We start from the raw sequence: 109,883 nt of genomic DNA on the forward strand, positions 1-109,883 counted from the left end.
CATAAACCACGACGCATAACTGAGGGTGGGTCAAATCTCGGTGAAAATACCGGGTCAGTTCTCAGTGACAATCAACAGCCTGCCGCCCAGTCGATGAACCCTTGCGCGAGCTTGCGGGGATTGGCGTCCTCTGCCCGGTCGAACTGCGCCGAGCCCATCCAGTCGCGATAGGCGAGTTCCGCGCTGTCGCGGATGCCCATGCGGCGCTGTTCGGGCGTGTCGACCATGAAGAGACCGCCGAGCGACCAGAACGCCTGCCCGCCGAGGCTTTGCGGGCCTTCTTGGTCCATGAGCAGCACGCGGCGGCCGCGTAGCACGACCTCATGGGCGGCGATCATGCCGGCCAGACCCGCCCCCACGACGATCACATCTGCTTTGAAACGCTCACCCATTGCTGCCTCCCCTGTTCCCGCAAGCTTGCGGCGGGCTGGGGGCAAAAGCAAGTCACAGACGCGGGGTGTCGAGCCCTTTGAGGCAGCGGTCGGGCGGGCCTTCGCTGCGGTAGGCTTCGGCCCCGCAGGCGACGCAGTGGTATTTGCGCAGCGCGCCCTTGTCCCCCGCCCGGTCTTCGCGCCAGCGGCAGTCCCGCGTGGGCGCGTTGCGACGGGCAAAGATCAGCACGATCACAAAGACGATAACGATGACAAAGGGCAGGATCATGGGAAAAACCAAAGGCCCGGCGCTTGGCCGGGCCTTCCTGTCAGCTTGGGGGATCAGACGGTGCGCTCGACCATCAGTTTCTTGATGTTGGCGATCGCCGCCGCCGGGTTCAGCCCCTTGGGGCAGGTCTTGGCACAGTTCATGATTGTGTGGCAGCGGTAGAGCTTGAAGGGGTCTTCGAGGTCATCCAGACGCTCGCCCGTCGCCTCGTCCCGGCTGTCGATGATCCAGCGGTAGGCATGCAGCAGGGCCGCTGGCCCGAGGTAGCGGTCGCCGTTCCACCAGTAGCTGGGGCAGGAAGTCGAGCAACAGGCGCACATGATGCACTCATACAGACCGTCGAGCTTGGCGCGGTCGTCGATCGACTGTTTCCACTCCTTGCGCGGCTCGGGCGTATCGGTCTCCAGCCACGGCTGGATGCTGGCGTGCTGGGCGTAGAAGTGGGTCAGATCGGGGATCAGGTCCTTAACCACCGGCATATGCGGCAGCGGGTAGATCTTCACCACGCCGTTGATCTCTTCCATGCCGTAAGTGCAGGCCAGCGTGTTGATCCCGTCGATGTTCATCGCGCAAGAGCCACAGATGCCCTCGCGGCAGGAGCGGCGGAAGGTCAGCGTCGGGTCGATCTCGTTCTTGATCTTGATCAACGCGTCGAGAATCATCGGCCCGCAATCGTCCATATCGACGAAATAGGTGTCGAGCGCCGGGTTCTTCCCGTCGTCGGGGTTCCAGCGATAGATGTGGAACTCGCGCAGGTTGGTCGCCCCTTCGGGCTTAGGCCATGTCTTACCGCTGGTCATGCGGGAGTTTTTCGGAAGCGTCAGTTGAACCATTATGCGTCTCCTAAAGCGTCAGACCGGCTGCGGGCGCGGCGGCCAGCAGGCAGGTACGGGTCTCGGGGCGCGACAGGATGGTGCGCACGGTGCCCGCTGTTGTGTCATCCACGCCAACCACGGTGGCGCGGGCCAATTCGCGCAGCTCCAGCGCGTCGGCATTGTCGATGATGCAATCGGTGAAGGGGGTGATCAGCTCTTTCGGCACCTGCGGGAAACGGGTGGCCAGAACCTCGGTCACCACGCCTTTGGAGGTCTGGCGGGCGGTGTCATCCACCGCCTGCTGAACCTCGACACAGGCCGACAGGCCGAGCAGTGTGGCCGCGATGAGTGCTGTGCGGACCATCAATACACCCGTGCCTTGGGGGCGATCTTTTTCATGTCGATGCCGCCTTCATCCTCTTTGGTCAGCGGATCAAGGTGCACGGCGCGGTAGGTCAGCTTGGCATCGTTACCGTCGAACCACGCCAGCGAATGTTTGCGCCATTCGTCGTCGTTCCGGTCCGGGTAATCCTCATGCGCATGCGCGCCCCGGCTCTCTTTCCGCGCGGCGGCGGCGGTGATCGTGGCGGTGGCGTTGGGCATCAGGTTGGTCAGCTCCAGCGTCTCCATCAGGTCGGAGTTCCACACGAGGCTGCGGTCGGTTACATGCAGATCGTTCAGCTTGTCGGCCACGTCGATCATCTTCTTGCGGCCTTCCTCCAGCGTCTTGTCGGTGCGGAAGACGGCGGCATCGGCCTGCATGGTCTTTTGCATCTCAAGGCGCAGTTCGGCTGTCGGCGTGCCGCCCTTGGCATTGCGCAGACCGTCGAAGCGATCGAAAGCCTTCTCGACCGATTTGAGGTTCGGCGCGGGCACCGGGCTGTCGGCGTCGACGATCTTGGCCGCACGGATCGCGGCGGCGCGGCCAAAGACCACGAGGTCGATGAGCGAGTTGGAACCCAGACGGTTCGCCCCATGTACCGAGGCACAGCCCGCCTCGCCCACAGCCATCAGGCCGGGTGCTACGGCATCGGGGTTGTCGGCGGTCGGGTTCAGCACCTCGCCCCAGTAGTTCGTGGGGATGCCGCCCATGTTGTAGTGCACGGTGGGCAGCACCGGGATCGGCTCTTTCGTGAGGTCCACACCGGCAAAGATGCGTGCGGATTCCGAGATGCCCGGCAGGCGCAGGTCCAGCGTCTCCGGCGGCAGGTGGTTGAGGTGCAGGTGGATGTGATCCTTGTTCTCACCCACGCCGCGGCCTTCGCGGATTTCCATGGTCATGCAGCGCGAGACCACGTCGCGCGACGCCAGATCCTTATAGGTCGGCGCATAGCGCTCCATGAAGCGCTCGCCTTCGGAGTTAGTGAGGTAGCCCCCCTCGCCGCGCGCACCTTCGGTGATCAGGCAGCCCGCGCCGTAGATGCCGGTGGGGTGGAACTGGACGAACTCCATGTCTTGCAGCGGCAGACCCGCACGGGCTGCCATGCCGCCGCCGTCGCCGGTGCAGGTATGTGCGGAGGTGGCCGAGAAGTACGCGCGGCCATAGCCGCCTGTCGCCAGCACCACCATCTTGGCGCTGAACAGATGCATGGTGCCGTCGTCAAGCTTCCAGCAGAGCACACCTTGGCAGACACCGTCGTCCGACATGATCAGGTCGATGGCGAAATACTCGATGAAGAATTCCGCGCTTTGCTTCAGCGACTGGCCGTAGAGCGTGTGCAGGATCGCGTGGCCAGTCCGGTCAGCGGCGGCGCAGGTACGCTGCACGGGCGGGCCTTCGCCAAATTCGGTGGTGTGGCCGCCGAAAGGACGCTGGTAGATTTTGCCCTCTTCGGTGCGCGAGAAGGGCACGCCGTAATGCTCAAGCTCGTAAACCGCCTTGGGCGCTTCGCGGGCGAGGTATTCCATCGCGTCGGTATCGCCCAGCCAGTCCGAGCCCTTGACCGTGTCATACATATGCCACTGCCAGTTGTCGGGGCCCATGTTGCTCAAGGACGCGGCGATGCCGCCCTGCGCGGCCACGGTGTGGCTGCGGGTCGGGAACACCTTAGAGATACAGGCCGTGCGCAGCCCCTGCTCCGCCATGCCCAAAGTCGCGCGCAGACCAGCACCGCCTGCCCCCACCACGACAACGTCATATTCGTGGGTTTCGTATTCATATGCTGCCATTTAATCGGTCTCCCGTTTGGGCGTATTGTTACAGGGCGAGCTTGGCGATGGCGAAAACGCCGACCGCTGCTGCGCCGTAGCTGATGATGGTCATCACGATGAGGGCGACTTTGTTGGCCAGCCCATGGACATAGTCCTCGATCAGCACCTGCACGCCGTCATTGAAATGTTTAAAGCCCACGATCAGCGTCAGCGCCGCCACGATGGCCGGGAAAGGACGCGCGTAATAGGCAAGGATCTCTTCATATGTGCCGCCAAGCGCGCTGCCGAAGGTAAAGACGAACAGCGGGATCAGCACCAACAGCGCCAGCGAAGAGACTTTCATCGCCCAGAAATGCGCGGTGCCGGTTTTCGCCGAGCCAAGGCCGCGGGCGCGTTTGCGATCTGTCATGTATGCCATGGTGTCGCTCCTCAAACGATGATGATGGTCAGGATGGTCAGCACGACCGATCCGATCAGCACGGTCCAGCCCAGCTTTTCCGCGGTGGGGATATCGAGCATGCGGCCCGTGTCCCAGATCAGGTGCCGCACACCGGCCAGCGTGTGATACCACAGGCCCAAGAGCGACAGGGTAAAGACCAGATCACCGAACCAGCTGGTCATGATCCCGTTCACCGTGTCGAAATACTCAAGCGACGTGGCCGCGGCGAGGAACCACCACACGATCAGCAGCGCGGTGATCAGCATCGCGTTGCCGGTGATCCGGGTGAGAATCGACGTCATGGAAGTCAATTGGGGGCGATAAATCGTCAAATGCGGGGATAGCGGGCGGTTACCCCGGTTCACATCGGCCATGGCGCGGTCCTTTGTCCTGTGCTTTGTCCTGTGCTTTGCATCTTGATAGCGGTTTTTACAGGACTGTCACGGGGAACTGCGGGGAATCTGCGGGGTTTGGCCGGTGTTTCGGTGGAAAAATGACAGAGTGATGTGGTCCTGCCCGTTTTTGTGATCACAGCAGATTATCGTGTGATCACAAACCTACCCCACCCCCGAACGAAAAAGCGCGCCCCGATTGGGACGCGCTTTCGAACTCATATGCCTTGAGGCTTAGGCGAGGCTCTCGTCGATGCCTTTGCAAGCTTCGACCAGACCTTTGACCGCGTTAACGGAGTTGTCGAACATCGCCTGCTCGTCTTTGTTCATCGAAATCTCGACGACACGCTCAACACCGCCTGCGCCGATCACGGTGGGCACGCCAACGTAGAAGCCGTTCAAGCCGTAGGCCCCATCGACATGCGCCGCCGCAGGCAGCACGCGTTTCTGGTCCTTGAGATAGGCTTCGGCCATCTCGATTGCCGACGTGGCGGGCGCATAGAAAGCCGACCCGGTCTTCAGCAGGCCCACGATCTCGGCGCCGCCGTCACGGGTACGCTGCACGATCGCATCGAGCTTGTCCTGCGTGGTCCAGCCCATCTTAACCAGATCCGGCAGCGGGATGCCTGCGACGGTGGAGTAACGCACCAGCGGCACCATCGTGTCGCCGTGACCGCCCAGAACGAAGGCAGTGACGTCTTTCATCGAGACGTTGAACTCGGTTGCGAGGAAGTGGCGGAAACGCGCGCTATCCAGCACGCCAGCCATGCCGCAAACCTTGTTGTGCGGCAGGCCCGAGAATTCGCGCAGCGCCCAGACCATCGCATCGAGCGGGTTGGTGATGCAGATCACGAAGGCGTCGGGGGCGTGCTTGGCAATGCCCTCGCCCACGGATTTCATAACCTTGAGGTTGATGCCCAGCAGGTCATCGCGGCTCATGCCCGGCTTGCGCGCCACACCGGCGGTGACGATGCAGACGTCCGCGCCCGCGATGTCGGCGTAGTCTTGCGTGCCCGACATGGTGGCGTCGAACTTGCCCGAGGGGCCCGACGACGCGATATCAAGAGCTTTGCCCTCAGGGGTGCCCTCGGCAATGTCGAACAGGACGACATCGCCCAATTCTTTCAACGCTGCGAGATGGGCGAGAGTGCCGCCGATTTGCCCCGCGCCAATAAGCGCGATTTTGGGTCTGGCCATGGTCATGTCTCCGACAGAGGTTTCATTTGCGCCGGAGATACCGAAATGCACGGTCCCGTGCAAGTTGCAGCATTGGCGGGCGGCTAACCGCTGCTCTCACCACGAAAAAGGCCGCCCCGAGGGGCGGCCAATTGCTGAACTTTAAGGCGAAGAATTAGTCGCCTTGGTACTCAGGCTGCGATTCCAGACGCTCTTCGGTGCTGTCGATGTAGATGCGCACGTCGTCGCCTTCCACGTTTTGCAGAACCTGAAGTTCGTCAAATGTCACGGCCACCGGCTTTTCGCCCAGACCAAGGAAACCGCCCACGTTGATGACCACACGGTCAATCTGGCCGTTGTCGCCGATCAGCAGCGAGTCGATTTCACCGACGGTCTCATCGTTGGCGCCATAGACATAGGAGCCTTCGAGGTCTTCGGCGCTCATCTGCTCGATCATCTCGGCTTCGGCGTTGGCATAGCCTTCACGCTCAACTTCGGGGCGCGGCAGCAGTTCACGCTCAACGGTTTCGTCACCTGTGATCACGGTGGTGTTGGCTTCGGCTTCGTTGACAGCTTCTTCTGTCTCGGCTTCGGCGTTCTCCATCATGGTTTCGGCTTCTTGCGCCATTTCCTCGGATTCGGCCTCTACGTCATTGGCCATCTCTTCGGTCTCGGCTTCAAGGTTCTCGGCCGTGTTCTCGGTGTCTTGCACCAGTTCCTCGGTCTCGGCCTCTACGTCATTGGCCATTTCCTCGGTCTCGGCTTCGATATCGTTCGCCATCTCTTCGGCTTCGGTCTCGCCATTGATCACGGTGACGTTCGCGTCAGTCTCGTTCATGGCGTCGCCTTCCATCCGCTCGCCATCCATCATGGGACGTTCGAACTCAGGCGCCTGCTCCAGCATCTCTTTCGAGGTGTTCACAACGAGGAAGCGCTCGCCGCCTTCGTCGTTCAGGATGCGAATCTTGTCCATGGAGATGGAAACGTCACGTTCGCCCATGCCAAGGAAGCCGCCGATGCCGAGGATAACGGCAGTCACTTCGCCGTCCTGCGAGACGATGATGTCGTTAATTTCACCAATATCATCCCACTCCTGCTCGGCGCCATCGGCAACGGGGGTGGCCGCGTCAACTTCGGCTTCGGAGTTGTAGATGCGCATGCCGATCAGGTCGGATGCAAGGAAATCTGTCTGCTCTACGGCAACGTTGCCAAAGCCTTCGGAATGCGCGTCAGCAAAGGCTGCGCCGGTCATGGTCAATACGATGGCCGTCGTGCTCAGAAAACGTTTCATTGTAGGTCTCCTTCCAAAAATGAGCGTTGCTTGCTCTTCTGGAACCACAACCCGGATGGCCCTCTCCAGTTCCACAGCGGCACAAATAAATGGCGGGACTTCGCCCAAGCAGCGGCAGGCCCCAAACATAGAAAAGGCGGCCCTAGGCCGCCCGCGCTTCCCCGATATATTCCGCCCTCAGGCGTCTTCGCCCTTGGCGGGCAACTCCTCCGCCAGCGCCTCGAACCCTTGGCCCGAGGCGACAAGACAGGTGATACCGTTGACCCCGGTGACCGTGATCGTCCAACTGCCCGTCTGGTCAGAGGCGAAAACCTCAACCACCGCATTATCGCCGCCCAGCCCCATGGACTGGCGCGTCTCGCCATACCCATCCGCTAGCCGCAGCACCACATGATCGCGCGGCGCGCAATTGCGCGGCGTCTGCGCCTCGGTCGTGGTGGCCAGCACAATCGCCGAAGCCGCGGTGAGCGCCGCGAGGTGAAGAAATTTAACGAAACCTGTCATAGCATCTGCCTTCGCATCGAAAGGCGTGATCCTTGGTGGATGGCAATGCGCCGTCTTTCGCACCGGCCCCCAAAGCAGCCTTGGTTGAAATGATTGCATCCGCTGCGCTGGAAACTGCCGCAGATGCGATGCAACTGACAGTGCGCCCCAAGGCTGAAAGACTGGTTAATCCGCCGCGCGGAAATCACCGCAACAGCTTCGCTGCGTCGCGGCATGTTTTGCCTTGAAGTTTTCGCACAAAAATGCCCCTCTGTGCGCAATAATGTTAGGCGGCCAGTACGCCGCCCTGCCCGAGGAGCCTTTCATGACCGCCACAACCCGCCCCCTGCGTTCCGTTCTCTACATTCCGGGCTCCAAGCCCCGTGCCTTGGACAAAGCCCGCGGATTGGCCTGCGACGCGGTGATCTTCGACCTCGAAGATGCCGTCTCCCCCGATGAGAAGGTCGCTGCACGTGAAACATTGGCCGAGGCACTGGCCGAAGGCGGCTACGGCGCGCGGATGCGGGTGGTGCGGATCAACGGGCTCGATACCGAATGGGGCGCCGATGACGCCCGCGCCGCCGCCGCAATGAACCCCGATGCGATTCTCCTGCCCAAAGTCGGCTCCCCCGCCGATCTCGAAGCGCTGGCCGAGATCGTGGGCGACATCCCCCTTTGGGCGATGATGGAAACCCCCGGCGCCATGCTCAACGCCGCCGCCATCGCCGGACACCGCCAGTTGCAGGCCATGGTCATGGGCACCAACGATCTGGCGAAAGACCTGCAAACCCGCTTCCGCCCCGACCGGCTGCCGCTGATCACCGGCCTCGGGCTTTGCCTGCTGGCCGCCAAAGCGCATGGCGTGGCGATCATCGACGGGGTGTATAATGCGTTCAAAGACGAAGACGGGCTGCGCGCCGAATGCGAACAGGGCCGCGACATGGGGTTCGACGGCAAAACGCTGATCCACCCCGCGCAGCTCGACATCGCGAATGCGGCCTTCACCCCGTCAGAGGAAGAAGCCGCCCTCGCCCGCCGCCAGATCGACGCCTATGAAGAGGCGCAGGCCGCAGGTCAGGGCGTGGCGGTCGTCGATGGTAAAATCGTGGAAAATCTCCATGTTGCCACCGCCCGCGAAACACTGGCAAAACTGGCGGCAATTGCAGCCATGAGCCCGGAGCCTTCGCCATGACAATCCTCATCCTCGGCCTGATCCTTTGGATCGGGGCCCATCTCTTCAAACGCCTGATGCCTGCCCAACGGGCGCAGATGGGCACCGCGGGCCGGGGCGCGGTGGCCGCCGCATTGGTCGTGGCGCTGGCCCTCATCATCTGGGGCTATCGCGCGGCGGAGTTCATTCCGGTCTGGACCCCGCCGAGCTTCTTCATCCACATCAACAACCTGTTGATGGTGCTGGCCTTCTGGGTCTTCGGCTCCAGCGCCGCCAAGGGCGCCAAGGCATGGCCCGCCTATAAAACCCGCCATCCGCAACTGCTGGCGGTGAAAATCTGGGCCACGGCACACCTTCTGGTCAACGGCGATCTCGCCTCCATCCTGCTCTTTGGCACCATGCTGGGCTGGGCGGTGAGCGAAGTGATCCTGATCAACCGCGCCGAGCCGGGCTGGACACCTCCGCCCCACGCAGGCCGCGCCACCTATATCCGCCTCATCGTGATCTCCACGATCCTCTTCGTTCTCGTCGCCGGCATTCACACATGGCTCGGCGTCCTTCCCTTCCCCCATTGATCCCGGAGCCTTCCATGAAAGTTTACCGCTTCCTCTCCGAAGAAGACACATCCGCCTTTTGCCACAAGGTCACCGACGCGCTGAACAAAGGTTGGGAGCTTTACGGCTCTCCCACCCAAACATGGGACCACAAGGCCGGGGTCATGCGCTGCGGCCAAGCCGTGGTGAAAGACGCCCCCGGCACCTATTCGCCCGACACCAAATTGGGCGAGCAGTGATGAGCAAGACCAACCGGGGCCGCTTTTTCGAAGACTACAAACTGGGCGAGGTGCTGCATCACGCGGTGCCCCGCACAGTCGGCGCGGGCGAACGTGCGCTCTATCACGCGCTCTACCCCGCGCGGCACGCGCTCTATTCCGCCGACAGTTTCGCCCAGTCCTGCGGGCTGAAGGCCAGCCCGCTCGACGATATGATCGCCTTTCACATCGTCTTTGGCAAAACCGTGCCGGATGTCTCGCTCAATGCCGTGGCCAATCTGGGCTATGCCCAAGGCCGCTGGCTGCGCCCCGTCTGGCCCGGCGACACGCTGCGCGCGGAAAGCGAGGTCATCGGCCTCAAGCAAAACTCCAATGGCAAGACCGGCGTCGTCTGGGTCCGCACCACCGGGTTGAACCAGAATGACGAAACGGTGCTCGACTATGTCCGCTGGGTCATGGTGCGCAAAGGTGACCTCGACGCCCCCGCGCCCGAAACCACCCTGCCGGACCTGCCCGATGCGCTGACCGTGGATCAATTGCACATCCCGCAGGGCCTCGACTTTACCAATTATGACTTCGCCCGCGCCGGGGAGCCGCACCGCTGGGACGATTATGAGGTCGGCGAAAAGATCGACCATGTCGACGGTGTTACGATTGAGGAAGCCGAGCACATGATGGCCACGCGCCTGTGGCAGAACACGGCCAAGGTGCATTTCGACACCTCCGCCCGCCCCGATGGCTCGCGGCTGATCTATGGCGGCCATGTAATCTCCATGGCGCGGGCGCTGTCCTTCAACGGGCTGGCCAATGCGCAAATGGTCGTGGGGCTGAACGGCGGCGCCCATGCCAACCCCTGCCTTGCGGGCGATACCGTCCGTGCCTGGACCGAAGTGCTCGATAAGGCCGAGACTGCGGCCCCCGGTGTCGGTGCGCTGCGTCTGCGCCTTGTGGCGACCAAGTGCGGCGCCCCCTTCGAGCTGCGCGATGAGGCCGGGAAATACCGCTCCGAGGTTTTTCTTGACCTCGATTACTGGGCGCTCATGCCGCGCTAAGCAGCCGGTCCGCCCCTCCGGTGGGGCGGCCTATCCCCCCTTATTCAAGCAAAAATCAGCCGATTCGGAGCCGCTGAGCGGAAATGTGATCACACGTAATTATCGTGTGATCACAAAACTCATTTTTAGCTGGCCAAACCCGGCTTTCTCCGAAAAAACCCTTACAGGAACGAAAGTCATCCCCATACTACGGGGCAACTGGAACAGAAACGGGACCGTTTTCATGAACATCCACGAATATCAGGCAAAAGCCCTCCTGCGCAGCTATGGCGCCCCTGTCTCCGACGGCCGCGTTGTGCTGAAGGCAGAAGACGCCAAGAACGCAGCCGGCGAAATGGACGGGCCCCTCTGGGTTGTCAAAGCGCAGATTCACGCAGGCGGTCGCGGCAAGGGCAGCTTCAAAGAAGCCGCCGCTGGCGAAAAGGGCGGCGTGCGCCTGGCCAAATCCGTGGAAGAAGCGGCCGAGGAAGCCAAGAAGATGCTGGGCAAAACACTGGTCACGCACCAGACCGGCCCGGCAGGCAAACAGGTCAACCGCATCTACATCGAAGACGGCTCCGACATTGAGCGCGAGCTGTACCTCGCCCTGCTGGTTGATCGCCAGACCAGCCGCATCTCCTTTGTCTGCTCCACCGAAGGCGGCATGGACATCGAAGAAGTCGCCGAAGCGACACCTGAGAAAATTCTGAGCTTCTCCGTCGACCCGGCCACCGGCTACCAGCCCTACCACGGCCGCCGCGTTGCCTTCTCGCTGGGTCTTGAGGACGCCGCCGTCAAGCAATGCGTCAAGCTGATGGGTCAACTCTACAAAGCCTTCATCGAGAAGGACATGGAGATGCTCGAGATCAACCCGCTGATCGTCATGCCCGGCAACGAACTCAAGGTGCTCGACGCCAAGGTTGGTTTCGACGGCAATGCTATGTACCGCCAGCCCGACATCGCCAACCTGCGCGACGAGACCGAGGAAGACGCCAAGGAACTCGAAGCCTCCAAGTATGACCTGAACTACATCGCGCTCGACGGTGAGATCGGCTGCATGGTGAACGGCGCGGGCCTTGCGATGGCGACCATGGACATCATCAAGCTTTACGGTGCGGAGCCGGCCAACTTCCTCGACGTGGGCGGTGGCGCGACGAAAGAGAAGGTGACCGAAGCTTTCAAGATCATCACCTCCGATGAGAACGTCAAAGGCATCCTCGTGAACATCTTCGGCGGCATCATGCGCTGTGACGTCATCGCCGAAGGCGTTGTCGCCGCGGTGAAAGAGGTCGGCCTGCAAGTGCCGCTGGTTGTCCGTCTCGAAGGCACCAATGTCGAAGAAGGCAAGGCGATCATCAACAACTCCGGTCTCGACGTCATCGCCGCCGACGACCTGAAGGATGGCGCGCAGAAGATCGTGAAAGCGGTCAAAGGCTAAGCCTTTTTGGCCGTTCCCGCAGGGCTTCGCGCAGCGGGCATGGCCTATATCACCGTTCCCGCCGCCATGCGGCGGCGGGGGCAGATGCGACGACACCGCGCCGCGCCCACCCGATCACGCAATGAGGTCAGTATGGATCAATCTCCCAAATCCTCCCCCGTTTTGACGGGTATTGCGCTATTGGGGGCGGGCATTCTGATCCGGCAATGGCAACCCGGCGCCCTGCGCCTGCCCGAACCGGTCAACCGCCGTCGCCACGACCGCGGGCTGCGCCGCGCAGCGCGGAAATCCCGTGACGGGCTGGCGATGATCCTGCCGTCGAACCTCACCGGCTCCATCGGCCGCAGCCTGATGATCATGGGCGCGGGCCTGCTGACCCTGCGGGTGCTGGACCTGCTGGTCGATCAAGATGAGCAGCTTTACTGATGCCCGTGCTGTCGCTCGCCCCCTTTATTCAACATGCGGCCAAGCGCGACAGCGCCCCGCGAAAGGCGGGCCTATGACACAGGCGCTTGCCTCTTCCCGCGCGGGCTGGTGGGTGATCCTTGCCCTGATCCTGGCCTTTGCCGCGCAGATGGTCGTTGTGAACGGCCTGCCCGCCGCCACTCAAACCACGCTACTGGCCGAAGGCGGCTTTTACGAAAGCCTCTCCGTCGTGGGTTACATCCTTTGCATTCTCGCATTGGTCTGGACCCTGCGCGGCGCGGTGTTGCGGGTCTGGTATCTGCCGCTGGTGCTGGCGGTCATGGCAGCGCGCGAATTGGACCTCGACAAAAGCCTTTTCACCCGCGGCCTGTTCAAAGCCCGCCAGTATACCGGTGAGGGTGTCCCGCTGGGCGAGCGGCTAATCGCCGCGCTGATCCTTGCGCTGATCGTCACCGCGATCCTGCTGATGCTTCGGCGTCACGCCCGGCCCTATCTCACGGCCCTGTTTCGGGGCCGCGCTTGGGCGGGGGCCGTCCTGCTGGGGATCGGCTTCACCGTCGCTTACAAACTGATCGACGGCATCGCGCGCAAACTCGCCCCCTTGGGGATCGAGGTCAGCGCCGATGCCGAACGCACCGCCTTCGTCGTCGAGGAGATCGGGGAGCTTGGCATCCCGGTCATGTTCCTCGTCGCCATCCTGCTGTGGCCCGGCCCTGCGCCTGCCACGGCCCATCCCACCAACCGGGCGCACCGCGTCTGACGCCCCCGGGGCCTGCCCCCGGGATTAAACATCACCGACCAAGGAAGAAATCATGGCCGTACTAGTCAACGAAAACACCAAAGTCATCTGTCAGGGTCTGACCGGCTCGCAGGGGACGTTCCACACCGAACAGGCCATCGCCTATGGCACCAAGATGGTCGGCGGCGTGACCCCGGGCAAAGGCGGTCAAACGCATCTCGACCTGCCGGTCTTCAACTCCGTGCACGAAGCCAAACACGCGACCGAGGCCAATGCCTCCGTGATCTACGTCCCGCCCCCCTTCGCCGCCGACTCGATCCTTGAGGCAATCGACGCCGAGATGGAGCTGATCGTCTGCATCACCGAAGGCATCCCGGTGCTCGACATGGCCCGCGTCGCCCGCGCGCTCGAAGGTTCCAAGTCGCGCCTCATCGGCCCGAACTGCCCCGGTGTCATCACACCCGACGCCTGCAAGATCGGCATCATGCCGGGCCACATCCACCGTCGCGGCTCCGTCGGCGTCGTGTCCCGCTCGGGCACGCTGACCTATGAGGCCGTGAAGCAGACCACCGACATGGGCCTCGGCCAGTCCTCCGCCGTAGGCATCGGCGGCGACCCGATCAAAGGGACCGAGCATATCGACGTGCTGGAGATGTTCCTTGCCGATGACGAAACACAGTCGATCATCATGATCGGCGAAATCGGCGGCTCCGCCGAAGAGGAAGCGGCACAGTTCCTCGCCGATGAGAAGAAGAAGGGCCGCTGGAAGCCCACCGCTGGTTTCATCGCAGGCCGGACCGCCCCTCCCGGACGCCGCATGGGCCACGCAGGCGCGATCGTCGCCGGTGGCAAGGGCGACGCGGAGAGCAAGATCGAAGCGATGAAAGAAGCCGGGATCGTGGTCGCCGACAGCCCCGCCACACTGGGCGAAGCGGTCAAAGAAGCGATCGACAAAGGCTGATGCCTGCCGGGCGGGCCATGGCCCGCCCATTGACCCACTCCGCAAAGCACTATGTTTTGCGGGGTCTTGATAAAAACCACCCGGCGTCGCCGACAGCGAAGGAGGGCAAGATGCACATTCAGACCGCGGTCAATCTCTGCCCGCTTTCGCCCGGCGCCGGCCCGCGGGCAAACGCCCGATCCGGCGGCCTCGCAGGGCCCTGCACCTCCGCCTTCGATACCTATGGCCCCCCGCCCCGGGCCTGACTATAGACCGACCCTGATTCTGACCCTGTCCCGTCTGCCCCGCCGAACAAAGGTGACCCAATGACCGACCAACCCGCCAACGAACAATTCCACGCCTCTTCCTTTATGGAAGGCGACAACGCGGAATATCTTGAGGCGATGTACGCCCGCTATGCCAACGATCCCAACGCGGTTGACGAGGCATGGCAAACGTTCTTTGCGGCGATGGGCGATGACGCCGAAACCGCGCAAGCCGAGGCCGCTGGCCCCTCTTGGGCACGCCCCGATTGGCCCCCCGCCCCGCAGAGCGAGGTGATGGGCGCGCTGACCGGCGTCTGGCCCGAACCGACCGAGGCGAAGGCCGCAGGCGAGAAGATCAAGAAAAAGGCCGAGGAAAAGGGCGTGCCCGTTTCCGACGATCAAATCCGCGCCGCCGTGCTCGACAGTATCCGCGCGCTCATGCTGATCCGCGCCTACCGCATTCGTGGCCACCTCGCCGCCACGCTCGACCCTCTGGGCATGCGCGACATGGGCGAACAGCCCGAGCTTGACCCCAAGTCCTACGGTTTCACCGATGCCGACATGGACCGCCCGATCTTCATCGACAATGTGCTCGGCCTCGAAGTGGCCACCATGAAGCAGATCGTCGGCATCGTCCGCTCGACCTACTGCGGCACCTTCGCGCTGCAATATATGCATATCTCCGACCCCGAACAGGCCGGTTGGTTGAAAGAGCGGATCGAAGGCTACGGCAAGGAAATCGCCTTTACCAAGGAAGGCCGCAAGGCAATCCTGAGCAAGCTGGTCGAAGCCGAAGGTTTCGAAAAATTCCTCCACGTCAAATACATGGGCACCAAACGTTTCGGCCTCGATGGCGGCGAAAGCCTTGTCCCGGCGATGGAGCAGATCATCAAGCGCGGCGGCCAGTTGGGCGTCAAGGACATCGTCATCGGGATGCCCCACCGGGGCCGCCTCTCGGTCCTTGCCAACGTCATGCAAAAGCCCTACCGCGCGATCTTTAACGAATTCCAAGGCGGCAGCTTCAAACCCGACGATGTGGATGGCTCGGGCGATGTGAAATACCACCTCGGCGCCTCCTCGGACCGTGAGTTTGACGGCAACTCCGTGCACCTGTCGCTCACCGCGAACCCCTCCCACCTTGAGGCGGTGAACCCCGTGGTGCTGGGGAAGGTCCGCGCCAAGCAGGATCAACTCAACGACGAAGACCGCACCGCCGTCATGCCCGTGCTTCTGCACGGTGACGCGGCTTTTGCGGGCCAAGGTGTCGTGGCCGAATGTTTCGCGCTGTCGGGCCTCAAGGGGCACAAAACCGGCGGCACCATGCATATCGTGGTGAACAACCAGATCGGTTTCACCACCGCGCCGCATTTCTCGCGCTCCTCCCCCTATCCGACCGACAACGCGCTTGTGGTCGAGGCGCCGATCTTCCACGTCAACGGCGATGACCCCGAAGCCGTGGTCCACGCCGCCCGCGTCGCCACCGAGTTCCGCCAGAAGTTCCACAAGGACGTGGTCATCGACATCTTCTGCTACCGCCGCTTCGGTCACAACGAAGGCGATGAGCCGATGTTCACCAACCCGGTGATGTACAAGAGCGTCAAGAAACAGAAAACCACGCTGAGCCTTTATACCTCGCGTCTGGTGGCCGACGGTCTGATCCCCGAGGGTGAGATCGAAGACATGAAGACCGCCTTCCAGAACCATCTGAATGATGAGTTCGAGGCCGGGAAAGACTACCGCCCGAACAAGGCCGACTGGCTCGACGGCAAGTGGTCCGGCATGGACAAAAAGAACAAGTCCTACCAACGCGGCAAAACCGCCATTGCCCCCGAAACGCTGCAAGATGTCGGCAAGGCGATCACCACCGCGCCCGAGGGCTTCCCGCTGCACAAGACCATCGGCCGTCTGCTCGACGCGAAAAAGAAGATGTTCGAAAGCGGTGAGGGCTTCGACTGGGCCACGGCAGAGGCGCTCGCCTTCGGCTCCCTGCTGACCGAGGGGTACAAGGTCCGTCTGTCGGGTCAGGACAGCACGCGCGGCACCTTCAGCCAACGGCACTCGGCCTTCATCAACCAAGAGAACGAAGACCGTTACTACCCGCTGAACCACATCCGCGAAGGTCAGGCCGAATATGAGGTCATCGACTCCATGCTCAGCGAATATGCGGTGCTGGGCTTTGAATACGGCTACTCGTTGGCCGAACCCAATGCGCTGACGCTTTGGGAGGCGCAGTTCGGCGACTTCGCCAATGGCGCGCAGATCATGTTCGACCAGTTCATCTCAAGCGGGGAGAGCAAATGGCTGCGGATGTCGGGCCTCGTCTGCCTGATGCCGCATGGCTATGAGGGTCAGGGGCCCGAGCACTCCTCGGCCCGTCTGGAGCGTTTCCTCACCATGTGCGGCGGCGACAACTGGATCGTGGCGAACTGCACCACGCCCGCCAACTACTTCCACATCCTGCGCCGCCAGCTGCACCGCAGCTACCGCAAGCCGCTGATGTTGATGACGCCCAAGTCGCTGCTGCGCCACAAGCTGGCCATCAGCAAGGCCGATGAATTCACCACTGGGTCAAGCTTCCACCGAGTGCTCTGGGATGACGCCGAAAAGGGCAACTCCGACACCAAACTGGTCGCGGATGACGAGATCAAGCGCGTGGTGATGTGTTCGGGCAAGGTCTATTACGACCTGCTGGAAGAGCGTGACGCCCGCGGCATCGACGACATCTACCTCCTGCGCTTCGAGCAGTTCTACCCCTTCCCCGCGCAATCCGCCGTGAAGGAGCTGGAACGCTTCAAAGGGGCCGAGATGATCTGGTGTCAGGAAGAGCCCAAGAACCAAGGTGCATGGTCCTTCATCGAGCCCAATATTGAATGGGTTCTGGGCCGCATCGACGCGAAACATGGCCGCGCCTCCTATGTGGGCCGCGCCACTTCGGCCTCGCCCGCCACGGGTCTGGCCAGCCAGCACAAAGCACAACAAGCCGCCCTCGTTGACGAGGCGCTGACCATCAAAGGAAAGTAAACCATGACAAGCGAAGTACGCGTCCCGACGCTGGGCGAATCCGTCACAGAAGCCACCGTTGCCACATGGTTCAAGAAACCCGGCGATACCGTTGCGGTGGATGAAATGCTCTGCGAGCTGGAAACCGACAAGGTCACCGTCGAAGTGCCCAGCCCCGTCGCTGGCACCCTGAGCGAGATCGTGGCGCAGGAAGGCGACACCGTGGGTGTCGACGCCCTTCTGGCCAATGTCAGCGAAGGCGACAGCGGCACCGCCGCCGCGCCCAAGGCCAAGGAAGCCGCCGAAGATGCCGGTGCCGCCTCCCAGTCCGACCGTGGCGGCGATGCGCCCAAAGCAATCGACGCAGGCGCTACCGAAGTCGCCGCCCGCGAAGGTCAAAGCATCGACGTGCAGGTGCCCACCTTGGGCGAGTCGGTGACCGAAGCGACTGTGAGCACTTGGTTCAAAAAGGTCGGCGACAAGGTCGAAGCCGATGAAATGCTCTGCGAGTTGGAGACCGACAAAGTTAGCGTCGAAGTCCCCGCCCCCGCCGCAGGCGTGCTGGCCGAAATCTTTGCCGAAGAAGGCAGCACAGTCGAAGCGTCCGCCACGCTGGCCGCGCTGACCACCGGCGCAGGCGCTGCTGCCCCCAAGGGTGAAGACGCCAAATCCGGTGCCGGTGCCGCGCCTGAGACCAAGCCCGCCGATGGCAAAGATGTCGAAGACGCGCCTTCCGCCAAGAAAGCGATGGCCGAAGCAGGCATCAGCCGCGATCAGGTCACAGCTTCGGGCCGTGACGGTCGCGTGATGAAGGAAGACGTGACCAAAGCCGTGGCCGCAGGCGCCTCCGCGCCGAAAGCCGAGGCGAAGCCGGCCGCGCCGCGCGCTGCCTCCGCCCCCGATGACGCCGCCCGCGAAGAGCGCGTCAAGATGACCCGCCTCAAGCAGACCATGGCGCGCCGCCTGAAGGAAGCGCAGAACACCGCCGCGATCCTGACGACCTTCAACGAGGTCGACATGACCGAGGTCATGGCCCTGCGCAACGCCTACAAGGCCGACTTCGAGAAGAAGCACGGCGTGCGGATGGGCTTCATGTCCTTCTTCACCAAGGCCTGCTGCCACGCGCTGAAAGAGATCCCCGAGGTCAACGCCGAGATCGACGGCACCGACGTGATCTACAAGAACTACGTCCACATGGGCGTCGCCGCGGGCACGCCCACGGGTCTTGTGGTGCCGGTGATCAAAGACGCCGACGCGATGTCCTTTGCCGAGATCGAGAAGGCCGTGAACGCCATGGGCAAGAAAGCCCGTGACGGCAAGCTGACCATGGCCGACATGACCGGCGGCACCTTCACCATCTCCAACGGCGGTGTCTACGGCTCGCTGATGACCGCGCCGATCCTGAACCCGCCGCAGTCCGGCATCCTCGGCATGGCCAAGATTCAGGACCGCCCGATGGCGATCAACGGTGAGGTCGTGATCCGTCCGATGATGTATATCTCGCTCAGCTACGACCACCGCCTGATCGACGGCAAAGGTGCTGTGACCTTCCTCGTCCGCGTCAAAGAGATGCTGGAAGATCCGCGCCGTCTGTTGATGGATCTGTGATACTATGGGCGGGGGGCGACCCCCGCCCTATCTACCTGTGGACCCGTGGGTTTTCCCACATAGCGAAAGGACACAGACCATGAGTGAAACCACCCTCCTCGCCGCCTATGGCCTTCTGGTCATGCTTACGATCCTCTTGCAGGTGTTGGGCGCGACCCGGCAACTCTCGATGGGCTACCTGATGTCCTCGCGCGACGAGACGCGCACCACAACCGGGATGACCGCCCGTCTGGGCCGCGCGCTTGATAACTCTGTCGTGGCCATGGCGATCTTCGCCCCCGCCGTGCTGCTGGTCGAGATCATGGGCCGCAACAACAGCGCCACCTTGCTCGCCGCACAGGTCTTTTTGCTGGCGCGGATCATCTATTTGATCGTCTACGCCCTCGGCGTGCCGACGATCCGCACGCTGGCGTGGCTCGCAGGCTATGCCGCCACCGCCGTTCTTTATTTCCACGCGCTCTGAAAGGCATTCCCATGCAGATGATCTGCCACTTCGACGTCACCGATTTCGCCGCTTGGAAAGACGCATTCGACGCCGATGCCGAGGCGCGGCGCAATGCGGGGCTCTCGGTGCTGCAAATCTGGCAACACGCCGACAGCAGCAGCAAAGCCTCCGTTCTCTTGGATGTGAACGACCGCAAAAAGGCCGATGACTGGCTCGCCCGCTCCGATGCGCTCAGCAGCGATGACAAGGGCACCGTGACCAGTTCCACCGCCTATTTCGTGAAATCCGCATGAGCGCCGAGCTGACCGTTCTGACCCTCGCGGCACTGTTGCAAGGGCTGCAATTCGTGCTCTACGCCGTGCCCGCCAACCGCGAGCTTGGCCCCGGCTACACCATGTCGGCGCGCGACCGTGAGCCTTCGCAGGCCATGAGCGACCGCACCGCCCGTCTGGGCCGCGCGATGAACAACCATTTCGAGGGGCTGATCCTTTTCGGCATCGCCGTGGGCGTTGTGCAGATGTCGGCCCAGAACACCGCCTTCACCGCCGCCTGCGCTTGGGTCTATCTCATCGCTCGGCTGCTCTATATCCCGGCCTACGCGATGGGCCTGCGCCCACACCGGTCGTTCATCTGGATCGTCGGTTTCGCCGCGACCATGCTGATGCTGCTGGCGGCCCTCGTTTAACCCTATCCCCAAACACCCGCAGGCAGCGGCGCTTGCACCTGAAACCCGCGCCTCATACCTTGCCTGCACCACCCGACTGCTAAGGAGACCCCCCATGTCGAGCTATGATGTCATCGTGATCGGCTCCGGCCCCGGCGGCTATGTCGCCGCCATCCGTTGCGCGCAACTGGGCCTGAAAACCGCCTGTGTCGAAGGCCGTGAGACCCTCGGCGGCACCTGCCTCAACGTGGGCTGCATCCCCTCCAAGGCGCTGCTGCACGCCACGCATATGCTGCATGAGGCCGAGCATAATTTCGAAGAGATGGGTCTGAAGGCGAAAGCGCCGACCGTCGATTGGAAGCAGATGCTGACCTACAAAGACAAGACGATCGAGACCAACACCAAGGGCATCGAATTTCTGTTCAAGAAGAACAAGATCGACTGGCTCAAGGGCTGGGGTTCGATCCCCGAGGCGGGCAAGGTCAAGGTCGGCGATGAGGTCCATGAGGCCAAGAACATCATCATCGCCTCCGGCTCTGAAGCCGCAGGGCTGCCGGGCGTCGAGGTCGATGAGAAGACCGTCGTGACCTCCACCGGCGCGCTGGAACTGGGCAAAATCCCCAAGAAGATGGTGGTGATTGGCGCGGGCGTGATCGGGCTGGAACTGGGCAGCGTCTATGCCCGTCTCGGCACCGAGATTACGGTCGTCGAATATCTTGACGTGATCACCCCCGGCATGGACCCCGAGGTGCAAAAGACCTTCCAGCGGATGCTGAAAAAGCAGGGTCTGAACTTCGTCATGGGCGCTGCCGTGCAGAAGACCGAAGTCGCCAAGGGCAAAGCCACGGTCAGCTATAAGCTGCGCAAGGACGACAGCGAACACGAGATCGAAGCCGATGCCGTACTCGTCGCCACAGGCCGCAAGCCGGTAGTCAAAGGCATGGGTCTGGACGATCTCGGCATCAAGATGACTGAGCGCGGCCAGATCGCTGTCAACGAGCATTGGGAGACCTCCGTCAAAGGCGTCTATGCCATCGGTGACGTGATCGAAGGCCCGATGCTGGCGCATAAGGCCGAGGACGAAGGCATGGCCGCCGCCGAAGTCATCGCGGGCAAGCATGGCCATGTAAACTACGGCGTGATCCCCGGCGTGATCTACACCCACCCGGAAGTCGCCAGCGTGGGCGAAACCGAGGCGACGCTGAAGGAAGCGGGCCGCCCCTATAAGGTCGGCAAGTTCTCCTTCATGGGCAACGCGCGGGCCAAGGCGGTCTTTGCCGGCGACGGTTTCGTCAAGCTCATCGCCGATAAGGAGACCGACCGCATCCTCGGCTGCCACATCATCGGCCCCGGCGCGGGCGACCTGATCCACGAGGTCTGCGTGGCGATGGAATTCGGTGCCTCGGCGCAGGATTTGGCGATGACCTGCCACGCGCACCCGACCTATTCCGAAGCCGTGCGCGAAGCCGCACTGGCCTGCGGCGACGGGCCGATCCACATGTAAAACGAGGGGGCGGGCCAAGGGTCCGCCCCTTTTCGTTGCGCAGGCGGCGCACGCTGCGGCTATCGCGCGTTAGCACCCCTGCCGTAAAACCACCCCCGTCGCGACATTCACGGAAGATGAGGCCCTTCGCGGGTCATGTCGATACGTAGAGACATGCAGGGTGACGCCTGTCTTTTCCACCTCCCCCGGCGGCGCCGCCACTTTAACGGCTTCCTGAATATCTAAGATTGCAGCCTGCGAAACCATCGTTTCAGCGGGCACTACGGCATGCCGACAAGTCGCGGAGGGCAGCGCCGACCCGCGGGGTGGTGCTGAAAGCGCCGCCCCAGGGGGGCGGGTCGGCGCTGCCCGGCCTGCGGCCGGGCGGGTCATTCCGAGAGCCCCTCGAAGACCAAAAAAAGCGAGCGCCCCGCGCCTACCCCGCCTCCGTAGGCCGCCACCCTGCCTCGCGCAGCAGCGCGTCGGAATGGCTCTCCACCTCCTGCTCCAACCGCGCCATGAAAGCGCGCTTGTCCAGCCCCGGATCGATCGGCTCCAGAAACTCCACCACGGCCAAGCCCGGGCGGCGGTAGAGGCCCCGGCGCGGCCAGAAGTAGCCCGCATTGGTCGCCGCAGGCACGCAGAGCTGCCCCAGTTGATCGTAAAGCACCGCCGTGCCAACTTTGTAAGGCGCGCTCAGCCCCGGGGCGACGCGGGTGCCTTGGGAATAGATCACGATCTGCCCCGGCTCCACCCGGCCCGCGTTTACGTCTCCCATCATCTTGGTGATCGCCTGCCCGCGCTTGCCCCGGTTCACGGCGATCATCTGCATCCGCTTGGTGTACTGCCCGATCACCGGCGTCCAAAGCACCTCGCGCTTCATGATGAACTTGGCCCGCGGCAGGGCGTGGAAGATCATGATGATATCGAGGAACGATTGATGTTTGGCCGCGATCAGAACCTCACCCTCGGGGACTTGGCCGCGCACTTCGCAGCGCAAGCCGATCAGCCAACGCGCCGTCCACATGGCCCAAGCGGCATAGGCTTTGCAGCCCGCATAGGCCCCGCGTTTGGAGAACATCGCCCAAGGCGCGAAGGCCAGCCCGATCACCGGCATCGCCACGGTCACCTGCACGATATAAAGGATCGAGCGGACCCACTGCAGCAGCTTCATGTCAACTCCCTCAATGTACGCCGCGCGGCGGCCCCGGTGGCGACAAAGGCGACCGCGCCGACAAGGAATGGCACCATCAGCGGCACCGCCCAATGCCAGCCTTGGAAGCCCAAGCCGGTCAAGAATCCGCCCGCCTCGCCCGCGTCAGGCAGCAACACCACCGCGATCATGCCCAAAGCCGTGCCCGCCGCCGCACCCAGCAGCGCGCGCAGGGTGAAACGGCGGATGAAGGCCCGCGCGATATAATCATCGGTCGCCCCCACCAACCTCAGCACCGCGATCACCTGCGCATTGGCCGCAAGCGCCGCCTGCGCGGCAAGCGTCACCATCGCGGCCACCGCAGCACCGATCAACAGCGTCGAAATCCAGCCCAAGAGGCGCAGGCGGCTCGCCGCCGCGACCAGCGGCGCGCGCCAGCGGCTGTGATCGTCAAGCACCGCGCCCGGCACCTCAGCCGAGAGACGCAGGCGCAGGCCCACGGGGTCCAACCCCTCACCCTCCTCGACCACTTCGATCAGGCGCGGCACCGGCAGGTTCTCCATCGCCAATTCCGGGCCGAACCACGGGGCGAGCAGCTCTTCTTGTTCCGCATCCGTCAGGGCACGGGCCGAGGCGACGCCCTTGGTCGTCTGCAATACCTTCAAGGCCGCCTCCGTCTGGGCCGCGCGTTGGTCCAGCGGCGCCACGATCCGCACCGTCGCCGACTGCGCCAACTCCTGCCCCCAGACCTGCGCCAAACGGCCCGATGCCAGCGACAGCGCCAAGGCAAAGACCGCCAGAAAGGCCATCGCCGCCGCTGCGAAAAGCGTCAGTTGTGCGGTGAAACCCGAAGGCGGCACAACGCGGTCGGCCTGCCGGTCGCCTTTGAAAATCGCGCGCAAGGCGCCCAGATCGAAACGCTTCACAGATCCGCCCCCGCCAGTTGAATGCGCCGGTTCGCGATGCGCAAGACGCGGGCCTGCACATGCGCCTTGGTGGCGCGGATCAGGCCCAGATCATGGGTGGCGATCAACACGGTCTTGCCCATGCGGTTCAACTCGATCAGCAGCCGGAGCAGCCGCTGGGACATGTCCCAGTCGATGTTCCCCGTCGGCTCATCCGCCAAGATCACATCGGGCGACATGATCACCGCGCGCGCCAATGCGGCCCGTTGCCGCTCCCCGCCCGAGAGCTCAGGCGGCAGAGCGTCGGCGCGGTTGGTGAGGCCCACCCAAGACATCAATTCTTCCAGATCTGTGCCCCCCGCCTCGGCCCCGCGGCCCGAGACATTAAGCGGCAGGGCCACATTCTCGGTCAGGGGGAGATGGTCGAGGAATTTCACGTCTTGGTGCACCACGCCGACACGGCGGCGCATCAGCGCGATGTCATCGCGCCCCAGCCCGCGCACGTCCTGCCCAAACAGCCGCAGATGCCCCGCCGTGGGCAAAAGCGCACCGTAGCAGAGCTTCATCAAGGTGGTCTTGCCCGCGCCCGAGGGGCCGGTCAGAAAATGGAACGATCCGGGGGCGAGTTTCAGCGTGATGTCGGACAGCAATTCGCCCCCGCCATAGCTGTAGGCCACATTTTCGAGCTCTATCACGCATCCACCTTAAAAAACTTCGACCTGTTGTGCCTCAGCACCGGAAAGGATTCAATCACTCAGAACCCCAGCACCCTGCCCAGATATCACTTTTCCTACGTTATTCTAGGACATATGCTGCCCGTTACGATCTCAGAGCACCGAACGAACCCAGGAATGACCATGCGGCTGATCTGCCCCAACTGCGACGCGCAATACGAAGTCCCCGACGATGTGATGCCGGCGGCGGGGCGTGATGTGCAATGTTCCAACTGCGGGCAGACGTGGTTCCAGCATCACCCCGACAATGCGCCAGAGGCCGAAGAGGATGATTTCGCCGACGACGTGATGCGGATGAAGCAGCGCGGCTCGGATGAGGACACGGAAGCCGCCGCAGCGGCCAGCCTGCCCGATTTGCAACCCTTCGGCGATGAAGAGGAAGACGCGCCCTTTGAAGACGATCAAGACGACGACTTCGAAGACGAATTCGACCCCGAGGAGGAAACGCCCCAACCCGCCCCCGCCGCGCCGGTGCGCCGCCCCCTCGACCCCGCCATCGCCGAGATCCTCCGCCAAGAGGCCGCGGCAGAGCAAGAAGCCCGCCGCCGCCGCCAGTCGGAACCGCTGGAAAGCCAGCCGGATCTTGGCCTAGACGACGCGCCCCGGCCCCAGCCGCAGCAGGCCCCCGAGATCGCCGCAGAAGACCATGTGACCGAGGATGAAGACGCCCGCCGCGCCCATGAGGCGCGCCTGCGCATGGCCAAGATGCGCGGAGAGCCGGTCCCGGAAAGCGAGGTCGACGCCTATGGCAGCGCCTCGCGCCGCGATCTTCTGCCCGATATCGAAGAGATTAACTCGACCCTGCGCCATGACGGGCAAGAGGGCGCGCATGCCGGGCCCACCCCCACCGCCGCGCTCGACCGCCCCGAAAAGCCGCAGAAATCCGGCGGGTTCATGCGTGGGTTCACCATAATGATCGTCTTGGCCGCCATCCTCGCGGCGGTCTATGTCTACGCGCCCGAGATCGCGCAATCCCTGCCGCAGGCCGATCCCTATCTGTCATCCTATGTGGCATGGATGGACGATGCGCGGCTCTGGCTCGACGGGCAGTTGCAAGACCTGCTGGTCTGGCTCGACACCGTGGCGACCCAGTCGCAGGGTTAATCCCGATCAGAACCGATCCAACAGCCTGTTAAGGTAATCCCGCTCGACCTCGGGCCGCTCTGCCTCGCCCGAGCGGCGGCGGATTTCGTCCAGCAACCGCCGCGCGCGGCCTTGATCGTCCGGCCCCTGCGCCAGCGGCGCGTCCGAGCTGTTGGCCCCGCTGCCGCCCTGCTCACGCCCAAGCGGATCGCGCCCCTCGCCACGCTGATCGCCACCCTCTGCCGTGCCTTGGCCCGGCTGGCCTGCGCGTTGCTCCTGCTCCATCGCTTCACCGAGGGCGCGCATGCCCTCGCGCAGCGCTTCCATTGCCTGCGCCTGATTGTCGATCGCCTCGGCCAGTTCATCGCGGCGCAGCGCCTCTCCGGCGCGGTCCATCGCCTCGCCCGCGCGGTCCAGCGCGTCACGGGCCGCGTCCCCCTCAGCCGTGCCCTGCCCGGGCAAACGCCCCTGCTGGCGGCGCAGCTCGTCGCGCAGTGCTTGCTGGCGACCGGCCAGCCCTTCCTCGCCCCCTTTTTCACCAGAGGGGCCGCCCTGCCCGCGCTGCCCTTCATGGCTCTCGCCGCGCCCCTGCCCGCCGTTGCGGCCTTCGTTGCCGTCACTCTCCCCCGCGCCGGTGCCGGGGTTGAACTGCTCTTGCAAGTCGCGGAAGGCCTGATCGCTCAGCCCCTGTTGCTCGCGCAGCGTGTCCGACAGCCCCTCCATCGCCTGCTCACCGGGCGAATTGCCGCCCTGTCCGGGCTGGCCTTCGGTAACGCGCATGTTCTCCATCATTTCCTGCAACTGGCGCAGCGCCTCGGCGGCCTCGGCCATGCGGCCCTGCTCCATCAGCTCTTGGATACGGTCCATCATGCGTTGCAGATCGTCTTGGGTCATCTGCATCGCCTCGCCCTGCGGCTGCTGGTCTTCGCCCGCGCCCTCCTGCGCCTGCTGGCGCTCGAGTTGCTCAAGGTAGTCTTCGGTGGCGCGGCGCAACTCGTCCATCAGCTCGGCGATTTCGGCCTGAGAGGCGCCGTTCTTCATCGCCTCGTTCAACCGGTCCTGCGCGCGGCGCATCCGCTCAAGCGCATCGGCCAACACGCCTTCTTCCAATTCGATCGCCAGCGCCCAGAGGTCTTCGGCCAGCTCGGTCTGCACCTCTTCGTCCAACCCGTAGCGCGCCCGCAGTTCCAGCCGCCGGATCACCTGCTTGAGCCGCAGCGCCGTCACCTCAGAACGCAGGTCATCGCCGGGGGCATAACTTACCGCGCGCAGCACCTGCGCGATGCGCGGCGCATTGGCGCGCGACCACAAAAGATCGCGCCGCATCTCGATCACCGCCGCCGCCGCCGGATCGAAAAAACGCCGCCCCGGCAGGGTCAGCTGGCTTACCTCGGTCACGGCCTGCTGTTCGGAGGCGTCCAAGACCGAAAGTTGCAGCGACACCGGCAGATTGGCCCATGGGTGTTTCGAGAAATTTTCGATCAACGTCTCTTCGAAATCGCGCCGGTCGCCGCTGATCGGCATGGGCAGCGGCACCACGATCTCAGGCCGCGGCTCGGGGTCGACGGTCAGACCATAGCGGCGGTCGACAGAATCCAGATCAAGGCTGATCCGCGCCTCCCCGGCTTCGACGCCATAATCGTCGCGCGCAAGGAACGGCAGGCTCATCTCTCCCAAGGCGGTCACCTCGGGCGGGCCCAGCCGTTCGACCTGCGGCGCGGCATCGGGCAAGAGCGTGATCTGCCATTCCCGCGCGCCCGGCCCGTCGATGCTGATCTCACCGCTTTGGCGCAGGGTGAAATCCTGCGCGGGTTCCGAGGATGCCGCCACCTCGCGGCCCGAGACGTTCTCCGCCACCGTCAACGCGCCCAATTCGCCATAGAGCCGCAGGGTGATCAGCGTGCCCTCGGGCAGCGACAGCGCCCCGGCCTCAAGATCGTTGAGGTAGAGCGTCGGCTTGCCGGTATGGCGCGGCGGCTCGGCCCAGCCTTCCCAAACGGGGCCGGAGGCGAGCGTGCCGCCCGCCCCGCCGGGGGCCAGATGCGTCACCTCGCCCAACCGCCAGACGGAGCCAAAGACAAGCGCCACGATGAACCCAAGCAAAGCCACATAGCGCAGCGCATAGGGATCGGCCTGCGCGACCCGAAGGTCGCCCTTCACCGGTTTCGCCGCAGCCGCCCGCGCAGCCATGCGCCGCTGATGCGCCTGCCAGACCGCCGCCGAGGCGGCATCGCTTGCGCCAATCGCCTGATCGTCCAAGAGCGCCCGGATGGGCCGCCCCGGAAGGCTGGCATCCAACCGCGCCAGCGCCGCTGCGCGCGATGGCAGACGGAAACGGCGCAGAGCAAAGAACAAAGCAAAGAGGGCCGCAAGACCGATGACGGCCATCACCGCCCAAAGCGCGCCGCCCGCCAAAGCATCCTGCGCACCCATCATCAGCGCCGCCAGCACCGCCAGCACCAGCGCCAGCATGGGCCAGAACGCCTGCACCAGCGCCTCGGCCAGCATCCCCGCCCAGGTCAGCCGCAGGGGCCAACGCAAAGCGCGCAGCCCGTCTGTCCTGTCAGTGGATGTCTCCATGCGTCACGCTCCGGTGGCCCGGCGGCGGGATGCCGTCAAAGCCATTCAGGGATGGTATCGCGGTTTATCATTTCGTCAAAGCTTGGCCGTGGGCGGATAACCGCGAATTGATCGCCATTCACCAGCACCTCGGGGATCAGGGGTCGCGAGTTATACTCGCTGCTCATCACCGCGCCATAAGCCCCGGCAGAACGGAAGGCCACCAGATCGCCTGAGCCCAGCACCGGCATCATCCGCTGTTTGGCGAAAGTATCACCGGATTCGCAGACCGGGCCCACGATATCGACGGGGCGCGGCTCGGCTCCCGGGGCGGGTTCGTTCAGCGGCACGATGTCATGCCATGCGTCATACATCGCCGGACGGATCAGATCGTTCATCGCGGCGTCGAGGATCAGGAAGTCGCGCCCCTCGCCGGACTTGAGGTAGATCACCTCGCTCACCAAAACGCCCGCGTTGCCCGCGATCAGACGGCCCGGCTCAATCTCGACTTCGCAGCCCAGATGCCCCAGCGTGCGCTGCACCATCGCACCGTAATCCGTGGGCAGCGGCGGGGCGGAATTGGACCGCTCGTAAGGGATCCCCAAGCCGCCGCCAAGGTCGAGCCGCCGGATCTCATGGCCATCGGCGCGCAGCACCTCTGTCAGCTCCGCGACCTTGCCATAGGCTTGCTCAAAGGGGGCGAGATCGGTCAACTGGCTGCCGATATGAACGTCGATGCCCACGATCTTGAGCCCCGGCAGTTTGGCCGCCATGGCATAGACTTCGCGGGCGCGGGCGATGGGGATGCCGAACTTATTCTCGCTCTTGCCGGTGGCGATCTTGGCGTGGGTTTTCGCGTCCACATCCGGGTTTACGCGGATGGTGATCGGGGCCACTTTGCCCAATTCGCGCGCCACGACATCCAGCAGGATCATCTCTGGCTCGCTCTCGACGTTGAACTGACGGATGCCCCCCGTCAGCGCCAATTCGATCTCTTCCCGAGTCTTACCAACGCCGGAGAAGACGATCTTATCGCCCGGCACGCCCGCCGCCTTGGCCCGGCGGTATTCCCCGCCCGAGACCACATCCATCCCCGCGCCCGCCTGCGCCAACGTGCGCAAAACGGCCTGGTTGGAATTGGCCTTCATCGCATAGCAGACCAGATGGTCCATCCCCGACAGCGCGTCGTCAAAAAGGTGGAAATGGCGCAGCAGCGTGGCGGTGGAATAGACATAGACGGGCGTGCCCACGGCGGCGGCAATCTCGGCCAGGCTTACGTCTTCGGCGTGCAACACACCGTCTTTATAGAGAAAATGATCCATCTGCGCTTGGCCCCATGTCGTCGCCGCTTATCTGATGGGCGCTGTCCGCAGGAAAAGATAGAGCGGCAGGCCACAGCTCACCCCAATACAGAACGTGGCGGGAATGGCAATCAGGCTGAGGAAATTGCGCCGCACGGCGACCTCGGCAATGATCCAGATGGTTAAAGTGACGGCAGCGATGGTCAGATCCCAGACCAGCCCGCTGGCGGCGGCATTGGCGTGCCATGCGTCCACCATGGCGCTCAGGCTCCAGCCTTCGGCGTTGAACCATGTGACGAAGTAATACATCGGATGCACCGTGCCCCAGACCGCGAGGGCGAGGTAGAGCATCCGCAAAAGCGACATCAGAAACTCTTGACCACGCCGACGGTGGCATAGCCCGACAGGCTGATCCCCGGCTCGGTCGGCGGTGTCGGCGCGGTCTGCCGTGGGGCGGACTGCGGCGGGGTGCAAGCGGCCAAGGCAAGCGCCCCGGCCACCAGTGTGATCTGCAACAGCGGCCTCACGACCCGGCCCCGAGCGAGACGGAGAACGGCCCGCGGCGCAGCCCCACCGCCGTCCCTACCGAGACGCCCGACGAGGACATGGTGATGCTGCTGCTCGCCGTGGGCCGCACCGGTTCGCCATCCGCGCCACAGGCGGCAAGGCTCACCAGGGAAAGGGCCGCAAGGAGGCGTTTCACTTCAGGATTTCCTTCCAACGCGCGATCTGGGCACGCACCTGCGCAGGCGCGGTGCCGCCGTAGGACATGCGCGAGTTTACCGAATTTTCGACGCCAAGCACATCAAAAACATCCGCAGTGATCTCGGCATGGACCGATTGCATCTGCTCCAGCGTCAGGTCCGGCAGATCGCAGCCCTGCGCCTCGGCCATGGCCACCAGCGTGCCGGTCACGTGATGCGCGTCGCGGAACGGCAGGTTCGGCACGCGCACCAGCCAATCGGCGAGGTCGGTGGCGGTGGAGAAGCCGGAGCCTGCTGCGGCAGCGAGGTTCTCGCGCTCGGCGGTCATGTCGCCCACCATGCCGGTCATCGCGGCCAGCGCCAGCATCAGGTTGTCGGCGGCGTCAAAGACCTGCTCTTTGTCTTCCTGCATGTCCTTGGAATAAGCAAGCGGCAGCCCCTTCATCACCATCATCAGCGCGGTGTTGGCGCCAAAGATGCGGCCCACTTTGGCGCGGATCAGCTCGGCAGCGTCGGGGTTTTTCTTTTGCGGCATGATGCTGGAGCCGGTCGAGAAGCGGTCCGACAGCGCCACGAAACGGAACTGCGCGGAGGACCAGATCACCAGTTCCTCGGCGAAGCGCGACAGGTGCATGGCGCAGATGCTGGCGGCTGACATGAATTCCAGCGCGAAGTCGCGGTCGCTCACCGCGTCGAGGGAGTTCGCGGCGGGGCGGTCGAAACCAAGCGCCTCTGCCGTCATCTCGCGGTCGATCGGGAAGGAGGTGCCGGCCAATGCGGCGGCGCCCAGCGGGCATTCGTTCATCCGCGCCCGCGCATCGCGGATGCGCGACAGGTCACGGCCAAACATCTCGACATAGGCCATCATGTGATGCCCCCATGTCACGGGCTGCGCGGTTTGCAGATGCGTAAAGCCCGGCATAACCCAATCGGCCCCCGCTTCGGCCTGAGACAAAAGCGCGCGGATCAGGGCCTGCAGCCCCTCGTCGGCGGCGTCCAATTGGTCGCGCACCCAGAGTTTGAAATCGGTCGCGACTTGGTCATTGCGGCTGCGGCCCGTGTGCAGGCGGCCTGCGGGCTCACCAATCAGGTCTTTCAGACGCGCTTCGACGTTCATGTGGATGTCTTCGAGTGCTGCTGAAAACTCGAACCGGCCCTCTTCGATCTCTGACAAGATTGTGAGAAGCCCTTCCCGTATCGCGTCAGCGTCGTTATCAGTCAGGATGCCTGTGGCTGCCAGCATGGCGGCATGGGCACGCGACCCTTTGATGTCTTGCGCGGCCATCCGTTTGTCGAACCCGATCGAGGCGTTGATCGCCTCCATGATCGCATCCGGTCCGGCGGCGAAACGCCCGCCCCACATTTTGTTCGAGGTCGTGTCGGTCATGTTGAATACCCTTGGAGGGACGTATGAAAAATCTTGTGCTCGGCCTCGTTTATACGCTGCTTGTCGCAGGTGCAAACCCCGCCCTTGCCGGAACGGCTGACATCGCGGGGCTGCGCGACGGGGATATGAAGAAACTCGTGATCCATGACGCGCCGCAGGCGGCGTCTGACGTGACCTTTGAGCGTGAGGACGACGGCGAGGCGATGTCGCTGGCGGATTACGAAGGCAAGATCGTGTTGGTGAATTTCTGGGCCACATGGTGCGCGCCCTGTCGCAAGGAAATGCCGCAGTTGAATGCCCTGCAAAAGGAATTCGGCGGCGATGATTTTCAGGTGCTGACCATCGCCACGGGGCGCAACTCTGAGGAAGGGATCAAACGGTTCTTCGAGGAAGCGGGCGTCGACAGCCTGCCCCGCCACCAAGACCCAAAACAAAAGCTCGCCAGCCAGATGGGCGTGTTCGGCCTGCCGATCAGCGTGATCCTAGACCGTGAAGGGCGCGAGATTGCACGGTTGCAGGGCGATGCGAAATGGGATTCCGACAGCGCACGGGCGATCATCGCGGCCCTGATCGAAGAAGGCGCCGAAAGCTAAGCGCCCAACGCAAGGCCGGCCGCCCGGGCCCGGCCTTCACGCCACATGCCGCAGGATCGCCGCCTCCGAAGTGCTGAGATTGCGCCGCGCGAAACCGCCATAGCTGTGCGGGTCCGTCTCAAGCTGCGGATAGGCCGCCAGCAGCCGCGCCCGGTCCTGCGTGCCAAGGCTGGTCAGGGGGGCGGAGGCGGGATGAAAGCTCTCGGTCTCGACCCCATTGGCCCACATCACCTGATGTTCGGCCAGCAGCACATGGACATAGGTCACCTCGCGCAGGGACATATCGCTGGCCACGCTGTGGCCGTTGATCAGATCCTTGGCGGCGACCAGCACTTCGTCACAGTTGAACAGATCACGGGCCTGAGCACCTTGCAGCACGATCCGGTGATCGGGGGAGACCAGCAGCGGGGCATCAGGCCGGGCAATCCCCAAGGCACCGGGGCGGAAGCGCACGGGGCGCAGATGCGGCATGGCATGCAGCCGCGCGCCGGTCATCCGGCGGCTGCCGATCCACTCCAGCGGCTGTGCCCCATTGTCCTTGGTCTGGATCAGATCGCCCTCGCGCAACTCTTCGATCAGGGCGCTGCCCTTGGGCGTGCGGATGCTGGTGCCGGGGGTGAAACAGATCACCCCGCCGCGCCCGGGCCGGTCAGCGCGCGCGGGGGTCAAGGTGCTGTGCATCACCCAAAGCTCACTGTCGCGCGGGGGCAGCTCATCGACGAACATCAGCAGCGGCATCCGCCCCGGGCCTGCGTCAATCAGGGTGACGGTGTAGGTCCGCGCGCCATTGGTGACCATGAAGCTGTCGTCGGGCAGCGGGGCCGTGCCCAGATCGCGCCGCGGCGCGGGCGGCAGCATGCCCCCCTCTTCTAGTGCCGCCCCGATCAGGCGCTGCACTTTGCGGGCCGCGCGTTTGCGCAGCCGCTCTGCCCCATCCGCCATATCCAGCCGCAGCACATCATTCGGCCCATCCACCCGGATGGTATCACCGCGCCACGCCCAGGCCGAGCCCAGTTCGAGCGACTGCACCGGCGCGGCCTCCAGACCGTCGATCTCTGTTTGCGACCAGCTGATGACAAACGTGCCCCGAAAGCCCGTTTTCATAACTGCTCTGCCTGCCTCGTTTATTATTGCAAGCAGCCTAGCAAAGCCGGGGGCCGCGCGAAAGATGGCGCGAATGTGGCGGCGCAACCTGTTGCAAATTGATCTTTGCCCCTGCCGCACCGGAGATGCGCCGCGAAACGCTTGTAAATTGTCAGCGTCTTGGTAACGTCAGAGGGGTCAAACAGCCGGAGGCACCGCATGTCGGAAGAAGTACCCCCCAGCCCGTCACGCCGGATCGTCTCTTCGCGGCACCTTGCCGAAGGGGATGGTTGGGAGGCCTCGGAACTCGAATACGGCATGATCATCGCCTACAACGCCTTCACGCGCTGGATGTCGCGTTGCATGGCGGCGGCGGGGAACGGCGACCTGACGCCGCTGGAAATCCTGGTGCTGCACAACGCCAACCACCGGGGCCGGGAGAAGCGGCTGACGGATATCTGCTTCCTGCTCAACATCGAAGACACGCATACGGTGAACTACGCCCTTCGCAAGCTGGTGAAGGCCGAATTGCTAAGCGCAGAGAAGCGCGGCAAGGAGGTGTTCTATCGCACCTCGCCTGCGGGCGCCGAGCTGTGCGAAGCCTATCGCGCGATCCGTCAGGCGTGTTTTCTGGATGGCTTGCCGCGCACCGATATCTCGGGCGAGGAACTGCGCAAGATCGCGGCGCAGCTACGGGCGATGTCGGGGCAATATGACCAAGCGAGCCGCGCGGCAGCCTCGCTGTAGAGCGCGGGTGCAAGGGCTGCCCCCCGCGCCAGCAATAGCTTAGATCAGCGCGGCAATGGCGCGCGCAGTGTCGTTCATGCGGTTCGAGAAACCCCATTCATTGTCATACCAGCTGACCACGCGGATCATGCCGCCATCGGTCACCCGCGTCTGATCGGGCGCGAGGGTGGAGGAATGCGGATCGTGGTTGAAATCGGTCGAGACGAGCGGCGCGGGCTCATAGGCCAGCACGCCTTTCAACGCGCCATCGGCGGTCTCTCGCATCGCGGCGTTCACGGCCTCTGCCGTGGCAGGTTTCTTGGGCATGATGCACAGGTCCACGAGCGAGACATTGGCCGTCGGCACGCGCACGGCGGACCCTTCGAGCACGCCCTTCAGATGGGGGATCACCTCGGAAATCGCGGCGGCGGCGCCGGTCGAGGTGGGCACCATCGACAGGGCGGCGGCGCGGCCACGGTAGGGGTCGCGGTGCGGGCTGTCGTGGGTCGGCTGGTCGCCGGTATAGGCGTGGATCGTGGTCATATAGCCGGTTTCGATCCCGAAAGTATCGTCCAGCACCTTGGCCACGGGGGCGAGGCAGTTGGTGGTGCAGGACGCGTTGGAGACGATCACGTCTTCACCGGTCAACTCATCATGGTTGACGCCGTAGACCACGGTGCGGTCCACACCCTTGCCGGGGGCCGAGATCAACACGCGTTTGCTGCCATTCTCCAGATGTTTCGCCGCCGCGTCGCGGGCGGTGAAGAAACCGGTGCATTCATAGGCCACATCGACGTCGCCCCAAGGCAGCTTCGCCGGATCGCGCTCTGCCGTCATGCGGATGCTCTGGCCCGCCACATGCAGGGTGCCGTCCTTCAATTCCGCATCCACCGGCAGGCGGCCATGGACGGAGTCGTATTTCAGCAGGTGCAGCAGGTTCTCGGCATCGGTCAGATCGTTGATGGCAACGACTTCGATCCCGTCAAAGCCGTTCTCGATCAGCGCGCGCAGCACGCAGCGTCCGATGCGGCCAAAGCCGTTGATGGCGATTTTAGTGGTCATGGTGAGTCCTCCGGTGGCCCGGTTTCGGGCGGATTGGCGCGGTTAGCGCTAACATAGCATTGGGTGTGATGGAGTTCAATTGGCCAGAGGTAGGAAATCGGCACCCGGTTTCAAGGCGCCGATTTTGGGCCTGTTTTCAGCCCGTCTTCATGAATGCGCGCTATGGCGGCGGCGCACGCTGTCGGGCCGCCCCGGCAGGCTGAGCCGCGCGTCATTGCGCGCCTGCTGTGAGATCACGCGACCCTTGGCCACCACGCAAAGCCGGTCAGGCCGCAGACGCAGCGCTTCGATCGGGTTGCCCGCGTCCAGCACCACCAACGAAGCCGTCGCGCCGACCTTCAGGCCATAGTCCTGCAAGCCCAGAATCCGCGCGTTCACATTCGTCACCATGTCAAAGCAACGGCGCATCTCCTCGGGCGAGGTCATCTGCGCCACATGCAGCCCCATAAAGGCCACGTCGAGCATGTCGCCCGTGCCCATGGAATACCACGGGTCCATGACGCAGTCCTGCCCCCAACCGACGTCGATGCCCATGGCCTGCATCTCTTTCACCCGCGTCAGGCCGCGGCGTTTCGGGTAGGTATCGTGACGGCCCTGCAGGGTGATGTTGATCAGCGGATTGGGGATCGCGGCGACCTCTGCCTCAGCCATCAGCGGCAGCAGTTTCGAGACGTAGTAATTGTCCATCGAATGCATCGAAGTGAGATGCGAGCCGGCCACCCTGCCCTGCAGCCCGAGGCGTTGGGTCTCATAGGCCAGTGTCTCGATGTGACGCGAATGGGGGTCGTCGGTCTCGTCGCAATGGAGGTCGACCATGAGGCCGCGCTCGGCGGCGAGTTCGCATAGGGCAGTGACGGAGCGGGCGCCGTCGGCCATGGTGCGTTCGAAATGCGGGATGCCGCCCACCACATCGACACCCATGTCGAGGGCGCGAATGGTGTTTTCGTGTGCCGTCGGGTCGCGGTAGAGACCGTCTTGGGGGAAGGCGACGAGTTGCAGGTCGATGTAGTCTTTGACCGTTTCGCGCACGTCGAGCAGGGCTTCGACGCCAAGCAAGCGGCCGTCGCACGTGTCGACGTGGCTGCGGATCGCCAGCAGGCCAAGCGAGGCGGCCCAGTCGCAATATTCCAGAGCGCGGGCTTTGACCTCGTCTTGGGTCATCACTTCCTTGAGTTCGCCCCAGAGGCCGATGCCTTCGAGAAGCGTGCCGGAGGCGTTGATCCGCGGGGTGCCGTAGCTGAGCGTGGCGTCCATGTGGAAATGCGGGTCGACGAAGGGCGGGCTGACGAGGTCGCCGCTGGCGTCGATGGTGTCGCGGGCCTCGGCGGTGGAGAGGTCTTCGATGGCGGTGATCTTGTCGCCCTTGATGCCGATGTCGGTGCTGCGGCCATCGGGAAGTGTGCCGCCTTTGATGATGAGGTCGAACATGGGTTGGTCCTTTTCAGTTATGTACCGCCCGGACGAAGGCCGGGCAGCCCCCGGCCGCCCCCCGGGCGGGGGCTTCTCCCCCCACCCGCGGCCGGGAGCAGCCCTTAGCGATCTGTAGCGAGCCTTTCAGCGCTCACCCTTGTTGAACGGCACCATCAGCGCCGCCGGGACCTGCGCCCGGCGCGACATGACGACGAGTGCGAGGATCGACAGGATGTAAGGCGCCATCAGGAAAATCTGGTAGGGGATGTCGGCCCCGAGCGGCGTCTGCTGCACCCGGATCTGCAGTGCGTCGAAGGCGGCGAAGAGCACCGCCCCCAGAAGCGTCTTGCCCGGCTTCCACGAGCCGAAGACCACCAGCGCGATGCAGATCCAGCCGCGGCCGTTGACCATCTCGAAGAAGAACGAGTTGAAGGCCGACATGGTCAGGAAGGCCCCGCCCACGGCCATCAGCCCGCTGCCAACCATGACCGCGCCGATGCGGATTGCCGAGACGCTGAGCCCCTGCGCCTCGACCGCCGCCGGATTCTCGCCCGCCGCGCGCAGGGCGAGGCCCATCGGCGTGCGGTAGAGCACCAGCGTCACCACCAGCACCAGCGCGAAGGCCAGATAGGTCAGCAGGGTCTGGTAAAAGAGCGCGGGACCGATCACCGGAATGTCGGACAGAAGCGGGATTTCCAAAGGGCGGAAAGCCTCGATCTTGGGCGGCGAGGTCACCTCGGGCAGCGCCAGACGGTAGCAATAGTAGGTGAGCGAGGTCGCCAAAAGCGTGATGCCGAGGCCGACGACATGCTGGCTGAGGCCGAAAGGCACCGTCAGCACGCCATGCACCAACCCGAAGGCCATGCCCGAAAGCATCGCCACGGCGACCCCGAACCACAGCCCTCCGCCCAAGTAGACGGTGAGCCAGCCGGCAAAGGCGCCGACGACCATGATGCCCTCGATGCCGAGGTTCAGCACCCCGGCGCGCTCGCAGATCAATTCGCCCAAGGCGGCGAAGATCAGCGGCGAGGCGATGCGGATGGCGGCGGTCCAAAAGCTCGCCTGAAGGAGAATGTCGAAAATATCCATCAGTCGCGCCTCACCCGGAATTTGGTCAGCATGATCGCCAGCACCATCGCCAAAAGCGCCAGCGCCAGCATGATGTCGGCAAGGTAGGTGGGCACGCCCGCGGCGCGGCTCATGCTGTCGGCCCCGACGAAGATACCCGCGACGAAGAGTGCCGCGACCACCACGCCAAGCGGATTCAGCAGCGCCAGCATGGCGACGATGATCCCGGTGTAGCCAAAGCCCGGCGAGATATCCAAGGTGAGGCTGCCCTTAAGCCCCGCCACCTCGGAAAAGCCCGCCAGCGCGGCGAGGCCACCCGACAGAAGCGCCGTCTTGATCAGCACGGCGTTCACCGGGATGCCCGCGAACCGCGCCGCCGCGGGGTTCAGCCCCACCGCGCGCATCTCGTAGCCCAGCGTGCTGCGGCGCTGGATCACCCAGACCACCAGCGCCGAGATCAGCGCGAGGGCAAAGCCCCAGTGCAGCCGCAGCCCTTCGGCGATGCGCGGCAGACGCGCCTCCCCGATCAGCCGGGCGGACTTGGGCCAGCCGAGGCCCATCGGGTCTTTCAGCGGGCCTTCGAGCAGCATGGAAACCCAAAGCAGCACGACGAAATTCAAAAGCAGCGTGGTGACGACCTCATCGACGCCGAAGCGGGTCTTGAGGAAGGTCGGCACCAGCAGCACCACGGCCCCGGCGAGCATGGCGGCGACGGCAATCGTCGGCAGCAGCGCGAAGCTGGGCCATGCCAGCGCGCCGGTGCCCAATACCACGGTGACCACCGCGCCCATGTAAAGCTGCGCCTCGGCGCCGATGTTCCACAGTTTCGCGCGGAAGGCGACGGCGACGGCGAGGCCGGTGAAGATGAGCGGCGTGGCGCGGTTGAGCGTCTCCAGCAGGGCGAATTTCGAGCCGAAGGCGCCCTTGACGATCAGTCCCAGCACCGAGAAGGGCTGCGCGCCCGCGACCATCGCCAAGAGCGAGGCGACGACCACCGTGGCGAAGAGCGCCAGCGCAGGCAGGCCCAGCGAGCGGGTCCATGTGGGGTTGGCGACGGGTTCAAGCCGCATGGGAGGTCTCCTCGAATCCATCGCCCGCCATCCAGACGCCCAGCTCGGCGGGGGTGAGCGCGCCGCGGGCGAAACCGGGCGAAAGGCGGCCTTCGGAGATCACGTGGATCACGTCCGACAGCGCCGTGACCTCGTCGAGATCTTCCGAGATCAGCAGCACCGCTGCGCCCCGGTCGCGGGCGGCCAAGAGTTGTTCGTGCACGTAGGTGAGCGCCCCGATGTCGAGGCCACGCACCGGTTGGTTGGCCAGCACCACCGAAGGCGCGGTTTCCAGCACCCGGCCCAAGATCAGCTTTTGCATGTTGCCGCCCGACAGGAGGCGGATGCGGGTTTCCGGGCCGAGGCAGCGCACGTCGTAGCCTTGGATGATCTTCGCGGCGAAATCGCGCGCCGTGTGCCAGTTCATCCAGCCGTGGCGGGAAAAACCGGGGCGGGAATAAAGCTCGAGCACCGCGTTCTCGGTAAGGTCGAAATCAGCGATGGTGCCGGTCTTGTGCCGGTCCTCGGGGATGCGGGCGATGCCTGCGCCGATGGCGGCATGGGGCGACCAGCCGCGGGGCGCGTCGCCTTTCACTTGAAACGTACCCGAGGCGGGGCGAATGAGCCCGCCGATCAGGTCGGCAAGGGCGGTTTGGCCGTTGCCGGAGACCCCGGCCAGCCCGGTGATCTGGCCTGCGCGCAAATCGAGGTCGACGGTCTTCAGCCCCGGTGCAGTACCGTTGTCGGGCGTGGAGACGCCTGCAAGCGTGACCAAGGCCTCGCCCGGATCGGCGCGGCGCACGACCGGCGCGGCGACTTCGGAGCCCACCATCATCTGCGCCATTGCGGCGCGGTCGGTCTCGGCGGTCTTGGCCTCGGCCACCAGCTTGCCGTGACGCAGCACGACGACGCGGGAGGAGATCGCCATGACTTCATGCAGCTTGTGGGAGATGAAGATGACCGAGAGGCCAAGTACCACGGCCTTGCGCATGGTGGCAAAGAGGTCTTCGGTCTCCTGCGGGGTCAGCACGGCGGTCGGCTCGTCCAAAATCAGGATACGTGCCTCGCGGTAGAGGGCTTTGAGGATCTCGACCCGCTGCCGCTCGCCGACGCTGAGGCTGCCGATCTGTGCGTCGGGATCGACGCGCAGACCGTAGTCGTCCATGAGCGTCACGATCCGCTGCCGCGCCTGAGCCCTGCCAAAGCCCGGCCGCCAGATCGAGCGGGTGCCGAGGACGATGTTCTCCAGCACGCTCATGTTGTCGGCCAGCGTGAAATGCTGGTGCACCATGCCGACGCCAGCGGCCAGCGCGGCGCGGGGGTTACCGGCGGGCAGACGCTCGCCAAAAACCTCCACATGGCCCTCGTCGGGCGTGTAGTGGCCGAAGAGGATATTCATCAGCGTGGTCTTGCCCGCGCCGTTCTCGCCCAGCAGGGCAATGACTTCGCCCTGCCGCAGATCAAAGCTGATCGCGTCATTGGCGGTGAGTTTGCCAAATCGCTTGGTAATGCCATCGAGGCGCAGGACCACCTGCGCCTCGGGGTTTTGATCGGTCATTTAGTTGGACTTCGGCTCTTCGTCGTTGATCTCGACCGTGAAGGACCCGTCGCGGATCGCCTTCTCGCGCTCCTCGATGAGGTCCATCGCCTCCTGCGGGACTTTGCCCTCGAAGGTGCCCAGAGGGGCGAGCGAGGAGCCGCCCTCGGCCATGAAGGAATAGCGGCCGTAGTCGTCGGCCTTGAACTCCCCGGCCTTCACGGCGGCGATGGCGGCATCGAGCGTCGGCTCGAAGTGCCACAGGGCAGAGGCGACGACCGTCTCGGGGTATTCGGCTTGCGTGTCGATCACGTTGCCGATGGCCAGCACGCCCTTCTCCTGCGCCGCGTCCGAGACGCCGAAACGCTCGGCATAGAGCACATCGGCCCCCTGCTCGACCATGGCGAAAGCGGTTTCCTTGGCCTTGGGCGGGTCGAACCAGGAGCCGATGAAGCTCACCTGGAACTTGATGTCGGGGTTCATTTCCTGCGCGCCCGCCATGAAGGCGTGCATCAGGCGGTTCACTTCCGGGATCGGGAAGCCGCCGACCATGCCGATGTTGCCGCTCTCGGTCATCGACCCTGCTACGATGCCCGACAGGTAGGCCGCGTCTTGAATATAGTTGTCGAAGACCGCGAAATTCGGCAGCGCATCGTCCTGCTTGAAGCTGGAGCCCATGAGGAAGGCGACCTCGGGGTAATCGGCGGCGACTTCGCGCGCCTCAGCTTCGGCGCCAAAGACTTCGCCCACGATCAACTGGTTGCCGGCCTCGGCGTATTCACGCAGCACGCGGGCGTAGTCGGTGTTGGAGACATTCTCGGTGAAGGTATACTCGATGTCGCCGCGCGCCTGCGCCGCCTCGGCAGCCTTGTGAATGCGGCTGACCCACTGCTGCTCCACCGGCACGGTGTAAACGCCCGCAACCTTGATCGGCTCGGCGGCCAGCGCGCCCTGCGGCAAAAGGCTGGCACCCGCCAGCATGGCCGCCGTGCCCAATAGGAAGCGGCGTGTGAAATTGCGTTGTGTCATTTTTATCCCCCGTTGGTTAGGTATTTTACCGTTTGATAAAATATTTTACCTGTCAAGCTTCTCCTGACCCTAGGTCAGCCCAAGCTTTTCCGAATACGCGCGTGGTGCTGATTAATGTGGCAGTCAGCAAGCGAAGCGGTAAATAGGGTCGACCCCAAGGATCGGATTCTACGATGAGCCATGTATTGCACCGTAACCTGCGCGCCACGCAACCTGTGATCGTACGCGGAGAAGGAAATTTCCTTATTGATGACAAAGGGAAGCGCTATCTGGACGCCTGTGGCGGTGCGGCTGTATCAAGCCTTGGGCATGACAATGCCGCCGTGCGCGCCGCCGTCGCCGCGCAGATGGACAAGCTCGCCTTTGCCCATACCGGCCTTTTCACCAACGCCCCGGCAGAGGCGCTGGCCGACCATCTGATCGCCCGCGCGCCCGAGGGTACGGGCGAAGGCCGGGTCATGTATCTGGGCAGCGGGTCCGAGGCGATGGAGGCGGCGCTGAAGCTGGCGCGGCAGTACCATCTGGAGCGCGGCGACACGGCGCGCGCCAAGATCATCGCGCGCAAGCCCAGCTATCACGGCAACACGCTCGGCGCCTTGGCGGTGGGCGGCCATGCCGGGCGCCGCAAGCCCTTTGCCCCGATGCTGATGGAGGTGGAACATATCGACGCCGCCTATGCCTACCGGCTGCAACGCGAGGGCGAGAGCGCGGCGGATTTCGCGCGGCGGCTGGCGGATCAGCTGGAGGACCGTATCGTTGAACTTGGGCCAGAGACGGTCGCCGCCTTCGTGGCCGAGCCGGTGGTCGGCGCCTCGCTCGGCTCGCAGCCCGCGCCCGAGGGGTATTTCAAACATGTGCGCGAGATCTGCGACCGCCACGGCGTGCTGCTCATCGCCGATGAGGTGATGTGCGGCATGGGGCGCACCGGCAGCCTGTTTGCGTTGGAGCAGGAAGGGATCTGCGCCGACATCACCACGATGGCCAAGGGCCTCGGCGCGGGCTACCAGCCGATCGCGGCGGTGATGGCGCGCGAAAGCGTGATTGACGCGATCATGGCGGGCAGCGGCAGCCTGTGGAACGGGCATACCTATATGTCGCATGCGGTGGCCACAGCCGGCGCCTTGGCCGTTTTGCAAGAGGTCGAGTGCCGCGATCTGCTGGGCGCGGTGCGCGCGCGGGGGCAGCAATTGGAAACCGCACTGCGCGACCGCTTTGGCGAGCATCCTCATGTCGGTGACATTCGCGGGCGCGGGCTGTTTTGGTCCATCGAACTGGTGGCCGAGCGCGACAGCAAGACGCCCTTCGACGTCAGCCGCAACCTTGCGGGCAAGATCCAGCGCGCGGCGATGGAGGCCGGGATGATCTGCTACCCTTCGCAGGGCTGCGCCGATGGCACGGCGGGGGATCACGTTCTGCTGGCCCCGGCCTTTACCTCTCCGCCCGAGGAAATCGAGATGACGGTCGAGATGCTGGGCACCGCGGTCGACGGGGTGATCGCGGAGGGCTGAGCCCTCCGCCTGCCCTGTTACCGGCCTTTGATCTGGATCGAGAAGTTGCGCCGCGCCCCAGCGGGCGGACGCGGGAAAGGGGCGGCCTTGCGGATGATGCCAAGCGCCGCCTGATCCAGCGCCGCCGACCCGGAGCTGCGGGCCACGCGGACCCCTGCCAACTGCCCGCCCCCACCGATGGAAAAGGCGATGACAGCCGTCCCGCGGGAGCGGACGCGCGGCTTGCCGACGCGGGCGATGCGGCTCATCACCTTGCCGGGATAGTTGCTGGCCGCCGCATTGCCCGCAGGCGCTGCGGCCCGCTGACGGGTGCCCGATTGCGCGGCGTTGCCCGCGCGGCTGGCGGTCTGCGCGCCCTTGGTGTTGTTGCGCTTCGCATTGCCGCGCGTGGTCTGTTTGGGCTTGGGTTTCGGCTGTGGCTTGGGTTTGGCCTTCTTGGCCGCTTCGGCGGCGCGTTCGGGGTCGCGGCGCTGCGGGCGCTGCGACAGGCGCGGCGCGTCATCCTCGGCCTCGGCGGTGAGGGTTTCGACCGGCGGCACCGGGGCGGCAGCCGTTATCGTTGGCGTGGCCTCAGTCGTCTCAGGCGGGGTTTCGACCGGGGTCAAGGCGGGCAAGACCGGCGTCTCTGTCGGCGCGGCGGCGGGCGGAGCCACGGGCATGGGCTCGGCCTCAACCGTCTGCACCGGCTCTGCGACGGGCGCAGGCGTGGGGGTGAGCGTGGGCTCGGGCGCAGGCGTCGGCGGCAGTGCCACTGCGGTCTCCAGCGGTTCGGGTTCGGGGGTTGGGGTGATCTCTTCCACCGGTTCGGCATCCAATGTGCCGACCGCCATATCCTCGAACCGCGTGCCAAGCTGGGCCGCGGCGGGCGCGCCGCCGCCTGCGATCTTGGCGCTGTCGTCGATCTGGGCGAGTTGCGACACGCCCACGACGAGGCTGGCCGCGACGCCGATGGAAAGTGTTTTGACGAGACCGGAACGAGGGATCATTGCAGCGCCCTTTCGGTGACAAGCATGACGCGCGCGGCCCCTGCCCCGCGCAATTCGCGGGTCAGTTCGACAAGGCGGCGGGCGGGCAGCGCGCGGTCGGGCAGCAGCCGCACGGTTTCGCGCTCTTCTTCGGGCAGCGCGTCGATGAAATCGGCCACGCTGGCGCGGTCTTGGCCTGCGTAGGTCATGCGGCCATCGGCATGGACCACCAGCGCATTGGGCGGGGCGCGGCCCTCAAGCTCGCGGGTTTCGACGAGGTTGAGATCGGAATCGAACGGCTGCGACAGGGTGCCTGCGACCATGAAGAAGACCAGCATCAGAAAGACGATGTTGATCAGCGCGATGGTCGGTTCGCGTTGCGGTTTGGCCTTGGCGATGGGTCGCATGGTCAGCCCTCCAGAACCGAGACGCTGAGCCCCGGCAGGGCGCGCAGCGCGATGAGCAGATCGGCCAGCGCCTGCGCCTCGACCTCGGCCCCGAGCGAGACCAGTAGCGGCGTGCCCTCCTCTGCCTCGGCCAGGGGGCTGGCGGTCAGCGCGTCGAGCGTCAGCGCATCGCCATTAAGGCGCAGCCCCTCGGTGGTCAGTTGCAGGAAATAGGGTTTCGCCCCCGTCTCGGCCCCTGCCCCGGATGTCGCTGCAGCCAATTCGATCTCGGCAAATTTTGAGAAGGTCGAGGTCAGCATGAAGAACAACAACAGCAAAAAGATCACGTCGATCAGGGAGGTCATGGAGAGGCGGTTGCGCCGCCGGCGTGGCCTAGCCATGGGCTGGCCGGGGCGCGGCGGCGGCAAAGGGGGTGGCGGCGGGCGCAGCGGCGGGGGCCGCGTTCTGACCGGGATGCAGCACGGTGAGGATCGCCTTGTCGGCGATGACGCGCTCGTTCTCCATGCGTTGCTCAAGCCAGCTGAGCACCAGCGCGGTCGGCATGGCCACGACAAGCCCCACGGCAGTGGTCAGAAGCGCCACCCAGATGCCACCGGCGAGGATCGACGGGTCCACCTGAGAGCCCGCATCCTGCAAGGCGCGGAAGGCTTCGATCATGCCCAGAACCGTGCCGAAGAGACCCAAGAGCGGGGCAAGCTGCGCCACGGAATCAAGCAGGCGGAAGCCGCGCTCCAGCTTGGCAAAACGCATCTCGGCCTCGGCCTGCAAGCGAGAGGCTCCCGCCTCAGGCGCGGACATGGCCAATTCGATCACCGGGGCGAGGTAGCTTTTCGACCGGCCCAGCGCCGCGCGGGCGGCGGCGGCATCGCCACGCTCCCATGCGTTGACCGCCTCGGACAGCGCCCGGTGGCGGCCCACGGCGGCGGCGCGGAACTGCCATGTTTTATAAAGCGCGACCGCAAGGGTCAGCACGGCCACGGCCATCAGGATCACCACCACCGGGCCACCGGTTTCGGCAATGCCCCGCAGCGGGGTCAGCAACGCGTCAAGTTGATCCATCAGCCCAGCACCTCGATCTCGGTCCGGGTCGCCGGGGCCAGCGCGCTTTCGCAGGTACCCGCCTCGATCCCCGCGCCGTCACAGCTTTGCACGCCATTAAAGAGGATGCGGCCAAGGTTTTCGCAGGTGGTCTGCGGCACCACGAACTGACGCACGCGCGGGCGGCCAACGGGCAGTTCGCCGAAATCGAAGAGCGTTAGCCGGTTCACGGTGCCTTCACGGTCGAACAGCACGGTTTCATAGACCGCCTTGTCGAGCGGGGCGGAAAGCTCGTTGGTGATGAGGAAGGTCAGCTTGCAATTGGCTTCCGTGGTGTCGGCGGCGTTCAGTTCGACCTTGAGCGCGGGCGAGGCGCTGGCCGGGGTTGCAGCGGGCGTCTCGGCGGCGGCGCCTTGGGCGATGGTCAGGGACAGGGCCGCGAGGAACGCGGAACGAAAATGCGGCATGGGGGTGGCTCCCGATGGGTTTGTCTTTGATCACGGCGCAGGTCTGGGGCGCCTGCCACAGCGGGGCAGAATCGTCGCAGCACCTCTTGCGCCAAGCGGAATTTCTGCCTGCTGCCTAGCAAAACCGGGCGGCGGTGACAATCCTGACTTTAATACTCAGATTATATCTGCGCAGCGCGGCCCGTTCCGCCAAGCGGGGAACAGTTGCGCCGGGCTGGGGTTGGGCCGCTGAAACCACCACGCGCGGGCGACCGCATCCGCGCAGAGAAGGAGGCCAGAATGACCGACGATAGCCAAAAGATCGCGACCATCGACCCTGCCCATAACGTGGCCCTGTTCACGCCGGACGCAAAAGCGCTGGAGCAGGCGGCCTCGGCCGGGATGAAAACGTTGGTGAACTTCCGCGCCTCGGATGAGAAAGGCGGCCTCTCCCCCGATGCAGAGCGGCTGGTGGCCGAGAAACTGGGGTTGAACTACCTGCACCATCCGGTGACGCCAGACACCCTTGGCCCCGAGACGGTGGATGAATTCCGCAAGTCACTGGACGACCTGCCCCAGCCGGTGTTTCTGCACTGCGCTTCGGGCAAACGTGCGGGGGCGATGACCCTGATGGCCCTTGCGGCGGATAAGGGTTGGGACGGTGACACGGCCTTGCAGGAGGGCAAGGCCCGGGGCATCGACCTGACCGAAGAGAAGATCGGCCAGTTGGTCAAATCCTACGCGGATAGCAAAGCGTGAGCGAGGCGCCCGGTTTTGCCGGGCGTTTTACTTTTGCGCGCAGTAGAGGCCATGCAGCGTTTCCAGAACGGCCACGGCTTCCTGCCCCTTGACGCGGTAAAAGATCGTCTGGCCCGCCCGGCGGCTGTCGACCAGACCGGCGTCTTTCAACTTTTTCAACTGCTGCGACATGGTGGATTGCGACAGACCGCAGGCCTGCGCCAAATCCCCGACCGAGCGCTCCCCCTCGATCAGACGGCACAGGATCTGCAACCGCGTCTCCGATGCAAGCATCGTCATAAGCGCCGCAGCCCCGGCGATATCGCCATCCAGAAAGTCGTCCGTGTTTTTCATATTAGCATCGTTGAATATTATGAGAGCGTAATATATACTGGTTTCCAGTCTGACACAAGCCAGCCGCTTGGCGGGCCCTAAGGAGTTGAGAGATGGAAACCGAATTCACACCTTGGCTGTCGCTGGGCGGCGGCGCGCTGATCGGGGCCTCGGCGGTGCTGCTGATGGCCACGAACGGGCGCATCGCGGGGATCAGCGGGCTGACCTCTCGGCTCTTCGCGCGTGACAGCGACGGCGAAGCGCGGGGCGTGTCGTTTTTCTTCGTGTTGGGGCTTTTGTTGGCCGCCCCGCTCTGGTTGCTCGTGTCGGGTGGCTGGCCGCAGCAATGGGTGCCTTCGAACCCCGTCCTGATGGCGGTGGCCGGGCTGCTCGTCGGCTTTGGCGCGACCTATGGCAATGGCTGCACCTCGGGCCACGGGGTCTGCGGGATCAGCCGTGGCTCGGCGCGGTCGATCGTGGCGACGGTGACCTTCATGGCGACGGCATTCGTGACCGTCTTTGTCATGCGCCATGTGAACGGAGGGTGATATGAAACAGCTTTTTGCTCTCCTCTCCGGCCTTCTGTTCGGCATAGGCCTGATCGTTTCCGGCATGGCCGACCCGGCCAAAGTGCTGAACTTCCTCGACGTTTTTGGCACATGGGATCCCAGCCTTGCCTTTGTCATGGGCGGCGCCATCGCGGTGACGGCACCGGGGTTCGCCTGGCTGTTCCACAGCCGTCAGACCCCCTATTTCGATCATAAATTCCGCCTTCCCACCCGCAACGATCTTGAGCCGAAACTGCTGACCGGCGCCGCGATTTTCGGCATCGGCTGGGGCTTGGGCGGCTTTTGCCCCGGCCCGGCATTGACCGCCCTGCCCATCGCGGCCAGCGGCACCTTGATCTTTGTCCCCTTCATGCTGGGCGGCATGTGGGTCGCCCGGCACAGCCCTGATTTGACCTCGAAAACCAAGAAAGGACCAGCCCGATGAGCGACCCTCTCAATTCACCCGTCGTGCGCCACTCCCCTTCGACCGGAGCAGGCAGCCCCGATGTCTGGGGCATCTATGAGCCTGACACCGGCTCGATCCAGTACATCTGTGCCGATCCGGCAACGAAGAAGGCCGCGCTGATCGACGTGGTGTGGAACTTCGACCCGAAGAACTACAAGTTCACCACCGAAAGCATGGATCAGGTGCTGGACCTCGTGAAGGAAAACGGCCTTACCGTGGAATGGGTGCTCGATACCCACCCCCATGCAGATCACGTCATGGCCTCGGCCCAGTTGAAAGAGCGCACGGGCGCGCCCAACGCCATCGGCGCACTGGTGCCCGAGATCGCCAAGATCTGGGCCGATCTTTACAACATGCCCGATGCCTTTGACCCGGACCGCGATTTTGACCACCTGTTTCAGGAGGGTGAGACCTTCAAGATTGGCGAGCTTGACGCCAAGGTGATGCTGTCGCCCGGGCATACGCTGGGGTCGATCACCTACGTCTGCGGCGATGCGGCTTTTGTGCATGACACGCTGATGCAGCCCGATGCCGGCACCTCGCGGTCGGATTTCCCCGGCGGCACGACCGAGGAGTTGTGGGACTCGATCCAAGACATCCTCGCTCTGCCCGGCGACACGCGGCTCTACATCGGCCATGACTACGGCACCGATGACCGCGATGAGCCGCAGTGGGAGGCCACGGTGGACGAACACCGCGCCCATAACATCCATGTCAAAGATGGCACCAAGCGCGAGGAATATATCGAGCGCCGTCAGAAGCGGGACGCGACCCTGTCGCTGCCCAACCGCATCCTTGCTGCCTTGCAGATCAACCTGCGCGGCGGCCGACTGCCCCCGGCGGAGGGTGATGGCCATCACTACCTGAAACTGCCCGTGAACCGTTTCGACTGAGCCAACCGGGTGGCCCCTCGGGGCCGCCCCTTTCTGACGGATCGCCGCCCATGCCTCTCCCTTCGCTTTCGCACTACCTGCCGATCCTCGACTGGGGGCGGCGCTATGACCGCGGCCAGTTCACCGGGGATATGATCGCGGCGGTGATCGTGACGATCATGCTGATCCCGCAATCGGTGGCCTATGCGCTTTTGGCGGGGATGCCGCCCGAGGCTGGCATCTATGCCTCTATCGCGCCCATCGTGCTCTACGCCATCTTCGGCACCAGCCGCGCGCTGGCGGTGGGGCCGGTGGCCGTGGTCTCGCTGATGACGGCGGCGGCTGTGGGCGAGATCGCGCAGAGCGGCACGGCGGGCTATGTCACGGCGGCGCTGACGCTGGCCTTTCTGTCGGGTGCGATGCTGCTGGCGCTTGGGCTGTTTCGGCTGGGGTTTCTGGCGAATTTCCTGTCGCACCCGGTGATCGCGGGCTTCATCACCGCCTCCGGCATCCTGATCGCCGCCAGCCAGTTGCGGCATATCCTTGGGATCGAGGCCGAGGGCCATACGCTGCCGCAGATCCTGTCGAGCCTCTGGGCGCATCTGGGGGAGGTCAATGTCATCACCCTCGCCTTGGGCGTGGCCGCCACGGCTTTCCTATTCTGGGTGCGCGGCGGGTTGAAACCGCTGCTGCGGCGCATGGGGCTGGGGCCGCGGATGGCAGATATCGGGGCCAAGACCGGGCCGGTGCTGGCGATTGCGGCGACGACGCTGGCGGTCTGGGGTTTCGATCTGGGTGCGCGCGGCGTCTCAATCGTGGGCCAAGTGCCGCAGAGCCTGCCGCCACTCACCCTGCCCTCCTTCTCCCCCGACCTGCTGTCGCAACTGTTTGTCCCGGCGCTGCTGATCTCGGTCATCGGCTTTGTCGAGAGCATCAGCGTGGCGCAGACCTTGGCCGCAAAGAAACGCCAGCGGATCGACCCGGATCAGGAGCTGATCGGTCTCGGCAGCGCCAACCTTGGCGCGGCCTTTACCGGCGGCTTTCCGGTCACCGGGGGCTTCTCGCGCTCGGTGGTGAACTTCGATGCGGGCGCCGAGACCCCTGCCGCCGGAGCCTTTACTGCCGCCGGACTGTCGCTGGCGGCGCTGTTCCTGACGCCGCTCATCCACTACCTGCCCAAGGCCACGCTGGCCGCCACGATCATCGTCGCGGTGCTGAGCCTCGTCGATTTCTCTATCCTGAAACGCGCATGGGCCTTCAGCCACGCCGATTTCGCCGCCGTCAGCGTGACGATCCTGCTGACGCTGATCTTCGGCGTCGAGGCCGGGGTGAGCGCGGGCGTCGTGACTTCGATACTCGTTCATCTCTACAAGACCTCGCGCCCGCATATGGCCGTGGTGGGCCGGGTGCCGGGGACCGAGCATTTCCGCAACGTGCTGCGCCACGAGGTCGAGACCCAGCCCCATGTGCTGAGCCTGCGGGTGGACGAAAGCCTCTATTTCCCCAACGCGCGGTTCCTGGAGGATCAACTGGCCCAATATGCCGCCGACAAGCCTGACCTGACGGATGTGGTGCTGATGTTCCCAGCGGTGAATGAGATCGACCTCTCGGCGCTGGAATCGCTCGAGGCGATCAACACGCGGTTGAAGGACGCCGACATCCGCCTGCACTTGAGCGAGGTCAAAGGCCCGGTGATGGACCGGCTGAAGCGTAGTCATTTTCTGGAAGAGCTGACCGGGGAGGTCTTTCTCAGCCAGCATGAGGCGGCCTGTGCGCTGGCCAAACACCCCCGGTGACGCCGCCGTGCAAAATTTCGGGAACCGCGCCGCCCGCTGCGCGTTTGCTTGCCATGAATAAGACATTTGCCCGCGCCGCCGCCCTCTCCGCCAGTATTTTCGCCACCACTGCCAGCGCCGAAGAGGTCGGCAAGGTGGATGTGGATTGGCTGGGCAATGACATCATCGTCGAAGCCGTGGCCGACCCCAAGGTGAAGGGCGTGACCTGCCATCTGGCCTTTTTCGAACGCGGGCTAATCGACCGGCTGCAAAAGGGCAACTGGTTCGAAGACCCGTCGAACTCTTCGATCTCCTGCCGTCAGACTGGCCCGATTGAGATCGGTGACATTGACCGTGGCGACGAAGGCGAAAACGTCTTTAGCGAACGCCGCTCGATCATCTTCAAGACCTTGAAGGTGAAGCGTATTTTCGACGAAGCGAACAACACACTGATCTACATCAGCCACAGCCAGCGGGTGCAAGACGGCTCGGCCAAAACATCGATGTCGACGGTGCCCCTGTACCAGCCCGGTCAGTAGCCGAAAGCCAAAGATCGCTTAGGCAAAGCCTTGCCATTAGGGCGATCCCGCCTTGTCGGGCGACCTGCCTGCGATATGCTGCGCAAAAGGCAACAACGCAGCGACAGGCAGGTTTTATGAGACATTCACGCAGAACATTCGCATTCGGGCTTGCCGCATTGGGGCTGACCTCGGCCTGTTCGACCGGGGGCGGCACGCTGGGCCCCGCGGCGGCGGCGGGGGTGCCGGACGATCTGCGCCCGGTGCCCAACGCGGGCTATGACGCATGGGTCGCGGCTTTCAAAAACCGCGCCTCGGCACAGGGGATTTCCGCCAGCACTTTGGCCCGCGGATTCCGCGGCACGGGCTATCTGCCCGGGGTGGTGAAACGCGACCGCAATCAGACGGAATTCAGCCGCAGCTTGGAAGATTACCTGTCAATCGCCGCCTCGGACGAGCGGGTGTCGAAGGGGCGCGCGGCCTTTGCCCGGCACCGCAGCACATTGAACGCGATTGAGAGCCGCTACGGCGTGGCGGCAGAGATCGTCGCGGCTGTCTGGGGGCTGGAGAGCTTCTTTGGTGAACGGCGCGGCAATGTGCCGGTGGTCTCGGCCACCTCAACGCTCGCCTATGACGGTCGGCGCGGGGCGTTCTTTGAAAAGCAGCTGATCGCCGCGCTGAAGATCCTGCAAAACGGCGACATCACTGCCGACCGGCTGACCGGCTCTTGGGCCGGGGCCATGGGGCATACGCAATTCATTCCCACCTCTTACCAAGCCTTCGCGGTGGATTTCACCGGCGACGGGCGGCGTGATATCTGGTCGGAAGACCCCAGCGATGCGCTGGCCTCCACCGCCGCATATCTGTCGCGCAACGGCTGGACGCGGGGGCTGAAATGGGGCGGTGAGTTAGGCAGTCTTCCCGCCAGCGCGGGGTCGGTGATCCAGCCGCAGGCGGGCGGGCCGCAGTTCGTGGTGACCAGCAACTTCCGCGCGTTGAAACGCTACAACAACTCCGACAGCTATGCGATTGGCGTGGGCCATCTGGCGGATCGGATCGCGGGCGGCGGGCCGCTGCTCGGCAGCTTCCCGCCCGATGCCAACGGGCTGACCAAGGACGACCGGATCGCGTTGCAGCAACGGCTGACCGCGCGGGGGTTCGATACCGATGGCGCGGATGGAGTGATCGGGCCGAACAGCCGCAAGGCGATCAGCGCCTATCAGGCCAGCGTGGGCCTGCCCGCGACGGGTGAACCTTCGGTCGAGTTGCTGCGCCGGTTGCAGTGACCGGGCCTAGCCCGGGCTGATGCCTGCCCGGTCGAGCATCCCTGCCACCTCGGCAAAAGAGGATTGCGGCGGGGTATGCTCGGCCTTGCGCTGGCTCAGGAAAGCCTCACACGGCCCGGCAAAGGCGATGGCGCGGTCAAGCTCGGGGTTGCTGCCAGCGCGGTAGGCCCCGATGCGGATCAATTCCTCCATATCCGCGTGGGCCGCCAGCGCCTTATGGGCGGCGGTGAGCAGCGTATATTCCACATCACTGTGGCAATCCGGCAACGTCCGAGAGACACTCGCCAGCAGGTCAATCGCCGGGTAGCGGCCCTTTTCGGCGATCTTGCGGTCAAGCACGATATGCCCGTCGGTGATCCCGCGCACGGCATCGGCGATGGGGTCGTTCATGTCGTCGCCATCGACCAAAACGGTGAAAATCGCGGTGATGTCGCCCTTGCCCACCGGCCCCGGTCCGGCACGTTCCAGCATCTGCGGAAGCTCCGAGAAAACCGTCGGCGGGTAGCCCTTGGCGGTGGGCGGTTCCCGCGAGGCGAGGCCGATTTCGCGCTGCGCCATGGCGAAACGGGTGACGCTGTCCATCAAAAGCAGCACATGCTGGCCCTGATCGCGGAAATGCTCGGCCACGGCCATGGCGGTCCAAGCGGCTTGGCGGCGGGTGAGCGGCGGCTCGTCCCCGGTGGCGACGACGAGAACCGCCTTCTCCATCCCCTCGGGGCCGAGGTCGGAGGCGATGAAATCCTGCACCTCGCGTCCGCGTTCGCCGACCAGTGCCATCACCACCACATCGCAATCCGTATAGCGTGCCAGCATGGCCATGAGCGTCGATTTCCCGACGCCGGAGCCTGCGAAAATGCCCAAGCGCTGCCCCTGACAAAGCGGCGTGAAAACATCCAGCGCGCGGACATGGGTCGCCAGTTTCGGCCCGATGCGCTTGCGGTCGAAAGCCCCCGGCGGGGCGGCGCGCAGCGGGCGGGGGTCGTTGCCCTCGGGCAGATGCCCCTTCCCGTCGAGCGGTGCGGCAGAGGCGCTGATCACGCGGCCCTTCCAGCTTTCATCGGGGCGGATCACATCGCGGCCAATCGCGACCTCAACCCGGTCGCCCGCCGCCACCCCGCGCCATGAGCCGAAGGGGAGCAATTCGGTGCCGTGACTGCCCAGCCCCACCACCTCGGCATGGACCGGCCCGTCGGAGCCATGCACGATGCAGCGCTCGCCGATGCCCAAAACCCGCTCCAGCCCCACGGCGGTCAGCGTGATGCCGGTGATCGCGCGCACTTCGCCGGTGATCTCGGCCTCGCCTGCCTCGCGGGCGAAACTGGTCAGCTCGGAAAAGAGTGTCTGCATGGATAAATTTCCTCTAGGAGCGCGGGGCAATATTTACTATACAAGGATTAAACAGGCTATAGGCAAAAAAATGAACTTGTCTAATCTTTCTATTCTTGGACTCGCTTCGGACCGGATGCAGTGGCTTTCGGCCCGGCAGAAGGTCGTGTCTGAAAACGTCGCCAATGCCTCGACCCCGAACTACAAGGCGCGCGATGTATCGTCCTTTGAATCGATGCTCAGCGGCGAGTTGTCGCGCGACACCGGGCTGGTGACCACCCATGACAAACACTTCACCGGTGTCGCCCACGGCACGCCCGGCGTGCGCGAGGTGACGGATGGCCACGCCACGGGCACCACTTTGGATGGCAATACCGTGAACCTTGAAGAACAGGCCGTGAAGGCCGCCGAGATCGGCGATCACTACAGGTTGGCCGCACAGCTTTACCGCAAAAGCTATGACATGCTGACCATGGCCGTCACCGGAAACAGGTAAGGAAAGCCCATGGATCCGCTTCAGTCCATCGCCAAAATCGCCGCCAGCGGGATGACCGCGCAGACCGCGCGTTTGCGGGTGATCTCGGAAAACGTGGCCAATGCCGATTCAACGGGCACCACGCCCGGCGCCGATCCCTTTCGCCGCAAGACCATCAGTTTCTCAGAGTTAATCGACCGCAATGGCGGCGGTTCTTTGGTGGAGGTCGACCGTATCGGGCGCGACCAATCCCCCTTTCGCCGCGATTATGACCCGGCCCATCCGGCGGCGGATGAAACGGGCTATGTCAAACGCCCCAATGTCGATCCGATCATCGAGATGGCCAACATGCGCGAAGCCTCGCGCAATTATGAGGCCAATATGAACATGTTCGAGTCAGGCCGCCGGATGCGCGGTCAGATGCTCGACCTGCTGAAGTGAGGCTGACCTGAGATGAGCGATCCCGCCTCCCTGATCTCGACCGCCGCGGTTCGCGGTGCCTATCGCACCTCGCAATCGCTGACGGGGCAAAAGGGCGAAGCCATCGCCGAAGAGGCCGGTGCCAGCGCCAATAGTTTCACCAATATGGTGCAGCAAGCCTCGGAAAGCGCGCTGGAAACGGTGCGCGAGGGCGAAGCCGTGGCCCAAGCCGGGCTGCGCGGTGAGGCGGATACCCAGCAGGTTGTCGAAGCCATGCTGGCGATGGAATCCACCGTCAAAGTGGCCGTCTCTGTGCGCGACCGCTTTGTCGAAGCCTATCAGGAAATTCTGCGGATGCCGATCTAGGCCATGACCGAAACCCAGACCTATGACATCATCTCCGCTACCGTCTGGGCCGTGCTTCTGGCCTCGGGTCCGGTGTTGGGGGTGGCGCTGGCAATTGGTCTGGTGATCGCGTTCTTTCAAGCGCTCACGCAGATTCAGGAAATGACGCTGACTTTCGTGCCCAAGATCGTGATGATTTTTGTCACCCTGCTGGCCGCGACGCCGTTTATGTATGCCACGCTGAAGAACCTGTCGGACACGATCTTTGACCTCGTGCAGAACGGTGGGCTGTGACGGGCTGGCGGCATATCGCGGCGGCGCTTTTGGCAGCCGCGCTCGCCTCCCCCGCCCTCGCGCAGGGCTGGGGGTCTTTCTATGAGCCGTCGCGCAAGGACAAGGTGACGCAGACCGCGCGCACGCTTGCCGCCAAGGGCGGGCCCGAAGGCGTCTGCATCCGCGAAATCCTCGCCGCCCAAACCCGGCATGGCATCCCCGACAATCTGCTGCTGGCCATCGGCCTGCAAGAGGCGGGCACCCGCCGCAACGGGCATTTCACGGTCTGGCCCTATGCGGTCAATGCCGCGGGCGAAGGGCGGCTGTTCGACAGCCGCACTGCCGCGCTGGATTGGATTGCAGAGCGTCAGGCAAGCGGCATCCGCTCCATCGACGTGGGCTGTATGCAGATCAACATGCGCTGGCACCCGGATGCCTTTGACAGCCCCGCCCAAGGGTTCGATCCGCGGGTGAATGTGGATTACGCGGCGCGCTTCCTCAAGCGGTTGCACCGGCGCACGGGCAGTTGGTTACAGGCGGCAGGGTCGTATCATTCCTTTGAGCCGGAATACCGCGACACCTACCTCGACCGGCTCCAAAAGAACATTTCCGCCGCCAATGCGCGGCTGCCGGAGTTTCAGGCGCTGGCCAGTGCCAGCCCCGTTCCCGCGCGTCCACGCAAGACCCCCCGGAGTACGTCAGGCAGCTATGACAGGCTGGCGGCCAAGGCCACATGGGGCGCGCAGATCGGCGGGGCGGCGAACGCGCGGCGCTCGCTTTACTCGGCGCATGAGATGCAGCCGGTCCTGCCGCAGTTCACCACCGTCCCGGCGGAGGATGCGGGATGAGCACGAAACCTAATACCCTTCTGCCGCAACTGAGCATGTTTGGCGCCAATAAGGACGTGAGCTTTGCCGTCGGCATGGCGCTGGTGCTGGCGGTGCTCTTCCTGCCGCTGCCGCCGATCCTGTTGGACTTCGGGCTGGCGCTGTCGCTCTCGCTCTCGGTGCTGATCTTCATGGTGGCGCTTTGGATCCCCTCCCCCTTACAGTTCAACTCTTTCCCGACGCTGCTGCTCGTCACCACCATGCTGCGGCTGTCGCTCAACGTGGCCTCGACCCGGCTGATCCTTAGCAAAGGCCATGCGGGGATGCATGCGGCGGGGGATGTGATTCAAGGGTTCTCCAAATTCATCGTGGCGGGGAATTTCGTTATCGGCGTGGTGATCTTTGCCATCCTCGTGATCATCAACTTCGTCGTGATTACAAAGGGTTCGACCCGCATCGCCGAGGTCGCCGCGCGGTTCTCGTTGGATGCGATGCCGGGCAAGCAGATGGCGATCGACGCCGATATGGGCGCGGGGCTGATCGACGAGGATGAGGCCCGCCGCCGCCGCAAGGAGCTTGAGGACGAAAGCGCCTTTTTCGGGGCGATGGACGGTGCCTCGAAATTCGTGCGCGGCGATGCGGTGGCGGGGCTGATCATCACGCTGATCAATGTGATCGGCGGCATCCTCATCGGCGTCGTGCAGCGCGGCATGGGCGTGGGCGATGCCTTCAACGTCTTTACCTCGCTGACCATCGGCGACGGGCTGGTCAGCCAAATTCCGGCGCTTGTCGTCTCGCTCGCCGCCGGTCTGATCGTGACCAAAGGCGGCACGCGGGGGGCCGCCAATGAGGCGGTGTTCGATCAGCTTTCGAACTTCCCCAAGGCGCTTTACATGGCCGCTCTGCTGCTCTTTGGCATCGGTCTTTTGCCCGGCTTTCCGCTGCTGGTCTTTGCCCTTCTGGCCGCGGCCATGGTGGGCTTGGGCGTGGTCATCCAGCGCGGCGCGGCGGAGGCGGCAGAGGCCAAGGCGAAAGCTGACGCCGAGGCGCAAAAGAAACAGGACATGCCCGAGACCGACAGCAACCCGATGCATCTGGATGAGCTGCGGCTGGTGCTGGGCGAAGGGCTGGTGGCGCTGGCCAACCGCCCCGACGCGGTACTGCCGAGCAAGATCAAATCCCTGCGCAAGCATTTTGCCGAAGAATTCGGTTTCCCCATGCCCTCGGTGCGGATCAAGGATGACGTGAGCCTGCCGATCAACAGCTACGCTTTCCAAATCCACGGCGTCGACGCGGCCAAGGGTGACATCCGCGCCAATCAGATGATGGTGATCAACCCCGAAGGCGCGCCGCTGCAACTGCCCGGTGAGGCCACGCGCGAGCCGACCTTTGGGCTGGACGCGCTTTGGGTCGACAGCAAGGTCGCCGATCAGGCCGAGGCGCAGGGCTATACGGTGGTGGACCCTGAAAGCGTGATCACCACCCATCTGACCGAAGTCGTCAAAGAGAACATGTCGGAACTGCTGACCTATGGCGCGGCGAAAGAGGCGATCGAGGGGTTGGACCGGAACTATCAAAAGCTGGTCAACGACCTGCCCGTCCCCTCCCCCGCCATTCTGGTGCAGCAGGTCTTGCAGGAACTGCTGCTCGAACGCGTCTCGATCCGCAATCTGCCGCTGATCGTCGAGGCGATGGCGGAGGCGACGCGCCAGACTTCCAAGCCCGCGCTGGTGCTGGAGAATGTGCGCCGCCGCCTGTCGAGCCAGATTTGCCAAGGGCTGGCCGATGGTCAGGGCTTCGTGCCGGTCATCACCCTGTCGCCCTCATGGGAGGCGGAGTTCATCGAGGCGGTCAAGATCGTGGGCGAGGACCGCACCTTTGTCATGTCGCCCAAACGCGTGCAGGAATTCGTGCTGCAAGCGCGCCAGCAGATCCAGCGCTTCGCCTCGGAAGACAGTTGGCCCGCGCTGATGGTCAACCCCGAGGCGCGGTCCTATGTGCGCTCCATGCTGGAACGGGTCAGCCCGATGACGCCGGTGATCTCCAACGCCGAGATCCATCGCAAGGTATCCCTGCGGACCGTCGCCACCATCGGGGGCTAGGGATGGACCTCTCGGCCCTCCTGACCGACGCCCTAATGGGGTATTTCGTCGTTTTCGCCCGGATCGGCAGCGCGCTTGTGTTCATGCCGGGGTTCGGGGAGACCTCGGTGCCGATGCGGCATCGGTTGTTCTTTGGTCTGATCCTGAGCGCCGCGCTCTATCCCGTGACCGGCCTCGGCCCGGTGGCCGAGGATCGCCCCGCCGCGCTGCTGCTGATCTTTGGCTCTGAGATCACCGTGGGGCTTTGGATTGGGCTGGTGGCGCGCACGCTGCTTTCGGCGCTGCAATTCGCGGGCTATCAGATGGCACTGATGTCGGGGCTGGCCAACGCTTTGGCCCCGAACATCGGTGCCTTCGAGGGGGCGACCTCTATGGCGGCGATGCTGTTGATCGGGGCCACGGCGCTGATCTTCATCACCGACCTGCACCACCTCATCATTGAATCGCTGCTGATGTCCTATCAGGTCTTCGTGCCCGGCACCTTCATGCTGGCCGATCTGACCGACCAATTCGCGCGGGCAACGCAGGTGAGCCTCTACCTTGGCCTGTCCATCGCAGCCCCCTTCTATGTCGCCGGTCTGGTGCTGAACGTCGGCATGGGTCTGGCCAACCGCATGATGGCGAGCCTTCAGGTCTTCTTTATCGCCCAGCCCCTGCTGATCGCCGCCGGGCTGGCCTTGATGGTGCTGGCGGTTCCGACCATGATGCGCGGGTTTCTTGAGCCTTTCGCGAATTGGCTCACCACCTACGGATTCTAGCCCATGTCGGAAGAGGACAAGAGCAGTAAGACCGAAGAGCCGACGGAGAAAAAGCTCCGCGACGCGCGCAAGAAAGGCGACGTGCCGCAATCGCGTGAGACCGGCACCGCGATGCTGGTCTTTGCCCTGCTGATGATCCTGATCTTCGTGCTGCCCGCCTCGATCGACGGTATCGTGGCGGCGCTGCAAAGCCCCCTTTTGGGGGCGGGTGTCACCGCCATTGGCACCGGCGGCACCGGCGTGGCCGAAGCGGGCCAAGTGTTGAAATCGCTTGGCTTTACGCTGGGGCTGGCGATGATGCCGGTGGTGGGGATCATGGTGCTGGCAGCCCTCTTCGGCGTGTTAATCCAAGGCGAGACCGTCGTCTCGGCGGAGCGGATCAAACCGAAATTTTCCAAGCTGAACCCGCTGTCGGGGTTCAAGCGGCTGTTCTCGGCCGAAGCTTTCGTGGAGTTTGCCAAGAATACGGCCAAGGTGCTGGTGATCGGTTTCATCACCGTCTGGGCCGTGCGCGACATCGCGCAGTCACTGGGCCAGACGCAGGCTTTCATCCCCGAGACGCTGCTGCAAGCGACCCTGCAAAAGGTGCGCTGGATTTTTCTGGTCACCACCGTGCTGCTGGTGCCCATCGCCATCGCCGACATCATCTGGAAGCGCGCCCAGTGGAAAAAGAAGCAGATGATGAGCCTCAAGGAAATCCGCGACGAGCATAAAGACAGTGAGGGTGATCCGCAGATCAAGGGCCGCCGTGCCGAATTGCGCCGCGCCCGCGCCCGTCAGCGCATCGCGCAGGCCATCCCCAATGCCAGCGTGATCCTGACCAACCCGACCCATTACGCCGTGGCGCTGAAATATGAACAGGGCGTCGATGACGTGCCGGTCTGCGTGGCCAAAGGGGCCGATGTCATGGCCCACCGTATCCGCGAGTTGGCCAAGGAACACGACATTCCGATGATCGAGAACCGCCCGCTGGCCCGCGCGCTTCACGCGGCGGTGGAGGTGGACGACCGCATCCCGATGGAGCATTGGCAGGCGGTGGCCGAGATCATCGGCTTTGTCATGGACCTGCGCCGCAATGTGCGCCGCAAGCCCCCTGCCGGGTCGTCAATCCGCGAGGAGTGATGCGCGCTCAGCGCAGGCGCAGCCCTTCGAGGTTGCGGTCGGCGGGGAGTTTGGAGCGCTCCAGCAGGATTTTCGTGATCAACCGCGCCCGGACAAGGCTGAACGAGCCCATGATCTGCGCCGCGTCCCGTTCGGGCATGGCACCGATGACCTGCACGGCGGTCTCCACGTCGATCTCATCCATGATGCCCGCCGCCACCTGCGGCTTCATGTTGCGGTAGAGTTCGACCAGTTTGGTCATGTCCTGATTGTTCGCCTCTTCGATCACCTTGAGCTGCGCGCCGATCTCGTCGCGCAGGCTGGCGAGGCGGGTCTGTTCGGCCTTGAGGCTCTGTTCGGCCAGCGCAAGCTTGGCTTCACGGTCGGCAATCGTGTCGCGCTGCTCTTTCAGCAGCGCACGCTCTTCGGCGATGGCTTCGGCGATCAGATGGCTTGGCTCGCACATGCCGCTCTCGCCCGGGGCGCTGGCGTCATAGCTGGGTGGCGCGGGGGCGGCGGCAAGCTCGACAGGGACCGGGGGCGTGTCATCGGGGGTTTCGGCGATAGCCATCATCGGCATGAACTCAACCGTGAGTTTGAGCACGCCAGCCACGCCAAGGCCAAAAAGCGCAATCTTGGGCAGGGAGATACGGCTCATTCCTTACGCTCCTTCGTGATGTCGAAAAAGGTGCGGACCAGTTCGGATTTGCCCTGCACCGCCGCTTGGCCCCGGACCTGCGCGCGGCCCTTGAGACGTGCGGCGCGCATCTGGGCCGGGCTTTGCCCCGCCGGGGCGGGTTCGGGCGCGGCTTGGCGGGGCGGCGTCGCCTCGCGCTGCACCGGCGGCTCGGGGCGTTGCACCTTTGTGCTGAGGTCGCGCAGGTCTTCGACCGATTTGGCCGATTGATCGACCGCATTGGAAAAGGCCCCGACCATCGGCTCCATCTCTTTCAGGGTCGCCATCAGGGCGCGGACGCGGCGATCAAGGATAAAGGCATAGACCAGCGTGCCGACCAACAGCACGATAATGATGATATCAATCAAGGCCGGCATCATCGTCGCTGTCCTCCTGATTTTCCTTAGGGAGCAGGGATTGGATCACCCGCAGCGCCAAGGCGCCATTGCTGCGCTGGCCGAAGGCCGCTTGGAACATCGGCTGGGCGTTCACCATGCCAACCACGGGGGTATCGACGGTCATGCCCAGATCGATCACCTGACCGGGCTTCCATTCCAGCACCTCATGCAGCGGGATCGTCACCTGCTGCAGCACGCCGGTAATGGTGACCGTGGTGCTGGAGATCTGGCTGTTCATATCCTTGCGCGCGTTGCTGTCGGTGGGCGAGCGCCCGCCAAGGAAGGGCTGCGCAAGCTGGGCGCTGACCTCATCCAGCGTGCCATAGGGCAAGACCAGCGCCATATGGCCGCTGCGGTCTTCGAATTGCATATGCAAGCGGACCAGCACCGTCGCCGTGCGCGGCGCGGCCAGCATGACCGACCGGGGGTTGGATTCGAGCGATTGAATGTCGAATTGCACCGGGCTGACATCCTGCAGGCAATGCGCCAAACCTTTGAGCGATAGTTCCGCCAGCCTGCGGCCCAGCTTCTGCTCAATCGCGGTCAAGCCGCGGGGTTTCCACTGCTGGCTGGTGGCGCGCCGGCCTCCCAGCATGATTTCAAGCACCGAGAACAGCAGGTCAGGCTCGACCACACAGGCGATCTGGCTGCCCCAGCTTTCCGCATTGGCAATGGCGATGAGCGAGGGCGACTGGATGCTCTCCATCGCGTCCTCATAGGGCATGTATTCAAGCGAACTCAGCTCGATCTCGGGGGCGACGGTGCAATAGGATTTGAGGTCGGGCACCAGCGCCAGCAGCAGACGGTCGATGATGATCTCAAGCGTGGGCAGGCGCTGGAAGCTTTCCCGCGCCTGACGGATCATCGTCTCTTCGAGGCTCAGCGCATCGGGGGAGGCCGCTATCGTCATTGCACCACCATATCGGCAATCAGGATTTCATGCGGCGCGTCGGTGTGCCCCACCGCCCGCGCCCGGCGCAGCAGTTCGGTCTTTAGCATCGCCAGCCCATAGCTGCCCGACAGATCGCTGACATGCAGCTGGCGCAGGAAATCTTGGAAACTGTCGCGCAGGTAAATCTCGCGCGCGATCAAACGGTCCGCGCCCTCGGCAGTTTCGTCATAGACCATCAGCATGTTAAGCTTGAGAAAGCGGCTGGTCTGCCCGCCCTGCGGGCCGGTGTCGGTGACGTTCACGATGATCTCAGGAAAAGGCATGACCGGCATTTTCACTTCGGTCTTGGACTTTGCGCCGTGGCCGTCGCCAACTGCGTCTTTGCCATGAGAGTCCTCGGCGGTCTCGACCGTATCCTCCGCCCTCTCATCACCCCCAAACCCTGCCATTTTCATCAGGCCCGAAGGACCGATGGCCAGCGTCACCCCACCCACGCCAGCGAGGAGGCAGAGCAAGACGATAGCAAGGATAGCAAGAGGCTTTTTCATTCTTTCACTCTTAATCGGATCCCGCGCGAAGCGCCACATGCAAGAACAAATACATCTTTAAACAAGCTTTATTGCAACAGAAACCTGTTTATTTTTTGGATCGGCCAAGTATAAATCGATATATGCTTGCATAGTGAGGGCCGAGTGGAGAATGCTCGGGCCATACAACCGAGTGAGGGGCCGTGAATCAGATCGTTGAAAACCTTAAGGATTTGGGTCCAAAGCGGCTGGCTCTTCTCGGTGGCATCGGTCTGGCGATCACCGCGGCCATCTTCATCGGCGCGCGAACCATCCTCGCCCCCACCTATGTCCCGGTCTACAGCCAGTTAAGCCCCGGCACGGCCTCGCAAATGATGCAGACGCTGGAACAGGCGGGGCTGACGGTCGATCTGTCGCGCAACGGCGATACCATCGCGGTCGCCGAGACAGACATCGCCCGCGCCCGCATGGCGCTGGCCGATGCGGGGCTGCCCGGCGAAGGCGTTCCGGGTTGGGAGATTTTCGACAATATGTCCGGCATGGGGATGAACTCCTTCATGCAGAAAGTGAACCGCCTGCGCGCGCTGGAAGGTGAACTGGCCCGGTCGATCCAGACGATCAGCGGCATCAAGGCCGCGCGGGTGCATCTGGTGCTGCCCGAACGTGCCGCCTTTTCGCGCAGCCGGGCCGAGGCCAGTGGCTCGGTCATCGTGCGCTCGCAGGCCAATACCAGCATGACCCGCCGTCAGGCGCAGGCGATCCAAGCGCTGGTGGCCTCCGCCGTGGCGGATTTGGAAGCGCAGAACGTGACCGTCCTGTCGGCCTCCGGCGAGACGATCCTGGCCAAGGATGAGGGCGGCAGCTCCGACTTTTCGCTGCAGGGGCAGCGCAGCATGATCGAAGAGCAATTGGCGCAAAAGGTTGAATCGATCCTCAACGCCCGGGTTGGGCCGGGCAATGCCCGCGTGCGGGTCAGCGTCGATCTGACGACCGAACGCGAAGTCCGCGTCTCGCGCAGCTTCGATCCCGCCCAGCAGGTCGCCCGGTCGATCGAGACCCGTGTGCGCAACTCGAACGAGACCGACCCGGCGGCGGCCACGGTGGATGTGGCCAACAACATCCCCGATGAGCTGCGCGACGATGCAGGCGGGGCCGCAGGCCAGTCCACCCGCTCGGAAAACGACGAGATCATCAACTACGAGATCGGCTCGGTTCAGAGCGAATTGGTGCGCGAGCCGGGCGATATCGAGCGTATCTCGGTCGCGGTGCTGGTCAACGGCAGCTACGGCACCCTGCCCGATGGCTCCGAAGGCTATATCGAACGCAGCCCCGAGGAGATGGCGCGCCTGACGCAATTGGTCAGCACCGCCATCGGCTTTGATCAGGCCCGAGGCGATCAGGTGCAGGTCGACAGTCTGCAATTCCTCGATTTCGATTCCGAGTTCAGCAACCCCGCCAGCCGTGGCTTGGGCGCGGTGCTGGCCGATAACGCCATGACCATCCTGCGCTCGCTCTTCGCCTTGGCGCTGGTGGCGATCATCATGGTGCTGGGCGCGCGCCCCCTGCGCATGGTGCTGGATGCCACCCTGCCCCAGCCTGCGCTGGCTGGTGCCGGGGCCGACGCGGCGCTGCTCGACGGCCCCGAGGAAGACAACGCGCCCAAGGCGCTGACCGGCGGCACCCAGAAAGAGACGCCGCAAAACCGCCTGCCCACCCCGGCGGGGGCACAGACCGGTGCGGTGCTTGGCCCGATGGATGAAATGCCCCGCGACATGGTGCATCTCGCCTCGGTCGAGGGGGCGGTTCAGCACAGCCAATTGCGCGCCGTGGCCGAACTGGCCGAGGACAACACCGATGACGCGCTGCGCGTTCTGGGCGAATGGCTGTCGGAAGGGGATGATCTGTGATCACGAGCCTCAAGCTTCAGAACTTCGACGAGGACGGCAAGAGCAAGCCGCAAGACCCGGCGCTGCCCACCCCCGAAGAGATCGAAGCAAAGATCAAGAAGGCCCATAAGCAGGGCCATATCGAAGGCTATCTGGCCGGGGCCGATGCGGGCCGCGCCGAGATGCATCAGACCATGCAGGCCGAACATGCCGCCATGGCCGAAAAGCTCGCTCAGGAACTGGCGCGGCTGGCACAGGCGATGCAGGCCCATCAAGAAGCGCTGATGGCGCAGATCGTGGGCTTTACCCTACAAACCTGCGAGATCGTCCTGCCCGAGGTGATCGAACGGCTCTCGACCGCGCGGGTGAAAAAGACCGTGACCCAATCGCTGAAAATGGCCATCGGGTCGAGCCATATCAAAGTGCGCCTGTCGCCCGCCACGCTGGACCAGATCGGCCCCGACCTGCGCCAACGCGCGGTCTATTACAAATGCGATGGCGTCTTGGACCTGCGGGCCGATGCCGACCTGCCCGATGGCGATGCGCGGATGGAATGGGACCACGGCAGCCTTGATTACGGGTTCAAAAAGATTTGCGACCGCCTGCTCGCCGAATTGCGCGACACCCATGCGCGGGCGCTGAAAGCACAAAAGGAGAAGGACGGAAATGGACAAGCCTGACCTGCAATCCCCCCAAGACGACAACAACGCCACAGACGGCAAAGCGCCTGACGCCACGCCAGAGCAGCCGCGCGCCGATGCCTTTGGCAACGCCGCCAGCGCGGGCGGCGATGATGCGGGCGTCTTCCCGCAGCTCGACACCGAAGATTCGCGCAACGCGCTGGCCCCCCGCCCCGATGCAGGCGGCGCGGGCATCAACGCGATGCTGAACGTCGGCCTCGACGTGCAGATCGTGCTGGGCCAAGCCCGTATGCCGATCTCGCGCCTGCTGGAACTCACCCGTGGCTCCATCGTGGAGTTGAACCGCAAGATCGGTGCACCGGTCGACCTTATGGTCTCTGACCGTCTGGTGGCGCGCGGTGATCTCGTAAAGGTCGGTGAAGACCGGCTGGGCGTGTCCCTGACCCAGATCGTCAAGGACTATGTCCCTGACTGACCGCCCCTCTCTGCGCAGCCATGCGTCGGGCCGGATGGGCCTTGCCCTGCTGGTGCTTCTCGCCAGCGGCGGCATGGCCGTGGCCCAAGACGGCGGGTTTCTCAGCACCCTGTCGGATGTGATCGGCGATACCGCGCCCGGCAGTGACGAAAACGCCAATCTTTCGGGCCGGATCGTCCAGTTTATCGCGCTGATCACCGTGCTCAGCATCGCGCCTGGGCTTTTGGTGGTGATGACCAGCTTCACCCGCTTTGTCATCGTCCTGTCGATGCTGCGCTCGGCCCTTGGCCTGAACCAGACACCGCCCAATATCGTGCTGACCTCGCTGGCGCTATTCATGACCTTCTTCGTCATGCAGCCGGTGTTTGAGGACGCCTATGAGGCCGGGGTGGAACCGCTGTTGGAAAACGCCATCGCCGAAGAGCAGGCGCTGGAGCGGATCGCCGCGCCCTTTAAGACCTTCATGTACGTCAACACGCGGCCCGAAGACTACGCCCTGTTCCTGCGCATCGCGCCCGCGGATGAAGAGGCCGAAGAAAGCCCCCTGCCCGCCTCGGCGGAAGAGGCCACCTTCCGCCATCTGGTGCCCGCCTTCATGATCTCGGAACTGCGCCGCGCCTTTACCATCGGTTTTCTGATCTACCTGCCCTTCGTCGCCATCGACCTCATCGTCGCCTCGGTCTTGATGAGCGCGGGGATGATGATGCTGCCCCCGGTGCTGATCTCCTTGCCGTTCAAGGTGATCTTCTTCGTGCTGATCGACGGTTGGTACATGCTGGCGGGATCGCTGATTGAAAGCTATGTGCCGCTTGCCGGTGGCTGACCTGCACTGAAAGGATCTCTCCATGTCGACCAATGCCCTTTCCAAATCCCGCAGAAAGCCCATCACGGTGGAGGATCTGAACGGTCCGACCAAAGCCGCCATCACCTTTCTCTGCCTCGGCGAGCAGACCGGATCGGAACTCATGCAAAAGCTCGGCACCGCCGAGATCGAGCGTATCACCAGCGCCATGAGCCGCCTCGGCCCGATCCCGGCGGAGGTGGTGGAACATGTGCTCAAAGAGTTCACCCAAAAGGTCGTCAGCGGCACCGGATCGGTCGTGGGGTCGCTGTCGACGGCGGAATCCATGTTGCGCAAATTCATGCCCGAAGAGCAGGTGACCAGCATCATGGAAGGCCTCAAGAACAGCGAGCGCGAAAGCGCCATGTGGCGCGGCTTTGGCGCGCTGGATGAGACCGTGATCGCCAATTACCTTAAGGGCGAGCATGACCAAACCGCCGCGGCGATCCTCAACAACGTCGATACCGGCGTGGCCGCCAAGGTGCTGCCGCTGCTGGGCCCTGAGCGGATGCAAGACATCGCCGAGCGCATGATCGCGATGGAGGCCGTGCCACTGCATATGATGCAGCAGATCGAAGAGACGTTGAAACAAGATATCCTGTCGAATGCGATGCACACCAATTCGGTCGAGACGCATCAGCGCATGGCGGATCTGTTCAACCAGTTGGATGTGCAGGCCTTTGAGGAGCTTTCCGGCGCGCTGGACGCGCGTATTCCGGACGCTTTCCAAGCCATCAAACAGCGCATGTTCGTCTTTGACGACCTGTTCAAACTGCCGATGCAGGACTTGGCGCAGGTCATGCGCGGGCTCGATGGGGCGACCCTGCCGATGGCGATGCGCGGGGCCAAGAAAGAGCAGCGCGACCACCTGATGGAATGCCTGCCGCAACGCTCGCGCCAAATGCTGATGGACGAGATGGCCGCCACCGGCCCGGTCCGGGGCCGCGACGTGCGCGCGGCACAGGCCGCCATGGTGGAATATGCCAAAAGCCTTGCCGATCAAGGCGTGATCGAACTGCCCTCGGCAGCCGATGACGACGAATTCATCGAATAATGGGGGTCAGCGGTAGACGCTCGACGCGCTATAGCCGCCGGTGATCGTGGGGATGTCAATGGTCGCGGCCGTAAAGCTGCCGCCCTGCCCGATCGAGACAGCCCCCTGCATCAGCGAAAGCACCGTGCTCGACGACGAAGAGACACCTTCGACCGCATCGTAAATCGCCGAGAACCGCGAGACGAGCTTGTCGACCTCCGCCGGGTCTTGCAGCTTTTCGATGTCGAACTTCTGCTCAAAGAGCGCGATCTGACGGTCGAGATCGACCTGAATCGCCTCATCCGGCACACCAAGCGCGCGGCGCATGAATTTGCCGAGGTCTTCGTCCTTCAGCACGTCGAGCCAAGAGTCGATCTCAGCCGCCTTAGCTTTGAACTCCAAGGCGATGCGCGCGCCTTCGTTGTCCTCTCCGGCCTCGTTCAGCACGAAACGTTCCTTGAAACGGTCGATCATCTCGGCCTGCCAATCGACCTTATCAAGGTTCGCACTGCTTCCCCCTCCGGGCGTGAAGCCCAAAGTGAGATACATCTCGCGAATCTTGGGGTCGCTGAGGCGGTTCACCAGCGCGGAACTGTCGGTGATATCGCTCTCTAACGTCTTGCGGATCATCGCCTTGCCAAAGATCTGATCTTCAAGGTCGAAGGCCCGCATGACGAAAGTATAGACTTCCGTATCGGCAATCAGTTCCTCCGGGGAAGAGATGCTGCCGATACGCTCTTCAAAGGCTTCGATCTGCCGGGCGTTCAGGGCGTTGCTGGCGGCAAGGTCGAGCTGTTTGTCGCGCGTTGCGTCAAACAGTTTGACCGCCACCTGCGTGCCCATGCCGCCCAGCGAAATCATGCGTGCGCGGCCTCATGGCTAGAGGCGGGCGGCACCGGGCGCAGCTGCATGAGTTCGGTCTCGTATTTCAGGACCGCGCGCAGTTCGCTCATAGCCTTGTAGAAATCGGCCATGGAGACGAAATTCGCCGCTTCCATGATCCGGCTGCGCATCTCGGCGCCAAAGCAACAGGCCAGATCGGCCAAGCCCTGCTGGATCATCGGCAGTATTTGATCGCGTGTATCGGGACGGATCAGCGCGGTTTGTACCAAGAAATAGACCTTGGAAACAGGCGTGGATTCCGCATCCGGCTTCAACAGATCGGACTCGCGCACGATGTCGGCGCGGTTCTCGACCGTCAGCGCTTGGCGACGGTCGCCGTTGCGGATGACGCAGCCGTTTACAACAACGCGTTCGCGGGGGCGGAGGGTGAGTTTCAGCATCTTACACCTCCTGCATCTGCGGCGCGGCCTGCCCGGCCAAACCGGCGGCAATATTGCCGTTGATCTCGACGAGACCCGCCAAGCGGCCTTCGCCGGCCATCAGCGCGGTGCTATGACGGTCCACCCAAAGCGCGATGGAAATGAGCGAGGCTTTCAACCCGTCGGGCATCTTGTTTTCCGGCTCGGACAGGTCAAAGCGCAGGGCCGACCAGAACCGTTGATTTTCGTAGATCGCGTCGCGCAGACCGGAGGCGAGGATGTTCAACCGTTCGCTCTTATCGTCTGTCGCATCGAAGCCTTGGCCCTTTTCGGCAAGGTCATGTGTAACGCGGCTCAGGATGCGGCGCTCGATCTGCCGCGGGGTTTCGCTTTCGCGAATTGTTCGTTTGTATGCTGCCAGCCCCATAGGAATTCTTCCTTGTTTTTATCGTTTGCTGCCTGCCAACCGCAAATTCTGAGGCGGTTGGATCGGGGCCAGAGCGCCAGGCTCCGGCCCCGAAAACCCTAATCCTTAACGGAACAGGCTCAGGATGTTCTGCGGCGCCTGGTTGGCAATCGACAGAGACTGCGATGCCAGCTGCTGCTGAACCTGAAGCGCCTGAAGACGGGCGGCTTCTTCTTCCATGTTGGCGTCAACCATCGCGCCAACGCCGGAGTCGAGGTTGTCGGAGAGCTTGGTCAGGAACTCTTGCTGGTTCTCGATGGATTTTTCAGCGATACCGAGGCTGGTCGAAGCATCGATCGCGGAGCTGGCAAGCGCGTCAGCTTCTTTCAATGCCCCATTCAGAAAATACTCCCCGCCTGCGGTTACAGTATCTATACCTTCATCGAAGGCGTTCGCATCCCCACCCGCTTCAGTATATGCAAATGCGGCGCTTGCATTCGTTTCGAAGTTCTCTGCGATGGCTTTGAACTTGCTCATCATATCATAAAGATCGACTGTTTGCACATCGAGAGACGTAGTGCCGATGCTCCCACCGGTTCGCGTAATCCCTGTGGTCACGGACCGAGTTTCAGTAGTTTCGATAGTGGGTGTAACTGCGGTACCTGCTGCAGCGGGATCTTCATACTGCAGTTCACCTGCAGCAGTCATTTTAACGACAACATCAACGTCATTTGTACCGTCGTTATATTGTTTTGCAGTTCCAGCCGCGTTTACCAAGTCATCACCGGCAAATGTTGACTGGGTAATCGTTGTCTCCATCGAAGCAACAAGAGCCTTTAGGTCAGTTTCGATTTCACTCAGACCTGTGCTGTTGTTCTTTGCAGTAAGAACTTTCTCAGCAAATTGTGCTGCGAGATCTTTGAACGAATCGGCCCCTACTCGGGCAGTGGCGATGGAGTTCTTTGTGAGAGTTAGCCCCTCGTTGACCGCTTTTGTCATCCCGCTGTCGCCTTTCATCCCTTCGGAAATCGCGAAATAGGATGCATTGTCTTTTGCCGAGCTGACCTTCAAGCCAGTCGAAATGCGGTCTTGCGTTTGGTTAAGGTTCGAGTTGACACTCCGCAGAGTCGCGAGAGCATTCATTGCGGAGTTGTTTGTATTGATCGAAGACATATTCTTATTCCAGACTATTCTAGTTCGTTATGTCGTCTTTCTGACAACTGCGGGGCGAACCCGCTTGATTACGTTTTTACGCGAAAAACTGGCAACATTGAGGCAATTCAGAAACTTTTGTCCACGGTTGTCATCAGTGTTGCGCGGTTGTCACGTTTTGCACCGCTTCGGCCGTAAATGCCTGCAATGCTGTGCTTTTCCCGGATTTGGGAAACCTGTGAGATCATCTCTGACGTGGCTTGGCGGGCCAATTGCAGGTGGTGATGATCGCGCGCAATCAGATCTTTCAGATCGCGCAATTTATCTTTGCTGACCGCCTCGGGGTCGTGGCTCAGTTGCTCTTCCAGCACGGCGGTGAGTCGGGCTTTTTCGCTGGCAAATTCGACCAGCTGGTTGAACCCCCCGCCCTCGACTGCGGCGATTTCGCGGCGCAGCAGATTGCCCAATGCGTCAACGGCGGCGAGTGCTTTGCGCGGATCGCTCATCGGTTGGCCCCCGTTTGATAGCGCTGCATGGCGGTTTCAATTGTGCGGGCGATTCCGGTGCTGTTCTGCTCGGCGATGCTTTCGCCAATCGCGTTGGACAGAAAGCTGCGCCAAGTCTCTTCGGCATGCCCCCCGCCGAAGCTGCCGATGTCCACGGTCGAGAGCATTTCATCGACCATTTGCCCGAGGAACATCGCCTCGAACTCCTGCGCCTTTTCGGCAGTGACGGCATCGGCCTGCGGTGCTGCCGGTTTGGCCGCCGGGGTCGGCGCGGGAATTGGGAAAGATGCGAATTCCATGACCTGCCCCTAGATGATCTCAAGGTCGGCATGCAGAGCGCCCGCCGCCTTGATGGCTTGAAGGATTGAAATCGTCTCGGTCGCGCCGACGCCGATGGCGTTCAGCCCGTCGACCAGACGTTGCAGGCTGACCGACCCGTCGATGACGGCGAATTTCGCGTCTTTCTCTTCGACGCCGACCGAAGAATTCGGCACCACGACGGTGGTCCCGCCAATCGACAGCGATTCGGGTTGGCTCACGTTAAAATCATCGCGGACGGTGACGGTCAGACCGCCTTGGCTGACCGCGACACGGTCGATGCGAACATTGGCCCCGATGACGATGGTGCCGGAACGCGCGTCGATCACCACTTTGGCGACCTGATCGGGCTGGACTTGCAGCGGCTCGATCAGGGCCATCGTCTCCATCAGCGATCCCTTGCCGTAGGCCGATACGGTGATGGTGCGCGAATCGATGGCCTTGGCAACCGGGCCCATGGCTTGGTTGATCGCGGCTTCGACCCGCTGTGCAGTGACGAAATCGGCGTTGCGCAGGGCCAGTTTGATGCTGTTCATCTCGCTAAAGTCGAAATCGACCTCACGTTCGACGATGGCGCCATTGTCGATCCGCGCGCCTGTCGGCACGCCTTCGACGATGGAGGCGTTCAGCCCCTGTGCCGCGAAACCGGCGACGGCAATCGGGCCTTGGGCCACGGCGTAGATCTCACCATCGGCCGCGGTCAGCGGGGTGACGATCAGCGTACCGCCGCGCAGCGAAGACGCATCACCCAGCGAAGAGACCACCACGTCGATGGTGCTACCGGCCCGCGCGAAGGGCGGCAGGGAGGCGGTGACCATGACGGCGGCGGTATTGGCCGTGCGCATCTGGTCTTCGGTCAGGTTGCCGATGCCGAGCCGCTCTAACATGCCTTCGATGGCGCGTTCGGTGAAAGGCGCGTTGCGCAGGCTGTCGCCCGTGCCGTTCAGCCCCACGACCAGCCCGTAGCCGACCAATTGGTTTGACCGCACGCCTTCGACGGTGACGATATCCTTGATCCGCACCTGTGCTGCCGCCGGCGCGGCAAGCGCGAAGGTGAGGCCGATCAGCAAGAGTTTAAACAAGGCGTTCATGGGGCGGTTCCGGTTAGAGGTAGTTCAGGAAGGACAGGCGCGAGAGCCGCGCGGTGATGGCAAAGCTGGAGTCGAGTTGGTTCTGCAATTGGGTCAGACGGGTGGCCGCGTCATATTGGTCGACCCCTTCAAGGTTCATCACCTCTGCATCCAGAAACAGCGCCCGGCTTTCTTGCGCCGCGATCGTATCGGCGAGCTGTGCGCGTTTCAGACCGGTCTGGGTTTCCAGATCGGTCAGCCCTTCAAGCCCCGCCCCGATGGCGCTGCGCGCCTCGCTCAGCCAAGCATCGCGGGCGGCCTCATCGGGGATGTCGCTGGGGTTTACCGCGCTCAGCATCGCCAGACCGCGGACCAGATCGCGGATTGCCGGATCATTGGCTTGGGCGGTTTGGGTGAGGGTTTGCGTCTCTGAGGTGCGCGAGGTCAGCGGCGGATTGCCCGACGGCGCGCCGTTGTAAAAGGTGTTCTCGAAATTGTGGTTGAAGAACACCGAACTGTCGCCAAAGCCCGCCTTGAGATCATCGATGGCGCGCTGCACATCCGCCACATCGGTCAGAGGGCCGCCGATCATGTGATCGACCGCAATCGCCGGGGATTCGCCGGTGCGCGGGTTGATCTCATCCCACGCTTGCAGCGGGTTGGTGTCACTGCGGGTGCCCGACATCAGGAAACCGGAACTGTCGCTGACCGCCGCACGTTCCAACACTTGGTCAAGCGCCGTGCGCGCGGCCTGCGACAGATAGGTCGCCGAAAGCCCGCCCGCGTTGTCGGTGGTGAAGGCTTGCTCAAGCACCTCTTGGCCCACGTCACGCATGGCCCCGAGCGATGTTTCCACGGCGAGGAAACGGCGGTCCAAAAGCGCATTGGAGGTCAGGAAACCATCGTTGCGGGTGATCTGCATGCGAATGGCGATGGCATCGGCAGAGCGGTGGCCCAGATCGTCATAGGGGTTGGCCTTCAGCCCGGTCGTCACCTCTTTCGACACGTCCGAGATCTCGGCGGCGAGGCGGCTGGTCTGTTCGCGCTGGCGCAGGCTTTGCAAGGCGGTGGAGACGGTGCGGGAAATCTCGGTCATCCTATCCTCACACGCTGGCCAGAAGGGTATCGAGCATATCGCTCAGGCTGGTAAGCACCTGCGAATTCGCGCCATAGGCCTGTTCGATTTCCAGAAGCTTTTGCAATTCGGTATCGACGTTCACGCCCTCGATGCTGCTGCGGTTGTCCTCGAAGGTGATGAGCCGCACGCGCGCCGTCTCGGCCTGCCCATCTGCCCCGACCCGCAGCACATTTTGCTGACTGACCAGATCGGCGGCGTAATCCCCCAGACGCGCGTTGGTGCTGAGACCGGTGGCCGCGTCAAAGGCCATGCCCGTCTCAAGCACATCGACGAAGGCATTCAACTGCGTGGTGTCGCCCGGCTCTCCGGGGAATGTGGCACCGGCACCGTCGCGCAGCCGCCAAAGCGCACCGCCCTTGTCGGGCTGGACGCTGTCATTGAGTGCAAGCCGCCCGGCCAGCCCGTCCAACTGCGCCGGATCGAAAGCCCCGCCTGCATCAGTGAAAAGCCCCGGCTGCCCGGCCCCGACGGAGGCATCTGCGGCCTCGAAACTCTGCACCAGCCCGCGGGCGAGTTCATCCAGTTGCAGCTTCATCTGCGGCAGGTCATTGGCGATCAGCCCGCTCAGCCCCGCAAGGCGGCCACTGTCGGACCCGCGCGCGGTGGCACTGTTTGGCGTGATGTCGATGTCCCCGGCCATCAGCCGCCCCGTCTCGGGATTAGCGCTGAGCGGCACGGCGGTTTCGCCATGGACCAATTCCGTGCCGCCGGTGGTGTGCAGCGTCAGCGTTCCATCCGCTTCCCAACGGCTTTGGAAATCCATCTGACTGCCCAAAGCATCAAGGCGGCGGTTCATCTCATCCATCAGCCCGCTGGTGCCGGTGGGATCGGTCCCGGCAAGAGCCAGACGTTCGTTCAACGCGGCGATATCCGAGAGCGCCGCGTTCACCTCGGCCACGCTCGCCACAAGACTGTCACCAGCCTGCGCGCGGCTGGCCTCAAGCCCGATGGCGGCCTCGTTGATGCTGTGCACCAAGGTCTCGCTGCGCGACAAAAGGTCGTTCTGCGCGGCGGGGTCGGAGGGGTTGTTGGCCAGAAGGTCGAGCCCCGCCTGAAACTCCGCCAGACGAGCAGCGGGGGAGACTTCATCGCCCGGCTCACCCAGAGTGATCAGATAGCTGCCGAGTATCTCACTGGTGGCAGAGGCGCGGCCCAATTCAGCCGAAGCATTCCGCGACATGCCTGCAAAGCGTTCATCCACCTGCCGCGCGATGCGCAGCTCCACCGTGCCACTTTGTCCGTTGGTCGTGACCTGTGCGGCCTCGCGCCGGACGTAGCCTTCGGTTTGCGCATTGGCGATATTGCCCGCAACAAGGTTGGCGCGACCCTCTGTCGTGCTCAGCCCGCTGCGGGCAATGCTAAAGGCAGATGAGATGCTCATTCATGCACCGGGTTAGCGCTTGATGCTTAGCGTTTCACTCAGCATCTCATCGCTGGTGGTGATGATCTTGGCGCTTGAGGAATAGGCCCGCTGCGTCTGGATCAGGTCGGTCAGCTCTTCCGCGATATCCACATTGGAGCTTTCGAGCGCCCCGCTGTTGATGCTGCCGAGACCGTTCAAAATCGGGTTGCCGATGCTCACCGCACCGGAATCGCGGGTCGCGACATAGGCGTTGCCGTCGACCGAGCGCATCTGGTCAGGGTTGGCGACATTGGCAAGCGGCACTTGGAACAGCGCGCGGCGCTGGCCGTTGTCGAAGACGCCGTAAAGGATGCCGCTGTCGCTCATCTCGGCCCGCTCGAGGCTGCCGGTCTCGGTGCCGTCATCCGAAAAGGCCGGGGGTGTGTAGTCGCCCGAGAATTGGGTCATCCCCTCAAAGGTGCCGGGCGCGCCGAAGTCGATCTCAAGCGGTTGTGGGGTGCCGCCGTTGTTGATTTGCAGGGTCACCACACCGGTCGCGGGATCAATCGGCAGGCTGCCGGGCGTGTAGCTCGCCGGGCTGCCCGCGTTGACGCCGCTGTCGGTGAAATTCACCGTCGCATCACCGTAGCTGTTGCCCGCTTCATCGCTGATGCTGACAGTCCATTCGTTGGCCGTGGCCCCCGGTGTCCAAGACAGGTTCAGCGCATCGCTGCCGCCCAATTGGTTCACATAGCGCAGGGTGGATTCAAAGGCCGTGCCGGTGGTGCCAGCGCCGGTCTCCTGCGCGGGGACATTGCCCGAAACGCCAACGCGGGTGCTGGGCGTCCCCTGCACCTGATAGCTCGCCACATTGACGGTGCTGAGGTCGTTGTAACTGGTGCTGCTGACGCTGCCCGTGGCGCCACTGGCATCCGTCGGAAAGCCCGAGAGGAAATAGCCCGCCGAGTTGCGCAGGTTGCCGTCCTGATCCGGGGTGAAGGAACCGGCGCGGGTCAGGTAGTAGTTGGATTCGACAGGATCGTTGGGGTTGCGCGAGACAACGAAGAAGCCGTCACCCTGCACCGCCAAGTCGGTCGAGCGCCCCGTGCCCATGATATTGCCATTGGCCGAGATATCGGCGCGCACATCCGTCAGCACCCCCGCCTGGGTCGACCCGGTGTTCTGTGTCACGAATTCCGAGAAGGTCCGCCGGTAGCCCACGGTATTGGCGTTGGCGATATTGCTAGAGATATTCTGGACGCGGGAGGAGTTGGCCTGCAACCCGCTAACCCCGATCTGAAGGGCGCTTGTAATGCTCATGACTTGATCCTGCTCGTTCTTGTTATTCTTGACTTATACATGAGAAAGCCGATTCTTCATGACTAAAGCAAGAATAAAATTTGTATTTGATATTTATGTCACTGACTTTCCTTGACGTCCGTCACTTTGGTCACGGCATCTAGGATACGGTCCGCGCTCTCCATGCTCAGCCGCATCACGTCTGACCCCAGCTGCCCCTCTTCGGCAGGGCGCGCGCCCAGCCCTGTGGCGATCTCGGCCCAGCCGGGCAGGTCGGCCAGCGCAGGAAAGGCCGTGGCGGCCCTTGAGACCGTGGCACTGTCGCCCGCCTGATAGGCAGCAAGGGTCAGGCGCGTGGCATCGGCAAAGGCAAATTGCTGGGGGTGCGCCTCCCACATCTCAAGATAGGCCTGCCGTGCAGCGCCCCATTTGCCGGTCTCGTAGAGGGCCACGGCGCGGCTGCGGCGCAGGTCCATGTCTTGGGCGCGCAGGCGCAGGGCGGCGAGTTCATCCGACCGGCCCGCCTGCGCCAAGGCTTCGACCAAAAGCGCTTCGGCCTCGGCGCCCTGATCGTCGGCATAGCCGCTGAGCAGGTCCACTGCCGCATCCGCCTGCCCACCTGCCAAAAGCGCGCGGGCCTCACCGCGCCGCAAGCGGGCCATAAGACTGGCATCGGGGGCAGTCGCCCCGCCCCGCTCCAAGGTCTGGGCCATTTCGCGCAGGGCGCGATACTCCCGCGCGGCAAGGGCGGTCATCCCGGTATCCAGCAGGCGTTGCGGCACGGCCATGGCATGGCCGACAAAACCCGGATCGAAACGCCAGCGGGCGCTGACACGGGTGTGCCCTTCAAGGAATGGCCCAAGGTCGATCTCCCCCGCCGCCCCTGCGGCATAGAAGGCACCGTAGATCGCCCGTGCCTGCACGCGTAGCCCCCCGGCCTCCTCTTCAGGGGCGGTGCGCAGCAAATTATGCAGCGCCCACAGCGCGGTATCGGTGTCGCCCTGCTCTGCGGCGACCTCTGCCAAAAGCCGCGCGCCTTCGCGCCCGAGGGCATCCCCGCTCCACATCCAGCGCGCGGTTTTCAATAGCGACAGCGCGTCTTGTCCCGGCAGGGTCTCGGTCTCGCGCCCCATCCGGACCAAGGCCAGTCGCGCCCGTTGCGCATAGGCATCGCGGCCCTGTGCGGCTTGGACATAGCCTTCGAAAGCCATCAAAAGATCGCCCGACACTTCGGAGGCGCGGGCCAGAAGGTAGCGATAGGCGGGGCCATCGCGCAGCTCGGCATGGTCGGGGAATTGCGCGGCCAATGCCTGCGCCACCTCCCAATCCTCGGCCTCCAGCGCCGCTTCGAGCAGATCGGGCAAAACGGCGGCTTGAATGGCTGGCGACAGGTCGGCGAGGCTTTCCAAGGTGCGCGGCATCAAGCGGGCCGCCTCCTCCACCGCGCCAAGCCGGGCAAAGGCCGCTGCGCGCAGGGCCTGCCCCTGCCCCCAGCCGACGGACCATGACACCGCCTGCCCCAGATCGCCACCGGCGCCCCCGCCGAGCAGAGCGAGCGCGAGGCTCAGGGTCCGGTGCCGCCGCGCCGCGTCGCCGGTGAGGGTTTCGGCGTCGAGCGCTTCCAGGAAGCCCGCCACCTCGGGGCGCATCATCCAAGCAAGGTGCAATTCCGCCAGCCCCAGCAACACCTCGGTCCGCGCAGGATCCTCCGGCGCGGAGACTTCTGCCAGCCGCGTCATCAATCCTTCGCGCGCGGTTAGAAAATCCTGCCCGCCCTGCTCGGCCAAAGACAAAGGCGCAAAGACAGCACCCTCATCCGCCGTCGCGGGCGGAGCCAAGAGCAAAGACAGGCCAAGAACAATGTTGTGCAGATGCTTCATTATATGAATAGATGCACTTTATTCTTGTAAAGATCCATTCTTTATTTCACACTGATCTTCATAATGTCACGCCATCCTTGCCCAAACTGAGGCCCGTTATGACGGAAACCAGCCATATCAGCATGTCGCTGGCGACTTCCCTCCAGCGCCAACTGGACATCACCGCCAACAATATCGCCAACGCCAGCACTGCGGGCTACAAGGGCGAACATGTGGTGTTCGAGGCGCTGTTGCAGGACAACACCGCGCTTGGCGACGATCAGGCGGCTTTCGTGAGCGATACCGGCTCCTACATCGACACCCGCCCCGGCGCGCTGTCGCAGACCGGCAACCCGCTGGACGTGGCCCTGCATGGTGAGGGGTGGTTCAGCTATCAAACCGCCGACGGGCAGCAGGCCTTTGGCCGCGATGGCAGCTTTGCGATCGACCCTGAGGGCAATCTGACGCTGCTGTCGGGGGCCAAAGTGCTCGACGCGGGCGGCGCGCCGATCCAACTGCCCCCTGCGGGCATGGGCGATATCAACATTTCCGAAGATGGCACCATTTCGGGCAGTGAGACCGGCCCGCTGGGCCGGATCGGCGTCTTCGATATCCCCGAGATTCAAAGCTACAAACGGCTTGGTGGCGGCATGCTTGTCGCACCTGAGGGGGCCGCCAAACCGGGCGTGGCCGAAGCCGTGCAGGTGCGCCAAGGCACGCTGGAGCTTAGCAACGTGAACCCGGTGCGTGAGATGACGCGGCTGATCGACGTGCAGCGCGCTTATGAGCGCACCAATACCATGATGGGCAATGCGGACGACCTGCGCCGCGACTCGCTCAAACGGATCGCGCAGGCGGTCTGACCCGGCATCCGTAGAACGGAAGGAACGAGACAATGAAGGCACTCAGCATCGCCGCGACCGGCATGATGGCGCAGCAGACCAACGTCGATGTGATCTCGAACAACATCGCCAACGCGAATACCACCGGGTTCAAGGCCAGCCGCGCCGCCTTTCAAGATCTGATCTATCAATCCATGCAGCGCGAAGGCGCCGTCACTTCCGAGGCAGGATCGACCCGCCCCGTGGGCATCGACATCGGCATGGGCGTGCAGACCGCCGGCACCGTGCGGCTGAACACCCAAGGCGGCATGGTGGCCACGGAAAACCAGCTTAACGTCGCCATTGACGGGCGGGGCTATTTCTCGGTCACGCTGCCCGATGGCGGCACCGCCTATACGCGCGACGGGTCATTCCAACTCTCCCCCGAGGGTGAGATCGTGACGATGCAGGGCTACCGCGTCGAGCCCGGCATGGTCGTGCCCGAGAACACCACGGCGGTCGAAATCAACGAACAGGGCGTCGTCATGGCCTATGTCGAAAACGATCCCGTGCCGGTGGAACTGGGCCAGTTCAACCTGACCACCTTCGTTAACGAGCCGGGGATGCGTCCGGTGGGCAACAACTTCCTGCTGGCGACCGAAGCTTCGGGCGAGGCGCAGGTGGTGAACCCGGGCGACCCGGGCGCGGGGATGATCCGTCAGGGCTATCTTGAGGCGTCCAACGTGAATGTCATCCAGCAGATCACCGATCTGATCTCGGCGCAGCGCGCCTATGAGATGAACTCCAAATCCATCGAGACCGCAGACCAGATGCTCTCGGCTGCGAACCAAATCCGCTAATGCGACGGCTTGCCGCCCTCTTCCTCGGCTTGATGGTGCTGACGGGCCCTGCCCTGCCGGCCCCCATCGGCGTGTTGGTCGAAGAACGCGCGCGGGTGGACTACGCCGACAGCCTGCCGCAAGAGGGTGCCTTCGAGATCACGGTCAAGGACGCCCCCGCCGAAGAGGTACTGACGCTGGCCGAGTTCTGGATGGACCCGCGCAGCGGCAAGTTTCTGGCCAATGCGGTGCTTGAGACGGGCGAGGTGCAGCGCATCGCGGGCTACGCCCTTGTCACCATGCCGGTCCCTGTCCCCATCACCCGCCTGCTGCCCGATGACATCATCATGGAAGACGACCTGACCGTCATGCGCCTGCCCGTGGGCCGGATCGGCGCCTATGTGATGACCGATCTGGAAGAGGTTGTCGGCAAACAGGTGCGCCGCGTGCTGACGCCGGGGCGACCCATTCAGACGCAGTCCATCATTCAGCCGCTGGTCATCAACCGGGGCGAGAGGGTGGAGATCTATTTCAGCGACGGGCTTCTGGCCCTCTCCTCACCCGGGCGCGCGCTTGATGACGCACATGAGGGGCAGGAAATCCGTATCGTGAACCTTGTCAGCAACAAAACGGTCACCGGCATCGCCACCGGCGAAGGGACCGTGGAGATCATTCGATGACCACCGCTTTCGCGCGCCCCTCTGCCTTGATGTTCGGCGCCGCCCTTGCCCTGTCCGCCTGCGATACCGCCGATCATTTCGACCGTGATCCGCAGCCCTCGCCAATTGTGGTGGATGGCCAAGCCATCCCCGAAGTCGCCCGCGTTCAGGTGCCGATGCCCGCCGTCGCGATGGAGCCGCCCCGGCGCGGCAGTGCCAAAGCCTCGCTCTTTACCGCGCGCAGCCAGCCGCTGTTTTCCGACCAGCGCGCCGATGACATCGGCGATATCGTCACGGTCGTGATCTCCATCGACGACCGGGCGCAACTGCGCAATTCGACCGACCGAGAGCGCGAGGGGGCAAGCTCGGTCGGATTCCCGACATTCTTTGGCTATGGCGCGAAAATTGCCGCAATTCTGCCCGGAATCAGCGCCGCCGATCTGCCGAGCGGCGATATCGTCGAGGTCGGATCGGCCTCGGAGGCCAGCGGGTCGGGCGCCATTTCGCGCAATGAACGGATCGAACTCAAAGTCGCCGCATTGGTGATCGACAAACTGCCAAACGGCACGCTCGTCGTCGCGGGACGCCAAGAAATATTGGTTAACCAAGAGCTGCGCGAGCTGCGCATGGCCGGGATCGTGCGCCCTGCCGACATCCGCGATGACAACACCATTTCTTACGACAAGATCGCCGAGGCCCGCATCGCCTATGGCGGCAGAGGCACGCTGTCGCGCGCGCAAGAGCGCAGCTACGGCGAAGACGCGATGGATGTGATCCTGCCCTATTAATTCCTGACTTGGTCACAAAGTGAGACCATTGCCGTCGCAATCGACCGTTAAACCTGACGAAAGCTCAGGAAAGGTCGAACATGAAAAAGGCAGCAATCGCATTCGTAGCACTCCCCTTGCTTTGCATGGGTGCAGGCTATGGCGCCGGTCTGGCCCTCGCCCCTGCCCCAGCCGAAGCGGCGGGGACAAAGAGTGATGACAAGACCGCTTATGACGCAAAGGAGACGGCAAAGGACGCCGCCCATGCGCCCGAGAAAGACGCCCATGGCGATAAAGGTGAGAAATCCGCCAAGGGTGATGATCACGCGCCGCTGGACAGTTATGAACTGGCCAAGGACCGCACGGTGGTGCGTCTTGGGCAGATGACGATCCCGGTGGAGAAGACCAACAGCGTCTCTTATGTGGTCGCGGATTTCGCGCTCAAGATGGGGTCACTGGAATTGGCCGAACGCTACCGCCGGGTGGAAGATGCGACGCGGATGCGCGATTCGCTCTTGCAGGCGATGAACCTAGCCGCCGAAAGCGCCGTGCTGCGCGGCGTGGCGATCGACAGCGAAGCCCTGTCGCGGCTGCTGCGGGATCTGATCAGCAAAGAGCATAAGGGCGTCGATGACGTGATGTTCGTGTCACTCTACAAACAAGACGTGGCGCGGCTCTGACACGCGCCACAGCGCAGGTTTACAGAACCGAACGCACCACGTTCGACAGCACGGATTCCCCGTTATCCAGCTCCAACTCCGGCCCGTAGGCAGTGAAGTTCACCCGCGTCACCTCGGACCGGGTCAGCGGGGTGACACCCACATCGTTGCCCTCGGCATCCGTTGCCGTGATCTCAACCCGGAAGGTATCGGGCGGCACCGGCAGGCCCACGGAATCGAGGCGGTTCCACTCCACGTCGATCACCTCCCCTTCGGCGGTGGAGGGGCCGGGCATCTCACGGATCAGGGTGCCGTCTTCGGAGAAGATCCGAACGGTCACCTCCTCCGCCCCGGCGTTGAGCTGATAGCTCAGCGGGAATTCATCTTCGGTCATGCGCACTTGGGTCGAGGGCACCAACACGTCGCGCCCGATCAATTGCAGGTCCGACATTGCACCCACGGTGGAAAGCATGGTCGAGATTTGCTCAAGGCTCGCGTTGGTGGCGATGCTCTGCTCCACTTGGGTCAACTGCGCCAATTGCGAGACGAACTGCGTCGAATCCACCGGGTTCAGCGGGTCTTGGTTCGAAATCTGCGCCGTCAGCAGGGTGAGAAAGCTGTTGTAGCTTTCCTGAAGCTCGGCTGAAGAGGTCGCCGCCGCCGAAGTGTTGGCGGTGCTCAGGGTGCTTGCTGTGGTCGCGTCGATCATGGTCTCGCCTTTCAGGTGAGGATATCTAGCTGCCCGGCGCCGAGGCGCGGGCTGGGGGTCTGGGCCAAGGGCGCGGCGTCACCGCCCTGCGCGTCATCGGCCTGTGCTGTGGTCTGGGTAAACGCAGGGCCCTGTTGCTGCCCGCCATTGCGGCCCCGGTCGCCGAAAGTCTGGAAATCGAGATCTGCATTCTCGGCGCTGATGCCGCGCGATTGCAGCGCGTCCAGCAGTTGCTCACGGTCTTGCCGCAGCATGTTCAGGACCGAGGCGCTCTCGGTGGTCATGGCGATTTGCATGCGCCCCGCCTCACTGCGCACGACCTCGATCTCGATCTCGCCCATACCGTAAGGGGAGAGCGAGAAACGCAGCTTGTTGTCCGCCGTATCAAGGCTACGGATCTGTTGACTGACGTGCTGGCGAAGCTGCTCTTCCGGCGCGGCGGCAGGGTTCGGCGCGGGGGCCGGCGTGGGCTGCGGCGGGCTGAGGCGTAGCCCCTCGCTCTGCGGCGCCTGCGGCGCGGTCAAAGCGGCGACCTCGCGCAGGACGGCTTCTGCCGCCGGTGCATTTGTGCCGGGCTGGGCGGCCTTGGCGGCATCAACCGCTGCGCTGAAACGCTCGGCGGCGGCGGTGAGGCGCGGGTCTGCGGCTTCAATGCTCAAGTCAACCTTGGCGGCGGCGGTCGTGCTGGCCTCGGCCTTCGCGGCGAGGGGCGGTTCTGTCGCTCCCACGGTGGCGGCTCTCGGGGCCGGTCCCTCACTCGGCAAGACCGTTTTAAACCCGCTCTGTTCGGCAGGGCCTTCGGCCTGCAACACCGGCGCGCCCCCTTCGGAGGCCATCACTCGCGCCCCCTGCTGGGCCTGGCCCATGGCCATACGCCCCACAACCGGCAGCGCCGCCGAGGCGATGCTCAATTGGCTGGCCGGGGTGGGCAGGCGCAGGGCACCGGCGATCCTCTCCTCCAATGCGGCTTCAAGGCTAGGATCATCCAACTGCGCCACCGCCTCCAGCGCACCGAGGTTTTCGGGCGGCGCTTCGCCCAAGGCTTCGGCAAATGCGGCGAGAGCGGCTTTCGGGGTGATTTGCTGGCTGGTCTCCTCCAACCCCGCGAGGGTGTGATCCATTAGGGCCATCAGCCCCTCTGCCGTCTCAAGGTCGATGTCCTCGGGCAGCGTATCGGGAGCGGCTGCCGCTGGCGCGGCGGCTTGCAGGTCTTGGCCCTGCGCCTCCGACGCGCCCCCCTGCCCGGCCAACCCCTGCATCAGGGCGGCAAAGCCTTCGGCAGCCCCCTTCCCCGAGGGCTGCCCGAGACCTGCGGTATTCGGCACCGCAGGTGCTGCCTGAAGTTGAGCGATCATCTGACGTCCTCCAACTTGGGATCCACGGCGGGATTCCGAAGGCTCTTGTAGGATCAGGAGATCCGCACGTTCCCGCGCTGATCTTCAAAAGCGCGGCGTGCGCTGCGGGCCTCGACGAGGGCTTTCAGCCGCAGGGTCCACTGGTTGAGGGTCACGGGCGTCTCTGTCCCGGTCAGCGCCCGGAGCGAGATCTGCGCGCCCTCGGCAGGGGCTGCAAAGACCGAATGACTGTCGACCGGACGGCCCCAGTACTGCCCCAGAACCGCGCTCAGCCCCATGCGGAAGGCCGCAGGCTCAAGCCCCAGCTTGAGCAGCTCATCCGCCTCAGCGGCGTGATGGTAGGCCTGCCCCAAAGCGTGCAGAACGCTGTCTTCGTCCATCATCGGGAACAGGCCGCGCCCGATGATCCCGATCAGCACTTCGCCCACCAGCGCACCGGCGGCTTGGGAGATATTGGTGAAATTGTCGCTTTTGCGAATAACGACGAGCGAGCCATAAGGCACATCGGCGTCGAGTTCTTCGGCAAGGATATCGCCAAGGCAAATGCCCGGGATCGGTTCGATGCAATCTGGCATTGCAACCGGATGACCGGCCCAATCCTGCATCTCGAAGACCGAAGCTTGAACCGGAATCAGCGCCCGGATCAGCATGTTGAAATGACGGCCATCGGCCGATGAATCCATGCGGCAGGCACCCTTCCAGATGCCACCTATAAGTGAGTTTACCTGCATTTCCGCCTCGTTCAGGACGTTCTGTCCATGGTTTATCCGGGCGATTTTTAAAGATTTTTTAGGTGCCCGGTGCTCGATTATTACATAAGGTCTAGATCGCAAGACCTTGACCGTCAACAATTTTACAAGACCGTGCCATTTTTTTTGGGAATCAGCGGCAGGGATGTCGCACTTTTGCCAAGGATGGAAATCTCGCACAACCGGGCCGATAGAGCCTTGAAAACAAGGTCTACTCGGCTTGATAGACCAAGCGAATTGAGATGCGACGGTTTTCCGGGGCCAAGGGATCGACCGTGTTGATCGGTTGCGTGTCGGCCACACCCGACACCCGCATAAAGCGCGCGCCTGCGATGCCCGCGGCCATCAGCGTGCGGCGCGTGGCATTGGCGCGGTCTGCCGAAAGCTCCCAATTCGTGTAGCCATTGTTCGCGCCAAAGGCGGCAGCATCGGTATGGCCCACAATCTCGACCGGCTGGTTCTGCTCGGCGATCACATCGCCGATGGCCAGCAGCAATTCGCGGGTCTTGGGGGTCACGTCCGCACTGCCCCGCGCAAAGAGAGACCGCTCATCCTGATCCAGCACCTGAACCGTCAGCGCCCCGTTCGATTTCTCCAGCCGGACATTGCGCGCCAGATCGTTCAAAGCGCTGTCCGAGGTGATCCGCTCGGCGATGTCCTCCGCCATGCGGTCGATCTCGGACTGGCGGCGCTCGGATTCCTCGATCGCGGCGAGCGTGGCGGGATCGGCGGGCGCCGCGGGCTCGGGCGCTTCGGCATATTCCACGACCACGGCGGCAGGCTTGTCACGCAGGCGGCTGTCGAAAACCATCATCGGATTGTCACGGCCAAAGGTCGGCTTTTGCACATTGCCGGTGTTGTCGACCGCGCCGGTCATCACCCCTGCGGCCATCAACGGGCGCAGGTCCGCCGCCGCATCCGAAGAGGATCCGCCGTCCGACACCGTGGGGGTAAAGTAATTGGCGAGCCCGCGCAGCTTTTCCTCATCCGAGGCGGCGAGGATCCACAGCAGCAGGAAAAACGCCATCATCGCGGTCATGAAGTCCGCATAGGCCACCTTCCAACCGCCGCCATGGTGGGCGTGGCCGCCCTCCGCGTCGTAGCGCTTGATGATGATCATCGCGTTCTTCTTGTCAGCCATCACGCGGCCTCCCGATTACGCAAGACCGGGCACGGGGCCAGATCAGGAAAGCTCTGCGTTGTTGTCCGATTTGTCGCGGCTGTATTTGCCCAGACCTGCGCGTTTGGCGTATTCGGCCTTGCGCTTGGAATAGCTTGGCGCGACCAGCGGCGTGTCGGCAGGCAGATTGAACATCACGCGGTATTCCGCTTCGGTCAGCCCATGTTCGGCCCCGAGGTGACGCTTCAGCATCTTGAACCCCTTGCCGCAGCACAGGCAAAAGATCGTGTCTTCGGTCATCGGCTGCTCGCCCGGTGCAGCGGTCATGCCCTGCGCCTTGGGCGCGACGGGGGCCACGGCGGCGGCGGGGATATTGGCCAATGCGGTGGCGGGGGCCTCAGCGGGGGTCGCGCGCAGACGCTCGACCAAGGTCAGGATATCGTCGATGGTCACGTCGTTGCGGCTGGCGAACCCCGAAACGATGGTCGCAATCGCGGTATCGCTCAGATTCTGCTTGGGGGGTACATTAGGCATGAAGCAACTTCCTTGTTAAGTTAATCTTGCCTTCTGCAAGGTTCGCGAAGCATTCAAAGAGCGCTTCGCAAGGGACGCAGCAAAGATAAATAATTCTTCGCCGTTTATTCTTATCACGATTCGAATTGTATTTGGAACCCGCGCAAGCATTGGCAAGCACTTTTTCGCCATATCGTGCGGAATGCATCACGGCTCCATCTGCGCGACGGTTTTGAAGATCGCGCTTTTCGGGGCCGGATCGGGGGCTACGTCATTGCCGGTGGTCTGGGCGATGATTGTGCTGAACAGACCGGTCACCCCCAGCCCTGCCACCGCGATCAGCGGCACATGCAGGGACTTCCACAGGCTCTTGCGGGGCGCGGGCGGCTGCGGGGCCAATGCCGCGGGGTCGAGCAACTCAGGCTCGGGCGCCGGGGGCACCTCGATCGGCGCGCCGAATTCGACAAAGATGCCGCGCGGCATGACCGCGACCTTCACTTCGCGCCGCGCGCAACTGTCGCTGAACCCTGCGGGGAAGAGCTCAGCCGGGATGTCGATCACCATATCATCCTTGGGCCGCCACTCTGCCGCCAGCGTGTCACGGGGGATATAGACCGATGCGAAATCATCCCGAAAAGCGATATCGCGCACCAAGGTCGGCACCATGGGCAGCGGCTGCTCCGGGTTGGAGGCGATTCGCATCCGCCCCCCGGCAAGCCACATCTCAAGACGGACATAGAAACACTCCCCCGACTGCACCTCGGCAGAGGGCATATAGCCATCGGGCGGACCCGAGCGCAGCTTGCGGCGCTTGCGGTTGCCGATGGGAAAGATCTTGTTGGTGCTGACGCGCTGAAACTGGTCCAATTCGGGCCGCTGGCGCATCAACTCGTCAAAATCCAGCCCCTCTTCGCGGGCGAAATTGTAGTTGATCAGATAATCCGCTGCCGTTTCCTCAAGCGTTTTGCTATCTTGAATGGCCTTCAACAGCGCATTTTCCTCAGAAAACAACAGCCTACGGCAGGGGTGGCCCTCAACCTCGGGGCTGACGGCAAAGCTGCCCACGGGACGGTCGAGGATATCCGCTACCCGATCGAAAACCGCATGTTCTTCGTCATTGTGAAAGACCACGAACTCGCAAAGACCGGCGGCATCCATGCACAGCAGCAGCCGCATCTCTTCGGGCCAGCCCGGCACGAGCACCGAAAGCTCGGAGGGATCGACGAAATAGGCGAAGGCATCGGACTCTTGCAGAGCGTCGATATCACCCTTCAACTCTTCTTTGACCGAAAAACCACTATTCATCATAGAAACCCAAGTTCTTTCCTAGATAATACTTGTATAGGCCCATTCACTCAAGGATAAAGTAAGAATAGTTTCTTTTTGGAGGCGTGTGCAGCAATGACACTCTTGCTTGGTCTTGTAATGGTCTTCGGTCTGGTCTTTGGCGGCTTCATGCTGTCGGGGGGCAATATGGACATCGTCCTGCACGCCCTCCCCTACGAGGGCATGATGATCGGCGGCGCTTCTCTGGGGGCCTTCGTGATCGCCAACTCCTTCTCGGTGGTGAAGTCATCGCTGGCCGGGGTGATGCGTGTGATCAAGGGGCCGCGCTGGAAGGCGGCGGATTACAACGATCTGCTGGCGCTGATGTTTGAACTGGCACGTCTTTATAAGACCAAGGGCATCGTCGCGATGGACGAGCATATCGAAAACCCCGAGGCCAGCCCGATCTTTCAGCGCTACCCCAAGCTGATGAAAGACCACTTCCTGACCGACCTCATCGCCGATAGCTTTCGCATGATGTCGATGCAATTCGACGACCGCTTCCAGATGGAAGACGTGTTGAACCGCAAGATTAAAAAGCACCACCACGAGGCGCTCGTTTCGGCCCGCGCGATCCAGAGCATGGCGGACGGCCTGCCCGCCATCGGCATCGTCGCGGCGGTTCTGGGGGTGATCAAAACCATGTCGTCGATCGACAAGCCGCCAGAGATCCTTGGCGCGATGATCGGCGGTGCCTTGGTCGGCACTTTCCTTGGGGTTTTCCTTGCCTATTGCATGGTGCAGCCCATCGCAGGCCGGTTGGAGCAGATCGAGGAAGAAGACGGCGCGATGTATACGGTGATCCGCGATGTCATCGTGGCCATCGTGGCGGGCCATCCGCCCAGCATCTGCATCGAATTGGGCCGGGGCAACATTCCCACGACGAAACAGCCGAACTTCTCCGCCGTGGAGGCCTCGCAGCGCGAACTGCCTGCGGTATGATGCGCCCCCTGCCCCTGATCGCACTGATCGCGCTCCTTGCCGAGCCGGGGCTGGCGGCGGGGCCGGCCAAGGAAAAGGACGCGGAAGAGGTCGACGCAGCCGCCGAGGCAGAAGCGCGCCTGCCCAATTCCATGCGCCGTCACGGTGTCATCGGCCATGTCCCCCCGATGGAGGGGCTGCCGCTGCTCGACGCCGAGGTTCTGGAACGGATGCGCGAGCGGCTCATCGTTCTGTCACAGGGCGCAGAGCAGTGAAGCCAAAGCGCGGCGACGGGCTGGCCGTGCTCTCACGGCTGAAACGCTTTGAGATGGAGAATGTCGCGCTGGAGATGGCCGAGGTGAACCGCGCGCTGACCCAGATCGAGAACGAACGCCACAGCCTGATGGAACAGCTTAACGACCGGGGCGACCCCGACGCTGTGGAATCGACGCGCGTGGTCTCGGCCTTCATCCGCAATGTCTCGGAAACGATCCACCGCAAGGAAGCCGAGGCGGAGCGGCTGCGCGCCGACAGCGCAGGGATCCACGACAGGCTGAACGGGCTTTTTGCCGAGGCCAAGCGCATCGACCTGATCCGCAACCGCCGGGCCGAGGCCCGCAGGCATGCCCTGCAAAAAGCCGAGACCGCCGCCCAAGCCGAAGGGTTTCTGTCGATCTGGCTGGACGATCAACGATAATTACACGGCCATATCCATTTACGGGAACTATTTCCAAAAATTCCCCTAAATAGCGAATACCGGACAAGAAAAAACCGCAATTCGATTCCATCAAAGCCCCATTGAAAATGCCGCCCAGGGGAGGGGGGCGCCGAGGCCACCGCGTTTTTATTCCGGCTTCGGCATAGTTTGTGAGGATTTACGATGAAGCGAAGAGGATTTTTCACCGCCGCCGCGATCGGTGCCGCGTCTTTGAGCGTCAGCCCGCTCTGCGCGCAATCGGCGGAGGTGACCCTTGCCGAGGTGCGCGCCCTGTTCCAAAGCCGCGACCTTGGCGCGCGCCGGATGGTACAGGACAGCCTGAAACACGAGGGCTATTACAAGGGGGCCATCGACGGCGCATGGGGGCCGGGGACCGAAGCCGCCTTTCGCGCGCTCATGGCCTCCGACCGCTACCAACGCCACGCGCCGACATGGACGTTTGCCCATGAGGTTCAGGTCAGCGAAACGATGTTTTTCCTGACCTCCGACGCCTATATGTGACTGCGCCCGAGGCCCTTTCGGGCCTCGGGCTTACCCCGCCTCCGCGACCGCCAGTTCGGCCATGCGCAGCGCCGCGTCGCGGCTTGCCGCCACGGCGATGAACCGCGCGTTGTGACAGAATTTCGCCCCCGGCACGCCGCTTGCGGCCTCCAAATCGGCATCCGTTAGCCCGGCCCAAGCCTCGGGCAGATCGGCGCGGGCCTCAAAGCTATCACCGCTTTTGCGGATCGTGGTCAGGGCCCAATCGTCCCCGCGCGGATGCACGACGAAGAGCAGGTGATCGGCCCCGGCCTTTTCCACCGCCGAGCGGAAGGGCATGCCCGAGGGCAGTTCCAAGACGCGCCCGCTGCCTGCCGCCGCGATCGCCTGCATCACCATCGCCTCGGCCCGGCGTTTGGCGGCTTTGCCCTTGATCGCGGCCTCCACAAAGGCCCGCGCGACAGGCAGGGCGGCAATGAAGGCGCGGTCGTCGGCATCCTCACCACGTTCGTCGAAAACGGGCTTTAGCGTCTCCAAGAGCACCGGCAGGGTCATGCCCGCCAGCGGCCCCGCGACCGAGGGTTCAAGCGCGCCATTATCGATCAGGTCGACCGGCAACACGAAGCCTTGGTCGAAACTCTGGTGGATATCACCCACATCCGCCTCGGGCACGTCAAAGCTGCGCAGATAGTCGCGGCCATAATGCTGCCAGATCAGCCCGAAAGAGCTGAAGGGCTGGCCATCTTCGCGCAGCGGGCCGGGGCGTTGGTGGTGGTCGAAAATCAGCGCGTCGGCGTCATAGTCGCGGCCCACGTCATAGATGATCCGCCCCGCGCCGGGGGTGATCCACTGGGCATCGCGGCTGCGCACCAGCGTCGCCTCCGGGTAGAGCCGCGTCAGAATGACGGAGGACAAAAGCTCATCCGCGTGAAAGCCGCCCGAATGGGTAACGAGATGGGTGATGGTCATGGGGCTGGCTCCGCTGCGGCTGGGGAAATCGGTCAATGGTGGCTTGCGCCCCCATACTGCGCGGCGCGGGCCAAGTGCAAGCCGCCCGCCCTAGCGCGACAGCGCGACCAGCGTGGCCGAGACGGGGTCGAGGATGAAGGCCCCCACCTGCGCCCGGGCCTGCGCCAACCCATCGCGCCGCTCGGGCATCAACTGCACGAGAGAGGCAAAGCGGTTGTGATGGGTGCCGTCCACCGCGCCAATGGCCGAGATATCGACCAGCAAGACGCCATAGCGTTTGGCCAGCGCCTGCACCGCGGGGGAGCTGGCACTGGTGCGCCCGATCCGAGGCCGCGCCCCGGCAAGCCCCGCCGAGATGCGCAGCGCCCGATCATCCGGCGCGACAAGGATGGCCATGGGGGGATCAAGCGGCCCGATCACCTCGACCTGTTTGCGAAAGACATCCACGTCAATATCGGGGGCCGCGAGCACCACATCGCTCAGCCGTGCGATCACCCTGTCCTGCCCCGACAGGCGCAACTGCCGCAACGCCTCTACCACCAGCCAGCCGCCCATGCTGTGACCAAAAAGCGTGATCTCCCCCACGTCGGGATCGGCGGCGAGGGTGGCAAGCATGGCGGCCAGTTCATCGCGCGAATAGGCCGCCGCGTCCTTATCGGCGACGTAGCCCACCACGGTCCCCGCAGAGGGCCAAGCAAACAGGATCGGCTGCTCGGGCAAATGCCCATCCGCCGTCACCTGCGCCAGACGGAACAGAGATTCCGGAAAGGTCTGGTTATAGCCGTGGACAAAGACCATCACATCCTGCCGCCCCCGCCCGCTGCGGTGGATATCGAGCGCGGGCAGCGGATCGCGGGCGGTCACCGCAAAGCTGCGGTTCGGGTCTGGCTTCTCATTGGGCCATTCGATCTTGCTGGCCTCATGGTCGGGCGGGATGGCGATGGTGAACCGCTCGTAATTCAGCGCCCGCGCGCGGGCGTCGGTATAGGTGCCGGTCTGCGGATCGCGCCCGCGGGTCGAGGCCACGGTGATCGCCAAACTCTGCGCAGCTTCGGCCTCGGGCACCACGGTCAAAGTCTCCCCGCCCGGGCGCGGTGCGCAGGCCGACAGCAAGACCACCGCAACCGCGCAGAGCGTCTGTAGCCCCCGGCCCCCAATCCCATGTCCCTGCATAACGCCCCCCCGGCCCTTCGTTCGGCGCAGTTCTAGCCCAATCGGCGCATAAAGTCATAGACGAAAGGCCCCTGCGTCTGCGACGAAACAGCCCCGCTTTTCACCTACGGAAGCCCCATCTCTCTGCCCCCCTCTGCCGCCAGCAGCTTGCGGCCCGTGTCGAGCACCCCGTCGACGATGTCATTGGCAATCGCGGCGTTCAGCGCCGCGCCATCGCGCGCGGACAAGGCCGCCAACACCTCTTTGTGGCGGTCGATCTGATAGTATTCCGCCACCTCGGTGATGACCTGCCGCTGGAAAGGGCCGAGTTGCAGCCAGATGCTTTCGATCATCGGCAAGGACGCTTGCGCGGGGTTCACGGAATAGAGCATCCGGTGGAAGGCTTGGTTCAGCAGCGTCAGTTGATCTGCGTCCCTCTCGGCCACAAAGCGGTCCATGCTGCCGTCGATCTCGGTCAGCCGGTCGATCACGATGTCCGAGATATAGGGCAAGGCGCGCAGGGCGGCGTGGGTCTCAACCGCGATGCGCAGGGCGACCAGTTCCTCGAACCGCTCGGGGGTCATCAGCGGCACGGTCAAGCGGCGGTTGTCCTTGATCTGGATGGCATGTTCCGAACTCAGCCGCCGCACCGCCTCGCGCACCGGGGTCGGGCTGGGGCCGAGCCGCTCCGCAATGCCGCGCATGGTCAGCGAGGTGCCGGGCGTGATCGCGCCCAGCATGATCGCGTTGCGCAGCCGCTCATAGACATATTCCTGCGTCGTCCCGCCCGGGATTTCGGGGATTTCGGGAATGTTGAGCGCATCGTTATCGGTGTCGATCATCTGGCCGCCTTTGGTCTTTCGCCGCTGACCATACGCGCGGGGACAATTGACAGACAAGCGGATAGCGATATGACATTACAATAAATGGTATCACATTTTTAGGTTCGATATCGAAAGGAACCCCATGTCCGAGAGCAAAGCCGAAGCGTGGTTGGCGCAACATCCCGAGATCGAATCGATCTTTGCCTGCGTTTGTGACCTCAACGGCACCATGCGCGGCAAACGGGTGCCCGCCGATCAGGTGTCCAAAGTCGTCGAAGGCGGGCTCCGCCTGCCGCTGTCCATCGTCGGCATGGATATCTGGGGCGAGGATGTCGAAAATAGCGAGTTGGTGTTCGAGACCGGGGATTCCGACGGGCTCTGCGATTTCACCGGGCGGCCCCTGATGCCGATCACATGGACCACGCGCCCCACGGCGCTGGCCATGCTTTGGATGCGTCAGGAAAACGGCAAGCCCTTCCCCGGCGATCCCCGCCGCGCGCTGGCCGAAGTGGCGGCCAAGTTCAGGGCACGCGGTCTGACCCCCGTGGTCGCCACGGAACTGGAGTTCTACCTTTTCGACCCGACCGAGGATCACCCGCAGGCCCCCTGCTCTCCGGTCACGGGCAAACGGCTGGATTCCGACGGCGCGCTGTCGCTGGACGAGTTGCAGCATTTCGACGAGTTCCTGAACGAGGTCTATGACGCCTGCGAATTGCAGGGCATCCCGGCGGATGCGGCCATTTCGGAAAACGGGGCGGGGCAGTTCGAGATCAACATGCGCCATGTGGACGACCCGCTGCGCGCCGCCGATGACGCGGTGCTGTTCAAACGTCTGGTGCGCGGCATCGCCCGCAAACACGGCTTCGCCGCCACCTTCATGGCCAAACCCTATGGCGATCTGGCGGGCAGCGGCTTTCACGTTCACTTTTCCTTGGTGGATGAAAACGGCGTCAATGTCTTCGACAACGGCGGGGAGGAAGGCACACCCCTGATGCTCAACGCCGTCGCCGGTCTGCTGGCCACAATGCAGCAAAACACGCTGACCTTCGCGCCGCATGAAAACTCCTACCGCCGCCTGCTGCCGGGTGCCCATGCGCCAACCAATGTCGCTTGGGGCTATGAGAACCGCACCGCGGCAATCCGCATCCCGGGCGGCGACCCCAAGGCCCGCCGCATCGAGCATCGCGTCGCCGGGGCCGACGCCAACCCCTATCTGGTGCTGACCAGCATCTTGGGCGGCGCGCTGTTGGGGATCGAGCAAGACATGCAGCCCGTCGCCCCGATCACCGGCGACGCCTATACAATGAAGCTCGACAACCTGCCGCTCGACTGGGCCACGGCCATCGATGCCTTCCGCAAGGGGCCGGATGTGCCCGGCCTGTTCTCTGCCCGGTTGCAGACCATGATGGTCGAATGCAAGACGCAGGAGTTGCGCAAATTCGCGCGGCAAGTGACCCATTTCGAATATGACACCTATCTGGAGATCGTCTGATGTCGCGCCATCCCTACGCCGGAGACGGCAGCCATACGTCAAGCTACTACGCCGCCTCGGCCAACCCCGCCCCCGCGCGCCCCGAATTGCAGGGCGATCACGAGATTGACGTCTGCATCGTCGGCGCGGGCTACAGCGGGCTTTCGACCGGTCTGCATCTGGCCGAAAAGGGCTATAGGGTCGCCATCATCGAAGGCGCGCGCGTGGGCTGGGGGGCCTCGGGGCGGAACGGCGGGCAGATCGTCAACGGGCTGAACGCGAGCCTGCAAACGATCAAGCGCCGCTACGGGCAGGACACCGCGACCTTTGTCGCCGGCCTCGTGCAAGAGGGTGGCGAGATCATCCGCGAGCGGGTCCGCACCTATGACATCCAATGCGACCTCAAGGACAAGAACATCTTCACCGGGCTCACCACGGCGCATATGCGCGAGTTGGAGGAGCGGCAGAAGCTCTGGCAAAGCTACGGCATCGACAATCAAGAGATGCTGGACAAGGAACAATTGCGCGCCCACGTCAATTCCGACCTCTACGAAGGCGGGCTGATCGACCATTCGGGCGGCCATATGCACCCCCTGAACCTCGCCCTCGGTGAAGCGGCGGCCTTTGAGAAGAACGGCGGCACGATCTATGAGATGTCCCCTGTCACGGATGTCGATCACGAGGCTGCCCGCCCTGTGGTCCGCACGGCCAAGGGGACGATGACCTGCAAGACACTGGTGCTCTGCGGCAATGCATACCTCGGCCATGTGGTGCCCACCCTGGCCCCGCGGGTGATGCCCGTCTCGACCCAAGTGATGGCCACCGAACCGCTGAGCGAGGCGCAGGCCCATGCGCTGCTGCCCACCGATGCCTGCGTCGAAGACATTCGCTATATCCTCGACTACTACCGCCTGTCGGGTGACAAACGGATGCTCTTTGGCGGCGGCACCGTCTATGGCGGCGCGGACCCGCGCGACATCAAGGCCAAGCTCAAACGCAATATGGACAAGGTCTTCCCCCAGTTGAAAGACGTGAAGATCGACTATGCTTGGAGCGGGAATTTCGCCCTCTCCTTCAGCCGCGTGCCGCAGATGGGCCGGATCGGTGACAACACCTATTTCGCCCATGGCTACAGCGGCCACGGCGTGACCGGATCGCATACCTTCGGGCGTATCCTTTCCGAGGCGATCGACGGCGACCTCACCCGCTTTGACGTTTTCGCCAATGTGCCATGGTTCCCCTTCCCCGGCGGGCGCATGTTCCGCGTGCCCTATTCGGTCGTGGGGTCGTGGTGGTACGGGCTGCGCGACCGTTTGGGTGTCTGAAACCTTTTGACAGGGCTGGGGGTTTCTTCACAGTGGCGGGCACGGCGCACGTCATGAGTGGAAGGACCCCCATGCCCGATCAAAAGCCCGCGTCCGTGATCGTCTTCGACGTGAATGAGACCCTGCTCGACATCACCACGTTGGAGCCGCTCTTCACGCGCCTCTTCGGCGACGCCTCGGTGCTGCGCGAATGGTTCGCCGAGCTGATCCTCTATTCCCAGACCATGACCCTCTCAGGCCGCTACGCGCCCTTCGGCGCGCTGGCGGGTGGCGTCTTGCGAATGGTCGGCGCGAACAAAGGCGTGGCGGTGACGGAGGAGGACCTGGCCGAGTTGAAATCCCGCATCGGCTCCATGCCCGCCCACGCGGATGTCGCCCCTGCCCTGCGCAGGCTGCAAGAGGCGGGGTTTCGGCTGGTCACGCTGACCAATTCGCCCCCGTCCCCGGCCCCGACCCCGCTGGAGAAAGCCGGGATCGCCGATTTCTTCGAGCGGAGCTTTAGCATCGACGCGGTCGCAAAATTCAAACCTCATCCCGCGACCTATCAGATGGTGGCCGAGGCGCTTGATCTGCAAACCGATGATCTCTGCATGGTGGCCTGCCACCTGTGGGACACCATCGGCGCGCAGGCGGCGGGCTGTCAGGGGGCTTTTCTGACCCGCCCCAACAACAATCTGATCGAGGCCGAAAACGTGCCGCAGCCGCACTACCTCTCGGACGACCTGGACGATTTGGCCGAGCAGATCATCGCCGCGAACGGGCGCTGATCCTCAGCCGCCCATGCGCCGCGCCAGCCGCGTTTCAAGCTGGACCATGGCGTCATAGATCAGAACCGCAAACAGGCCGACCGCCAGCCCGCCCTGCACCACAAAGGCGGTGTTATTGGTCAAAAGCCCCGCGATAATTACCTCGCCCAAGGTCCGCGCTGCCACGGTCGAGCCGATGGTCGCCGTCCCAAGCGCGATGACCACCGACAGCCGAATGCCCGTCAGCGTCACCGGCAGGGCCAGCGGCAGCTCCACCCGCCAGAGCCGCTGCCAACGGCTGAGCCCGATGCCGCGCGCGGCCTCCATCGTGGCGGGCGGCAGGTTGGTGAGGCCCGTGACCGCATTCTCGAAGATCGGCAGCAGGCCATAGAGAAACAGCGCCACCAGCGTTGGCCCTGCGCCAAAGCCCAAGGCGGGAACGGCCAACGCCAGAACAGCGACGGGCGGAAAGGTCTGCCCCATGTTGGTGATGGTGCGTGACAACGGGCGGAACGCCGCCCCCGCAGGCCGGGTGACAAGGACCGCCAGCGTCACCGCCACCACCGTCGCTGCAGCCGAGGCCATGGCCACCAGCGCCAGATGGCTTAGCGACAGCGACAAGAGCGAGGCTCGGGTGTAGATCACCGGGCCATTCGCCGGGGCCAAGGGGGCCAGCAGCGGCGTGAACCACTCAGGCCGCAGGACCAGCGCCAGCAGCACCGCCACCAGAAGCGGCCGCAGGATCCAGCCGATCCTCATGCGTGCTGCCCGGCCCGGGCGCGGATTGCATCAAGGGTCACCCGGCCCATCGGCACCCCGTCTTTCGCCACCGGCACCGCCGCGCGCCCTGTCCACAGGCAGGCCGAGAGCGCGTCGCGCAGGCTGGCATCGGCGGGCAGCGCTTCGCCTTCGGCGCTGCCCTCTTCCACCAATTCGGCGACGGGGATCAGTGAAAGAAGCCGCAGGGGCCGCTCCACATCGCCCACCATATCCGCCACGAAATCCGTTGCGGGTGCGGCGATGATCTCGGCAGGCGTGCCGTGTTGCACCAGATGCCCCCCGTCCATGACTGCCACCCGGTCGCCCAGCCGGATCGCCTCTTCCATGTCGTGGGTCACCAGCATGATGGTCGACCCCAGCCGCTGCTGGATGTGCCGCAGGTCTTCCTGCGCGCGGGTGCGAATGATTGGGTCGAGCGCGCCAAAGGGTTCGTCCATCAGCAACAGATCGGGCCTTGAGGCCAAGGCTCGCGCCACGCCAACCCGCTGCTGCTGTCCGCCCGAAAGCTCCGCCGGATAACGGTCGCGGAATTGCGCGGGGTCCATCGAGAAAAGCGCAAGCAGCTCATCCACCCGCGCCGCGATCTTCTCGCGCGGCCAGCCCAACAATTGCGGCACCGCGCCGATATTGCGCCCCACCTTGTGATGCGGGAACAGCCCGTGGCCCTGAATGGCATAGCCGATGCGCCGCCGCAGGACATGCGGCTTGACCGACAGCGTGGAGTCGCCGTTGATCCGCACCTCGCCCGAGGTCGGTTCCTCCAACCGGTTGATCATCCGCAACAGCGTGGTCTTGCCTGAGCCTGAGGTGCCGACGATCACCGTGATCGTGCCCGTCTCAACCGTCATCGACACGGAATCCACCGCGCGGATGTCGCCATAGGTCTTGGTAATGCGGTCGATCTCGATCATGCGCTGTCCTTTGGGGTCTTGCGGGTCAGTTCGACCAATATGTCCATCACGATGGCCGCCGTCAGGGCCAGCACCACGGTTGGCAGGGCACCCAGCAGGATCAGGTCGGTCGCCGTTTGGTTCAGCCCCTGAAAGACGAACGTGCCGAACCCGCCGCCGCCGATCAGCCCGGCGATGACGGCCAGCCCGATGTTCTGTACCAAGACGATGCGCAGCCCGGTGAGGATGATCGGCAGGCCCAGCGGCAGTTCCACCCGCAACAGGCGTTGCAGCGGCGTCATCCCCATGCCCCGCGCGGCTTCAAGCGCCGCAGGCGGGGCAGAGGCCAAACCCGCCACGGTATTGCCGACCACGGGCAGCAGTGAATAGAGCACCAGCGCCAGAAAGGCGGGCGCAAAGCCGATGCCAGCGATGCCAAGCGCACGCGCGCCCGGCAAATTGGCCCCCACCCAGCCGAGGATTGGGATCATCAGCCCGAACATGGCCAGCGAGGGAATGGTTTGCAAAAAGCTCAGTACTGGCAAGGTGGCGCCGCGCAGCCCGACAAGACGGTGACAGAGCACGCCAAGCGGGAAGCCAATCACCGCCGCCGCGGCGAGAGAGCCGAAGGCCAGCCCGAGATGGCGCAGGAACTCCCGGCCAAAGGCATCGGCCCGGCTGGCGTATTCCTGCATCACCGAAAGCTCCGACAGCGCCCCCGACCACAGGATCGCGCCAAGCACCGCAAGCACGCCCGCCAGCACGGCCCCGCGCATCAGCGGCCCCGGTGCCATTGCGGCAAGCGCATCTGCCATGAGCAACATGAAGACAACCAGCAGACACCAAAAGCCTACTGAGGGCGAGACACGGGCATAGTCACCCGCTTCGGCCAGCAGGCCGGAGGCGCCTTGGGTCAACAGCCACAACAGCCCGCCCAAGCCCAAAGCCGCCCCGGCAATACGCAGACCATTACGGCCCGCAGGCAGCCCCATCAGCAGCCCCGCCCCGATCGCCGCAAGCCCCGGCAGCACCACCGGCAGGCTGGCCACGCCCCATGCCATCACCCCTTCGCCCGCCACGATCCGGTTGGCGGCAAGGGTCATGAAAGGCACGCAAAGCGCTGCCGCGCCCAGCACAGCGAACAAAAGCCCCGGCGCAGAAATCCCTGCGCCGGGGCCAGTTATTGTGCGGGCGGCGGAGATCAGTCCAGCACCCCGGTCTCGGTCAGATAGGAGCGTGCCACGGCTTCCGCCGGCTCCCCGCCGACTTGAATCCGACCGTTCAGCTTTTGCAGCGTCGCCATGTCGAGCCCGGAGAAGATCGGGTTCAGCACTTCGGCGATCTGGGGGTATTCCTCCAACACCTCGGCGCGGACGATGGGGGCGGGTTCATAGACCGGCTGCACGCCCTTGTCGTCTTCCATCACGACCAGACCCGTGGCCCCCACGCCGCCATCGGTGCCGTAGACCATCGCCGCGTTCACGCCCGATGTGCCACGCGCCGCCGCCTGAATGGTCGCAGCCGTGTCGCCGCCCGACAGGATTACGGTCTGATCTTGGCTGAGCTCGAAGCCATAGGTCTCCTGCATCGCGGGCAAGACAGCCGGAGAGGACACGAACTCGGTCGAGGCGGCGAGCTTCACCTCACCGCCCTCGGCCACCCATGCGCCGAAATCGGACATGGTGGTGAGGTCATTTTCCTCGGCCACCGGGCCGGTCACGGCGATGGCCCAAGTGTTGTTGGCCGGTGCGGAGTCGAGCCATGTGACGTTATTCTCACCGCCGTCCAATTCCTTGGCACGAGCATGGGCCTTGGCCGCGTCTTTCCAAACATCGCTTTCCGCTTCGTTAAAGAAGAAGGCCGCGTTGCCGGTGTATTCGGGGTAAATGTCGATCTGGTCCGACAGGATCGCTTCGCGCACGACCTGCGTGCCGCCGAGTTGCAGACGCCGCTCTACCGGCAGGCCCGCATCTTCGAGCGCCAGTGCGATGACGTTGCCCAACAGGCCGCCTTCGGTGTCGATCTTCGACGATACGGTGATCTCAGCCGAGGCGGCAGAGGCCAGAGTGGCGGCAAGGCCAGCGGCGGCGGCAGTGGAAAGAATGCGGGGACCCATGGGCGAGAACTCCTTGAAACAATGGCCTGACACGGCGACATGCCGTTTGAAAACGGTAAGGTAGCTGGCCATTTCGCGAAACCAAGGCGGGATTGCACGGCGGCGCGGAATTTTTACCGCCCGGGTACGACAAAGGGCGCGCCCGGAGTGGCCGGACGCGCCCTTTGCCTTGCCGCCACGCGCCGGTCAGGCGGCGCGGGCAGCCTCCGCCTCCCGCGCGGCGCTGCGCTTGAAGAAGAGGAAGTAGAGCACCGGTGCCGCGATCAGCGTCAGGACCGAGGCAAAGGCCAACCCGCCCATGATCGTCGCGGCCATCGACTGGAAGAAGGCATCCGACAACAGCGGCAGCATCCCTAGAATGGTCGTCGCAGCGGCAAGGAAGACCGGACGCAAACGCGAGGTCGAGGCGGTAACGATGGCCTCTTTCAGATCCATCGCCGGATCGGCGGCGCGGGTGAGGTCGATCTCTTCGACCAGCACGATGCCGTTCTTGATCAACATCCCCGAGAGCGACAAGAGCCCCAGAAGCGCGGTAAAGGTAAAGGGCAGCCCCGTCCCCAAGAGCGCCAGACTGACCCCGTTCACCGCCATCGGCACCAAGAGCCAGATGATGATCGGCTGTTTCAGCGCGTTGAACAGCAGGACCGAAATCAGCACCATGATGATGAGGCTGAGCGGCAGTTGCTTGCCCAAGGCGGCCTGCGCCTCGCCCGCGCTTTCCAACTCGCCCCCCCATTCCATGGCATAGCCTTCGGGGATTTCCATCGCCTCGATGGTTTCCTGCACCTCGGCCTGCACCTGCGCCGCCGTGACGCCGCGCGGGATATCCGCGCCCACGGTGATCACATCGGCCCGGTCGCGGCGGTAGAGCAGCGTGTCCTGCGGCTCGAACCGGAAACCGTCGATCACCTGCTCCATCGGGACCAGCGCATTGGTGTTTTGGGCATAGATCACATGATCCGTCAGCGCCAAATCGGCATCCTGCGGAGCGCGGATCACGATTGGGATCTGACGATCCCGCTCGCGGAACGTCCCGCCGCTGGTGCCTTCGGTGGCGAATTTGAGGGTCTCGGTGATTTCGGTCCGCGAGATGCCAGCGTCCTGCGCGCGTTCTTCGGCATAAATCGGACGCAGCACCAATTCACGCTCGCGCCAGTCCTGACGCGGGCTGATGATATTGTCCGACACCGCCTGCATACGGTCCATCGCCTCATCCGCGAGATCGCGCAGCACATCGGGATCGCGGCCCGAGAAGCGCACCTCGATCGGGGCACCGCCGCCGGGGCCAAAGGCCAAACGCTTGGCCCGGAATTCCCCTTGCGGCACCGCATCGGCGGCGAAAGCCTCAAGCGCGTTCATCTCGTCTTGGATCACCTCAAGCGAAGACACCCGAACGATCAGATGCCCATAGCTGGGGTTGGGGTCTTCGGCCTGATAGGTCAGCATGAAACGCGCAGCCCCCTGCCCCGCGTAGGAGGTCACGTCTTCGACATTGTCCCGCGCCACCAGCCAGTCTTCGAGCACGGCCAGATCGTTGGATGTCTGGTGGATCGACGACCCTTGGGGCAGTTTGTAATGCACGAAGTAAAGCGGCGTGTTGCTGTCGGGGAAGAACTGCTGCTTGATCTGACCAAAGAGGGCATAGCACACCGCCGTCCCGGCAATCAGCGCCACGATCACTAGCCAGCGCAGCTTGAGCGAGGCACGCAGCACGGCGGCATAGCCCTTGAAGATCGCGCCATCATAGCCGCCAGCCCCACCTTCGACGCCGCGTTTGAAAAAGTAGTGCCCCAAGAGCGGCGTGGCGGTGATGGCTAGCACCCAAGACAGCAGCAGCGAAATCGCGATCACGGCAAAGAGCGAGAAGAGGAATTCGCCCGTGGCATCGGGGCTCAGCCCGATCCCGGCAAAGGCCATGATGCCGATGACGGTCGCCCCCAAAAGCGGGATCTGTGTCTTGCTCGCCGCCTCAGTCGCCGCTTCGCGCGAGCTTTTGCCCTGCTGCATGGATATCTGCATCCCCTCGGCCACAACGATGGCGTTATCGACCAGCATCCCCATCGCGATGATCAGCGCCCCGAGTGAGATACGCTCCATCTCAATCGCGCCGAGCGCCATGAAAAAGAGCGTGCCCACCACCGTCAGCAACAGGGTGGAACCCACGACCACCGCCGCGCGCCAGCCCATGAAGACGGCCAGCACGGCCACAACGATGGCGACGGACATGGCGAGGTTCAGCAAAAAGGCGTTCGACGCCTCTTCGACCACCGCGTGCTGGCGGTAGATGGATTCAATCGAGATGCCCAAGGGCAGCGTCTCGCGCAGATGCGCAAGCTTGTCATCCACCCGTTTGCCGATATCGACGATATTCTCGGTCGCGATCCCGGCCACCCCGAGGGTAAAGGCCTCCTGCCCGTTGTGGCGGATCACCAGATCGGGGTTGGCCTCGCGGGTGCGGTAGATGTTGGTCACATCGGCAAGGTTGATCACCTGACCGCCAACACCGACCGACAGCGCTGCAATCTCCGACACGCTGTCAGAGCCTTCGGGCCGCTGGATCAGGGTGCGCCCGTCCTCGTCCTGAATGGCACCCCCGTCGACGATCTCATTGGCGCTGGAAACCGCGCCGACAATCGCCGTGGGCGGAATGCCGAGCGTGGTGCTGAGCGCAAGCTGCGGCTCGACGTAGATAACCTCATTGGGCACGCCCGAGAGCGCCACATCCGACACGCCATCCACCAGCAGCAATTCCCGCCGCAGATAGCTGGAGAGTTCATTGACCTCGGCATCGGAATAGCCATCTGCGGTGACGGCGTAGTACAGCCCGTACACATCCCCGAAACCGTCGTTCACATAGGGCTGCGTCGCCCCGCTTGGCAGCGCCGCCTCGTTCACGCGGTTGCGCAGTTTGGTCCAGATTTCCGGCAGTTCGGACCCGTCAAAGGTGTCCTGCATATTGACCGTGATCCACGACAGGCCGGGCTGGTTCATGGATTCGATGTCCTTGATCTCGGACATCTTCTGAATTTGCGATTCCAGCGGTTCGGTCACCTCAAGTGCGACCTCTTCGGCAGAGGCACCGGGGTATTGGGTCACGACCACGGCGGTTTTGATGGTAAATGCCGGATCTTCGAGGCGGCCAAGGGTCGCGAAACCCCAGATACCGCCCAAAAGACAGGTCAGCATGATTATCCAAGTATAAATCGGGCGGTTGATCGACAGACGTGCGATATCCATGTGCTCAGTCTCCGAAACCGACGAAGCGGCGCACGGCGGCACCGTCTTCAAGCTGGTTTGCACCGCTCACGACGATCTCTTGCCCATCCGACAGCCCCGCTTCGACTTTGACATCGCCGCGCGCGGTGGGGGTGATCTCAACCGCGGTGCGGGTCACCGTGCCTTCGCGCGCGCCGGTGGGGTCAAAGACCATGACATAGGTGCCGCGGTCATTGCCGACCACGATGGCGGTATCGGGCACGAGGATGCTCGACCCGCCGATGTTCAGCGTGGCGCGCACCTCGACCGAGGCGCCGGGCAGCGGCACGAAATCTTCGGGCAATTCCGCCCCAAGGGTGATGCTATAGGTCTGGCCGACATCCGCTGTCTCGGCGTTGTATTCGCGGATTTGCATCGGGTAGGTGTTGGCGTTGGCCGGGAACTTGGCCATGAAACGCACGCTGGGGTCGCGGCCTGCGCGCAGGAACAGGGTTTCGGGCACGTCGATCTCGACCCGCAACTCGGACATGTCATGCAGACGCACCACCGGGGTGCCCGCGCTGACGGTCGAGTAATTGGGCACCAACCGCGAGGCGACGATCGCATCGAAGGGCGCATGGAGGGTCGCGTTCTCAAGGTCGCGCTCGGCGTTACGCACGGCGATATCGTTGACCGTCACGGCGGTTTCGGCATCTTGCAGATTGACCTCGGCCACCGAAGACCCGGCGAGCTTTTGATAGCGCTCCATCGTCCGGCGGGCCTGTGCGTCATTGGCCTGCGCCTGTTCTAGCGCCAGTTGAAACGGCTCCAGATCCATCCGGGCGACGACCGTGTCCTCACTGACCGTGGCCCCCTCTTCGACCGGGAATTCCTCGATCTGACCGCCGACTTGAAAGGCAAGGTCCACGGTTTCACGTGCAACCACCTTGCCGAAGAACACGCGCTCCATCTCGGCCTCGCTGGCCTTGACCGTTTCCAGCTTTACCACCGGCATTTCGGCGGCAGCCACCATCGGCGCGGCGACACCGGCGGCCAAGGCCAGCGCAAATCCCAACACCCGCCCCGCGCCGGTCCCGCGCGTCGTCTCAACAAGCCAATTGGCCATGGTCAGTCTTCCTTATGAATAGCATCCGGCACGGGCCCAAGGGCGGCGGTCAGACTAAGTTGTTTGAGGGTGCGCAGCTGCGCGAGAAAATGGTCACGGTCCAGCGCATGCATGCCAGCGGCCTTGGCGGAACGTTGGATGAAATCGGCCAGCGCCTCGACACTCAGGCCATTGCGGGTGATCGACGCCTCATAGGGCATCAGCACCTTAGCGATCACGTCGCGAAAGCGCCCGGCGGAACATTGCAGCGCCTCTTGGCTGACGGCATTGGCCCCGGCGATGAAATCCTGCGCATTGGGCATCGCCTGCATCGTGTCATAGCCGCGCACCACCATCCGATCAAAGATCAGATCAAGCTGCGCCGCCAGATCGGGCGCATTGGGCATCTCTTCGGCAATCTCTTCCAGCGCCAATTCTGTGTAGCGCCCAATCAGCCCGCGCAGAATGTCATCCTTGTTGCGAAACCGATTGTAGAGGGTCTGGCGCGAGACACCCGCCTCTTCGCACAGATCACCCATGCTGGTGCGCTTGACCCCATAGCGGGAAAAGACATGCAGCGCAGCGTCAAGCACGGTCTTTTCGAGTTCGGTCATGCGGGCTCCTTGGCATTGGTCAAGGCGCAATTGGACATTCGAACCAAATATGTCAACCTGTAAATCCGCCGCCATGCGGCCTGCGCAGATCACAATCGCGTTTTGCACATGGAACGGGGTCTAGGGCGCGGAAATCAGGCTGCCGAGGTACAGCGTCAGCGGCAGGGTGAAAAAGCTGAGCAGCGTCTGCGTGGTGATGATCGCGGCCATCAAGGGCGCATCGCCCCGCATCTCCCGCGCCAGCGTATAGCTAGCCACCCCGGTTGGCAGGGCCGCGAAGATCAGCGCGATTTGCAGCGTCAGCGGCGCGGGGTTCAGCACCAGCGCGGCCAGCAGCACCGCCAGCGGGTTCACCAGATGTTTGCCGATGATCGACAGGCCGATGACCGAGACCGAGCCCGACAACCCGCGCAGCCGCAGGTTGGCGCCGACGCAAAGCAGCATGATCGGCAGCGCCGCATCCCCCAAAATGCGCGCGCTTTCATGCAGGACAGGCACATGGTGAAGCCCCGCGAAGTTAAAGAGCACGCCTGCCAGAATGCCCAGGATCAGCGGGTTCTTGACCAAGCCTTTAAGGATAGATTTGCCGCCGCCGCCCAACTGCCGGGTCATCAGCGTCACCACCGTCACATTCACCACCGGCACCAGCAGGGCCGAACCGAGAACGGCGATCTGTAGCCCCGCCGTGCCAAAGACGGCTTCGGCAATCGCGAGGCCGATGAATGTGTTGAACCTTGCGCTGCCCTGCATCAGCGAACTGCCCTGCGGCGCGGCATAGGCCCGACCGAACAGCCAGCCGCAAAAGATCGCTGCAAAGAACCCAGCGTAGAGCAGCAGGGCATAGTCGCCCAAGCCACCACTGAGGTCCGCCGCCGAGATCTTGGCAAAGAACAGCGCGGGCATCAGCACCCAATAGACCAGCCGGTCATTCAGGTTCCAGAACTTGGTGGAGGGGATACCGCCCCGGCGCAGGCCATAGCCCATGAGGATCAGCGCGAAGACCGGCGCGATGGCCAGAAAGATAGTGAACATATTAACCGCCCGGAAGGATCGCGCGGACCCTAGGCGCGGCTTGGCCCAGATGCAACAGGGAGCGTTGCCTCAAACGGGCGGCCCCGGCCCCAAAGGGCCGGGACATGGATCAATCACGGATCAATCGCTGCCGTGTACTGCGATTTGGGCGTCGGGTGCGGGGCGGAACTTCCACTGCACCGCAAAGATCACCGCCGCCACTGCGATGCCGATAAGGTCGGTCATCAGACCACCCGCGATCATGCAAAGCGCCGCGAGGATCAGACCCAGCCGGATGAACCAAGCCGCCCCGCTGCCCGCGAACCAGCCCTGCATACCCGAAGACAGCAGATAGACCCCAAAGATCGCCGTGACGCCCGCGCGGATCACCTCGAACCACGTGCCGTCCATTAGGATCGCGCCGTTGTAGAAGAACATGAAGGGCACGATGAAGGCCGAGATGCCGATCTTGAAGGAGGCGACCGAAGTCTCCATCGGGTTGGCGCCCGAAATCCCCGCCGCGGCATAGCTCGCCAGCGCCACGGGGGGCGTGATGGCCGAGACGACGGCGAAGTAGAAGACAAAGAAGTGTGCCGTCAGCAGCGGAATGCCCAGTTGCACCAGACCGGGTGCCACGACCGAAGCCGCCACCGCATAGGCCGCCGTGGTGGGCATGCCCATGCCAAGCAGAATGGCGATACACATGGCAAAGAACAGGGCGAGGAATTGGCTCGCCTCCGCCAGCCCCAACAGCACGGAAGAGAAACGCGCGCCGACACCGGTCAGGCTGATAACACCCACGATGATGCCCGCACAGGCGCAGACCGCAATGATCTGGATCGACATGATCCCGGCCAGGTCAAAGGCTTTGACGATGCTGCGCGGCCCCATGCGGAAGGGCGTGAACCACGACACCACCGCCGCTGCCGCCGTCGCCAGCGTGCCCGCCCGGATGATCGAATAGCCCATGAACAGCGCGTAGATCAGGATGATGATCGGGATGAACAGAAACACCCGGCGCAGCATGTCTTTGAGCTTGGGCAGTTCCTCGGAACGCATCCCGCGCATGCCCAGCTTGGCCGCTTCGAAATCCACCATGAAGTAGATCGACACGAAGTAGAGCACCGCCGGGATGATCGCCGCCACGGCGATATCGGTATAGGGGATGCCCGTGATCTCGGCCATGATGAAGGCGCCCGCCCCCATGATCGGCGGCATGATCTGCCCCCCGGTCGAAGCGGCGGCTTCGACCGCGCCTGCGGTCCGGGCCGGGTAGCCCACCTTTTTCATCAGCGGAATGGTCAGCGAGCCTGTCGCCACCACATTGCCCGCCGAGGTGCCGTTGATCATCCCCATAAGACCCGAGGCAAAGATCGCGACCTTGGCTGGCCCCCCGCGGGAGCGGCCCGCGGCGGCAAAGGCGAAGTTGACGAAATAGTCCCCCACCTTCGATGCCTGAAGGAAGGCCGCGAAGATGATGAAGAGGATGATATAGGTCGACGACACCGCCGTGGTCGGCCCCAGAATGCCCGCATCGGTGTAGACTTGGCTAAAGAAGCGGGTCCACTGGATGTTGGGCGCGTTCAGGAAGCCCGGCAGCATGTCCCCCACGAAGACATAGACCAGAAAGACACCCGAAATTACGATGAGCGCAAGCCCCGCCACGCGGCGCGTCAGCTCCATGATCAGCGCGGTGCCTGCAACTGCGGCGATAGAGATACCGATGGGCGCAAAGGGCGTGCCCGTCGAGTTGCGCATCAAGGTGCCGTACATGGTGATCAGGTAGATCGCCACGGCCACCCCGCAGACGGAAAGCAGCAAGTCCGCAGGCGAAACCTGCCCCCGCTCGCGTCCGCGCAGCCACCCCACGACGATGCCGATGGCCGTGGCCGCCACCAGCGGCAAGCCGTAGTGGTAAATTTCGAGGTTCTTGAACTCGGGGCTCATGCCGTTCCACTGCACCCCGGAATTGATCTGGCTGGCGATGCTCCACGCAGTCCAAATCGAATAAAGCGCCGGGATCATCGCGGCCCATGCCACGAAATCCAGCGGGTGACGGCCCTGCCCTGCGCCCTCATCCACAAAGGCGCGGGCGGAATAGAGGGTAAAGCCAAGAATCAGCGCGCCCGCGATGTGCACGATGCGGAAATTCCATGTCTCCATCGGGAAGGTCGGCAACAGCGGGATGCGGATGCCTGTCAACTCACCGATGGACATGCCGTTGAGTGCCGCCATGTGAAAGAAGGCATAGATCGCCGACATGGCCGCAACGACCAGATAGGTGCGCCCGGTGAATATGCGGCGATTGCTTTCTACCGGTTCGTCATCCACCCCTTCGGCGACAATCGGGCCCTGCGGATCGGCGGCGCTATGCTGGTCTGTCATGGAGGCTTCCTTTCCCGATATCTGCGCGGGATCTGTCCCGACAATCAGGCGGGATGATGGCAAGATGCCGCCCCGATTAGGGACGGCATGCAAGTTTGTCTAGGCGTTCGCTTAGTTGCCGTAGATCATATCGTCGGAAATATCGGCATCCGCGTTCTCTTTGAACCAAGCTGCCGCACCGGGATGCCATTTCAGAACGGTGTTCTTCTCCCAGTTCTCAGGCAGGGTCGAGGCCGCCGCCTTGTGAATGCCTTTCATCCGCTCATTGTCGGACATGACGACATCCACAGCCGCTTTGACGAAGGATTCCGGCAGATCGCAGTTGGCAATCGCGAAGTTCCACATGGAGACCGAGCGCGCGCCCTCTTCCAGCGTGGTGTAGGTGCTTGCGTCGATGGTGAACTCGGACACCGGGAATTCTTCGAGCAGTTTGGCCTGCTCTTCCTCGGTGAACTCGATGATGTTCACATCCGTCTGCACCTCAAGCTGGCTGACCGCAGGCACCGGCACACCGGCAGCAAAGGCGATCACGTCCAGCAGACCGTCCTGCAACTGGCCGCCCAGATCGGTCCAACCGCCGTTGCGGCGCTCATACTCGACGCCGAGCGTGTCCATCATGCGCGGGAAATAGGTGTCTGAGGTGGAGCCCGCCGGACCAAAGCCGATCTTTGCACCTGCCGGAATGTCGGCGACCGAGGAGATACCCGAGGACGACAGCGCGGTCACGGAGAAGGGTGTCTGATACATCGGGAACATCGCGCAGGCTTGGGTCATTTCCAAACCGGGGGCGATGGGGTTGGTGCCAGCCAGCGATTCCGCCGCCGGGCCCATTGTGGTCATGCCGAAGGCCGCCTCGCCGGTGTGGACCAGCGCCATGTTCTGCATCGGGCCGCCGGTGACTTCGCCACCACCGGTCAGGCCCAGTTCCTTGGCCACAAGGTTCGCCCAGCCCGAACCATAGGCGAAGTAGGTGCCGCCTTGGCTGGCCGTGCCCACGGTGAAGCTGCTCGGCCAGTCGGATTTATCCATGTCCTGAGCGACGGCAGCGCCTGCCAGAATGGTGCTTGCGGCGAGGATTGCGGTGAATTTCATGTCTCTCTCCCTTGGTTGCTCTTAACGGGCGTCGGCACAGGGTGCCGCGCGCCGCCGCTGTATTCAGCTTGTCCGGCCAATTAACTGTACACTGACAGGCAGAGGCAAGTCCGAATTTGCCGTGAAACCGGGGATGAGAGAGAAAGAGGCAGCCTACCGTTGGGTCAATGGCGCATTCTTTGGCAGTTGCGCGCCAGCGGCAGTTGTTGAGGGAAGGCGCAGGCCGTTAAAAGCCCCGCCGCGCGGGAGGCGCAGCGGGGCGTGATATTAATCAGTGTTCGGCCTGACTTAGACGTCGACCACAACCTTGCCGATCGCCTGCCCGCTTTGCAGCCGCGCATAGGCATCGCCAACCGCGCTCAGATCAAAGGTCTTTTCGTCGAGCAGCGGCTTCACCGCCCCCTCGTCGACCAGCGTGGCGAGATTGCTAAGGATTTCCCCATGAACCGCGCGGTTCACGTCATGCAGCATCGGCAAGAGCATGAAGACCACATGTAAGGACAGCCCGCTGAAATGCGCCGGGGTCAGGTCGATCGCCGACAGGGCCACGGTCGTGACCACATGGCCGTTCAGCGCAGCGGCGGCAAAAGAGTTCGGCAGATTGGCCCCGCCCACAGTGTCGAAAACAGCATCGAAACCGCGGCCTGCGGTATGGGCGGCCACATAGTCTTCGATCTTCTCGGCTTTGAAGTCGATGGCCCGCGCGCCATAGCCTTCGATCACCGCCATTTGGTCACCCCCGGTGCCGGTCGAGGAGACCTCGGCCCCCATGTGCTTTGCCAGTTGCACCGCCAAATGGCCCACGCCGCCCGCGCCGCCTTGGACCAGCACCTTCTGGCCCCCTGCGACGCCCGCGCGGTGCAGCCCTTCCCAAGCGGTGATGCCTACCAGCGGCAGGGCCGCCGCCTCGCGCATCGACAGCGACTTGGGTTTATGGGCAATGAGCCGCGCGTCGGCGCGCATGAATTCAGCCAAAGCCCCTTGCAAATCGGCCAGACCACCGGCGCAGCCGTAGACTTCGTCACCCACGGCGAAACCGGTGACACCTTCGCCAATCTCTTCGATCACCCCGGCGAAATCCATGCCCAGAACGGCAGGCAGGTCAGGCGACAGAGGCAGGTCTTTGCCCGCGTTCTTGATCATCGTGTCGATGGTGTTCACGCTGGTCGCCTTGACGCGCAGCACCACATGGCCGGGGGTGGCCAAGGGGCGTGGCAAATCGGCTTCGACAAAAGGCGCCTCTGCGCCATAGCTGGTGAGGGTCATGGATTTCATCGGTCTATCTCCCGTTAACATTGCGTTGAGACAGAGATAGGCCAACATGGCGTGCCAGATAATCGGATGAAACTTGAGTTCAGTTTCTCGTTATTGAATATAATACCAAGCCCTATATACTGCCCCGGCGGATGATCCGCAGCAAGGACCGCGGCCCATGGATATCGACAACCTTCGCCTTTTCGTCATGGCTGCCGAACGGCTGAACATTTCAGCCGCCGGGCGCGCTTTGGGGATGGCCCCGGCAGTCGCCAGCGCGCGTTTGGCCAAGCTGGA

At 63.6% G+C, this 109,883-nt stretch carries 119 protein-coding genes and 1 pseudogene (1 of these 120 running past the window's edge); 52 read left to right on the plus strand and 68 right to left on the minus strand.

Annotation, left to right across the window (positions count from 1 at the left end):
* Positions 1–77: 77 nt before the first annotated feature.
* The 10 genes and pseudogenes from ACGYLA_RS11385 to ACGYLA_RS11430 all read right to left on the minus strand — a co-directional run.
* Positions 78–392, minus strand: a pseudogene (locus ACGYLA_RS11385) (FAD-binding protein); the annotation flags it as partial.
* A gap of 52 nt (positions 393–444) precedes the next feature.
* Positions 445–660: a hypothetical protein gene (locus ACGYLA_RS11390; RefSeq protein ID WP_067261889.1), complete on the minus strand. Its 216-nt coding sequence runs from the start codon at positions 658–660 to the stop codon at positions 445–447.
* Positions 661–713: 53 nt separating this feature from the next.
* Positions 714–1,493 (minus strand): succinate dehydrogenase iron-sulfur subunit, encoded by a 780-nt coding sequence (locus tag ACGYLA_RS11395; protein ID WP_067261891.1) that lies wholly within the window; start codon positions 1,491–1,493, stop codon positions 714–716.
* Between the two features lie 10 nt (positions 1,494–1,503).
* Positions 1,504–1,839 carry a hypothetical protein gene (locus ACGYLA_RS11400; RefSeq protein WP_067261893.1) on the minus strand — a complete coding sequence of 112 codons (336 nt, stop codon included), beginning with the start codon at positions 1,837–1,839 and terminating at the stop codon, positions 1,504–1,506.
* On the minus strand, positions 1,839–3,644 hold the full coding sequence (sdhA, locus tag ACGYLA_RS11405) for a succinate dehydrogenase flavoprotein subunit (RefSeq protein WP_209217448.1): 1,806 nt from the start codon (positions 3,642–3,644) through the stop codon (positions 1,839–1,841). Before sdhA ends, ACGYLA_RS11400 begins: the two co-directional genes overlap by 1 nt.
* Before the next feature lie 28 nt (positions 3,645–3,672).
* Positions 3,673–4,044, minus strand: coding sequence for a succinate dehydrogenase, hydrophobic membrane anchor protein (sdhD, locus tag ACGYLA_RS11410; RefSeq protein WP_132446572.1), 372 nt, complete (start codon positions 4,042–4,044; stop codon positions 3,673–3,675).
* Between the two features lie 11 nt (positions 4,045–4,055).
* On the minus strand, positions 4,056–4,439 hold the full coding sequence (gene sdhC / locus ACGYLA_RS11415) for a succinate dehydrogenase, cytochrome b556 subunit (RefSeq protein ID WP_067261898.1): 384 nt from the start codon (positions 4,437–4,439) through the stop codon (positions 4,056–4,058).
* Between the two features lie 252 nt (positions 4,440–4,691).
* Entirely contained in the window at positions 4,692–5,654 is a 963-nt protein-coding gene (gene mdh, locus ACGYLA_RS11420; RefSeq protein ID WP_067261933.1) for a malate dehydrogenase, read from the minus strand.
* Between the two features lie 154 nt (positions 5,655–5,808).
* The gene (locus ACGYLA_RS11425) at positions 5,809–6,924 is read right to left on the minus strand and encodes a PRC-barrel domain-containing protein (protein WP_394432511.1); all 1,116 of its coding nucleotides are present in this window, start codon (positions 6,922–6,924) and stop codon (positions 5,809–5,811) included.
* A 177-nt stretch (positions 6,925–7,101) separates the two neighbouring features.
* Positions 7,102–7,428 carry a hypothetical protein gene (locus ACGYLA_RS11430; RefSeq protein WP_067261901.1) on the minus strand — a complete coding sequence of 109 codons (327 nt, stop codon included), beginning with the start codon at positions 7,426–7,428 and terminating at the stop codon, positions 7,102–7,104.
* A 32-nt stretch (positions 7,429–7,460) separates the two neighbouring features.
* Between ACGYLA_RS11430 and ACGYLA_RS11435 the strand changes: the two genes are divergently transcribed.
* The 15 genes from ACGYLA_RS11435 to lpdA all read left to right on the plus strand — a co-directional run bounded on the left by ACGYLA_RS11435 (position 7,461) and on the right by lpdA (position 21,411).
* On the plus strand, positions 7,461–7,655 hold the full coding sequence (locus ACGYLA_RS11435) for a hypothetical protein (RefSeq protein ID WP_394432513.1): 195 nt from the start codon (positions 7,461–7,463) through the stop codon (positions 7,653–7,655).
* Between the two features lie 77 nt (positions 7,656–7,732).
* Complete coding sequence (locus ACGYLA_RS11440; RefSeq protein WP_394432515.1) at positions 7,733–8,599, plus strand: HpcH/HpaI aldolase/citrate lyase family protein; 867 nt, start codon at positions 7,733–7,735, stop codon at positions 8,597–8,599.
* Positions 8,596–9,153 (plus strand): NnrU family protein, encoded by a 558-nt coding sequence (locus ACGYLA_RS11445; RefSeq protein ID WP_394432517.1) that lies wholly within the window; start codon positions 8,596–8,598, stop codon positions 9,151–9,153. Before ACGYLA_RS11440 ends, ACGYLA_RS11445 begins: the two co-directional genes overlap by 4 nt.
* Before the next feature lie 14 nt (positions 9,154–9,167).
* Positions 9,168–9,371: a DUF1737 domain-containing protein gene (locus tag ACGYLA_RS11450; RefSeq protein WP_067261906.1), complete on the plus strand. Its 204-nt coding sequence runs from the start codon at positions 9,168–9,170 to the stop codon at positions 9,369–9,371.
* On the plus strand, positions 9,371–10,402 hold the full coding sequence (locus ACGYLA_RS11455; protein ID WP_394432519.1) for a MaoC family dehydratase: 1,032 nt from the start codon (positions 9,371–9,373) through the stop codon (positions 10,400–10,402). The genes ACGYLA_RS11450 and ACGYLA_RS11455 overlap by 1 nt, the downstream gene beginning before the upstream one ends.
* Positions 10,403–10,625: 223 nt before the next feature.
* On the plus strand, positions 10,626–11,819 hold the full coding sequence (sucC, locus tag ACGYLA_RS11460; protein WP_394432521.1) for an ADP-forming succinate--CoA ligase subunit beta: 1,194 nt from the start codon (positions 10,626–10,628) through the stop codon (positions 11,817–11,819).
* 132 nt (positions 11,820–11,951) lie between these two features.
* Positions 11,952–12,245 (plus strand): hypothetical protein, encoded by a 294-nt coding sequence (locus ACGYLA_RS11465; protein ID WP_394432523.1) that lies wholly within the window; start codon positions 11,952–11,954, stop codon positions 12,243–12,245.
* 73 nt (positions 12,246–12,318) lie between these two features.
* Positions 12,319–13,005: a hypothetical protein gene (locus ACGYLA_RS11470; RefSeq protein ID WP_394432525.1), complete on the plus strand. Its 687-nt coding sequence runs from the start codon at positions 12,319–12,321 to the stop codon at positions 13,003–13,005.
* A gap of 52 nt (positions 13,006–13,057) precedes the next feature.
* A complete protein-coding gene (gene sucD / locus ACGYLA_RS11475) occupies positions 13,058–13,945 on the plus strand; it encodes a succinate--CoA ligase subunit alpha (RefSeq protein WP_067261915.1) in 888 nt (295 codons plus the stop codon).
* Between the two features lie 305 nt (positions 13,946–14,250).
* On the plus strand, positions 14,251–17,211 hold the full coding sequence (locus tag ACGYLA_RS11480) for a 2-oxoglutarate dehydrogenase E1 component (protein WP_394432527.1): 2,961 nt from the start codon (positions 14,251–14,253) through the stop codon (positions 17,209–17,211).
* Positions 17,212–17,214: 3 nt separating this feature from the next.
* A complete protein-coding gene (gene odhB / locus ACGYLA_RS11485) occupies positions 17,215–18,798 on the plus strand; it encodes a 2-oxoglutarate dehydrogenase complex dihydrolipoyllysine-residue succinyltransferase (RefSeq protein WP_394432530.1) in 1,584 nt (527 codons plus the stop codon).
* 79 nt (positions 18,799–18,877) lie between these two features.
* Positions 18,878–19,261, plus strand: a complete 384-nt coding sequence (locus ACGYLA_RS11490; RefSeq protein ID WP_271691987.1) for an MAPEG family protein — start codon at positions 18,878–18,880, stop codon at positions 19,259–19,261.
* 11 nt (positions 19,262–19,272) lie between these two features.
* Complete coding sequence (locus ACGYLA_RS11495; protein WP_271689334.1) at positions 19,273–19,536, plus strand: hypothetical protein; 264 nt, start codon at positions 19,273–19,275, stop codon at positions 19,534–19,536.
* Positions 19,533–19,928: an MAPEG family protein gene (locus tag ACGYLA_RS11500; RefSeq protein WP_394432532.1), complete on the plus strand. Its 396-nt coding sequence runs from the start codon at positions 19,533–19,535 to the stop codon at positions 19,926–19,928. The genes ACGYLA_RS11495 and ACGYLA_RS11500 overlap by 4 nt, the downstream gene beginning before the upstream one ends.
* Positions 19,929–20,022: 94 nt before the next feature.
* On the plus strand, positions 20,023–21,411 hold the full coding sequence (gene lpdA, locus ACGYLA_RS11505; RefSeq protein WP_394432534.1) for a dihydrolipoyl dehydrogenase: 1,389 nt from the start codon (positions 20,023–20,025) through the stop codon (positions 21,409–21,411).
* A 415-nt stretch (positions 21,412–21,826) separates the two neighbouring features.
* Here lpdA and ACGYLA_RS11510 read toward each other — a convergent pair whose 3' ends face one another.
* Genes ACGYLA_RS11510 through ACGYLA_RS11520 form a run of 3 tightly spaced genes read right to left on the minus strand, consistent with a single transcriptional unit; the run spans position 21,827 to position 24,143 of the window.
* Complete coding sequence (locus ACGYLA_RS11510) at positions 21,827–22,564, minus strand: lysophospholipid acyltransferase family protein (RefSeq protein WP_394432536.1); 738 nt, start codon at positions 22,562–22,564, stop codon at positions 21,827–21,829.
* Positions 22,561–23,469 carry a cell division protein FtsX gene (locus tag ACGYLA_RS11515; RefSeq protein WP_394410833.1) on the minus strand — a complete coding sequence of 303 codons (909 nt, stop codon included), beginning with the start codon at positions 23,467–23,469 and terminating at the stop codon, positions 22,561–22,563. The genes ACGYLA_RS11510 and ACGYLA_RS11515 overlap by 4 nt, the downstream gene beginning before the upstream one ends.
* A complete protein-coding gene (locus ACGYLA_RS11520) occupies positions 23,466–24,143 on the minus strand; it encodes a cell division ATP-binding protein FtsE (protein WP_394432538.1) in 678 nt (225 codons plus the stop codon). The genes ACGYLA_RS11515 and ACGYLA_RS11520 overlap by 4 nt, the downstream gene beginning before the upstream one ends.
* A gap of 162 nt (positions 24,144–24,305) precedes the next feature.
* Between ACGYLA_RS11520 and ACGYLA_RS11525 the strand changes: the two genes are divergently transcribed.
* Entirely contained in the window at positions 24,306–25,286 is a 981-nt protein-coding gene (locus ACGYLA_RS11525; RefSeq protein WP_394432540.1) for a zinc-ribbon domain-containing protein, read from the plus strand.
* A 6-nt stretch (positions 25,287–25,292) separates the two neighbouring features.
* On the opposite strand, the gene ACGYLA_RS11530 is transcribed toward ACGYLA_RS11525, so the two are convergent.
* Genes ACGYLA_RS11530 through argH form a run of 6 tightly spaced genes read right to left on the minus strand, consistent with a single transcriptional unit; the run spans position 25,293 to position 31,216 of the window.
* A complete protein-coding gene (locus tag ACGYLA_RS11530) occupies positions 25,293–27,845 on the minus strand; it encodes a DUF4175 domain-containing protein (RefSeq protein WP_394432542.1) in 2,553 nt (850 codons plus the stop codon).
* A 35-nt stretch (positions 27,846–27,880) separates the two neighbouring features.
* Complete coding sequence (gene lysA, locus ACGYLA_RS11535) at positions 27,881–29,146, minus strand: diaminopimelate decarboxylase (RefSeq protein ID WP_394432544.1); 1,266 nt, start codon at positions 29,144–29,146, stop codon at positions 27,881–27,883.
* Between the two features lie 27 nt (positions 29,147–29,173).
* Positions 29,174–29,491: a DUF2834 domain-containing protein gene (locus ACGYLA_RS11540; RefSeq protein ID WP_394432546.1), complete on the minus strand. Its 318-nt coding sequence runs from the start codon at positions 29,489–29,491 to the stop codon at positions 29,174–29,176.
* The gene (locus ACGYLA_RS11545; protein ID WP_394432548.1) at positions 29,491–29,640 is read right to left on the minus strand and encodes a hypothetical protein; all 150 of its coding nucleotides are present in this window, start codon (positions 29,638–29,640) and stop codon (positions 29,491–29,493) included. The genes ACGYLA_RS11540 and ACGYLA_RS11545 overlap by 1 nt, the downstream gene beginning before the upstream one ends.
* Positions 29,641–29,648: 8 nt before the next feature.
* The gene (locus ACGYLA_RS11550) at positions 29,649–29,828 is read right to left on the minus strand and encodes a hypothetical protein (RefSeq protein WP_394432550.1); all 180 of its coding nucleotides are present in this window, start codon (positions 29,826–29,828) and stop codon (positions 29,649–29,651) included.
* The gene (gene argH / locus ACGYLA_RS11555) at positions 29,825–31,216 is read right to left on the minus strand and encodes an argininosuccinate lyase (RefSeq protein ID WP_322329204.1); all 1,392 of its coding nucleotides are present in this window, start codon (positions 31,214–31,216) and stop codon (positions 29,825–29,827) included. Before argH ends, ACGYLA_RS11550 begins: the two co-directional genes overlap by 4 nt.
* 23 nt (positions 31,217–31,239) lie before the next feature.
* Here argH and ACGYLA_RS11560 point away from each other — a divergent pair, with 23 nt between their 5' ends.
* Positions 31,240–31,809: a TlpA family protein disulfide reductase gene (locus ACGYLA_RS11560; RefSeq protein ID WP_394432552.1), complete on the plus strand. Its 570-nt coding sequence runs from the start codon at positions 31,240–31,242 to the stop codon at positions 31,807–31,809.
* A 36-nt stretch (positions 31,810–31,845) separates the two neighbouring features.
* Here ACGYLA_RS11560 and ACGYLA_RS11565 read toward each other — a convergent pair whose 3' ends face one another.
* Positions 31,846–32,913, minus strand: coding sequence for a Hint domain-containing protein (locus ACGYLA_RS11565; RefSeq protein WP_394432554.1), 1,068 nt, complete (start codon positions 32,911–32,913; stop codon positions 31,846–31,848).
* Positions 32,914–33,111: 198 nt separating this feature from the next.
* Here ACGYLA_RS11565 and ACGYLA_RS11570 point away from each other — a divergent pair, with 198 nt between their 5' ends.
* Positions 33,112–33,639, plus strand: a complete 528-nt coding sequence (locus tag ACGYLA_RS11570) for a winged helix DNA-binding protein (RefSeq protein WP_394432556.1) — start codon at positions 33,112–33,114, stop codon at positions 33,637–33,639.
* 39 nt (positions 33,640–33,678) lie between these two features.
* Here the strand turns inward: ACGYLA_RS11570 and gap are convergent, their stop codons facing one another.
* From gap to ACGYLA_RS11600, 6 genes are all read right to left on the minus strand, one after another.
* Entirely contained in the window at positions 33,679–34,680 is a 1,002-nt protein-coding gene (gap, locus tag ACGYLA_RS11575; RefSeq protein WP_394432558.1) for a type I glyceraldehyde-3-phosphate dehydrogenase, read from the minus strand.
* Between the two features lie 147 nt (positions 34,681–34,827).
* A complete protein-coding gene (locus ACGYLA_RS11580; RefSeq protein WP_394432560.1) occupies positions 34,828–36,108 on the minus strand; it encodes an amidohydrolase family protein in 1,281 nt (426 codons plus the stop codon).
* Positions 36,109–36,234: 126 nt separating this feature from the next.
* Positions 36,235–37,179 (minus strand): ABC transporter permease, encoded by a 945-nt coding sequence (locus ACGYLA_RS11585; protein ID WP_394432562.1) that lies wholly within the window; start codon positions 37,177–37,179, stop codon positions 36,235–36,237.
* Entirely contained in the window at positions 37,179–38,228 is a 1,050-nt protein-coding gene (locus tag ACGYLA_RS11590; RefSeq protein ID WP_394432564.1) for an ABC transporter permease, read from the minus strand. Before ACGYLA_RS11590 ends, ACGYLA_RS11585 begins: the two co-directional genes overlap by 1 nt.
* The gene (locus ACGYLA_RS11595; protein ID WP_394432566.1) at positions 38,218–39,765 is read right to left on the minus strand and encodes an ABC transporter ATP-binding protein; all 1,548 of its coding nucleotides are present in this window, start codon (positions 39,763–39,765) and stop codon (positions 38,218–38,220) included. Before ACGYLA_RS11595 ends, ACGYLA_RS11590 begins: the two co-directional genes overlap by 11 nt.
* Positions 39,766–40,773, minus strand: coding sequence for a BMP family protein (locus ACGYLA_RS11600; protein ID WP_394432568.1), 1,008 nt, complete (start codon positions 40,771–40,773; stop codon positions 39,766–39,768).
* A gap of 173 nt (positions 40,774–40,946) precedes the next feature.
* Here ACGYLA_RS11600 and ACGYLA_RS11605 point away from each other — a divergent pair, with 173 nt between their 5' ends.
* A complete protein-coding gene (locus tag ACGYLA_RS11605; RefSeq protein ID WP_394432570.1) occupies positions 40,947–42,281 on the plus strand; it encodes an aspartate aminotransferase family protein in 1,335 nt (444 codons plus the stop codon).
* Positions 42,282–42,298: 17 nt separating this feature from the next.
* On the opposite strand, the gene ACGYLA_RS11610 is transcribed toward ACGYLA_RS11605, so the two are convergent.
* The 5 genes from ACGYLA_RS11610 to ACGYLA_RS11630 are packed head-to-tail and all read right to left on the minus strand — an operon-like array spanning position 42,299 to position 45,158.
* Positions 42,299–43,267, minus strand: coding sequence for a TonB family protein (locus tag ACGYLA_RS11610; RefSeq protein ID WP_394432572.1), 969 nt, complete (start codon positions 43,265–43,267; stop codon positions 42,299–42,301).
* Complete coding sequence (locus tag ACGYLA_RS11615; RefSeq protein WP_394432575.1) at positions 43,264–43,653, minus strand: ExbD/TolR family protein; 390 nt, start codon at positions 43,651–43,653, stop codon at positions 43,264–43,266. The genes ACGYLA_RS11610 and ACGYLA_RS11615 overlap by 4 nt, the downstream gene beginning before the upstream one ends.
* 2 nt (positions 43,654–43,655) lie before the next feature.
* Positions 43,656–44,033 (minus strand): biopolymer transporter ExbD, encoded by a 378-nt coding sequence (locus ACGYLA_RS11620; protein WP_394413674.1) that lies wholly within the window; start codon positions 44,031–44,033, stop codon positions 43,656–43,658.
* Entirely contained in the window at positions 44,026–44,712 is a 687-nt protein-coding gene (locus tag ACGYLA_RS11625; RefSeq protein WP_067264877.1) for a MotA/TolQ/ExbB proton channel family protein, read from the minus strand. Before ACGYLA_RS11625 ends, ACGYLA_RS11620 begins: the two co-directional genes overlap by 8 nt.
* On the minus strand, positions 44,712–45,158 hold the full coding sequence (locus ACGYLA_RS11630) for a hypothetical protein (protein WP_394432578.1): 447 nt from the start codon (positions 45,156–45,158) through the stop codon (positions 44,712–44,714). Before ACGYLA_RS11630 ends, ACGYLA_RS11625 begins: the two co-directional genes overlap by 1 nt.
* 279 nt (positions 45,159–45,437) lie before the next feature.
* On the opposite strand from ACGYLA_RS11630, the gene ACGYLA_RS11635 reads away from it, so the two are divergent.
* Positions 45,438–45,896 carry a beta-lactamase hydrolase domain-containing protein gene (locus ACGYLA_RS11635; RefSeq protein ID WP_394432580.1) on the plus strand — a complete coding sequence of 153 codons (459 nt, stop codon included), beginning with the start codon at positions 45,438–45,440 and terminating at the stop codon, positions 45,894–45,896.
* A gap of 27 nt (positions 45,897–45,923) precedes the next feature.
* Here the strand turns inward: ACGYLA_RS11635 and ACGYLA_RS11640 are convergent, their stop codons facing one another.
* Positions 45,924–46,229 carry an ArsR/SmtB family transcription factor gene (locus tag ACGYLA_RS11640; protein ID WP_394432582.1) on the minus strand — a complete coding sequence of 102 codons (306 nt, stop codon included), beginning with the start codon at positions 46,227–46,229 and terminating at the stop codon, positions 45,924–45,926.
* A gap of 92 nt (positions 46,230–46,321) precedes the next feature.
* Here ACGYLA_RS11640 and ACGYLA_RS11645 point away from each other — a divergent pair, with 92 nt between their 5' ends.
* The 6 genes from ACGYLA_RS11645 to ACGYLA_RS11670 all read left to right on the plus strand — a co-directional run bounded on the left by ACGYLA_RS11645 (position 46,322) and on the right by ACGYLA_RS11670 (position 51,673).
* Positions 46,322–46,756, plus strand: coding sequence for a YeeE/YedE family protein (locus ACGYLA_RS11645; protein ID WP_394432584.1), 435 nt, complete (start codon positions 46,322–46,324; stop codon positions 46,754–46,756).
* Position 46,757: 1 nt separating this feature from the next.
* Positions 46,758–47,201 carry a DUF6691 family protein gene (locus tag ACGYLA_RS11650; RefSeq protein WP_394432586.1) on the plus strand — a complete coding sequence of 148 codons (444 nt, stop codon included), beginning with the start codon at positions 46,758–46,760 and terminating at the stop codon, positions 47,199–47,201.
* On the plus strand, positions 47,198–48,115 hold the full coding sequence (locus ACGYLA_RS11655) for an MBL fold metallo-hydrolase (protein ID WP_394432588.1): 918 nt from the start codon (positions 47,198–47,200) through the stop codon (positions 48,113–48,115). The genes ACGYLA_RS11650 and ACGYLA_RS11655 overlap by 4 nt, the downstream gene beginning before the upstream one ends.
* 50 nt (positions 48,116–48,165) lie before the next feature.
* Positions 48,166–49,890 carry a SulP family inorganic anion transporter gene (locus ACGYLA_RS11660; protein ID WP_394432590.1) on the plus strand — a complete coding sequence of 575 codons (1,725 nt, stop codon included), beginning with the start codon at positions 48,166–48,168 and terminating at the stop codon, positions 49,888–49,890.
* Between the two features lie 53 nt (positions 49,891–49,943).
* Positions 49,944–50,408, plus strand: a complete 465-nt coding sequence (locus ACGYLA_RS11665; protein WP_394413652.1) for a CreA family protein — start codon at positions 49,944–49,946, stop codon at positions 50,406–50,408.
* A gap of 116 nt (positions 50,409–50,524) precedes the next feature.
* Positions 50,525–51,673 (plus strand): lytic murein transglycosylase, encoded by a 1,149-nt coding sequence (locus tag ACGYLA_RS11670; protein ID WP_394432593.1) that lies wholly within the window; start codon positions 50,525–50,527, stop codon positions 51,671–51,673.
* A gap of 6 nt (positions 51,674–51,679) precedes the next feature.
* Here the strand turns inward: ACGYLA_RS11670 and ACGYLA_RS11675 are convergent, their stop codons facing one another.
* Entirely contained in the window at positions 51,680–53,020 is a 1,341-nt protein-coding gene (locus ACGYLA_RS11675; protein WP_394432595.1) for a FliI/YscN family ATPase, read from the minus strand.
* 70 nt (positions 53,021–53,090) lie between these two features.
* Here ACGYLA_RS11675 and flgB point away from each other — a divergent pair, with 70 nt between their 5' ends.
* The 8 genes from flgB to flhB are packed head-to-tail and all read left to right on the plus strand — an operon-like array spanning position 53,091 to position 59,321.
* Positions 53,091–53,495 (plus strand): flagellar basal body rod protein FlgB, encoded by a 405-nt coding sequence (gene flgB, locus ACGYLA_RS11680; protein ID WP_271692027.1) that lies wholly within the window; start codon positions 53,091–53,093, stop codon positions 53,493–53,495.
* Between the two features lie 9 nt (positions 53,496–53,504).
* Positions 53,505–53,915, plus strand: coding sequence for a flagellar basal body rod protein FlgC (flgC, locus tag ACGYLA_RS11685; RefSeq protein WP_067261031.1), 411 nt, complete (start codon positions 53,505–53,507; stop codon positions 53,913–53,915).
* A gap of 12 nt (positions 53,916–53,927) precedes the next feature.
* Positions 53,928–54,260, plus strand: a complete 333-nt coding sequence (locus ACGYLA_RS11690) for a flagellar hook-basal body complex protein FliE (protein WP_093928375.1) — start codon at positions 53,928–53,930, stop codon at positions 54,258–54,260.
* 3 nt (positions 54,261–54,263) lie between these two features.
* Positions 54,264–54,533, plus strand: a complete 270-nt coding sequence (gene fliQ, locus ACGYLA_RS11695) for a flagellar biosynthesis protein FliQ (protein ID WP_067261035.1) — start codon at positions 54,264–54,266, stop codon at positions 54,531–54,533.
* Positions 54,530–55,360 carry a lytic transglycosylase domain-containing protein gene (locus ACGYLA_RS11700; RefSeq protein WP_394432598.1) on the plus strand — a complete coding sequence of 277 codons (831 nt, stop codon included), beginning with the start codon at positions 54,530–54,532 and terminating at the stop codon, positions 55,358–55,360. The genes fliQ and ACGYLA_RS11700 overlap by 4 nt, the downstream gene beginning before the upstream one ends.
* Complete coding sequence (gene flhA / locus ACGYLA_RS11705; protein WP_394432600.1) at positions 55,357–57,441, plus strand: flagellar biosynthesis protein FlhA; 2,085 nt, start codon at positions 55,357–55,359, stop codon at positions 57,439–57,441. Before ACGYLA_RS11700 ends, flhA begins: the two co-directional genes overlap by 4 nt.
* Before the next feature lie 2 nt (positions 57,442–57,443).
* Entirely contained in the window at positions 57,444–58,199 is a 756-nt protein-coding gene (locus tag ACGYLA_RS11710; RefSeq protein WP_168613101.1) for a flagellar biosynthetic protein FliR, read from the plus strand.
* Between the two features lie 3 nt (positions 58,200–58,202).
* Positions 58,203–59,321: a flagellar biosynthesis protein FlhB gene (gene flhB / locus ACGYLA_RS11715; protein ID WP_394410929.1), complete on the plus strand. Its 1,119-nt coding sequence runs from the start codon at positions 58,203–58,205 to the stop codon at positions 59,319–59,321.
* A gap of 7 nt (positions 59,322–59,328) precedes the next feature.
* Here the strand turns inward: flhB and ACGYLA_RS11720 are convergent, their stop codons facing one another.
* The 4 genes from ACGYLA_RS11720 to fliL are packed head-to-tail and all read right to left on the minus strand — an operon-like array spanning position 59,329 to position 61,814.
* On the minus strand, positions 59,329–59,958 hold the full coding sequence (locus ACGYLA_RS11720; protein ID WP_067261044.1) for a MotE family protein: 630 nt from the start codon (positions 59,956–59,958) through the stop codon (positions 59,329–59,331).
* Entirely contained in the window at positions 59,955–60,356 is a 402-nt protein-coding gene (locus ACGYLA_RS11725; protein WP_394432601.1) for a flagellar motor switch protein, read from the minus strand. The genes ACGYLA_RS11720 and ACGYLA_RS11725 overlap by 4 nt, the downstream gene beginning before the upstream one ends.
* Positions 60,337–61,284, minus strand: coding sequence for a flagellar motor switch protein FliM (locus ACGYLA_RS11730; protein WP_067261046.1), 948 nt, complete (start codon positions 61,282–61,284; stop codon positions 60,337–60,339). Before ACGYLA_RS11730 ends, ACGYLA_RS11725 begins: the two co-directional genes overlap by 20 nt.
* Positions 61,281–61,814 carry a flagellar basal body-associated protein FliL gene (gene fliL / locus ACGYLA_RS11735; RefSeq protein WP_394432603.1) on the minus strand — a complete coding sequence of 178 codons (534 nt, stop codon included), beginning with the start codon at positions 61,812–61,814 and terminating at the stop codon, positions 61,281–61,283. Before fliL ends, ACGYLA_RS11730 begins: the two co-directional genes overlap by 4 nt.
* Positions 61,815–61,996: 182 nt before the next feature.
* On the opposite strand from fliL, the gene fliF reads away from it, so the two are divergent.
* From fliF to ACGYLA_RS11760, 5 genes are read left to right on the plus strand one after another with little or no spacing between them, the layout of a single operon-like run.
* Positions 61,997–63,700: a flagellar basal-body MS-ring/collar protein FliF gene (gene fliF / locus ACGYLA_RS11740; RefSeq protein WP_394432605.1), complete on the plus strand. Its 1,704-nt coding sequence runs from the start codon at positions 61,997–61,999 to the stop codon at positions 63,698–63,700.
* A complete protein-coding gene (locus ACGYLA_RS11745; protein ID WP_394432607.1) occupies positions 63,697–64,359 on the plus strand; it encodes a FliH/SctL family protein in 663 nt (220 codons plus the stop codon). Before fliF ends, ACGYLA_RS11745 begins: the two co-directional genes overlap by 4 nt.
* Positions 64,346–64,795, plus strand: a complete 450-nt coding sequence (locus tag ACGYLA_RS11750; protein WP_082851984.1) for a FliM/FliN family flagellar motor switch protein — start codon at positions 64,346–64,348, stop codon at positions 64,793–64,795. The genes ACGYLA_RS11745 and ACGYLA_RS11750 overlap by 14 nt, the downstream gene beginning before the upstream one ends.
* A complete protein-coding gene (gene fliP, locus ACGYLA_RS11755) occupies positions 64,782–65,618 on the plus strand; it encodes a flagellar type III secretion system pore protein FliP (protein WP_394432610.1) in 837 nt (278 codons plus the stop codon). The genes ACGYLA_RS11750 and fliP overlap by 14 nt, the downstream gene beginning before the upstream one ends.
* A gap of 22 nt (positions 65,619–65,640) precedes the next feature.
* Positions 65,641–66,690 (plus strand): flagellar motor switch protein FliG, encoded by a 1,050-nt coding sequence (locus ACGYLA_RS11760; RefSeq protein ID WP_168612843.1) that lies wholly within the window; start codon positions 65,641–65,643, stop codon positions 66,688–66,690.
* A 6-nt stretch (positions 66,691–66,696) separates the two neighbouring features.
* Here ACGYLA_RS11760 and ACGYLA_RS11765 read toward each other — a convergent pair whose 3' ends face one another.
* The 11 genes from ACGYLA_RS11765 to ACGYLA_RS11815 all read right to left on the minus strand — a co-directional run bounded on the left by ACGYLA_RS11765 (position 66,697) and on the right by ACGYLA_RS11815 (position 77,042).
* Positions 66,697–67,530: a DUF1217 domain-containing protein gene (locus ACGYLA_RS11765; RefSeq protein ID WP_168612842.1), complete on the minus strand. Its 834-nt coding sequence runs from the start codon at positions 67,528–67,530 to the stop codon at positions 66,697–66,699.
* On the minus strand, positions 67,527–67,952 hold the full coding sequence (locus ACGYLA_RS11770) for a flagellar biosynthesis repressor FlbT (protein ID WP_243261237.1): 426 nt from the start codon (positions 67,950–67,952) through the stop codon (positions 67,527–67,529). The genes ACGYLA_RS11765 and ACGYLA_RS11770 overlap by 4 nt, the downstream gene beginning before the upstream one ends.
* Before the next feature lies 1 nt (position 67,953).
* Positions 67,954–68,358, minus strand: coding sequence for a flagellar biosynthesis regulator FlaF (gene flaF / locus ACGYLA_RS11775; protein ID WP_067262368.1), 405 nt, complete (start codon positions 68,356–68,358; stop codon positions 67,954–67,956).
* A 105-nt stretch (positions 68,359–68,463) separates the two neighbouring features.
* Positions 68,464–69,510 carry a flagellin gene (locus ACGYLA_RS11780; protein ID WP_394432613.1) on the minus strand — a complete coding sequence of 349 codons (1,047 nt, stop codon included), beginning with the start codon at positions 69,508–69,510 and terminating at the stop codon, positions 68,464–68,466.
* A gap of 107 nt (positions 69,511–69,617) precedes the next feature.
* Positions 69,618–69,995 (minus strand): hypothetical protein, encoded by a 378-nt coding sequence (locus ACGYLA_RS11785; protein ID WP_394432615.1) that lies wholly within the window; start codon positions 69,993–69,995, stop codon positions 69,618–69,620.
* Positions 69,992–70,294, minus strand: coding sequence for a rod-binding protein (locus ACGYLA_RS11790; protein WP_067262376.1), 303 nt, complete (start codon positions 70,292–70,294; stop codon positions 69,992–69,994). The genes ACGYLA_RS11785 and ACGYLA_RS11790 overlap by 4 nt, the downstream gene beginning before the upstream one ends.
* A 9-nt stretch (positions 70,295–70,303) precedes the next feature.
* Positions 70,304–71,404, minus strand: coding sequence for a flagellar basal body P-ring protein FlgI (locus ACGYLA_RS11795; protein ID WP_168612836.1), 1,101 nt, complete (start codon positions 71,402–71,404; stop codon positions 70,304–70,306).
* Positions 71,405–71,417: 13 nt separating this feature from the next.
* A complete protein-coding gene (locus tag ACGYLA_RS11800) occupies positions 71,418–72,479 on the minus strand; it encodes a flagellin (RefSeq protein ID WP_394432617.1) in 1,062 nt (353 codons plus the stop codon).
* 7 nt (positions 72,480–72,486) lie between these two features.
* Positions 72,487–73,902, minus strand: coding sequence for a flagellar hook-associated protein FlgK (gene flgK / locus ACGYLA_RS11805; protein WP_394432619.1), 1,416 nt, complete (start codon positions 73,900–73,902; stop codon positions 72,487–72,489).
* Between the two features lie 12 nt (positions 73,903–73,914).
* Complete coding sequence (locus tag ACGYLA_RS11810; RefSeq protein ID WP_394432621.1) at positions 73,915–75,183, minus strand: flagellar hook protein FlgE; 1,269 nt, start codon at positions 75,181–75,183, stop codon at positions 73,915–73,917.
* Positions 75,184–75,281: 98 nt separating this feature from the next.
* Entirely contained in the window at positions 75,282–77,042 is a 1,761-nt protein-coding gene (locus tag ACGYLA_RS11815) for a hypothetical protein (RefSeq protein ID WP_394432623.1), read from the minus strand.
* Positions 77,043–77,140: 98 nt separating this feature from the next.
* Between ACGYLA_RS11815 and flgF the strand changes: the two genes are divergently transcribed.
* The 5 genes from flgF to ACGYLA_RS11840 all read left to right on the plus strand — a co-directional run bounded on the left by flgF (position 77,141) and on the right by ACGYLA_RS11840 (position 80,787).
* Positions 77,141–77,884, plus strand: coding sequence for a flagellar basal-body rod protein FlgF (gene flgF / locus ACGYLA_RS11820; protein ID WP_067262389.1), 744 nt, complete (start codon positions 77,141–77,143; stop codon positions 77,882–77,884).
* A 32-nt stretch (positions 77,885–77,916) separates the two neighbouring features.
* The gene (flgG, locus tag ACGYLA_RS11825) at positions 77,917–78,702 is read left to right on the plus strand and encodes a flagellar basal-body rod protein FlgG (protein ID WP_067262392.1); all 786 of its coding nucleotides are present in this window, start codon (positions 77,917–77,919) and stop codon (positions 78,700–78,702) included.
* The gene (gene flgA / locus ACGYLA_RS11830) at positions 78,702–79,361 is read left to right on the plus strand and encodes a flagellar basal body P-ring formation chaperone FlgA (protein ID WP_394432626.1); all 660 of its coding nucleotides are present in this window, start codon (positions 78,702–78,704) and stop codon (positions 79,359–79,361) included. The genes flgG and flgA overlap by 1 nt, the downstream gene beginning before the upstream one ends.
* Positions 79,358–80,128, plus strand: a complete 771-nt coding sequence (locus ACGYLA_RS11835; protein WP_394432628.1) for a flagellar basal body L-ring protein FlgH — start codon at positions 79,358–79,360, stop codon at positions 80,126–80,128. The genes flgA and ACGYLA_RS11835 overlap by 4 nt, the downstream gene beginning before the upstream one ends.
* A gap of 80 nt (positions 80,129–80,208) precedes the next feature.
* Positions 80,209–80,787 (plus strand): hypothetical protein, encoded by a 579-nt coding sequence (locus ACGYLA_RS11840; RefSeq protein ID WP_394432630.1) that lies wholly within the window; start codon positions 80,209–80,211, stop codon positions 80,785–80,787.
* 19 nt (positions 80,788–80,806) lie between these two features.
* Here the strand turns inward: ACGYLA_RS11840 and ACGYLA_RS11845 are convergent, their stop codons facing one another.
* The 6 genes from ACGYLA_RS11845 to ACGYLA_RS11870 all read right to left on the minus strand — a co-directional run bounded on the left by ACGYLA_RS11845 (position 80,807) and on the right by ACGYLA_RS11870 (position 86,520).
* Positions 80,807–81,475 carry a flagellar hook assembly protein FlgD gene (locus ACGYLA_RS11845; RefSeq protein ID WP_067262400.1) on the minus strand — a complete coding sequence of 223 codons (669 nt, stop codon included), beginning with the start codon at positions 81,473–81,475 and terminating at the stop codon, positions 80,807–80,809.
* An 11-nt stretch (positions 81,476–81,486) separates the two neighbouring features.
* Positions 81,487–82,830: a flagellar hook-length control protein FliK gene (locus ACGYLA_RS11850; RefSeq protein WP_394432632.1), complete on the minus strand. Its 1,344-nt coding sequence runs from the start codon at positions 82,828–82,830 to the stop codon at positions 81,487–81,489.
* A 53-nt stretch (positions 82,831–82,883) separates the two neighbouring features.
* Positions 82,884–83,513, minus strand: coding sequence for a hypothetical protein (locus ACGYLA_RS11855; protein ID WP_209217519.1), 630 nt, complete (start codon positions 83,511–83,513; stop codon positions 82,884–82,886).
* 277 nt (positions 83,514–83,790) lie between these two features.
* Positions 83,791–84,720 (minus strand): flagellar motor protein MotB, encoded by a 930-nt coding sequence (locus ACGYLA_RS11860; protein WP_394432634.1) that lies wholly within the window; start codon positions 84,718–84,720, stop codon positions 83,791–83,793.
* 42 nt (positions 84,721–84,762) lie between these two features.
* Complete coding sequence (locus ACGYLA_RS11865; protein WP_394432636.1) at positions 84,763–85,233, minus strand: MucR family transcriptional regulator; 471 nt, start codon at positions 85,231–85,233, stop codon at positions 84,763–84,765.
* Between the two features lie 186 nt (positions 85,234–85,419).
* Positions 85,420–86,520, minus strand: coding sequence for a hypothetical protein (locus tag ACGYLA_RS11870; protein ID WP_394432638.1), 1,101 nt, complete (start codon positions 86,518–86,520; stop codon positions 85,420–85,422).
* Between the two features lie 93 nt (positions 86,521–86,613).
* Here ACGYLA_RS11870 and motA point away from each other — a divergent pair, with 93 nt between their 5' ends.
* From motA to ACGYLA_RS11890, 4 genes are all read left to right on the plus strand, one after another.
* Complete coding sequence (motA, locus tag ACGYLA_RS11875) at positions 86,614–87,480, plus strand: flagellar motor stator protein MotA (protein ID WP_067262415.1); 867 nt, start codon at positions 86,614–86,616, stop codon at positions 87,478–87,480.
* Positions 87,477–87,734, plus strand: coding sequence for a hypothetical protein (locus ACGYLA_RS11880; protein ID WP_394432640.1), 258 nt, complete (start codon positions 87,477–87,479; stop codon positions 87,732–87,734). Before motA ends, ACGYLA_RS11880 begins: the two co-directional genes overlap by 4 nt.
* Positions 87,731–88,156, plus strand: coding sequence for a hypothetical protein (locus tag ACGYLA_RS11885; protein WP_394432642.1), 426 nt, complete (start codon positions 87,731–87,733; stop codon positions 88,154–88,156). The genes ACGYLA_RS11880 and ACGYLA_RS11885 overlap by 4 nt, the downstream gene beginning before the upstream one ends.
* Before the next feature lie 183 nt (positions 88,157–88,339).
* The gene (locus ACGYLA_RS11890; RefSeq protein WP_067262423.1) at positions 88,340–88,678 is read left to right on the plus strand and encodes a peptidoglycan-binding protein; all 339 of its coding nucleotides are present in this window, start codon (positions 88,340–88,342) and stop codon (positions 88,676–88,678) included.
* 30 nt (positions 88,679–88,708) lie between these two features.
* On the opposite strand, the gene ACGYLA_RS11895 is transcribed toward ACGYLA_RS11890, so the two are convergent.
* From ACGYLA_RS11895 to ACGYLA_RS11905, 3 genes are all read right to left on the minus strand, one after another.
* Positions 88,709–89,626: an MYG1 family protein gene (locus ACGYLA_RS11895; RefSeq protein WP_394432644.1), complete on the minus strand. Its 918-nt coding sequence runs from the start codon at positions 89,624–89,626 to the stop codon at positions 88,709–88,711.
* Between the two features lie 90 nt (positions 89,627–89,716).
* Positions 89,717–90,799, minus strand: a complete 1,083-nt coding sequence (locus tag ACGYLA_RS11900) for an alpha/beta hydrolase (RefSeq protein ID WP_394432646.1) — start codon at positions 90,797–90,799, stop codon at positions 89,717–89,719.
* A gap of 104 nt (positions 90,800–90,903) precedes the next feature.
* A complete protein-coding gene (locus tag ACGYLA_RS11905; protein WP_394432648.1) occupies positions 90,904–91,620 on the minus strand; it encodes a GntR family transcriptional regulator in 717 nt (238 codons plus the stop codon).
* A 124-nt stretch (positions 91,621–91,744) separates the two neighbouring features.
* Here ACGYLA_RS11905 and ACGYLA_RS11910 point away from each other — a divergent pair, with 124 nt between their 5' ends.
* The 3 genes from ACGYLA_RS11910 (at position 91,745) to ACGYLA_RS11920 (ending at position 95,165) form a co-directional block, all read left to right on the plus strand.
* On the plus strand, positions 91,745–93,094 hold the full coding sequence (locus tag ACGYLA_RS11910; protein ID WP_394432650.1) for a glutamine synthetase family protein: 1,350 nt from the start codon (positions 91,745–91,747) through the stop codon (positions 93,092–93,094).
* Complete coding sequence (locus ACGYLA_RS11915) at positions 93,094–94,398, plus strand: NAD(P)/FAD-dependent oxidoreductase (RefSeq protein WP_394432652.1); 1,305 nt, start codon at positions 93,094–93,096, stop codon at positions 94,396–94,398. Before ACGYLA_RS11910 ends, ACGYLA_RS11915 begins: the two co-directional genes overlap by 1 nt.
* A 71-nt stretch (positions 94,399–94,469) precedes the next feature.
* On the plus strand, positions 94,470–95,165 hold the full coding sequence (locus tag ACGYLA_RS11920; RefSeq protein ID WP_394432654.1) for a haloacid dehalogenase type II: 696 nt from the start codon (positions 94,470–94,472) through the stop codon (positions 95,163–95,165).
* Between the two features lie 3 nt (positions 95,166–95,168).
* On the opposite strand, the gene ACGYLA_RS11925 is transcribed toward ACGYLA_RS11920, so the two are convergent.
* The 11 genes from ACGYLA_RS11925 to ACGYLA_RS11975 all read right to left on the minus strand — a co-directional run bounded on the left by ACGYLA_RS11925 (position 95,169) and on the right by ACGYLA_RS11975 (position 109,607).
* A complete protein-coding gene (locus ACGYLA_RS11925) occupies positions 95,169–95,903 on the minus strand; it encodes an ABC transporter permease (RefSeq protein ID WP_394432656.1) in 735 nt (244 codons plus the stop codon).
* Complete coding sequence (locus ACGYLA_RS11930) at positions 95,900–96,835, minus strand: ABC transporter ATP-binding protein (protein ID WP_394432658.1); 936 nt, start codon at positions 96,833–96,835, stop codon at positions 95,900–95,902. Before ACGYLA_RS11930 ends, ACGYLA_RS11925 begins: the two co-directional genes overlap by 4 nt.
* Positions 96,832–97,917: an ABC transporter permease gene (locus ACGYLA_RS11935; RefSeq protein ID WP_394432681.1), complete on the minus strand. Its 1,086-nt coding sequence runs from the start codon at positions 97,915–97,917 to the stop codon at positions 96,832–96,834. Before ACGYLA_RS11935 ends, ACGYLA_RS11930 begins: the two co-directional genes overlap by 4 nt.
* Positions 97,918–98,015: 98 nt before the next feature.
* Positions 98,016–98,930, minus strand: a complete 915-nt coding sequence (locus ACGYLA_RS11940; protein WP_271692077.1) for an ABC transporter substrate-binding protein — start codon at positions 98,928–98,930, stop codon at positions 98,016–98,018.
* 186 nt (positions 98,931–99,116) lie between these two features.
* Positions 99,117–102,167 carry an efflux RND transporter permease subunit gene (locus ACGYLA_RS11945; protein WP_394432660.1) on the minus strand — a complete coding sequence of 1,017 codons (3,051 nt, stop codon included), beginning with the start codon at positions 102,165–102,167 and terminating at the stop codon, positions 99,117–99,119.
* Positions 102,168–102,171: 4 nt separating this feature from the next.
* On the minus strand, positions 102,172–103,251 hold the full coding sequence (locus tag ACGYLA_RS11950) for an efflux RND transporter periplasmic adaptor subunit (RefSeq protein ID WP_394432662.1): 1,080 nt from the start codon (positions 103,249–103,251) through the stop codon (positions 102,172–102,174).
* 2 nt (positions 103,252–103,253) lie between these two features.
* The gene (locus tag ACGYLA_RS11955; protein ID WP_271692081.1) at positions 103,254–103,844 is read right to left on the minus strand and encodes a TetR/AcrR family transcriptional regulator; all 591 of its coding nucleotides are present in this window, start codon (positions 103,842–103,844) and stop codon (positions 103,254–103,256) included.
* A 120-nt stretch (positions 103,845–103,964) separates the two neighbouring features.
* Complete coding sequence (locus ACGYLA_RS11960) at positions 103,965–104,876, minus strand: AEC family transporter (RefSeq protein ID WP_067268057.1); 912 nt, start codon at positions 104,874–104,876, stop codon at positions 103,965–103,967.
* Positions 104,877–104,996: 120 nt separating this feature from the next.
* Positions 104,997–107,240, minus strand: coding sequence for a TRAP transporter permease (locus ACGYLA_RS11965; protein ID WP_394432665.1), 2,244 nt, complete (start codon positions 107,238–107,240; stop codon positions 104,997–104,999).
* 111 nt (positions 107,241–107,351) lie between these two features.
* Entirely contained in the window at positions 107,352–108,332 is a 981-nt protein-coding gene (locus ACGYLA_RS11970; RefSeq protein ID WP_394411033.1) for a TAXI family TRAP transporter solute-binding subunit, read from the minus strand.
* A 288-nt stretch (positions 108,333–108,620) separates the two neighbouring features.
* Complete coding sequence (locus tag ACGYLA_RS11975; RefSeq protein WP_394432667.1) at positions 108,621–109,607, minus strand: zinc-dependent alcohol dehydrogenase family protein; 987 nt, start codon at positions 109,605–109,607, stop codon at positions 108,621–108,623.
* Positions 109,608–109,764: 157 nt separating this feature from the next.
* On the opposite strand from ACGYLA_RS11975, the gene ACGYLA_RS11980 reads away from it, so the two are divergent.
* Positions 109,765–109,883, plus strand: partial view of a LysR family transcriptional regulator gene (locus ACGYLA_RS11980; protein ID WP_394432669.1) — the 5' portion only. The gene runs 787 nt beyond the window's last position; 119 of the gene's 906 nt are visible here — the first part of the coding sequence; its start codon is at positions 109,765–109,767; the stop codon falls past the right edge of the window.

The organism is Sulfitobacter sp. 1A13679 (assembly GCF_043557115.1).
GTDB lineage: Bacteria > Pseudomonadota > Alphaproteobacteria > Rhodobacterales > Rhodobacteraceae > Sulfitobacter > Sulfitobacter faviae.

Bases quoted from the DNA above. Each gene is read 5' to 3' on its own strand.
- ACGYLA_RS11965 (WP_394432665.1), bottom strand. From the start codon at position 107,240: ATGACAGACCAGCATAGCGCCGCCGATCCGCAGGGCCCGATTGTCGCC.
- ACGYLA_RS11525 (WP_394432540.1), top strand. From the start codon at position 24,306: ATGCGGCTGATCTGCCCCAACTGCGACGCGCAATACGAAGTCCCCGAC.
- ACGYLA_RS11500 (WP_394432532.1), top strand. From the start codon at position 19,533: ATGAGCGCCGAGCTGACCGTTCTGACCCTCGCGGCACTGTTGCAAGGG.
- lpdA (WP_394432534.1), top strand. From the start codon at position 20,023: ATGTCGAGCTATGATGTCATCGTGATCGGCTCCGGCCCCGGCGGCTAT.
- ACGYLA_RS11640 (WP_394432582.1), bottom strand. From the start codon at position 46,229: ATGAAAAACACGGACGACTTTCTGGATGGCGATATCGCCGGGGCTGCG.
- ACGYLA_RS11790 (WP_067262376.1), bottom strand. From the start codon at position 70,294: ATGGAATTCGCATCTTTCCCAATTCCCGCGCCGACCCCGGCGGCCAAA.
- ACGYLA_RS11840 (WP_394432630.1), top strand. From the start codon at position 80,209: ATGAAAAAGGCAGCAATCGCATTCGTAGCACTCCCCTTGCTTTGCATG.
- flgF (WP_067262389.1), top strand. From the start codon at position 77,141: ATGACGGAAACCAGCCATATCAGCATGTCGCTGGCGACTTCCCTCCAG.
- ACGYLA_RS11465 (WP_394432523.1), top strand. From the start codon at position 11,952: ATGGATCAATCTCCCAAATCCTCCCCCGTTTTGACGGGTATTGCGCTA.
- ACGYLA_RS11610 (WP_394432572.1), bottom strand. From the start codon at position 43,267: ATGATCCCTCGTTCCGGTCTCGTCAAAACACTTTCCATCGGCGTCGCG.
- ACGYLA_RS11890 (WP_067262423.1), top strand. From the start codon at position 88,340: ATGAAGCGAAGAGGATTTTTCACCGCCGCCGCGATCGGTGCCGCGTCT.
- ACGYLA_RS11605 (WP_394432570.1), top strand. From the start codon at position 40,947: ATGAGCCATGTATTGCACCGTAACCTGCGCGCCACGCAACCTGTGATC.
- flhA (WP_394432600.1), top strand. From the start codon at position 55,357: ATGAGCACGAAACCTAATACCCTTCTGCCGCAACTGAGCATGTTTGGC.
- ACGYLA_RS11570 (WP_394432556.1), top strand. From the start codon at position 33,112: ATGTCGGAAGAAGTACCCCCCAGCCCGTCACGCCGGATCGTCTCTTCG.
- motA (WP_067262415.1), top strand. From the start codon at position 86,614: ATGACACTCTTGCTTGGTCTTGTAATGGTCTTCGGTCTGGTCTTTGGC.
- ACGYLA_RS11395 (WP_067261891.1), bottom strand. From the start codon at position 1,493: ATGGTTCAACTGACGCTTCCGAAAAACTCCCGCATGACCAGCGGTAAG.
- flgK (WP_394432619.1), bottom strand. From the start codon at position 73,902: ATGAGCATCTCATCTGCCTTTAGCATTGCCCGCAGCGGGCTGAGCACG.
- ACGYLA_RS11860 (WP_394432634.1), bottom strand. From the start codon at position 84,720: ATGGCTGACAAGAAGAACGCGATGATCATCATCAAGCGCTACGACGCG.
- ACGYLA_RS11400 (WP_067261893.1), bottom strand. From the start codon at position 1,839: ATGGTCCGCACAGCACTCATCGCGGCCACACTGCTCGGCCTGTCGGCC.
- flgB (WP_271692027.1), top strand. From the start codon at position 53,091: ATGAACTTGTCTAATCTTTCTATTCTTGGACTCGCTTCGGACCGGATG.
- sucC (WP_394432521.1), top strand. From the start codon at position 10,626: ATGAACATCCACGAATATCAGGCAAAAGCCCTCCTGCGCAGCTATGGC.
- ACGYLA_RS11765 (WP_168612842.1), bottom strand. From the start codon at position 67,530: ATGATTTCGCTGGGCGGCATGGGCACGCAGGTGGCGGTCAAACTGTTT.
- ACGYLA_RS11665 (WP_394413652.1), top strand. From the start codon at position 49,944: ATGAATAAGACATTTGCCCGCGCCGCCGCCCTCTCCGCCAGTATTTTC.
- sucD (WP_067261915.1), top strand. From the start codon at position 13,058: ATGGCCGTACTAGTCAACGAAAACACCAAAGTCATCTGTCAGGGTCTG.
- ACGYLA_RS11560 (WP_394432552.1), top strand. From the start codon at position 31,240: ATGAAAAATCTTGTGCTCGGCCTCGTTTATACGCTGCTTGTCGCAGGT.
- ACGYLA_RS11870 (WP_394432638.1), bottom strand. From the start codon at position 86,520: ATGATGAATAGTGGTTTTTCGGTCAAAGAAGAGTTGAAGGGTGATATC.
- ACGYLA_RS11905 (WP_394432648.1), bottom strand. From the start codon at position 91,620: ATGATCGACACCGATAACGATGCGCTCAACATTCCCGAAATCCCCGAA.
- ACGYLA_RS11425 (WP_394432511.1), bottom strand. From the start codon at position 6,924: ATGAAACGTTTTCTGAGCACGACGGCCATCGTATTGACCATGACCGGC.
- mdh (WP_067261933.1), bottom strand. From the start codon at position 5,654: ATGGCCAGACCCAAAATCGCGCTTATTGGCGCGGGGCAAATCGGCGGC.
- lysA (WP_394432544.1), bottom strand. From the start codon at position 29,146: ATGGATCATTTTCTCTATAAAGACGGTGTGTTGCACGCCGAAGACGTA.
- ACGYLA_RS11690 (WP_093928375.1), top strand. From the start codon at position 53,928: ATGAGCGATCCCGCCTCCCTGATCTCGACCGCCGCGGTTCGCGGTGCC.
- ACGYLA_RS11960 (WP_067268057.1), bottom strand. From the start codon at position 104,876: ATGTTCACTATCTTTCTGGCCATCGCGCCGGTCTTCGCGCTGATCCTC.
- ACGYLA_RS11445 (WP_394432517.1), top strand. From the start codon at position 8,596: ATGACAATCCTCATCCTCGGCCTGATCCTTTGGATCGGGGCCCATCTC.
- ACGYLA_RS11835 (WP_394432628.1), top strand. From the start codon at position 79,358: ATGACCACCGCTTTCGCGCGCCCCTCTGCCTTGATGTTCGGCGCCGCC.
- ACGYLA_RS11770 (WP_243261237.1), bottom strand. From the start codon at position 67,952: ATGCTGAAACTCACCCTCCGCCCCCGCGAACGCGTTGTTGTAAACGGC.
- fliL (WP_394432603.1), bottom strand. From the start codon at position 61,814: ATGAAAAAGCCTCTTGCTATCCTTGCTATCGTCTTGCTCTGCCTCCTC.
- ACGYLA_RS11675 (WP_394432595.1), bottom strand. From the start codon at position 53,020: ATGCAGACACTCTTTTCCGAGCTGACCAGTTTCGCCCGCGAGGCAGGC.
- ACGYLA_RS11625 (WP_067264877.1), bottom strand. From the start codon at position 44,712: ATGGATCAACTTGACGCGTTGCTGACCCCGCTGCGGGGCATTGCCGAA.
- ACGYLA_RS11590 (WP_394432564.1), bottom strand. From the start codon at position 38,228: ATGCGGCTTGAACCCGTCGCCAACCCCACATGGACCCGCTCGCTGGGC.
- ACGYLA_RS11815 (WP_394432623.1), bottom strand. From the start codon at position 77,042: ATGAAGCATCTGCACAACATTGTTCTTGGCCTGTCTTTGCTCTTGGCT.
- ACGYLA_RS11450 (WP_067261906.1), top strand. From the start codon at position 9,168: ATGAAAGTTTACCGCTTCCTCTCCGAAGAAGACACATCCGCCTTTTGC.
- ACGYLA_RS11585 (WP_394432562.1), bottom strand. From the start codon at position 37,179: ATGGATATTTTCGACATTCTCCTTCAGGCGAGCTTTTGGACCGCCGCC.
- ACGYLA_RS11845 (WP_067262400.1), bottom strand. From the start codon at position 81,475: ATGATCGACGCGACCACAGCAAGCACCCTGAGCACCGCCAACACTTCG.
- ACGYLA_RS11710 (WP_168613101.1), top strand. From the start codon at position 57,444: ATGGACCTCTCGGCCCTCCTGACCGACGCCCTAATGGGGTATTTCGTC.
- ACGYLA_RS11670 (WP_394432593.1), top strand. From the start codon at position 50,525: ATGAGACATTCACGCAGAACATTCGCATTCGGGCTTGCCGCATTGGGG.
- ACGYLA_RS11945 (WP_394432660.1), bottom strand. From the start codon at position 102,167: ATGGATATCGCACGTCTGTCGATCAACCGCCCGATTTATACTTGGATA.
- ACGYLA_RS11930 (WP_394432658.1), bottom strand. From the start codon at position 96,835: ATGATCGAGATCGACCGCATTACCAAGACCTATGGCGACATCCGCGCG.
- ACGYLA_RS11855 (WP_209217519.1), bottom strand. From the start codon at position 83,513: ATGGATTCATCGGCCGATGGCCGTCATTTCAACATGCTGATCCGGGCG.
- odhB (WP_394432530.1), top strand. From the start codon at position 17,215: ATGACAAGCGAAGTACGCGTCCCGACGCTGGGCGAATCCGTCACAGAA.
- ACGYLA_RS11540 (WP_394432546.1), bottom strand. From the start codon at position 29,491: ATGTCGCTTTTGCGGATGCTCTACCTCGCCCTCGCGGTCTGGGGCACG.
- ACGYLA_RS11565 (WP_394432554.1), bottom strand. From the start codon at position 32,913: ATGAAAACGGGCTTTCGGGGCACGTTTGTCATCAGCTGGTCGCAAACA.
- ACGYLA_RS11630 (WP_394432578.1), bottom strand. From the start codon at position 45,158: ATGCCGCATTTTCGTTCCGCGTTCCTCGCGGCCCTGTCCCTGACCATC.
- ACGYLA_RS11720 (WP_067261044.1), bottom strand. From the start codon at position 59,958: ATGAGCCGTATCTCCCTGCCCAAGATTGCGCTTTTTGGCCTTGGCGTG.
- sdhA (WP_209217448.1), bottom strand. From the start codon at position 3,644: ATGGCAGCATATGAATACGAAACCCACGAATATGACGTTGTCGTGGTG.
- sdhD (WP_132446572.1), bottom strand. From the start codon at position 4,044: ATGGCATACATGACAGATCGCAAACGCGCCCGCGGCCTTGGCTCGGCG.
- ACGYLA_RS11725 (WP_394432601.1), bottom strand. From the start codon at position 60,356: ATGATGCCGGCCTTGATTGATATCATCATTATCGTGCTGTTGGTCGGC.
- flaF (WP_067262368.1), bottom strand. From the start codon at position 68,358: ATGGGGCTGGCAGCATACAAACGAACAATTCGCGAAAGCGAAACCCCG.
- ACGYLA_RS11795 (WP_168612836.1), bottom strand. From the start codon at position 71,404: ATGAACGCCTTGTTTAAACTCTTGCTGATCGGCCTCACCTTCGCGCTT.
- ACGYLA_RS11455 (WP_394432519.1), top strand. From the start codon at position 9,371: ATGAGCAAGACCAACCGGGGCCGCTTTTTCGAAGACTACAAACTGGGC.
- argH (WP_322329204.1), bottom strand. From the start codon at position 31,216: ATGACCGACACGACCTCGAACAAAATGTGGGGCGGGCGTTTCGCCGCC.
- ACGYLA_RS11480 (WP_394432527.1), top strand. From the start codon at position 14,251: ATGACCGACCAACCCGCCAACGAACAATTCCACGCCTCTTCCTTTATG.
- ACGYLA_RS11850 (WP_394432632.1), bottom strand. From the start codon at position 82,830: ATGATCGCTCAACTTCAGGCAGCACCTGCGGTGCCGAATACCGCAGGT.
- ACGYLA_RS11490 (WP_271691987.1), top strand. From the start codon at position 18,878: ATGAGTGAAACCACCCTCCTCGCCGCCTATGGCCTTCTGGTCATGCTT.
- ACGYLA_RS11785 (WP_394432615.1), bottom strand. From the start codon at position 69,995: ATGAGCGATCCGCGCAAAGCACTCGCCGCCGTTGACGCATTGGGCAAT.
- ACGYLA_RS11620 (WP_394413674.1), bottom strand. From the start codon at position 44,033: ATGGCTAGGCCACGCCGGCGGCGCAACCGCCTCTCCATGACCTCCCTG.
- fliQ (WP_067261035.1), top strand. From the start codon at position 54,264: ATGACCGAAACCCAGACCTATGACATCATCTCCGCTACCGTCTGGGCC.
- flhB (WP_394410929.1), top strand. From the start codon at position 58,203: ATGTCGGAAGAGGACAAGAGCAGTAAGACCGAAGAGCCGACGGAGAAA.
- gap (WP_394432558.1), bottom strand. From the start codon at position 34,680: ATGACCACTAAAATCGCCATCAACGGCTTTGGCCGCATCGGACGCTGC.
- ACGYLA_RS11390 (WP_067261889.1), bottom strand. From the start codon at position 660: ATGATCCTGCCCTTTGTCATCGTTATCGTCTTTGTGATCGTGCTGATC.
- ACGYLA_RS11470 (WP_394432525.1), top strand. From the start codon at position 12,319: ATGACACAGGCGCTTGCCTCTTCCCGCGCGGGCTGGTGGGTGATCCTT.
- ACGYLA_RS11895 (WP_394432644.1), bottom strand. From the start codon at position 89,626: ATGACCATCACCCATCTCGTTACCCATTCGGGCGGCTTTCACGCGGAT.
- ACGYLA_RS11440 (WP_394432515.1), top strand. From the start codon at position 7,733: ATGACCGCCACAACCCGCCCCCTGCGTTCCGTTCTCTACATTCCGGGC.
- ACGYLA_RS11530 (WP_394432542.1), bottom strand. From the start codon at position 27,845: ATGGAGACATCCACTGACAGGACAGACGGGCTGCGCGCTTTGCGTTGG.
- ACGYLA_RS11645 (WP_394432584.1), top strand. From the start codon at position 46,322: ATGGAAACCGAATTCACACCTTGGCTGTCGCTGGGCGGCGGCGCGCTG.
- ACGYLA_RS11810 (WP_394432621.1), bottom strand. From the start codon at position 75,183: ATGAGCATTACAAGCGCCCTTCAGATCGGGGTTAGCGGGTTGCAGGCC.
- ACGYLA_RS11635 (WP_394432580.1), top strand. From the start codon at position 45,438: ATGACCGACGATAGCCAAAAGATCGCGACCATCGACCCTGCCCATAAC.
- ACGYLA_RS11615 (WP_394432575.1), bottom strand. From the start codon at position 43,653: ATGCGACCCATCGCCAAGGCCAAACCGCAACGCGAACCGACCATCGCG.
- ACGYLA_RS11900 (WP_394432646.1), bottom strand. From the start codon at position 90,799: ATGCAGGGACATGGGATTGGGGGCCGGGGGCTACAGACGCTCTGCGCG.
- ACGYLA_RS11935 (WP_394432681.1), bottom strand. From the start codon at position 97,917: ATGACCCTTGCCGCCAACCGGATCGTGGCGGGCGAAGGGGTGATGGCA.
- ACGYLA_RS11880 (WP_394432640.1), top strand. From the start codon at position 87,477: ATGATGCGCCCCCTGCCCCTGATCGCACTGATCGCGCTCCTTGCCGAG.
- ACGYLA_RS11660 (WP_394432590.1), top strand. From the start codon at position 48,166: ATGCCTCTCCCTTCGCTTTCGCACTACCTGCCGATCCTCGACTGGGGG.
- ACGYLA_RS11915 (WP_394432652.1), top strand. From the start codon at position 93,094: ATGTCGCGCCATCCCTACGCCGGAGACGGCAGCCATACGTCAAGCTAC.
- ACGYLA_RS11950 (WP_394432662.1), bottom strand. From the start codon at position 103,251: ATGGCCAATTGGCTTGTTGAGACGACGCGCGGGACCGGCGCGGGGCGG.
- ACGYLA_RS11510 (WP_394432536.1), bottom strand. From the start codon at position 22,564: ATGAAGCTGCTGCAGTGGGTCCGCTCGATCCTTTATATCGTGCAGGTG.
- ACGYLA_RS11955 (WP_271692081.1), bottom strand. From the start codon at position 103,844: ATGACCGAACTCGAAAAGACCGTGCTTGACGCTGCGCTGCATGTCTTT.
- ACGYLA_RS11430 (WP_067261901.1), bottom strand. From the start codon at position 7,428: ATGACAGGTTTCGTTAAATTTCTTCACCTCGCGGCGCTCACCGCGGCT.
- flgC (WP_067261031.1), top strand. From the start codon at position 53,505: ATGGATCCGCTTCAGTCCATCGCCAAAATCGCCGCCAGCGGGATGACC.
- ACGYLA_RS11655 (WP_394432588.1), top strand. From the start codon at position 47,198: ATGAGCGACCCTCTCAATTCACCCGTCGTGCGCCACTCCCCTTCGACC.
- ACGYLA_RS11730 (WP_067261046.1), bottom strand. From the start codon at position 61,284: ATGACGATAGCGGCCTCCCCCGATGCGCTGAGCCTCGAAGAGACGATG.
- flgA (WP_394432626.1), top strand. From the start codon at position 78,702: ATGCGACGGCTTGCCGCCCTCTTCCTCGGCTTGATGGTGCTGACGGGC.
- ACGYLA_RS11760 (WP_168612843.1), top strand. From the start codon at position 65,641: ATGTCGACCAATGCCCTTTCCAAATCCCGCAGAAAGCCCATCACGGTG.
- fliP (WP_394432610.1), top strand. From the start codon at position 64,782: ATGTCCCTGACTGACCGCCCCTCTCTGCGCAGCCATGCGTCGGGCCGG.
- flgG (WP_067262392.1), top strand. From the start codon at position 77,917: ATGAAGGCACTCAGCATCGCCGCGACCGGCATGATGGCGCAGCAGACC.
- ACGYLA_RS11975 (WP_394432667.1), bottom strand. From the start codon at position 109,607: ATGAAATCCATGACCCTCACCAGCTATGGCGCAGAGGCGCCTTTTGTC.
- ACGYLA_RS11800 (WP_394432617.1), bottom strand. From the start codon at position 72,479: ATGACCGAGATTTCCCGCACCGTCTCCACCGCCTTGCAAAGCCTGCGC.
- ACGYLA_RS11780 (WP_394432613.1), bottom strand. From the start codon at position 69,510: ATGTCTTCGATCAATACAAACAACTCCGCAATGAATGCTCTCGCGACT.
- ACGYLA_RS11750 (WP_082851984.1), top strand. From the start codon at position 64,346: ATGGACAAGCCTGACCTGCAATCCCCCCAAGACGACAACAACGCCACA.
- ACGYLA_RS11600 (WP_394432568.1), bottom strand. From the start codon at position 40,773: ATGACACAACGCAATTTCACACGCCGCTTCCTATTGGGCACGGCGGCC.
- ACGYLA_RS11650 (WP_394432586.1), top strand. From the start codon at position 46,758: ATGAAACAGCTTTTTGCTCTCCTCTCCGGCCTTCTGTTCGGCATAGGC.
- ACGYLA_RS11920 (WP_394432654.1), top strand. From the start codon at position 94,470: ATGCCCGATCAAAAGCCCGCGTCCGTGATCGTCTTCGACGTGAATGAG.
- ACGYLA_RS11580 (WP_394432560.1), bottom strand. From the start codon at position 36,108: ATGTTCGACCTCATCATCAAAGGCGGCACACTTCCCGATGGCCGCAGC.
- ACGYLA_RS11940 (WP_271692077.1), bottom strand. From the start codon at position 98,930: ATGGGTCCCCGCATTCTTTCCACTGCCGCCGCCGCTGGCCTTGCCGCC.
- sdhC (WP_067261898.1), bottom strand. From the start codon at position 4,439: ATGGCCGATGTGAACCGGGGTAACCGCCCGCTATCCCCGCATTTGACG.
- ACGYLA_RS11910 (WP_394432650.1), top strand. From the start codon at position 91,745: ATGTCCGAGAGCAAAGCCGAAGCGTGGTTGGCGCAACATCCCGAGATC.
- ACGYLA_RS11865 (WP_394432636.1), bottom strand. From the start codon at position 85,233: ATGCCTAATGTACCCCCCAAGCAGAATCTGAGCGATACCGCGATTGCG.
- ACGYLA_RS11595 (WP_394432566.1), bottom strand. From the start codon at position 39,765: ATGACCGATCAAAACCCCGAGGCGCAGGTGGTCCTGCGCCTCGATGGC.
- ACGYLA_RS11970 (WP_394411033.1), bottom strand. From the start codon at position 108,332: ATGAAATTCACCGCAATCCTCGCCGCAAGCACCATTCTGGCAGGCGCT.
- ACGYLA_RS11495 (WP_271689334.1), top strand. From the start codon at position 19,273: ATGCAGATGATCTGCCACTTCGACGTCACCGATTTCGCCGCTTGGAAA.
- ACGYLA_RS11925 (WP_394432656.1), bottom strand. From the start codon at position 95,903: ATGAGGATCGGCTGGATCCTGCGGCCGCTTCTGGTGGCGGTGCTGCTG.